Genomic DNA, 115,343 nt, shown 5'->3' on the forward strand with positions numbered 1-115,343 from the left:
ATGATCGTCATGGGCTTCATCGAGCCATTTACAAAAGAATTGCCAATGGAATATGCCGTTGAAATGAATCGTCTCATAAAGTTTGAGATGGAAGGTTCTATCGGTTAATAAAAAATCCGCTTTGCCAGAACTGGCAAGCGGTTTTTTATTAGCCATACTTGATGTGTTATGATGAAAAGGAGGTGAGTTCTAATGATTTATGTTGGTGTTACCGGTTGGGGTGATCACGACAGTCTTTATTCCGGCCAAATAGCCCCACGGAATAAGCTAAAGGAATATGCAGGCCATTTTCCAGTCGTGGAAGTGGATTCGGCATTCTATGCCATCCAGCCAAAACGGAATGCTGAAAAGTGGGTCAATGAAACACCTGATTCTTTTCAATTTGTCGTTAAAGCCTATCAAGGCATGACAGGACATTTACGAGGCGAAATACCTTTTGAAAATAAACAAGACATGTTCACAGCATTTAAAGACTCGCTTGAACCGTACATAAACGGCAATAAACTTGCCATGATTCTTTTTCAATTCCCGCCATGGTTCGCTTGTACCCGTGAAAATGTTGAGTATTTAAGATGGTGCAAAAGGAAAATGGACGATCTTCCCTGTGCCCTCGAATTTAGACATCAATCCTGGTTCTCGCCCAAGTATCATCAAGGAACACTTGACTTTATGAAAGCTGAAAAATGGATTCACAGCATTTGTGATGAGCCGCAATCAGGCGAAGGCTCGATTCCGACTGTACTAGAAGCAGTCAATCCTGATCGCGTTCTTGTAAGGTTTCATGGTCGTAATGTTCACGGCTGGCAGAAGAAAAATGCTGAAAATTGGCGTGATGTTCGTTACTTATATAGATATAATAATACAGAGCTTCAAAAATGGGCATCATCTATTCGAAAATTAACTGAGGATTGTTCTAATGTATACCTGCTTTTTAACAATAATTCCGGCGGAGATGCAGCTGACAATGCAAAAGAGATGATGACCATTTTGGGGTTAGAATATGAAGGACTTGCCCCCCGACAGCTGGATTTATTTTAAAAGACCGTAAACAGGGCGGAGTTGTGGATAGAAGTCTCCTAATGAAAAATGTATCTTTTTTTTAAATAGTTACCATTTTAGAAGGTGAAAACATGGAATGGATAGTTTTGGTGTTAGTAGGGCTCTTTGCTAGTTCTCTAGGATCGTTGATTGGTTTAGGTGGTGGGATTATTGTAGTTCCTACTTTGCTCTATCTTGGTTCATTATCCTTGTTTGGCGGTCATATCTCGCCACAGGTAGCGGCAGGAACATCGTTATTTACGATGATTTTTACAGGATTATCATCAACGATAGCCTATATGAAAAGAAAAACCATTGATTATAAAAGCGGGCTCATCTTTCTGATAGGGAGTGGACCAGGAGGAATTCTTGGGGCGTGGGTGACAGAAAAATTAAATTTTCACGCCTTTAATCTTTTTTTTGGCATATTCATTATCTTGGTTTCCTTAGTATTATTGTTAAAAGATAAACTAAAACCAATTCCTTTTCGCAAAGAAAAAGGAATTGTCCGCTCCTTTACGGATAACGAAGGGAAAACCTTTGAATACGGCTTTAATCCTTATTTGGCTGTACTTATTTCTTTTATAGTTGGGTTTTTGTCTGGTATTTTTGGTGTTGGTGGCGGTTCGTTAATGGTACCGACGATGATCCTCTTATTTTTCTTTCCACCACATGTTGCCGTAGCGACATCGATGTTTATGATTTTACCAACCTCCATTTTAGGCTCGATTACGCATTTGGCGTTGGGAAATGTTAACTGGATGTATGCTATTGCCTTAATTCCGGGGGCCTGGATTGGGGCAAACATTGGTGTATATTTAAATTCAAAATTAAAAAGTAGAACGATTGTCATCATTTTAAGAACGATTCTAGTTATTATCGGAGTTCAGTTAATTTACGAAGGATTCAAGGGATAAGAATACACGCTTTTTCTTCCTTTTTCATAATGTGTTAAGGAGGAAAGGAGTGTATGCACTTGATTGAACTATCGCCAATTGAAATCGACGGCCACATGTTTAAGGCTGTCACCGTATTACTCCCTAAAACAACACTGCTTGTTGTGACAAGTAATAAAGGATATATTATGTGCGGTGCCCTAGATATCGGCTTATTGAATGAGAAATTAAAGGACCGTAATGTGATTGCCGGAAGAGCCGTTGGGGTAAAAACGATTGAACAGCTCCTAAATGCCCCTTTGGAGTCCGTAACATTTGAGGCAGAAAAACAAGGCATCTATCCCGGAATGATAGGAAAAGAGGCCATGCTGAAAATGATCTAAAAGCTTGCTTAAGTGGCAAGCTTTTTTTATTTTATTAGGCTAGTTCCCTTTTTCTCAGCATACATTTAGCATGAAGGGGGGATTGCCTTGGCAAAGTTTCGCGCACGGCTTCCAAAGAAAGGACCATTGCCGCTAAGGTATGTGCTGTTGCTAACGTTTGTCTTTTTCCTTTTTTCAACTGCAGCAGGATTGTGGATTGTCAATAAAGGCATTGAGCCAACCTTAATGAAATATGCAGAATTAGAAACTAGAAATGTTGCTACGCTTGTCATTAACAAGGCGATTACGAAGCGTACGACAGAAATTAGTGGAAATACCGATGCCATCATCATAGTTCCAAATGAAAATGGTGGGAAACCGATTGCGAAGCTAAATACGCCGTATATCAACCAGGTATTAGCGGAAACCACCGCCCAAATTCAAAAAAATTTAAAGGTAGCAAGAGCAGGAGATCTTGCTTCTTTAGAACAATTGACGGACGTTAAAATTGAAACGAACAATACAAATAATGAAGATGGAATTGTCTGGTATGTTCCGTTAGGTCAAGCCACACGCATTGCCTTATTCGGAAACCTAGGGCCAAGAATCCCAGTCAGATTTCATGCGATTGGGGATGTTCAACCCGATGTAAAAATAAAAACAGAGCAAGTCGGAATCAATAATTCGTATCTGGGTGTTTCCATCGATATCTTAGTATCTATACAAATCATCACGCCATTTGCGACAAAAATTACAAATCTTAAACAAACCATTCCAGTTGGAGGGACGTATTTTCAAGGAGATGTTCCGCAGTTTTATAATACCGGCGGGGGAACATCCCCCTCGATTCAACTACCTAAAACCGGAGATTCTACTGATACTTCCAAAAAATCTGGGCATTGAATAGGACTGTTGGTGGGAATAGGGAGCGATAACTTCTACTCCTTACCTAATTATATTAAGAAGGAATTTCAATGGAAGCCGAAGAAAAGATATATATTGTTAATTTTCATGACAGAGTGAGGGGGTAACATAGTGAAGGTACAATTAAAACGAGTTACAAGAGAAAATTGGGAGGAAGCTCTAAAACTGAAAGTTAAGAATGAGCAAAGTAAATTTGCTCCGCCAGTAGCCGTGTCCCTTGCTAAAGTTTATATTAAACCAGATGGTGATAATGTTGAATATATCCCTTTTGCCATCTATGACAATGAAACAATGGTTGGATTTATCATGCATGCTTACGATACAACCAATATGTATTGGATAAATGGATTTATCATTGATGAAAGGTATCAGGGAAGAGGATACGGTAGGGCTGCATTATCTGAGGCCGTTCAATGGATAGTGAATAGATTTACACAGTGTAAAGAAATTCGTTTAGCTGTTAATAAAGATAACCCTGTAGCGCGTAAACTTTATACGAGTTTTGGCTTTCTTTTTTCAGGTGAAGTATGGGGAGAAGAAGAAGTATTTTTTCTTCCTGTCGATTATTTGTGATTTTTATTAAGCAGATAGGTTGGCTTTTTCTTATTGCTAAAGTAAGTAGGATAGCCCTTGTAGCCTGTCGAAAGTATTGAATGTACTGATTGAAGAAAGGAACGGAGATATGGAGATTATATATGAATTTGTTGAAAAGCTTAGTGCTTCAGAAGTTGCGGATGTCTTTAAAAAGTCAGGGATTACACGACCAGTAGATGATTTAGAACGGATACAACGGATGATCGATCATGCCGACATTATTGTAACGGCGAGAAAAAATGGTCAACTTGTTGGCATAGCAAGGGCCATAACAGATTACTCATATTGCTGTTATTTATCAGACCTTGCTGTGGATGCTGAATATCAACGTTTGGGAATTGGAAAAGAGCTCATTCGCATTATTCAAGAAAAAATTGGTGAAGAGGTTTCATTGGTATTGGTTGCAGCCCAAAATGCCATTGAGTATTATCCTCGAGTTGGATTTGATAAGCTGGATAATGCATTTTCAATTAGGCGTAAATGCTAAAAAGGTTCTTGCATCGGGATGCAGGTTGATTGAATAAGACGAAAAAAACGCTTGGTACTTCCTAACGGGTTTACTTTAGAGGTGCAAACAAGTAAAACACAAGCGAAAACGCTTTGGAATTCACAGTTGAATTCTAATTCGTTTTTTGCTTTTTTTTAATTTCGCACCCTAATTCACACACGAAATCACACGTATGGAAATAATTATTGTACGGTATTTGAATTGTGTGTGATTTACTGTGTGAATTGATATGTGAATGATATATTGTATTTAAAGTAAAATCGCTCCTTAAACAACAGGGGTGATTTTTTATAGGGAAAAAAGATTATTATGTTCAACACATTTAAAAAGATTAGGCTGTGTTAAAGGTCATTGTTGATTCTTGAAACAATGTTGATTGGAGCGGAAGGCGCGAGACTCCTGCGGGAGTACGGGGCAGGGGAGACCCCACAGGCGCTTAAGCGCCGAGGAGGCTCCCCGGAACGCCCGCGGAAAGCGAAGCGCCTGGAGCGTAAATCAACAGGCAAGTTTAACACAGCCAAAGATTAAAATAAAAATTTTGAATATTTTGTAAAGTGAATAGAAAGCTTGTGGTAATATTTAAATATATAGAAAAATTTAAAGGGGGTAACTCGAAATGGGGAAAAAAGCACTAAGCATCATAATTACTTTAGCCATATCAATAGGTTTGAGTTTTGGGCTATCTTATTATATGAAAACAAATTTCATTGATTTTTCATTTTTTGTTGGATTAGTTGTTACTGTTATTATTTGGTTCTTTACTTCTAAGGGTGGATTTACATCACGATTCGCGGATTCAATGATTCAATCACAGACGACCAATTTCAAAATGAAAAGTCAAAGTTTTCAATTTAATCCTAATATCGCTTTTCTTACCTCCCTGACATATACCATCATTTCATTTATTACAATGTTAATTCATTATAGAAGTTATTTTTAATAGTTCATTTGTGAAATTAGGTAAATTTAAAAGAGCTTGGTATCCAAGCTCTTTTCTTGTGAATTGATATGTGATTTATACTGTGAAAAATTCGCGATATGCCCTGTTTTTTACACTGTGTTTTTGTATTTTTCACCCCAAAAGTAAACCCGTTAGGTACTTCTAAGCGTTTTTTTATTCTCAATATACTGTTATTATTTTTTCTTCCTGGCTTCGATTCGCTCTTGCCGTTCCCACAGTGCTAAATGTGGATAAGGGTCAAAGGACCATTCAGTGTAGCCATTATCCTTATACATCCCATAATGCAAATGAGGAGGAAATTTACCAGATGTACCTGGAGGACCATACCCGGAGCTACCGACACTTCCGATTACCATCCCAGGTTCCACAATCTGTCCAACATGCAAATCTTTAGCAAATCCGCTTAGATGGGCAAAATAATGGTACGTATTATTGATATCGCGGATTCCGACTCTCCAGCCGCCAAATTTGTTCCAACCTTTCATTTCAATGATTCCATAATTTGTCGCTCTAACCGGAACACCGTAATCGGCGAAAATATCTGTCCCTTCATGAATTCTTCGCCCACCCCAGCCGCGCGCATCACCCCAAGTACTGCGGTAGGTATGATTGGAACGGATTGGCATTGGAAAGACGCGATTATCTAAATCAAGACGTCCGAAATGGCGATATACTTTTGCCGTTCCTACAATAATTCCCACTGATTTATCACGATGATAATAATTCCATAATCCGATTTTTAAATTATCATTGTCAACTCCATAAGAAAGGAGATAATGAGCAATGGCATATAGAACATCTTCATCATTTTTTAAGCTCGCCTTCCTATCTCCATTCCCGTCAACGCCAATGCCATTGAAAAATTGAATGGTTAACGGATTTTTATCATTAGGATTTGGATTTGTTAGACCGGCCCATCGTTCAGGAGGAATGTAAATTCCAATCAGACGATCTGGTTTAGGTAAATCCTTACGAGAAAGGCGGATGCTTCTCTCATATTGATCGATGGCCGCAAGGTAATACCAAGGGATTTGCGTGACGGTTTCCACTTTTTTATATAGCCTCATTCTTTCGTGGTAAACATTAGTCTCTTTCGCATAAGCATCCCTAACAGCCACTGACGAAGAAAAAAATAAAAGGAAAGTTCCAAATATCAGAAATGCTCGCATAGGAATCCTCCTAGAAATTTGTACAGCAGTCTAGCTTCAGCGCTTAGCCGCTTTTGAGCATAAGTCGCTCCCGCTTTTCTTATAACAAAATTAATTTCATTGGACTTCGAGAATTGTCCAGCTCCATAAGAGTAAGCTCCGGAAGCGATACCTCGCACGCCTAAAAACGTGAGTTTTTCGGCGGAGGTGCCCAACGACTAGAGAACTTCGCTGAACAGACACCTTCCGCTTTTCTATCTTATTTTATGATTTCTTAGGTTTTTCATAATGGTTAATTTATGGCAATAAATTAGTTTACTTGTCCTTCATAATTCGGTATGGTAAAGTGACAACAGGAGAATTTCATCACAAAGGGTGGGGAATCATGAGTCAAAATGAACATATACGCAAACCTGATTGGTTAAAAATAAAGTTAAATACAAACGAAACCTATACCGGCCTTAAAAAAATGATGCGGGAACAAAATCTACATACTGTTTGTGAAGAAGCTCGCTGTCCTAATATTCATGAGTGCTGGGCAGTAAGACGGACTGCCACTTTTATGATTCTTGGTGATGTCTGTACACGTGCATGCCGCTTCTGCGCGGTAAAAACGGGGTTGCCGACCGAATTAGATTGGCAGGAGCCGGAAAGAGTCGCTGATTCTGTCCAGTTAATGAATCTAAAGCATGTAGTCGTAACAGCCGTTGCCAGAGATGATTTAAAAGACGGCGGTGCAGCCGTTTTTGCTGAAACCGTTAGGGCCATACGTAGAAAAAGCCCATTTACAAGCATTGAGGTTCTTCCATCTGATATGGGAGGAAAAGAAGAAAATTTACGTATCTTAATGGAAGCAAAACCTGATATTTTAAATCATAATATTGAAACTGTGAGAAGTCTCACTCCAAGAGTAAGAGCACGCGCTCAATATGACCGTTCCCTTGAATTTTTACGCCGTGCAAAAGAAATGAACCCAACTACACCAACAAAATCGAGCTTGATGGTAGGTCTTGGTGAAACAAAAGAAGAAATCCTTGAAGTAATGGATGATCTTCGAGCAAACCATGTAGATATCATGACCATCGGCCAGTATTTACAGCCGACTAAGAAGCATTTGAAGGTAGAAAAATATTATCATCCAGATGAATTTGAAGAATTACGCCAAATTGCCATGAGCAAAGGCTTTAGTCATTGCGAAGCAGGTCCACTTGTTCGTTCCTCTTATCATGCTGATGAGCAGGTAAATGCTTCAGCAAGAAATAAGCAATTACAAGGCGAAAAAGAAGCAAAAGAAGCATAAAATGGAGAGCTCAGTCATTTTGACTGGGCTTTTTTTGTAATTAAGCTTTGAAAATCGGAACTAAGCACATAAAACACACTTCTATCAGCAATTTTCGTACTTCTATCAGCGAATACGGGGGGCCAATCAGCGAATTTCATGCACCTATCCGCGAATCGACTTTTTATAGGCGGGATCAACATATTTCTAAAAAAACCCGGGCAAATATGCCCGGCCCTTTTTATTGGTTGGGACGATTCATACGGTCATCCGGCGTAACACCATTTTCATCCTCAATTGCATTCATTCGTGCACCTTGTGGTGATTTTTTCATTTGGGCAATTACACTGTTAACAGAACTTCGAGCATTTTTGTTAGTGGAAGCCATGTGTGACAAAGCTTCAACATCACGAATTGATTGGGGATTATCAGATACGTAAACATGGTAATATCTAGGGACTATTGACATAGCCGTTTTTTTAACTTGATCCGCAGTCAAATTACGGTCTTTGGTATCGGTTCGATACGCAATTAAAACCTCTTGGTCGGTGACAAGAGTGGCCACATCATGCACGTTTGGAATGCTTGTACTGTATCTACTAATAATACTGGCCAGTTGTTCACGATTAAGGGCCGTATATTGGTTATTAACATTTTGATCATTTAAAACGGGGCTTTTTTGGTGACGGACATATCCATAATCATTGCTAACATTTCGAACACTTCGACTTGCCCCTTCATTATAGAGCTCCGTTCTTTTATTATTGACGTTGACAGATTTTCCGCTTTCTTCATAAACATCGCGGTTGGCCATATCCTTTGAACAGGCGGAAAGAGCGGTAATAGCCGTTAATCCAATGATGAGGATTAATTTTTTCAAACTTTTCACCTCCTATTTTTAGGATTGCCTAGCTGAGTTATTTTTTTCTTAGTAATTGATGGTGAATCGGTTATAATGGATAATAGGATTTGTTGGTAAAAATTGAGGTGAAATCGCATGATTATAATCAACAATACAACGTACGAATTGGTGCAGGAGCACCGAAATGCTTTTAATGATGAAGCATTTAGAGCTAGATTCAGTGATATTTTAGCGCGCTATGATTACATTGTCGGCGATTGGGGTTATGGCCAGCTCCGATTAAAAGGCTTTTTTGACGATCAAAATCAAAAAGCGACCTTTGATACCAAAATCAGCACATTGAGTGAATATCTTTATGAATACTGCAATTTCGGGTGTGCTTATTTTGTTTTAAAAAAGGTGAAAAAATAATAAGAGGATGTCCCAAAAGGGTCCGATCTCTCGCTTAACACTTAATGTATAGCTGCTTATTATGTTAAAATTCAGCTATATATTGTAGCTTGAGGGATCTGACACTAAGTTTTGGGACATCCTCTTTTCATTCATATGGAGGCTGTTTATCACTATCCGGGTCATCGTGTGGGGGATGCGGTCCGCCCATTTGCCGTGGTATGTCTTGATGAAGTGTTTTAAACTCATAATTAAAGGCACTGTAATGGCGCTGTCCTTCCCGCCAGGGAGTACTTTTATTAAAAACCGGCACTTCTCTTCCAATTGGGGAACCAAAGGGACCTTCCGGAAGTTCTTCAGCCGTTAGAAAGTCCCTTTGTTTTTCGACATTTGCAAAGTCTGTATATTTTTTATCGTGATCATTCATTTGTTCCACCCCTTATACTTCTACTTGTCCAGCTCCAGCGCCTAGCCCCTCGAGGTCACAAGCCAATCCGTCAAGAAGGTTAAAAAGCAACCTTCCTGCCGGCTCGTCTTGTGCTTGTCTACAGAGGGCTAACGCCTTCTGTGCGCATTAAGGGAGACTAAGGCACTTATCAGTGCCAAGTCTCCCCTATATCGGGGCTGATCAAGGCGCTTCCGCTTTTCTATATAGTATGTATAAGGAGCGGCAAATTCATGAGCCAAAAGTTAAACTAATTCGGATAAGAAAGACCTTAGTTCCTCCGCATCATGTTCATTTAACTGAAACGCATGCTCTAAATATCCTTCTTCCTCAAGGTCATCATGTCCAATGATGGCAAAGCGGTTCCCTTGCATATCGAGGACAAGGTGTTTGCCATAGTGACGATTAGTTTGAACAATCGCAAAATCAAATCGATGATTTTCACCTAAAAAGCTGACAAATCTCGTTTTTGTATTTTCAGTATCATCGTATAAGAAATAACGTTCTGTCATAGATGGTCTCCTTTTAAAAAATTTTCAATATCCTCTCTATCGTATCAAATTTATGTACATAATGGGAGCAAGCGAGCTTAATAAAAGCTAATTCGCAAAAAAAATGATTCAATAGAAGAGAAAAAGAATTTCATTTATAATATAAAAGTACTGCGTTTTATTATTTTTAAATTGCTGGCGCTAATGTAGGTACAGTTTATTCAACTTCGGCGAAAATATGCTGAACATCCTCTCAATGGATTGTTAAATAATTACCCCGCACTAAAAAATGGTATGGCAACTAAGAGAATAAAAAACTAGGAAGTGGAATTCATGTATTTTGTTGATCGAGAAAAAATGGAAGCAACCTTAGTATATTTAGAAAACCAAATCAGTCTTTTTTCTACACAAAGTGAGTGGTCGTCACCGATTGAAAAAGCAGCACTAGAACGCTTAACACAGATGATGCTTGAGGCAGTGCTTGATGTTGGCAATGACATGATTGATGGATTTATTATGCGGGATCCGGGGAGTTATGAAGATATTATTGAAATCTTAACAGATGAAAAGGTTATTTCAATGGACACGAGCAAAAGTTTAAAGCATCTTATCCTCTTTCGTAAAGTGCTTGTCCATTCCTACACCGAAATCAACCATATGGAACTTTCTGAACAATTTGCAATGCATCTTGACGCATTAAGGATTTTTATCATAAACGTTCGCGATTACCTTACGAATGAATTAGGACCTGTTTCCGCCTTTAAAAATTAATTCTGGTCTTTTTCCATTAGTTAGGGATACTAATCTCGGAGGTTGATGATGATGAAAAAATATAGAGGTTATTTAATTGACTTAGATGGAACGATGTATAGGGGGACTGAGCGGATCGAGGCTGCATCTGCTTTTGTAAAAGGCTTAAAAGAAAAGGGAATCCCTTACTTATTCGTAACCAACAACTCTTCAAGAACTCCTTTACAAGTTGCTGAAAAGCTAATGGGATTTGATATTCCTGCAAGTGAAGAGCTTGTATTTACAAGCAGTATGGCCACATCCAGTTACATAGAAGAGCAAAAAAAGGATGCATCGATTTATTGTATCGGTGAAGAAGGATTAGTTGCAGCACTTGAGGAAAAGGGCTTTCGATTTGCAGGAGAAGATGCTGACTATGTTGTGATGGGGATTGACCGGGCCATTAATTATGAAAAGTTAGCGATGGCTTGCCTAGCGGTCCGCAATGGAGCTGTATTTATTTCTACCAATGCCGACAGAGCGATTCCAACTGAGAGAGGAATGCTACCAGGCAATGGTTCTTTTACCGCTCTTATTGCAGAATCCACTCAAACAAAGCCCGTCATTATCGGGAAACCCCAATCCATAATAATGGAACAAGCATTAAAGGTTTTGGGTACCTCAAAAGAAGAAACCATAATGGTTGGCGATTATTACGAAACCGACATATTAGCGGGAATGAATGCAGGCTTAGACACATTATTAGTCCACACTGGCGTAACCACGAAGGAAATGCTTTCACGTTATGACCGCCAGCCCACCCATTCCGTTGACTCACTCGACCAATGGGAATTTTAAAAAAAATATGGTGTCAGGCACCACGGTGCCTGACACCATATTCTCACTTTCCATTTTCCCTTGCAGCCCGATGTGCGAGCCTGCTTGATGCGGCAGCTGCAATCGCACCTACTATATCATCTAAAAAGGTATGGCATTCTCCTGTTGATTTGTCATTCAAATGGGACAGGATGCCGGGTTTTTGTTTATCAATATAGCCATAGTTGGTAAAGCCAATCGATCCATAAACATTGACAATTGAAAGGGCGAGAATTTCATCAACCCCATATAGACTTTCGTCTCTATGAATAATGGATTGCAGTGGTTCCTCCAACAATCCTTTTTCAGCTAAAACATCCAATTGAATCCCCGTAATGACTGCGTTTTGAACCTCCCGCTTGGAAAGAACCCGCTCGACATTGGCTAAACAGTCTTCCATCTTTAAGTTTTCGTGATATTTATTTTGTAAATAATAAACCAATTCGGCAATATCCTTGATTTCTACGCCTCTTTCTTTAATCCATCTGCGTGCTATTTCTTCGGTAATATCCATTTTTTTGTCGTCTGCCATTGCTTTTATCACCTTTTCGTAGGGTTATCACTATATAACATATGCTGAATACGGTCAAACATTACCTTGAACATATTTATCCAATTCCTTTAAATCTCCATTTCATTGTAGGAAGGCAACAAGTTTTTAAAAAGTAAAACATATATATGACTTTAGGAGAGGTATGGAGAAGAGGTGGAAGCATGCTGCAAAAAATGCTGGAAAACCAATACGGAATAAAGGTTGAGGAATATATAAAATTAGATGCGTATGACGCCTTGAGAGCAAATGGCTGGGTCTATTTAATTTCGAAGCCTATAGGGAGAGAGGAAGAGGATCTTTCCGAGCTGGAAATAATTGCACAACATTTACGAAATTTCGGGGACTATCATGTTCCTGCTTTCCTTCCGACGAAGGATGGCACCTTTATAACAACTTGGGAAAAAGACCAATATTGTGTATTAGCTAATCGGCAGACCGAAAACCAGAAAAATCCTCGGTTAGGGAGGAAGCTTGCCAAATTTCATGAACGAGGGAGGAGTATCCAATTTTCTGTTGAAAGGTCAAGCCGTATTGGTCAGTGGAAAGAATTGTGGGAAAAGCGACTCGAACAAATGGAGAAAGTTTGGAATGGTCTACTTTTTCAAACACCTGAAGATGAATTTGAAAGAATGTTCATTGAATCCTTCCCTTACTATATGGGACTAACAGAGAATGCTATCCAATATTTAGTGGATACAGAGATTGATGATCAACCGATTGAAACGGATAGTGGAACCGTATGCCATGAACGATTTACGAAAAATTCATGGGGGCTAAATTATCTGATCAAAAACCCTTTTGATTGGGTATTTGATCATCGCAGCCGAGACTTGGCTGAGTGGACAAGAGAGCGGTACTTTCGCAACATCCAAACATATGATCAAGAATTGAAGCTTTTTTTTTCTGAGTACCAAAGTATTTCACCTTTGTCGGCTTTTTCGTGGAGACTGCTGTATGCGCGTCTGCTCTTTCCATTACATTATTATGAGTGTATCGAAAATTATTATATTTCACGTTCAGAGCAGCAAAAAAAGGTGCTAGAGGAACAATTAAGTAAAATATTAAGGCAATCAACCGAATACGAGCGCTTTTTAAGTCACTTTTATCATATATCCGGTGCCCCAACTCAAAGGCTGCATTTGCCATTACTCGAGTGGCTGGTGAAGTAAGAATTAATAAAAAAACGATTGCCCGCCTATGGGCAATCGCTATTTATAGAATTAGAATACTTGCTCGACTTCGACAACGCCGGGAACTTCTTCTAAAAGAGCTCTTTCAATACCGGCTTTAAGAGTAATCGTTGAGCTTGGGCAAGAACCACATGCTCCAAGTAAACGTAGTTTCACAATACCATCTTCAACATCAACTAATTCACAATCTCCGCCATCGCGAAGAAGAAACGGACGTAATTTATCTAATACTTCTTGAACTTGTTCTAACATATCTTTATCTGGCAAATGAATCGACTCCTTTCCTCTCTTCATTATACTGTCATCGAATCTAAAAATCCATTCAAATGAGAAAGGAATTCACTAAATGAGAAACAAATTCTTTCATTTTTACTATCCTAATGTTGTAAAATAAAAGAAAAACAAGGAATGAGTATGATGAATTTAATAAACGTTGAAATCGTCTTATATGGTGCGGAATCTTTATGTCCGAGCTGTGTTCATTTGCCTTCATCAAAGGAAACTTATGAATGGCTACAAGCAGCGATTGCAAGGAAATTTCCTAATCAATCTTTTCAAATGACTTATGTTGATATTCATCAGCCCCCAGAAGTACAGGAGAAACAAAGTTTTGCAAAGAGAGTGATGGATGAAGACCTATTTTATCCAGTTGTTGTGATTAAAGATAAAATAGTGGGAGAAGGAAACCCGCGTTTAAAGACCATTTTTTCAGAAATGGAGAAATACGGGTACAAAGCCGAATAAAAATAAAAAACTCGCCGTAGCGAGTTTTTTCATTTATCCATTATGATATTTGTACATCCAAAGGATTCCAGATTTCAGTAAGCGGGCTACACGGCCTGTAATGGCGCGGTCTGCCATCATACCAAAGCCTTGCTTTTTCCCAAGGGAACCAAGAATTCCTTTTAATTTGATCTGCGGGAAGGAAGCAGGTGGAGCTTCGCCTTTCCAACGGCGTTTTAATACTTCCGCAATTTGTACGGCTTGCCCTTCGGCTAACTGAGCACTTGGTGCATGTGGTAAGCTGGCACAGTCACCTAAAACAAAAATATGCTCATCGTTTGGTAAATGGTGATGGGGAGTAATGACTACTCTTCCAGAGCTGTCTTTTTCTCCCTCTAATCCTTGGGCAATTTTATTGGCTTGAATTCCGGCTGTCCAAACAATGGCATCACAATGAATAGCCTCATCATGATTGAATAATGTATTTTCTTCCACTTTTGTGATATTGGAATTATTAATGATTTCGACATTATGCTTTTGGAACCAATTTTCTACATATTTACTTAAGCGGTTGGGAAAGGCAGATAAAATATGGTTTCCTCGGTCAAATAATTTGATCTGTAGATCTTCACGGCTCTCACTTAGTTCACTGGCTAATTCTACACCGCTAAGCCCAGCGCCGACGATTCCCACGACAGAACCTGGAGCAAGATTGTTTAAAACGGAATAAGTTTCCCGGGACTTTTCAATGCTTTGAATACTGTATGTGAATTGGTCAGCACCTGGTACACCGTGATATTTATCTTCACAGCCAAGAGCAATGATTAGATCATCATAGGAAATGGCCTCTTCATCTTTTAAAAGAACCTTCTTATCTTTCGTTTCTACTCCTGTTACTTCACCGAATTTTATTGTAAGTTGCTGATGCTCTGGAAAAGCAACCCGAACCTCTTTGTCAGAAATTGTTCCAGCTGCTAGGGCATAATATTCTGTTTTTAAACAATGATACGGGACACGGTCGACAAGTGTAATCATCCAATCTTCTGGAAGATGGCTTGGAAGAAGCTCGTTCAAAATTTTCATTCCACCATATCCACCGCCGAGAATGACAAGGTTTTTCATGTTTAATTCCCCTTTGTAAAATTACTATGGTAGCTAAAAGGAGAGTATAAATTTCCCCAAATTTCTACTTTCCTATAACATTAATTCAATTATGTCTTATGAACCATCCTAACGGACTCGCCAATCGCCGAGGTTTCAATTGTCTTTAATATGCATGTTTATTATCTTAAAATACATAATAAATGGTTCGATTTTTTCATATCAGTATAATTTTTAGTACCTTAATGAGTATATCTGAATTGTGACAAAATAACAACACATACTAACTCATTCTTGACAAAATACCTTTACCATGGTAATTGACGGAATTTGTCAAAAAGGTTACGATTAGGTGGACGTTTAAAGAGGTGAAAGCATTGATTAAACCCATCATTGAATTTTGTATTAGCAACCTGGCAAATGGTTCTCAAAAAGCACTTGAAAAGTTAGAAAGAGATCCGAACCTAGACATTATCGAATATGGATGTCTTGGCTATTGCGGAAAATGTGCAACCATGCTCTATGCCCTTGTGAATGGTGAAGTGGTCACAGGAAAAACGCCAGACGAATTGGTAGAAAATATCTATCAATATTTAGAAGAAAATCCAATGTTTTAAATAAGGGGAGCTTTAAACCGCTCTCCATATTTATTATTTATCATACAATAGTTACTATAATCAAAAATGTTGAGTACATTTTCTACAGAATATATACTTTAATATAAAAGTGTAAATAAAGGAGGATATGTGATGAGCAAGGATGTAATTTTATTGTCAGAAGCAGCGGCATTGCAGGTAAAAGATATGATGAAACACAATGAAGAAGAAGGCGCACTGCTCAGAGTCGGTGTAAAAGGCGGCGGCTGCAGCGGCTTGTCCTATGGAATGGGATTTGATCATGAGGCAACAGCGGATGACATTCAATTTGAACAGCATGGAATCCAAATTATCGTCGACAAAGAAAGTGCAGCTATTTTACAAGGTACAAAAATTGACTATAAGCAATCCATGATGGGTGGCGGTTTTACGATCGATAACCCGAACGCGATCGCATCCTGCGGCTGTGGTTCTTCGTTTAGGACTGCAAAGGAAGCTGGAACACCTGAGGAATGCTAATAAGAAAAGCGGAAGCGCCTTGATTAGCCCCGACAGGCATAAGACGAACCACGAGGAGGCAGCTCCTCAGCCACCACAGCGAGACAGCTGCCTGAAAAAACTTCCTCGTAGTCTTGCGGAACGGCGAGAGCCGTGTAGCAGGGGCTTCCATGAATCCGCAACTTTGCCGGCTTATGACCCGAGGGGCTTGGCGCTGGAGCTAGACAATTCTCAAAGTCAAAATTTATACTTTCTGGTCAATGAAAAAGGGCGCCTCAAAGGCGCCTTCATTATTTTACTTATTAAACATAGAAGAACTGTGCAATGGCTGGATTTTTGCTTTTGGATCGATGTATGCCTTGGCGTTGTTGACAGCTGTTGGTGCTTCTCCAAAGCCGGAAGCAATTAATTTAACCTTTCCATCGTAGGTGCAAATATCACCTGCCGCATAAATTCCCGGTATGTTTGTCTCCATTTTAGAATTGACGACAATGGAGCTTTTATCAATGTCAAGTCGCCATTCTTTAATAGGTCCAAGAGAGGAAACAAATCCGTAATTACAAATGACAGCATCAACATCAATTGTTTCTTGGCCTTCTCCATTTGCGCCTTCAAGCACTACTTGCTTAATCCCGCTTTCATCACCAATTAATTCAGCAGGAACGTATGGAGTCTTCACATCGACTTTGGAATTATACAAGTTTTCGACACTATGCTCGTGAGCGCGGAATTTATCTCTGCGGTGAACAATTGTTACTTTATCTGCAATTGGTTCTAACATTAAAGCCCAGTCAACCGCAGAATCCCCGCCGCCAAATACTACTACTTTTTGACCCGCAAACTGATTTAAATCCTCTATAAAGTAATAAAGGTTTTTCCGCTCATATTGAGCAGCGCTTTCTAATTCTAATCGACGGGGTTGGAAAGCACCGTTTCCAGCAGTAATAATAACAGTTTTAGAAAAATGAACTTCATTATTAGTTTTTAGTTTAAAAGTACCATCCTCTAGTTTTTCCAACCTTTCAACCGATTGCTCTAAAGCGACAGTAGGTTCAAACTTGGCCATCTGTGCTTTTAAATTATTGATCAATTCTTGTGCACGGATTTTTGGAAAACCAGCAACATCATAAATATATTTTTCAGGATAAAGAGCGGATAATTGGCCGCCTAACTGTGGTAAGCTTTCAATGATTTTCACTGACGCTTGTCTCATTCCACCGTAAAAAGCTGTAAATAAGCCGACTGGGCCGCCTCCGATAATAGTAATATCGTAAACTTTTTGATTTTCTTGCACCATGTTCGCCTCCAACTAAGTAATTACAGACTCCACTCCTAAATCATATCACAAATCTTTTCAGTTTAAAGAGAATTTTCAGTCAATAACTTTAGTGGAAATATTTAACATAAATTTATTAGTATATTTATGTTAAAAAAATGATATATACCGCTTGAAAAAACACGAAAAGTAGCATAAGATGGATTGTGAACATATTGTTACTTTTTTGTGACGGAAAACGCACACTTTTGTGACATCTTGAACATACTGCTTTCCAATGGCGTGGAAGGATCCTCTGCACATTTTTTTCCTATTATTACGTAAATTGTCCTATTTTTATGCCATTATACGTGAATTATATCACATACATTTTCCTTCTACGTAAAAATAAAAATGATGAAAGCAGTGGAAGATAAGCAAAAGTGGATATTTAAAAAATATAAAAGGTGGAAGTGATACTTTGAGAAAGCCAAAAGTTGTGATTGTTGGAGCTGGTTACGGCGGACTTATGACTATTGTTCGCTTGCAAAAATTACTTGGTGTAAATGAAGCGGATATCGTATTAGTGAATAAAAATGACTATCACTATGAAACAACATGGTTACATGAAGCTTCTGCAGGCACTTTGCATCATGATAAAGTTCGTTACGATATTCGAAATGTTATTGATCGTAGTAAAGTAGATTTCATTCAAGATACTGTAGTCGAAATTAACAAAGAAGAAAAGAAGGTTATTTTAGAACAAGGTGAAGTATCATACGACTATCTTGTGATTGCCCTTGGCGGCGAGCCTGAAACCTTCGGAATTAAAGGTCTTAAAGAATATGCATTTGGCATTACCAATGTCAATTCTTCACGTCAATTACGTGAGCACATTGAATATCAATTTGCCACTTATAATATGGAAGAAGAGAAAAATGAAAACCGCTTGTCCATCGTAGTTGGTGGTGCAGGATTTACAGGGATTGAATTTTTAGGTGAATTAACAAACAGAATTCCTAAACTATGCCAGGAATATGATGTGGATTTTCAAAAGGTAAAAATCACTTGTGTTGAGGCTGCGCCAACCGTGCTTCCTGGCTTTGATCCAGAATTAGTGAAATATGCTGTTTCTCAATTAGAAAGCAAAGGTGTAGAATTTTTAATTGGAACTGCCATTAAAGAATGCACACCTGATGGTATTTTAGTTGCAAAAGGTGAGGAAGAGCCTCGCGAAATTAAGGCTGGCACCGTTGTTTGGGCCGCTGGTGTCCGCGGAAACGCTGTTATTGAAAAATCCGGTTTTGAAGCGATGAGAGGTCGTGTAAAAGTACAACCTGATCTTCGCGTTCCTGGTTTTGATGATGTTTTCATCATCGGTGACAGCTCTCTCGTCATTAATGAAGAGATAAATCGTCCATTCCCTCCAACTGCACAAATTGCAATGCAGCAAGGTGAAGTTTGTTCCCGCAATATCGCTTTCTTAATTCGCGATAAACACGAGCTTGAATCCTTTAGTTTTGAAAATAAAGGAACAGTTTGCTCACTTGGTGATGATGATGGCATCGGTGTCGTATTTGGTAAAAAGATTACAGGCTCAAAAGCAGCCTTCATGAAAAAAGTAGTTGATAATCGTGCCCTTTATATGATTGGCGGGGCTGGATTAGTATTGAAAAAAGGAAAATTAAAAGTTTTTTAATAGAAAAGCAGAAGCGCCTTGGTCAGGGGCGACAGGCATAAGACGAGCCGGCATGGAGGTTGCTTTTTAACCTCCAGGACGGATTGGCTTATGACCCCGAGCCCCTAGGCGCTGGAGCTGGAAAATAGAAAAGCGGAAGCGCCTTTGTTAGGGAGCTAACCAATTGCCTATGCTAAGGGGACAGAGAATTCTGTCTCCTTTTTTGGTACAATTAAGTAATGAATCGAGGAGGGGATTTCTGTGGGGAATATAGAAAAACGCGGAAAAGTATGGCTAGCCGTTTCGGGTCTTGTCCAATCAGTTGATGGAAGATGGCTGGTTGTCAAGAAGAAATACGGTGGCCTTAAAGGGCAGTGGTCCTTGCCGGCAGGCTTTGTTGAAAAGGGTGAAACGGCAGATGAAGCGGTGATCCGCGAGGTTAAAGAAGAGACAGGTATTACCTGCGCCGTTAAGGGCTTAATCGGACTTAGAACTGGTGTTATCGAAAAAGAAATTAGTGATAATATGATTATGTTTGTTCTTGTTCCAACAAACGGTGAAAAGGTTAGCCATCAAGAAGAAGAGCTTTATGAAGCTAAGTTTATCGCACCAGAAAAATTGCTCCTAGAAAAAGATACTTCGACCTTGCTTCGCTATTTAATTCATCAACATGAAGCTTCTGTGAAACAGGGAATTGAGGGGTTAAATCCTGGAGAACAATTCGGTTATACCTCTTATAAATTATTTTTGTAATTTTTAGAAAATTAAAGCAACCAGTCGAAAATGAAAGAAAATACAACATGTATCCGTTTTCTTTCGCCTATTTGCATGAATTTCCCTCTTTCTTTTTTAGAAAATCCTTGATATATTATCAGAAAATTAAGTAAATTATTAAGGGGGATAATAGTGATGAAAATTAAAAGCATAGAAGCCAAAACATGTGAGTATTGCTCGGGTACTGGATATTTTCAGTTGCTGCTTGGGGGATCGGAAACATGTGCCTGCTGTGAAGGATCAGGTAAGAAAAAAGAACTAGAGGATTAAAATTGTAATAAACAGCTCGAGCAGGCTTCTCCGAATTACCTTCGGGGGGCTATTTTTTTTGGTCAGATTTATAGCAGGAGCGCTGTGCATATTGTATTGACTCCCTTTTGGACGTTAGGTACACTTAAAGTTGACAGGTAAAGGGGGATTCTATAGCAAATGAGCATTGTTGTTTTAATCATTTCGATGGTCTTATTTTTTGTTTTATTTTTCGGGATAGGGTTTATTTTAAATATGATTTTAAGAATGTCATGGGTTATGGCGATAATTTACCCGCTTGTTGCCATTTTAATAATAGATAAAGTAAGCTTTAGTGAATATTTTACCAATACAAAAGCTGCCTTTTGGGATCTCGGACATCGAATTAGCTCCTTAGCACTTGCTGATAACCTTATTTTGTTTAGCGGTTTTACAGGTGCCATCATTGCAGGTATTACTATTAAGATGTTGAGAAAAAACGGATATCAAATGTTTTAAGATCTTTTATCTTTGGATAAAAGGTCTTTTTTTATGAAAAAAACTATAAGTCAATTTTTTTCCTCCATTTTTGAATAATTCATTTCAGCTTGGGAATGAATATTTTGGGAGGAGTGAAAATTTTAATGAATAATCTTAAAAGCGGAACAAAGCGATTTGCCATGACAGTTCTATTTTGCATGGCATTAATTGTGACCTTCCAATCCATTTCAGGTGTGAATGTAAAAACCCTTTTTCCATTCGCCAAATTCAAAATGGAAAAAGAGCTAAAGGATAGTGAAATATTTACTCATCAATTTAAGTCACTTGGAATTGTGTTTAAAAATCTGAAACAATTGATTCATCATGAGGCGAATCAGTCAGTAACTAAGGCCTCTGCGGCAACTGAAACCACTTTAGAAAATGCATTTGATTGGTCGAAATATCCTTCAAAAACCGTATTGGCAACAGGGTATACGGCAGGATTTGAATCAACTGGAAAATACCAGGGTCACCCTCAATATGGAATAACTTATTCAGGGGTTAAGGTAAAACGTGATTTATACTCGACTGTTGCTGCTGATTTGACTATTTTCCCAATTGGAACAATCCTATTTATCCCGGGCTATGGTTACGGGGTTGTTGCTGATAAGGGAGGAGCGATTAAGGGTGATGAACTGGATCTTTACTATGAGACGGTAGATGATGTTTATAAGCATTGGGGTAAGAAGCAAGTGGATGTATATGTGGTTCAAATAGGTAATGGAAAATTAACCGAGGAACAATTACAATCGTTAAACGAAGATAAATCGATGCAGGTTTTTCGCCAACAATATATTAAGACAGAAAGAAAGTAACAGGCCATGCGCCTGTTTTTTATTTTTAGGCTTTGTTAAACGTGACTGTTGATTTGCGCTCCAGGCGCTTCGCTTTCCGCGGGCGTTCCTGGGAGCCTCCTCGGCGCTTAAGCGCCTGTGGGGTCTCCCCTGCCCCGTACTCCCGCAGGAGTCTCGCGCCTTCCGCCCCAATCAACATAGTTTCAAAAATCAACAATGACCTTTAACACAGCCTATTTTTAAGATAAGCCTCCTGTCATTATATGCATTCTTTATTAGTCACTCGAAATAATTTTCGCTATAATGGAAAGGTAATTATCCGGAGGTGAAATGATATGTTTTTAGTAAAAAGTGATTTTGATCTGTCCAACTCACATGAGGGATTGGTAGTCGGTATTTTTGATAGACCGGAAAAGTTTTCTGGTTCACTAGAGAAACTGGATGCTCAGTTTGAAGGGAAACTAACCGAGCTTGTAAAATCGGGTGATCTCTCTGCAAAAGTGAAAAGCATCAACAAAGTACATAGTTTTGGTAAAATTGGGTCAAAAAGAATTTGGTTTGTTGGTCTTGGCAAGGAAAAGGAATTAACCTTTGAAAAGCTTAGAGCATCCTTTGGTAAGCTTTTTAAAGAAATAAAAGGAGCGAAGCTTGAAGAAATCGCTATTTACTTGGATTCCTTTACAACGGAAAAAATTGAGGAATTGGATGCCGCTCATGCTCTTGGTGAGGCATTTCCATTAGCGACATATCAATTCGCTGGGTACAGGCAAAAATCAAATGAGCCGGAAAAAATGGTAAAGAGTCTAACGGTGTACAGCAAAGCCCAAGATAAAGAAGAAATACATGCAGCGTTAACGGTTGGATATGCTTTTGGTAAGGGAACGAACTCTGCCCGTACACTTGTTAACACGCCGGGAAATTTATTGAAGGCAACTGATATGGCAAACTACGCTATAGAGCTTGCTGGAAAATATGATTTCGAAGTGGAAATTTTAGATAAAGAAGAGATTGAAAAGCTTGGCATGGGTGCTTTTCTTGCAGTCAATCAAGGTTCTAAAGAGCCCCCAAAAATGATTGTGCTAAAATACCAAGGAAAAGATGAATGGAAGAATGTAATCGGCCTTGTGGGCAAAGGGATTACCTTCGATACCGGCGGCTATTCTATCAAAACAAAGCAAGGTATTGTTGGAATGAAAACGGATATGGGCGGTGCTGCTTCTGTTCTTGGTGTAATGGAAATTATCGGTGAGCTTAGACCAGAGCAAAATGTTGTAGCCGTGATTCCTTCAACCGACAATATGATTAGCGGTGGAGCTTTTAAACCGGATGATGTCATTACCTCAATGAGCGGAAAAACGATAGAAGTGTTAAATACAGATGCTGAAGGACGCCTTGTCCTATCAGATGCCATCACATATGCGAAACACCATGGGGCTGAATATTTAATCGATGTGGCAACCTTAACCGGTGGGGTTATTACTGCCCTTGGATTACATACAACCGGTGCGATGACGAACTATGAGCCGTTATTTGAGCAAATAGTAGAAGCTTCAATGGAAGCTGGTGAGCAGGTATGGCAATTGCCATTGTTTGAAAGTGAAAAGGAAAGAGTAAGAAACAGCAAGGTAGCAGATTTAAATAATTCACCAGGCAGTGAGGGGCATGCGATTGTTGCCGGTGCGTTTATCGGAGAATTTGCTGAAAACACTCCATGGGTACATCTTGATATTGCGGGAACTGCAACCACATCAAAGGAACACGATCTAGGACCTGCAGGTGCTACAGGAGTCATGACGCGGACGCTTGCCATATTCGTTGAACGATTCGAGCCAATTGAAAAATAGTGCGGAATGAACGTGAAAACCTCTGGGACTCCTCCAGAGGTTTTTTATGACTCCCACGACTTTCTGCCCAAGCCAAACCCCTGACAATTGCATATGAAATAGTGTAGGCAAGGATTGATGAAAAGGAGGTAGGCTGTTTGTATCCATATTATAGAAGCCCGTATCCTGTACCGGATCAAAGATTTATTGGCTTTGGATGGCCTTTTTTGGCAGTTGGTGGTCTTGCGTTTTTAGGCGGATTATTAGGAGGAGGCATAGGAGGAGCTATTGGGAGCCGTCCTTTTTATGGGGGATTTTACCCAGGCTTCGGTTACCCAGGCTTCGGCTATCCAGGCATAGGTTATCCAGGCATAGGCTATCCAGGTGTTGGCTATCCTGGTGTCCCTTTCTATTAATAAAGAGATGAAAAACAGCTCTTTGGGCTGTTTTTTCACTTGTCACAAAGGAAAAAATGAACGGGAAGAGAATACATAATTTATTGGGGAAAAATTTTTTATTTTGGAGGAATGGAAATGATTAAAGACACTTTGATAGAAACACTCGGGATTGAAATTACTCATCTGGAGTCAGGAAAAGTAGTCGCGACCATGCCGGTGGATAAGCGGACTCGACAGCCATTTGGTTTACTTCATGGAGGAGCGTCTGTTGCATTAGCGGAGACTGTTGCCAGCATAGGTGCTTATGAATTGGTCGATAAGGATTCAGAAGGAGTTGCTGGATTGGAAATAAACGCTAACCATGTCCGCCCTAAAACTGAAGGGGTGGTTACGGCGGTTGGAACGATTTTACATCAAGGGAAAACTACTATGGTTTGGGATATTAAAATAACGGATGAACAAGATCGGCTGATTTGTGTCTCTAGATGTACCATGGCGGTATTAAAAATAAAAAAATAGATGATTTTGCAGAAGAAAGAAAATTGTGAAAAAATGGGGCGGTTTCGTGGTATACTTGAAGAAAAAATAGAAAAAAAGCACAATTTTTAGTACAGGTTTCTTTATATAATGGTAGTAAGTAAAAATTGTTGCAAAGGTGGTGGGGAAATGAAAAGGAAACGGCAGCACTTATTTATTGATTTTGAATTTACAATGCCAGAACGAAATGTTCGGATGAAGGATTTTTTTGCAGAAATCATCGAGGTTGGAATTGTTTCCGTTGTTGAAAACCAAATTACCGATCAATTTTCTTCCTTTGTTACACCTTTAAAGTTTCCGATTCTTTCAGAACGCTGTAAATCATTTTTACATATTTCACAGCAACAGGTTGATACTGGGCTATCATTTTATGAGCTTGTGCGTAAAATGGAGGAGTTCAGCAATAATTACGAAACAACCATTGTTACATGGGGAAATATGGACATGAAAGTGCTTCGTCATAATTGTTTAACAGCTGAAGTGGATTTCCCTTTCGATGCTGTAGAATTAGATTTATCTATGGAATATAAACGTTTTTTTGGTGATCAAAACCAAACAGGCTTGTGGAAGGCAGTTCAGGAATATGGCAAGGAAGGAACAGGCCGGCACCATCGTGCACTTGATGATGCCTTAACCACTTATAATATATTCCGTCTGATTGAAAAGGATAAACGCTATTTGGAAAAACCTGAACCGACGACCATAGGGGATCGTATTGATTTTTCAAAGTTATTAAATGAATTCGCATAAAAGGCCAAATCACTTTACCTGATTTGGCCTTTTGTTATTTATTTAGGCTTTGTTAAACTTGCCTGTTGATTTGCGCTCAAGAAGCGAGCATCCGCGGGCTCCCCTGCCCCGTACTCCCGCAGGACGTTGAATCAGCATCCTTGAATCAACACCGCACGAAGGAAATGCGATAGCATTTTCGAGGATCTCGCACCTTCCGCTCCAATCAACATGGTTTCAAAAATCAACAATGACCTTTAACTCAGCCTTTATTTAAAATAATCCTTCTCAAGGGTTTCTATATTTTTTAAGCTCCTCAAGGCCCATTCTGAAGAGTCATCAGTTAATTCTTTTTTCATTTTTTCAATGGCTTCTTTTAGGGATGCTTGATATTCAGGAATTTGATTTGCAAATGTCTTAACCATTTGTTTAGGAACATTCGCTTGTTCCCTGTATGAAAGGGCGCGTCTCTCATGGAAAAATAACACATTCGCATCTTTTGGATTGTGGAGATCGCCCTGCATTGGATGCTTCAGAACGGCTAACACCTTGACTAAATAATGCTGTGGCCGTATTTCCGTAATCTCACCAATATATTTCCCTGTTTTATAAATTGCTGTTACTTTTTCTCCAACATGTAATTCTGTCAATTTAAATCCCCCCAACTACTTCAATATTCTCTTTAATTTTATTAAAATGTAATACAAAGTGCAAAAATGGTTTTAGTTGGTTAAAGTAGAAAGATGGAGGGATGATAATGAGGAAATGTTTGCAATTAGGGGCTCTTCTAGTAATAGCCTTATTCGTGTTAAGTGCATGTGGGACAAGCAATGCAAAAAATGAAGCAACATCGAAGAATGCCGCACCAAATACAACCGATCAGAAGGAAGGGAAGCAACAGGTGATAAACGGTATGTATCCTCAGCTTTCAACTGAGGTGACTGATCAGGAAAAACTAGTGGAAATGGAAACATCAATGGGAAACATAAAAATCAAATTATTCCCTAAGTATGCACCAAAAGCAGTGGAAAACTTTGTGAAGCTTAGTGAGAAAGGCTATTATAACGGGCTTATTTTTCACAGGGTAATTAAGGATTTCATGATTCAGGGCGGTGACCCGAAGGGGAATGGAACAGGCGGTGAAAGTATTTGGGGAAAGCCGTTTGAAGACGAATTCTCAAATTCCCTATTTAACATACGTGGCGCACTGTCCATGGCGAATTCAGGGGCAAATACAAATGGCAGCCAATTTTTTATCGTGCAAAACTCCAAGCTTGATCCGGCGATGAAGTCGCAAATAGAGCAAGCCGGATATCCGCAAGAAATCGTCAAAGCCTATGAAAAAAATGGCGGTACTCCGTGGCTAGATGGCCGTCATACCGTTTTTGGACAAGTGATTGATGGAATGGATGTTGTTGACAAAATTGCCAACACACCAACAGATGCTAAGGATAAGCCTAAGAAGGATGTCATCATTAAAAAAATTACCGTGTTACAATAATCTTAGTTTTGCTTTTGGAAAGCTACACTTGGTTCGGTACATCTTTTGTTGCTATAATAAAGTATAGTCCTTTTGAAGGGAGAAAAAAGATGTTAAATCTGTTCATCCTCGCTGATTTTTTATATTTTCCAAAGGATAAATCAGAATATATTCCGGCCGTGATTAGCTTTACGATTTTTTTCATTGGAGCCATTTTAGCGATGAGGTATTTTATTGTGGTCTCCAAAAAGGAAGCAGAAAAAGCAAAAGAATTAGAAGAAAAAATCTTACAACAACCGACGCAAAAGGAGCAGTAATGGCTGCTCCTTTTTTTTGCGATTAAATATAATTTATGACTTCGAGAATTGTCCAGCTTCATAAGAGTAAGCTTCGGAAGCGATACATCGCACGCCGAAAAACGTGAGTTTTTCGGCGGAGGCGCCCAGCGACTAGTGAACTTCGCTCTTCTCCCTACGATAAGTCAACATCGGATCGCTTGCGCTCTCCGTGTTGTCTAGCTTCAGCGCCTAGGGGCTCGGGGTCATAAGCCAATCCGTCATGAAGGTTAAAAACCAACCTTCAAGCCGGCTCGTCTTATGCCTGTCGCCCCTGAGCATAAAGGAAATCTTCCTTGAATAACCTTCGCAGGAACAAGCTGTGCTTGTTCCGAAGGCGCTTCCGTTTTCTATTTTCCTTTATCTCAGTCGAAGCGCTCCAGTCCATACGTCGCTAAAAGGGCACCTTGCGCTTTTCTTTTTGTATACAACACAACCCCATTGCTGATAATAAAGACAAATTGTCATGGGGGGCATAAATATGAAAAAAGGCTGGATCATCCTTCCACTTTTCCTATTAGTCGGTTGTACAGGAAAAAATATAACCCAGATGAATGTGGGATTGTTTAATGCGGTAGGTGATTCTGTAGGGTCAGTAACATTAACGGAGCAATCAAGTGGTGTGAAAATGGCAGTGAAAGTAAATGGTCTTTCACCTGGAATACATGCCATACATATACATGAAAAAGGAAAATGCATAGCTCCTGATTTTAAATCGGCGGGAAACCATTTTAACCCTGAAGGAAAGGACCATGGTTTACTCAACCCTAAAGGAGCGCATGCAGGTGACTTGCCCAACTTAATTGCTCAAGATGATGGTTCTGCCAAAGCGGAGTTAATGGCTCCGAATGTAACCTTAAGGGATGGGAAAAAATCATTGTTTACAAAGGCAGGAACGTCAATTGTCATTACTGCCCAAAAAGATGATGGAATGACGCAGCCTTCAGGGAATTCAGGAAAGAGAATTGCTTGCGGTGAAATTTCAAAGCTTAAAAAAGGGCAAAGAGAGGCTCAAGAAGAAAAAAGATAAAAAAGTATGGGCCGATTTGTAACACTGTTGATTGGAGCGCAAATCAACAACAAAATTTATCAGAGCGTTTACTTTAAAGGGCACTTTTATAGTGCCCTTTACCTTTGTTTGTTCTATTTTTTTCGCCTATTTTTTTTTTTCATGGGTAAAAATCTAAGCTTATCCCAAAAGGGAGACATACACTAACATGAAAACTATTAGGAGGCGATTGTGATGGCAAAAAGACAATATTACGGAGGAGCTCCAGCTCAGCCGGGTTATCCACAAATGGGGCACCCTCAAATGCCGGGAGGATATCCACAAATGGGGCACCCTCAGATGCCGGGAGGATATCCACAAATGGGGGGCTACCCAACAACAGGTTATCCACATATGCCAGGGGGATATCCTCATCATATGCATCACCACCATGCAGGTTATCCATATGGTATGCATGGTTATCCATCAACTGGATACCCGCAGCAGATGCCAGGGCATCCTTCAGCCGGTCAACCGTCAATGCAGCCAATGCAGCCAATGCAGCCATACCCTGGTCAACGTAAAGAAGAGAAGTAATCATCAATTTCACTTTAAGGTCACCTGTCTCTTCACCGTTGAATGGGCAGGTTTTTTATGGCTTAGGAATTTAGAGATTCAATTAGGTGTGGATAACTTTGATTTAGTTTGCTGAATCCAGCTCCATAAGAGTAAGCTTCGGAAACGATACCTCGCACGCCGAAAAACGTGAGTTTTTCGGCGGAGCGCCTAGCCCCTCGAGGTCATAAGCCAATTAATTTATATAAATTGATTCTTGCTCCTGCGGCAAAGCAAAATCGGAGAAGTTAATGTTCACCTCGTCGCATGCCTGCAAAGATGATTATGCAGTGGTCTGGCATCCTGCCGGCTCGTCTTATGCTTGGCTACAGAAGACTAACGCCTTCTGTGCGCATTAAGGGAGACTAAGGCACTTATCAGTGCCAAGTCTCCCTAATATCGGGGCTGACCAAGGCGCTTGCGCTTTTTGTTTTTAGACTTGATTTATTTTTCATTTTTATTGAAAATGAATGGTAAAGATATACGATTTAGAAATCCAACAGGAGACGTAAAAATGGAAAACAAATTGTATTACAAAGATGCATACATACAATCATTTTCAGCTCGCCCTATAAAACAAGAGCAAGATGAGGCGGGAAATTGGTATTTGGTAATCAATCAAACGTCGTTTTATCCAACCGGTGGTGGTCAGCCCCATGACACCGGGATGCTTGGTAATCAAAAAGTAGTAAATGTTGAAGAAGTTGACGGAGAAGTTCGTCATTTCCTCGATAGCCCGTTAGATGACATAAACAAAGAAATCAATGGTGTAATTGATTGGGAACGGCGTTTTGACCACATGCAGCAGCATGCTGGACAGCATATTTTATCAGCGGCCTTTGACAATTTGTTTCAGTACAAGACGGTTGGCTTCCATCTTGGGAACGAAATCTTAACAGTAGATCTTGATACGGAAACTTTATCACTAGAGGAAGCGAAAGATGCAGAGGAACTTGCTAACCGGATTATATTAGAAAACTGGCCTATTGAAACACGCTGGGTAACAGAGGAAGAACTGTCGAAATTTCCGTTACGTAAAGAAACAAAGGTAAAAGAGGATATTAGGCTCGTGATGATTCCGGATTATGACTATAACGGCTGTGGTGGAACGCACCCAAAAGCCACCGGAGAAGTGAGAGCCATAAAAATACTCGATTGGGAAAGACAAAAGAAAAAGACACGCATTCAATTTGTATGCGGGGACCGTGTTCTGTCGCAGTTTGACCGCAAGCAAAGAGTATTGCTCGAACTTACGAAGCTACTTAATGCCCCGGAACTAGAAATGGAACAGGCTGTAGTACGGCTTCTTAATAATGGAAAGGTACTGGAGAAAGAACTGGAAAAAGCTCATGAAGGTTTAGTTCAATTTGAAGCAAGGGAATTAATAGAAAAAAATAATGAGCCAATCTTAAGCGAAGTTTTTCAAAATCGTACCATTCAGGAACTTCAGAAATTGGCACGATTGATTACGGCTGAAAAAGCAGATTCATTGGTGTTGTTTGTCGCGGAAAATGATAATCGACTGCAACTCGTTTGTGCAAGAGGAGCAGAAAGATTAGAAAATATGAATAAGCACACTTTTAGTAAGTGTGTATGTTTTCGTTTATACTGTAAAATAGTAAAATACATTAGCAGCTTGAAGGGATGATACAGATTGAAAAAACAACAAGTGGGTGTAGTAGGAGTCGGAGTAATGGGCAGAAGCATTGCCTTAAATTTTGAAAGTAGAGGTTTCTCTGTTGCAGTTTATGACCTATCCGCTGAAAAAGTAAATGAAATTGTGGAAAATAATAAAGAAAAAAATATATTTGGTACCACAAACATAGAGGAATTTGTGCAATCATTAGAAAGTCCGCGTAAAATTCTCCTCATGGTAAACGCCGGGCCTATTACAGATAAAGCAATTGAATCACTACTTCCGTATTTGGATAAAGGGGATATCCTCATTGACGGGGGGAACACCTTCTTTAAAGATACTATTCGCAGAAACAATGATCTTGCAAAAAAGGGAATTTTATTTATTGGTGCAGGTGTTTCCGGAGGGGAAGAAGGTGCGCTGTTAGGACCAGCCATCATGCCGAGTGGACAGCCAGAAGCTTATGAAGCAGTAGAACCGTTTTTAACGGCTATTTCTGCCAAGGTTAACGGGGATCCATGTTGTACATATATTGGTCCAAATGGTGCAGGACATTATGTCAAAATGGTTCACAACGGAATTGAATATGGTGATATGCAATTAATTTGCGAAGCTTATCATATCATGAGAGAGCTTCTTGGTTTATCGACTGATGAGCTTCATGAAGTGTTTAGTGAGTGGAATCAAGGCGAGTTGGATAGTTACCTAATTGAAATCACCGCTGATATTTTTACAAAAAAAGATTCAGAAACAGGCAAACCATTGGTCGATGTCATTCTTGATACGGCCGGACAAAAGGGGACAGGAAAATGGACAAGTCAGAGTGCCCTTGACTTTGGTGTGCCGTTGTCGATTATTACTGAATCTGTTTTCTCACGTTTTCTTTCAGCGATGAAGGAAGAGCGGGTGAAGGCAAGTAAGATATTAACTGGACCTGCCAAAAAGGAATTTTCAGGGGATAAAAAAGAGTTTATTGAACTTATTCGCAAAACCTTATATTTAAGTAAAATTGTTTCATATGCTCAAGGATTTGCACAATTAAAAAGTGCTTCAGAAGAATATGATTGGAACTTAAAGCCGGGCGAAATTGCGATGATATTCCGTGGTGGTTGCATCATCCGGGCAGCCTTCCTGCAAAACATCAAAGATGCCTATGACCGTAATCTGGAATTAGATAATCTTTTATTAGATTCTTATTTCCAATCGATTGTTGCTGATTATCAAGATGCTGCAAGACAAGTAGTGTCAATCGCGATTCAATCAGGAATTCCAGTTCCTGGTCTTACTAGTGCACTTTCCTATTATGACAGCTATCGTACTGCTGCGCTTCCTGCCAATTTACTTCAAGCACAGCGCGATTATTTTGGTGCCCATACCTACCAACGGGTTGATAAGGAAGGTACATTCCATACAGATTGGCTTCACATCTAAACAGAAAAAGTCAGGCGAGGTTATGAACCGCCTGACTTTTTAATATTTTCAATAAAATGTATACTTATTAATAGTAAAGAGAAAGGTGTGGTTATTGATGGGACTTTTCGATGGAATGATGGGAAATGCCTCGGAGGTAAATACAGTAGAAATACAAAAGGAATTTGCAAAAATTCTCGCACCAAATGAAACGATTGAAAAAGGGTATAAATTGATTCGTGACTTGTTTATTTTTACGAATAAACGATTAATATTGGTGGATAAGCAGGGAATAACAGGGAAAAAGACGGAATATCATTCGATTCCTTATAAAAGTATTACTCATTTCAGTATTGAAACAGCGGGCCACTTCGATTTGGACGCCGAATTGAAGATTTGGATATCAGGTGATGCCGTTCCACTGCAGAAACAATTCAATCGCAGCTTAAATATATATGAACTCCAAAGCGTTTTAGCTGAATATGTGCTTAAATAAGAAACTTGTAAAAGGTCGTTGAGAGAGCGAATCAACGCCCGCTTTGAAGGAAAAAGAGAACAAAAGGTCGTTGAGAAAGCGGATCAACGCCCGTTTTGACGAAAATAGAGAGAAAAAGGTCGTTGAGAAAGCCGATCAACGCCCGTTTTGACGAAAATAGAGAGAAAAAGGTCGTTGAGAAAGCGGATCAACACCCATTTTGAAGGAAAAAGAGAACAAAAGGTCGTTGAGAAAGCGGATCAACGCCCGTTTTGAAGAAAAAAGAGAGGAAAAGGTCGTTGAGAGAGCGGATCAAAGCCCGTTTTGAAGAAAAAAGTGAGAAAATGGTCGTTGAGAGTGAATCAACGACCATTTTCAATCTTCATAGGCCATCTTCGAATTATGTAAATGCTATTTTTAGTCTTTCGAGGCCTTCCTTCAGTATTTCCCTTGGACAGGCAAGATTCATTCTGACGAAACCTTCGCCACCCGGTCCATATTTATTGCCCGGTTCTAGTGCTAATTTCCCTTTTTTGATCAATAGATTTCGTAATTCCTCGTCACTTAGTTTCAACTTTCGGCAGTCTAACCAGAGGAGATAGGTTCCTTCCGAGTCAATGCAGTGAATGTTAGGTAGATGATCGGCCAAATAATTGATTGCATATGTCCTATTTTCCTGCAAATAGTCGATTAGATCCTCAAGCCATTCTTCCCCGTGCTGATAAGCGGTCTCCATCCCCAAAATGCCAAAGGTATTTAACGAAGAAAAGCCGCGTCGTTTTAATTCTTCATTAAACTGTTCTCTGAGTGCTTCGTTTTCGATAATGACTGCAGATGCCTGTAACCCAGCTAAATTGAAGGTTTTACTTGGTGAAATAAAGGTTACCACTTTTTCAGAAAGTTCTTTGCTCAATGAAGCCATTGGAATATGACGATATTTTTTGAAAATCAGATCTGAATGAATTTCATCAGAAAGAATGAGACAATCGTATTGTAAACACAATTTGCCAATTCGTAACAATTCGTCCTTTGTCCATACCCTTCCCGCGGGATTATGGGGATTGCACAGCAAGAAGAGTTTGCACCCCTTTTGCAGCTCCTGTTCAAGCCCTTCAAAATCAATTTCATACTTATGCTCAACCAATCGGAGTGGAGAATTCACAACCGTCCGCTTATTCCATTCAATCATATTGAAAAAAGGCGTGTAAACGGGGGATTGTACAATCACTGTGTCTCCCTCTTTCGAAAGAGCACAAATCGCAGCACTGATGGCTTCAACTACCCCACTGGTATAACGGACCCAGGAAGGTTCAATCTGCCAATTATGCCGTTTTTTAAGCCAAGCCTGAATTACGGACGCAGTAGAGTTTGGTACAAAGGTGTATCCGAAAACACCGTGTTCTACTCGATTTGTTAATGCATCGATCACCGCTTGGGGAGGCTTAAAATCCATATCAGCCACCCACATCGGTAAAAGCTCCTCTTCTCCAAAAATGTCTTTCATTAGTTCCCACTTAACGGAGGCTGTTTTTAAACGGTCAATTTTTTCATTAAATATCGTCATTTCAGCACCACCTTTTTCTGTATCTACTACCTATGTTAAAATATTTTCAGGAAAAGTAAACCGAATAGGAGATTCAAATATGAATAACCAGTTTGAAAAAAACTTACAATATGTAGATTTATTAAATGAATGGGACCCATTTCAATTGAAAGATGGCAGCTATGATATAGAAATTGCTGACGTGATTCAAGCAGTTTATGAATTGGATGACCCAACGAGGTTAGCGAAAAGAATTCAAAGCATTTATGAGTTTTCATTCGGAAAAATGCTCCCAATAGAGAAGTGCTTAAAAACAGCAAACGACCTGTTGGTTATCAAAGAGAATAGCTCCTGTTCCTTATAAACAAAAAAAGAGAGGATGTCCCTACAGGTCTGATCTCTCGTTTAACACTCAATAAATAGTCGCTAATTAAGCAAGTTCAGCTATAAATTGTAGATTGAGGGGTCTGACACTTTGTTCGGGACATCCCCACTTCAAAAAGGGGGGAATACTAGAAAGCTTTACATGATCATGATTGACAGTTTTTTCTTTTTATATACAAGCAAGAAAAAAAGCGGTTCCAAGACCGCTTAATATGCTAATGCTGAAACTTTAATAGCTCAGAAGCAGGGATATCGAGAACAGTAGACAATTTTAAGAGTGTCTGGGTGCTCGGAATTTTTTCGCCAGTTTCATATTTCTCAATTGTTTCGGTTCCCACTCTTACCTTTTGTGCCAGTTCCTGTTGTGAAATATGCTGCATTTCTCGAGCTGTTCTAATTGTTTCACCAATTGAATTCATGTACTGTTCACCTCTCCAATGATTATAGTTCCTCAATATTATTTTATCATATTTTTCTCACCAATTTTTTGACCATTATATTACTTTTTTCTTTCAATAACGCTTTTTGAATTACAATACTAATTGTGATATAATATTTAATTGCATATAAAAGAGATAAACTAATTTGGATTTAGGAGTGTTTTCATGTCAGAAAAAATCGAAGTAGGTAGTATTATAATTGGTAAGGTAACGGGTATTCAACCATATGGAGCGTTCGTTGCTCTTGGTGATACTACGCAAGGCCTTATCCATATTTCAGAAATAACACATGGATATGTAAAGGATATTAATGATCATCTTAAAGTAGGAGATGAAGTAAAGGTTAAAGTATTATCTGTCGATGAAGGGGCTGGAAAAATCGGCCTTTCTATTCGCGCTACTGAGGAAGCACCGGTTCAGCAGCATGCTGAAAAAGCGAAAAAGCCACGTAAGCGCCAGGCTGCTGCCATTGTGACAGAAGCTGAAGGAATGCAAGGATTTAATACGCTAAAAGAAAAGCTTCAAGAGTGGATCGATCAATCCCAACATGAAGAAATTAAGAAATAATAGAAAAAGACCTGGCGCGATTTTCTGCCAGGTCTTTTTTATTAGACTGTGTTAAACTTGCCTGTTGATTTGCGCTCAAGAAGCGAGCATCCGCGGGCGTTCCGGGGAGCCTCCTCGGCGCTTAAGCGCCTGTGGGGTCTCCCCTGCCCCGTACTCCCGCAGGACATTGAATTACATCCTTGAATCCGCCCACGCACGAAGGAAATGCGATAGCATTTTCGAGGAGTCTCGTGCCTTCCGCACCAATCAACATAGTTCCAAAAATCAACAATGACCTTTAACACAGCCTTTTATTAAGATAATTAAGCATTTAATTTTTACTTAGAGTAAGCATTTGAAGCGATACCTTTCATGCCGAAACAGTTGAGTTTCTAGATTGAACACCTAGAGACTAGTGGATATCGCTATCGGGCGCTTAGTCATATTTTACTTCAGGCTCTCTTTCAAAACTTTCATTTGGTCGAAACAAAAGACCGAGATTTATAAGACCGGCAATACCTACTAAACCATAGATTATTCTTGCAAGTGCGGTATTACCTCCTCCGAATATACTTGCAACCAAATCAAATCGGAAAAAGCCAATTAATCCCCAATTAATAGCACCAATAATGGTTAATACTAAAGCAATTCGCTGAATGATACTCATGTTAGTTCCTCCTTGAATTGAAAGAGTTTTTCACCATTAGAATGATTCCTCTTGTAAGAAAGTATGCGTTCATTTTTTTTGCTTTTTACGAAAAAATAACCAATAATAACAATTGAAATGGAGGATGTTAAACATGCGAGACTTTACATTTTGGAATCCTACAAAATTAATTTTTGGAAAAGGTCAGTTAGAACAATTAAAAAAAGAAATTCCCCAATATGGGAAAAAGATTCTCCTTGTCTATGGTGGCGGCAGTATCAAGCGAAGCGGCCTATATGACCAGGTAAAAGCTCTGTTAGCAGAAATAGGTGCTGAAGTATTCGAATTACCTGGTGTAGAACCAAATCCAAGAATTACAACAGCAAGAAAAGGAATTGAAATTTGTAAAAAAGAAGGAATTGAATTCCTTTTAGCCGTTGGTGGCGGCAGTGTAATTGATTGCACGAAGCTTATTGCTGCAGGAGCGAAATATGAGGGCGATGCTTGGGATTTCGTCATTAAAAAGGCATTTGCAACGGATGCTTTACCATTAGGTACAGTGTTGACGTTGGCAGCAACAGGTTCCGAAATGAACGCCGGTTCCGTAATCACCAATTGGGAAACAAGCGAAAAATACGGGTGGGGAAGCGCGGTTAACTACCCGAAATTTTCAATTTTAGACCCTGTTAATACATTTACAGTTCCGAGAGATCAAACGATTTACGGGATTTGTGATATGATGTCACATGTGTTCGAGCATTATTTCCACTTAGAAGAACATACAGAATATCAAGATCGCATGTGTGAATCATTGCTTTTAACCGTAATGGAAACAGCCCCTAAATTATTAGCTGACCTAGAAAACTATGAGCACAGGGCTACCATTCTATACTGCGGAACGATGGCATTAAACGGTATTTTAAATATGGGCTATAGAGGAGACTGGGCAAGCCATGATCTCGAACACGCAGTTTCAGCTGTGTATGACATCCCGCATGGCGGTGGGCTTGCTATTTTGTTCCCGAATTGGATGAAACATAATCTAGCGGTGAAACCGGAGCGTTTTCAACAGCTTGCCGTTCGAGTATTTAATGTGGATCCTGAAGGAAAAACGGCAGAAGAAGCGGGGCTTGAAGGTATTCAAAAATTACGCGAATTCTGGGACAGCATTGGAGCACCAGCCCGCTTAGCTGACTATGAGATTGATGACAGCAAATTAGATGTCATGGTAGACCGTGCAATGTTAAATGGTGATTTTGGCACCTTTAAAAAACTTAATCGAAAAGATGTCGAATCTATTTATCGCGCATCATTATAAGAGTAGAACTCGGGCATATATGTCCGAGTTTTATTGTCCTAAAGTGTCAATTCCCCTTTTACCGGTTCCTTTAACCGTCTATCTTTCGTTTGTAAAAAAATTGCCGAAAATGGATACGCTTACAGTGAGTGACCCTCCTTGATTATCCGCTCATCATTCGTTAAAGTGAGAATTGAAAAATAAATTAATTGGAGGATCAATAGATGACGACCATTCGTTTTGATTACTCAAAAGCACTAACTTTCTTTGGTGAACATGAACTTACATACTTACGTGATGCTGTAAAAGTAGCCCACCATTCCATTCATGAGAAAACGGGGGCCGGCAACGACTTTTTAGGGTGGATAGACCTGCCAACCAATTATGATAAAGAGGAATTTTCCCGGATTCAAAAATCAGCAGAAAAAATTAAATCCGATTCAGATGTATTGCTAGTTATCGGTATTGGCGGTTCATATTTAGGAGCAAGGGCAGCGATTGAAATGCTAAGCCATAGCTTTTACAATGCCCTTCCAAAGGAAAAACGCCAAACACCGCAAATTATCTTTGTTGGAAATAATATCAGTTCTACTTATATGCGAGATGTGATGGACCTATTAGACGGAAAAGATTTCTCAATCAATGTCATTTCCAAGTCTGGGACGACAACGGAACCAGCCATTGCTTTCCGCATTTTCCGAAAGCTGCTTGAAGAAAAATACGGCATGGAGGAAGCGCGAAAACGGATTTACGCGACAACTGACAAAGCAAGAGGTGCTTTAAAAACCCTTGCAAATGAGGAAGGTTACGAAACTTTTGTCATTCCAGATGATGTTGGCGGCCGCTACTCTGTTTTAACTGCTGTTGGCTTGCTTCCGATTGCGGTAAGCGGTGCAGACATTGAAGAGATGATGAAAGGTGCGGCTCAGGCACAGGCTGATTTCAGCCATTCAGAACTCGAGGATAACGCAGCCTATCAATATGCAGCCGTTAGAAATATCCTCTACAATAAAGGTAAAACCATTGAAATGCTTATTAATTATGAACCAGGACTGCAATATTTTTCAGAGTGGTGGAAGCAGTTATTCGGCGAAAGTGAAGGTAAAGATCAAAAAGGTATTTATCCATCGTCTGCTAATTTTTCTACAGACTTACATTCACTTGGCCAATACGTTCAAGAAGGACGTCGCGATTTGTTTGAAACCGTGGTAAAGGTTGAAACACCTCGACATGAGCTAAAAATTGAAGCAGAAGAAAACGATTTAGATGGCTTGAATTATCTGGTCGGGAAAACAATTGATTTTGTGAATAATAAAGCGTTTGAAGGGACTATGCTAGCCCATACTGACGGCAGTGTTCCTAATTTAATTGTGTCGATTCCTAAGCAGGACGAGTATACGTTTGGCTATCTTGTTTATTTCTTCGAAAAAGCATGTGCTATGAGCGGTTATCTCCTTGGTGTGAATCCATTTGATCAGCCGGGTGTAGAAGCATATAAGGTCAATATGTTTGCGTTACTAGGCAAACCAGGTTTCGAAGAAAAAAAAGCAGAATTAGAAAAACGTTTAAAATAAGCAGAAAGAGTGCTGATTATTTGATGTCAGCACTCTTTTTTTTAGGCTGTGTTAAACTTGCCCTGTTGATTTACGCTCCAGGGCGCTTCGCTTTCCGCGGGCGTTCCTGGGAGCCTCCTCGGCGCCTAAGCGCCTGTGGGGTTTCCCCTGGCACGTACTCCCGCAGGACATTGAATTACATCCTTGAATCCGCCCACGCACGAAGGAAATGCGATAGCATTTTCGAGGAGTCGAGCGCCTTCCGCTCCAATCAACATAGTTTCAAAAATCAACAATGACCTTTAACACAGCCTTTATTTAAAAATCAATAACTGATCATTTTTTTCAATTTGAACAGAGTGGGAAGGATTCAAAAAGGTTTCTTTCCCTCTCTTGATACCAATTAATAAACTGCCCTTATTTAAAAATTCCTGACAAACAGCCATATATGTTTTACCAATATCCGTTTCACTCACTTCATATGACGATAATCGCCTCTCTTGAAAATACTGAATAAAATCTGATAATAGTCCATCACCGTTAGAATGAAGACTGTTGATCATGAAGACACTGGTTATTTTATTGGATTGGATGACCTCATCTGCTCCAGCTCTTATTGCATTCATTACTTGTTCAGCAGTTAATATTTCGACGATACATTTTACTTGGGAGCATAAGCCTTTAATGGTCAACAGTGTTAAAATGCTGTTCATATCGGCTTGAAGCTCATCATTTCCCCTGTCAGCGGTTATCAGAACCTTCTCCGCTTTTTCAATATCACTTTTTAATATCGTTTCGTCAACATGGCTTTTGCCTTGGATAAAATGGACAAATTTCGGGACGGGATTACTCGGAAGTGTCTCGTCAATTAAGATGATTTTTTGTGGATTTTTTGAGCTTGCTAGGCGATGAATTAACTCCCTTGATCTTTCATTCCAGCCAATAATAATGACATGCCCTTCCCCTTTATATGGGATTTTCCCTTCTGAAAGGGCATCCTGCTTGGTAACGGCCGCGGCTGCCAATGTTCCAAAGTAGGAGGAAACAAAGCCCACACCAAGCAAAATAAGAACCAAAGTCGTTAATCTTCCAAACAATGACTGGGGGACATAGTCGCCATAACCAACGGTTGAGGCTGTAATAATCGCCCACCAAATGCCATCGAAAATAGATGGGAAGGTCTCAGGCTCTAGTAAATGTATAGAGATTCCGAAGGTAAGAAACACTAGCAAAGCCATTACTAGAATGCGGATAAGAAGCGGTAAGCGTAAAAAACTAATATACATTCGATTAGTCACAGCCATCACCTCATTTCTTATATTATTTGCGTAAATAATGATTATCATAATGTGGGAAATAAAGGGATAATTTTCATTTGTTTGCAGAAACTAATTCCAAGAAAAATGATTATTGGGGTGTAGCAAAGTGTTTAGGGAGGAAAAAAAAGAACGAAGGCTGATTCTCTTTGCCTTATTAGTGATAGCAATCTATCTTTCACCACTTTTTATCCTGCAAGAAAATGCCCATATCAGGGTGCATGATAATTTGGACTCCAACCTGGCGTGGTATAAGGTGTTAGCTCGCAGCGGAGAAATGTTTGGTTCGGTAAATGCCATCATCCCTCAAATTATTAACGGCTTACCGAGAAATGCCTTTGGGACAGAATACAGCGTAATTGTCTGGTTATATAAATTTCTTCCAACGATGACCGCTTATGGGTTAAGCCAGGCGTTGACAAGAGTGATGGCCTTCATCGGGATGTATTTACTTTTAAAAAAGCACTTTCTTCGCGGTGAACAGTGGGTATTTTTGCAAATTGGAACGGCTGTTGCTTTTGCGCTGACACCATTTTGGCCGTCAGGAATGTTAAGTACGTTAGGGATGCCGCTTGCTTTATGGGCGTTTCTAAACATTCGCAACGGGGAAGGATCTTGGAAGGATTTCCTCGTTTTAACGTTATTGCCTTTATACGCTAGCATTGTCCTTGGTTTTTTCTTTTTCTTAAGTGCAATGGGAATTCTGTGGCTAAGTGATGTTATAAGAGGAAAGGGCTGGAATCCTCGTTTTCTACTGGCGATTGTTTATATGTCGTCCATTTTCATGCTAGTAGAATATCGGCTGGTTTATTCCTTTCTTTTTGCAAATGAACCAAATAGTCGTGATGAATTTATCCATGCGACTCTGCCCTTTTGGAGATCTATAAGACTAAGCATTAAAAACTATGTACTGGGACATAACCATGTGATGACCGTTCACACTTTCTTTATTCTGCCTGCGACTTACATTGCCATGTTTTTTGTCTATTCCAAACGGCTGTGGAAACAGGAAAAATTGTTTGTCTTTTTATTCGTGTTAAATATGTTGCTATCGCTTTGGTATGCCTTTTGGTTTTATCGAGGATGGGCTCCTCTGACAGAACGATTTCATTTTATGAATACGTTTAATTTTGCCCGCTACCATTTTTTACGGCCGCTTGTGATTTATGCTGGTTTCGGACTTGCATTAAGAGTGATTTGGCTTCAAGGACAAAGTTGGGTGAAAATAGCGAAATCGTTGGTAATCCTGCAAATATTTCTTTTAGGGCTATATAATGATGAAGTTATTTATCGTCAAAAACCTTCTGTTAGAGAATTCTATGCGGAAGATTTATTTAAAAAAATAGAAAAGCATATTGCTTTGCCACAAGAGGATTATCGTGTGGCCAGCATTGGAATCCATCCAGCGATATCCCAGTACAATGGGTTTTACACACTCGATACCTATAACAATTTTTATCCGTTAACCTATAAACATCAATTTAGAAAGTTGATTGAATCGGAATTGGTAGGAAATAAAACGATTCGTAACTATTTTGACAACTGGGGCGGGAGATGTTATCTGTATACTGCCCAGCTTGGAAAGCACGTAATGTTCAAAAAACATTCAAAAAGGCAATTAGATCATTTGCAATTGAATACGAAGGTTTTTAAGGAAATGGGTGGGCGTTATATTTTTTCCGCCCTGCCCATCACGAATGCCGAGCAAAATCAATTAATCCTCGATAAGGTGTTCGTATCGAAAGCTTCAGCATGGAAAATCTATTTATACAAGACGATGTAGTAGGTGGAGGTATGAATGATGATAGAACCCGTCCTGACGATAGTAGTCCCTTGTTATAACGAGCAGGAGGTATTACCGGAAACGATTTTTAAGCTTCAGCAACTAGTAAAGGAGCTTATTGTTGAAAATCTTGTTTCGAAGGATAGCAAAATTTTGTTTGTTGATGACGGAAGTAAGGATCAAACATGGAACTTAATTTATAAAGAAGGATTAAAGAGTGAATTTGTCAGAGGCTTAAAGCTATCTAGAAATGTCGGGCATCAAAATGCATTACTCGCAGGTTTATTGACTGCTAAGGAGATGTCTGATTGCGTGATCTCCATTGATGCTGATTTGCAGGACGATATTGAAGTAGTCCGAGAGTTTATCCATAAATTCCGATCAGGCTGTGAAATTGTTTATGGGGTTCGAAAAGGTAGGAAGACCGACACGTTCTTTAAACGCTGTACGGCTCAAGGTTTCTATAAGCTAATGAAGAAATTGGGCGTTGATCTTGTTTATAATCATGCTGATTTTCGCTTGATGAGTAGACGGGCAATCCAAGAGCTCGAGCAGTTTAAAGAAGTAAATTTGTTTTTAAGAGGGATTGTACCACTTCTCGGTTTACGGTCAGATATGGTTTATTATGACCGGAAAGAACGGCCTGCCGGTGAAACAAAATATCCATTAAAGAAAATGCTGGCGTTTGCCTTTGATGGAGTGACTTCCTTTTCGGTTTCTCCAATTCGCCTTGTTTTAATCATTGGATTTTTTTCCTTTTTTATGAGTCTTCTGTTTGGCGGCTATTTTTTAGCACTAAAATTTTTTGGGAATACAGAGATGGGGTGGACGTCATTAATTACCTCAATTTGGTTGATTGGCGGTCTGCAGTTAATTGCCATTGGATTAATAGGTGAGTACATTGGGAAAATTTATAAGGAATCTAAACAACGGCCTAAATATATTATTGAAATGGATATGTTGAATTTGCTGAAACCAAAGAATCATCTGATTCAAGAGGAGGAGCCTTTTCAGCTTGAACTTAGAAAATTAACGGAAATGAATTGAGGATGTCCCAAATAAAGTGTCAGACCACTATAACCCACATTTATAGTAAAACAGACTATATATTGAGTGTTAAGCGAGAGGAGACCCTTTGGGTCATCCTCTTTTTTTGTGGTACAAACTGCCCTATCTGAATAGAAATGAGTAGAGACAGGCTTTACTCAGGAAAGAAATTTCGACTTCGAGAATTGTCCAACTTCATAAGAGTAAACTTCGGAAGCGATACCTCGCACGCCGAAAAACGTGAGTTTTTCGGCGGAGGCGCCATCGGCTCGAGGTCTCAAGCCAATTAATTTTAATTATATTAATTGATTCTTGCTCCTGCGGCAAAGTAAAATCGGAGAAGTTAATGTTCACCTCGTCGCATGCCTACAAAGATGATTATGCAGTGGTGCTGGCATCCTGCCGGCTCGTCTTGTGCTTGTCGCCGATAAGCGGGCGCCTTACACTTTTCTAATAAGGAGAGATTACGATGAATGTGTTTTTAAGCTATGTTTTGTTGGGACTGTCACTTGCTGCTCCAATTGGTCCGATTAATGCTGCCCAAATTGATCGAGGAATCAGAAGCGGTTTTATGCACTCTTGGTTCATTGGGGTGGGTGCAGTGATTGCGGATGGAATTTACATGCTTATTGTATACATCGGGGTGGTAAAATTATTAGAAGCTCCGATCGTGCAAGCTTTCCTATGGTGTTTTGGCTGTTTTGTCCTTTTATACACCGGAATAGAAACGATGATCAATTCCGGCAAAATAAATTTACAATATCAACGTGGTCAGGAGCCTCTTATAAAATCATTTTTTTCCGGCTTTCTTATGTCGATATCGAACCCGCTAACCATTTTATTTTGGTTAGGAATATATGGCTCTGTCCTTGCTAAGACAGCGTCTACATATGAAAGTAGCCAGTTAATCCTATATAGCAGTGCGATTTTTATTGGACTATTGATTTGGGATATTACGATGGCATGGGTTTCTAGCAGCTTTCGGACGTTTTTAACATCAAGGCTACTCATTAGTATTTCATTTTTATCTGGTCTTTCTTTGATTGGATTTGGCATGTACTTTGGTTTCCAGGCAGTTAACATTTTCATTGACAGATAAAATTCTCTAGGATTAAGATTATTGTGAGTTGTCTGATTTTTTTACATATTTGGAGGGAGATTCAGTTGGAAAAAATTAAATTGACCATCGAAAATCACATAGCTACGGTAACCATCAATCGACCAGACCAACTTAACTGCTTTGATTTGGATGCGCTTACGCAGTTGGAAGAGGTAGTGGACGGAATCAAATTGGATAGGGATGTACGAGTAGTTATCGTAACAGGAGCAGGTGAAAAATCGTTTAGTGCAGGTGCGGATCTTAAAGAGCGGCGAACGCTAAGTGAAAAAGAAGTACGTAGAAATGTCAGTATGATTCGCAATGTATTTACCAAAATTGAAGAGCTGCCTCAGCCAACAATTGCTGCAATTAATGGATATGCACTTGGTGGTGGGCTTGAACTGGCATTAGCTTGCGATTTCCGGATTGCGGTTAATGAAGCGACTGTTGCGTTAACGGAAGTAAGCTGGGGGATTATTCCTGGAGCTGGAGGCACCCAGCGCTTAAGTAGATTAATTGGAATTTCAAAAGCGAAGGAATTGATATTTACCGCGAGAAAAATAAATGCTAATCAGGCATATGACCTAGGAATTGTCAATAAAGTGGTTGAACGTGAACAGTTATTGGCTGCAGCTGTCGAGTTAGCGGAAGAAATTATTAAGAACGCCCCGCTAGCTGTAATTCAAGCGAAATATGCTATTCATTATGGAAGCAACGTTGATCTCAACACAGGTCTTGCCATTGAGTCAAAGGCGTATGAGGTCATCATCCCAACAAAAGATCGGGTAGAAGCATTGGAGGCTTTTAAAGAAAAACGTCCACCGAATTTCCGGGGCGAATAGCTGTTTATTTTTGTAAAATTTAACTTCGAGAATTGTCTAGCTCCATAAGAATAAGCTTCGGAAGCGATACCTCGCACGCCGAAAAACGTGAGTTTTTCGGCGGAGCGCCTAGCCCCTCGGGGTCATAAGCCACCCCCAAAACGAAGGCAAAGAGCGCCTTCTTTTTGGGCGCGTCTTATGCCTGTCGGGGCTGATCAAGGCGCTTCCGCTTTTCTATTTGTCTAGCTCCGGGCGCCATCGGCTCGGGTCACAAGCCAATCCGGACAAGAAGGTAAAAAGCACCTTCTTGCCGGCTCGTCTTGTGCCTGTCGCCGATAAGCAGGCGCCCTCCGCTTTTCTATGTTGGCCACGGTTTTAAAACTTTCTTTTTATTCCATTTCAAATTCATGATAAAGGTAATAACACCAATGAGCCCCACAAACAAGATACTGATGAAAAATCCCGGTCTGCTTGTATGATGGAACAGGGTTCCACTAACCGCAATTAAAATTAAAATAGTCCCAATAGTATATTTGGTTTTGTCTTTTAAGGTTAACTCTAAAATCTTTCTTGATGAGGCTAGAATAAAAATCCAGTTATAAAGAAGCATTAAGCCTGCTGCAGTCGTGATGTATTCATATATTTTTCCAGGCATTAAAAAGGCAATAATAATCGAAGCGCTAATTCCAATAATGGTAAGAATCAAGGTCGGGAGGGGAACTTTTAACCTCCCTTTTTTTGAAAAAAAAGCTGGTGCATCCCCTTCTTCTCCTAAATTGACAAGAATGCTGGTCACAGCAAAAAGGGAGGCCGCCATAGTTGAAAAGCCGGCAATAATTAAGGCGCCGTTAAACAAGTGCGGAACAAAGGAAAGATGGTAAGCCTTAAGGGCAATGACAAACGGGCTCTCTTTTGAATTATACGAGCTCCAGGCGACCATAATGACGGCGAGCCCAATGGAAAGGATATAAATAGTTGTTAAAGTGAAAAGCATCACTTTCCCAGCTTTTGGAGCTTCCTTTGGATTTGTTAAATTCATCGCCATGAGTCCTAAAACCTCAATCCCTCCAAAGGCATAGAATGCAAAAATGACAGAGGACCAAAGTCCTTTTACTCCACCTGGGAAAATAGCTTTTTTGTTATCAGGAAACTGAATCGGGCGGTCGCCGTCGATAACACCGAAAATCGCCAATAGTGCGATGATAATAAACATGAGAATAGCGGAAATTTTTAATACGGCAAGGATATTTTCCAATCGATTTAATACTTTAACCCCAATTAAAATAACAGCAAGACCGAGAATGGCATAAGCGGTTGCAAAGATCCACAGCGGAACCTTCGGAAACCAAAATCTAGAAAAAATCGACAATGCTGTCATTTGGCTGCCCATGATCAATACTTCAGAACACCAATAAACCCAGCCACAGCTGAAGCCTGCCCATCTGCCATATGCTTTTTTAGCATACGTCCGAAACCCCCCTTGCTGTGGGTCTGCAGCTGTCATCCTAGAAAGAGCGTCAAAAACAAAATAAGTTCCAATTGCCGCAATTACGAAAGCAATTAAAATGGATGGACCGGCCATATTGATGGCTAAGCTTGACCCGAGAAAAAAACCTGTTCCAATCGTACAGCCAACCCCGAACAAGGATAACTGCCACCATTTCATTCCTTCTGCTTTGCTCATTTCACTTTCTCCTTCGTTCAAAAAGGTTGAGGTATGCCCCCAACCTTTTTGAGATTATTAAGAATTTATTCCATTGAACTTCGCTAAACAGGCGCTTCCGCATTCCTATTGTCCGGCTCCAGCGCCTAGCCCCTTTTCGCTGCTCCTACGCCACAGCTTATTCGAGGAAGTTAATGTTCAGCTCGTCGCATGCCTGCAAGGAAGATTATTCAGCGATGCAGGCAGGCTGACCAAGGCGCTTCTGCTTTTCGGTTCATTTTGTTCCCGTTGCACCAGGGGCTTTATCGGTATCATCCTGGTTGTTATAATCTGAATCACCAAGCCCGGTCTTTTGTTCTCTGCCACTTCCTAAGTAGTCAGGAAGATGCTTCTGTTGAACCTTTTTAAATTGATTAAAGTCTTCATTTACCATGTTTCTTCCCCCTTTTTTCTGTTTGCTTATATTTGTTAAGATACACGGAGGAAAAAAACTTATTCAGAAGGAATGGCGGATTTTGCTGGAATTAAAAATTCATACATAATCAATCGCTAAATCATTGAAAATATAAAGGATGATACTTTTTTGGAATTTCAACCAAAGCCTTGAAAAGGGGTTGTTGTGAATGCTATCAAATGAGTTGCTAACCGAATTAAGGTTGCAATTATTACAGGAAAAGAAAGAAGTGGAACAGCATTTTGAACAAAATGATTACTTGGGGTTAGAGCGGGGATTTTACCATGAGTCGATGGGGGAATTATCGAGTTATGATAATCATCCTGCTGACGAAGGAACTGACCTTTTCGAGCGTGAAAAGGATATTGCCTTAAATGAGCATTACGAATTGCAGCTTAAAAATATTAATAGGGCTTTAGAAGCGATAGAGAATGGCAATTATGGTAAATGTGAAGTTTGCGGAAAAGATATTCCAATTGAACGGCTCAAAGCTTTACCAAATACAACCTTTTGTATTGAGCATAGTCCGGATCAGGTCGTTTCCCACGACCGTCCAGTGGAGGAGGGAGTATTAATGCCGCCATGGGGTAAATTCGATATGGATGAAAAGGATGAGAATGTAGTATTTGATGCGGAGGATTCCTGGCAGGAGGTTGCTCAGTGGGGGACGAGCGAGACACCATCGGATCTCGTGCTTTCGCAGGATGACTATCATGATATTTATATTGAAGCTGATGAAAATATCGGCTACGTGGAGGATTTCGAGAATTTTGTCGGCAATGACATGTACGGGAACAATATCACCGTTTATCCGAATCCGCAGCACGAGCATTACGAAGATGAACTCGACGAAGAAGGGATTATGACATCATTCGGTGACTTGCCAGCATTCGAACATGACCCTTACGTCGAAGAGTAGTTTAAAAAAGAAGGCTGTGTTAAAGATCATTGTTGATTTTTGAAACTATGTTGATTGGAGCGCAAATCAACAGGCAAGTTTAACACAGCCAAAAAGGAAAGAGGATGCCTGAAACAAAGTGTCAGAGCCCTCAACATCCAATTTATAACTGAATATATATGGAGTGTTGAACGAAAGGCCAGACCCTTTAGGGACATCCTCTTTTCTGTAATTTTATTCTTGAGCGCCTTCTAAAGCGGCATCAATGGTTCCTTCTGCATAAGTATCACTTACTTGCTCATGGGTGGTGGCAAATCCGGATGATACTGGATCAGACTTTTTATAGTCGCCTGTATAAAAACTGCGCCCAGCTGCTTCCATGCTTTCGTTTTGATTCTTTTTACCCATTAGAAACACTCCTTTTTAATTTGTTCATTGGTATTTTCATCTTTTTTTAAAAAAATTATCACAAAGTAACAGGAGTTGATTGGTTTTGAACAAAAAAAGTCAGATACCACCAAGGGAAGAATTGGACCAAGCCTTTCACTATCTACACGAGCAAATAACGAGAATTTCTGTAGAAGAGGAAGTAGAAATGGTTAGGCAGGAAAAAGAAGGGCTAGGAGAGCAATTTAGTTAAGTTGAAGTAAGGCAATTTTTTTTCTCTAGACCCATCTAGAAAATGTTAGGTATTATGTAAGAAGAAATTTGAGGTGGTCATAGATGGATCAAAGAGAATCATTAGCGAAAAAAATAGCCTGGATTAGCGTTATTAGTAATATGATTCTTACAGTGGGTAAAATATTAATTGGATTGATAGGAAACAGTGATGCCGTATTTGCCGACGGAATCCATTCGGCTGCCGATGTTTTTGCATCGGCCATTGTTGTTTTCGTCATTAAAATATCGAACAAACCAGCAGATAATGAGCATCCATATGGGCATGGTAAGGCAGAGGTGCTCGTTTCGGAAATTATTGGAATTTTACTTTTTCTAGTTTCCATATTTCTTGTTTTCGAAGGAATTAGCGGATTTTTTCATGAAATTGAAACACCAAGCCTTCTAGCTTTTTGGGTAGCTATTTTTTCCTATATTCTGAAGGTTTTGTTGTATAAAACATCGTTAAAAGTAGCCAAACAAAATAGCAGCAAGGCCATTGAGGCCATTGCGTATGATCATAAAGCAGATATTGTCGCCTCAGTTGCTGCCTCCATTGGGGTGCTAATTTCCATTGTTGGTGAACGGTTGAATCTTCACCTTTTACTTTATGGTGACAAGATTGCCAGTATTTTTGTCGCCTATTTAATTTTTAAAATAGCAAAGGAAATGTTGACGGAAGCCTTTGATATCTTGATTGAACGCAATGTGAACGCAGAGGTTCTTCAAGACTATATGGCGATTATTTCCGAATTTTCTGAGGTAAAACGTATCGACCGCATCAGGGCAAGGGAGCATGGGCATTATGTTTTAGTTGATATCCGAATTTCAATCGACCATAAGAAGACGATTAAAGAAGGTCATGACCTCACTAAATCCATTAAACTAAAGTTAATGGAGAAGAATGATAACATCAAAGAAGTATTAATACATCTAAATCCATATTATTCAGATAGAACGTAATTGAATAAAAATCTCATTTGTGATTTTTTACGATTCGGTTTATGATAGGATTGATATGTATGAATGAAGGAGTTGATATTTTTGAGTCATTCCGTTGACCCGGACCCAAGTAGTCGCGGGGAAGTCAATATTACCTTTGAATTGATTGCATTGATTTCATCAAGAATATCAGCTTTGGAGAAGGAGAATGGCTTCCTCGAATTTAGTTGAGGAGGTTTTTACATGATCGAAATTTATAAAAGCGCCGAGACGGGAATATTAAATAAAGTAGATACCGTTTCAAAAGGCTGCTGGGTGAATATGCATTCCCCAACAGAAGAGGAAATTAACAAAGTTGTTGACCATGCCCAAATATCGATTGATTTTATCAGGGATGCTCTGGATGATGAAGAGCGACCAAGGATTGAAAGAGAAGAAGGCAATGTTTATATTATCGTTGACTTTCCATATTTTACTCACGATGATTCGGGATTTCCCATTTATGAAACAATCCCAATCGGTATCATACTGACAGACGATTGTATCATTACGGTTTCATTGAAAGATTCGCCAATTTTGACAGATTTTATAAATGGTAAAGTGAAAGAGTTTTTTACCTTTAAAAAGACGAGATTTGCTCTACAGATTCTATTAGTCATTACTTCCTATTATCTTCGCTACTTAAAACAAATCAATAAGAAAACAAATGAAATTGAACGTGAACTCCACCAATCGATGAAAAACAAAGAGTTATATGCGTTTTTGGCTCTTGAAAAAAGCCTTGTGTATTTTATGACTTCGTTAAAGTCGGATAAAGTCGTTTTGGATAAGATTTTCCGCTTTAATTATTTGAAAATGTATGAAGAAGATAAAGATTTATTAGACGATGTCATGATTGAAATAACGCAGGCAATTGAAATGGCTGATACATACAGCTCGATTTTAAGTGGAATGATGGATGCTTTTGCTTCCGTTATCTCTAACAATTTAAATATAGTTATGAAATATTTAACTTTAGTTACCATCATTCTTTCTTTTCCAACGATGGTTTTCAGCTTTTATGGAATGAATGTAGATATACCTTTCCAGCATTCGCCGCATGCCTTTTTAATTACATTGCTTATTTCTGTATTATTATCAGCATTAACGACCATTGTTTTTTGGAAAAGAAAATTTTTCTAACAAAACCAGCCTTCCATTAGGCTGGTTTATTTGCTTTTTAAGGGTGACACAATTTGCATGATGTCTAAAAATGCTGTCGTAAATATTTTGAATTTTTAAATATTTATTAGTTGATTGCTAGTTTTTGATAATGGTACTATTAATTCGGGATTGAAAACGCTATCATTTCGATTCCCTGCATTCTTTTGGATGTACATATGAAGTCAAAGGGAGGAAGAACATTTGAGTCAAGTAGCAGTCAATTTAAAAGAAAAGGTAGAAAAATTTTTACTGGGGAAAAAGAAACTGTACATTGATGGTCAATTTGTTGAAAGTCTCTCTCAAAAAACGTTTGATACGTATAATCCAGCAACTGGGGAAGTGCTTGCAGCTGTTTACGAAGCAGGTCCGGAGGATATTGACCGCGCTGTAAAAGCAGCAAGAAAAGCATTTGATGAAGGTCCATGGTCGAAAATGGGCACTGCAGAACGCAGCCGCCTCATGTACAAATTAGCGGATTTAATGGAGCAAAATAAGGAAGAGCTTGCCCAATTAGAAACACTCGATAACGGAAAACCAATCCGTGAAACGACTGCAGCGGATATTCCTGTTTCTATTGAGCATATGCGTTACTATGCAGGCTGGGCGACGAAAATCGTCGGTCAGACGATTCCAGTAAATGGACCATTCTTAAACTATACCCGTCATGAAGCAGTGGGAGTTGTCGGCCAGATTATTCCTTGGAACTTCCCATTATTAATGGCAATGTGGAAGCTAGGTGCAGCCTTAGCAACCGGTTGTACGGTTGTGCTAAAGCCAGCAGAACAAACTCCGCTTTCTGCTCTTTACTTAGCAGAATTAATTCAAGAAGCCGGTTTCCCTCCTGGGGTTGTCAATATTGTTCCAGGCTTTGGCGAAACAGCCGGTCAGCCTTTGGTTGATCACCCGCTTGTTGATAAAATTGCCTTCACTGGCTCCACAGAAGTTGGTAAGGCAATTATGGAAAGGGCAGCTAAAACGGTTAAACGGATAACACTTGAGCTTGGAGGAAAGTCACCTAATATTATTCTCCCTGATGCAGACCTAACTCAAGCCATTCCTGGGGCATTAAATGGAGTTATGTTTAATCAAGGCCAAGTATGCTGTGCCGGTTCAAGAGTCTTTATTCAGAAAAAACAATTTGATCATGTTGTTGCCGACATGGTCAGCCATGCGAAACAAATTAAACAAGGGGCAGGTCTACATGCTGACACTCAAATCGGACCGCTTGTTTCCGAGGAGCAGCAAAACCGTGTTCTAGGATATATTGAAAAGGGCTTGAATGAAGGAGCAGAATTGTTAGTGGGTGGCGATAAGCCATATGAACAAGGTTATTTCGTGTCACCAACTATTTTTGCAGATGTTCGTGATGAAATGACTATCGCCAAAGAGGAAATCTTTGGTCCTGTTATTTCAGCCCTTCCATACGAGGATTTAGATGATTTAATTGACCGTGCAAATAGCAGTCAATATGGTTTGGCTGCGGGTGTATGGACGAAGGATGTTACAAAAGCTCATTATATTGCTAACCGCCTTCGTGCCGGTACTGTTTGGGTGAACTGCTACAATGCCTTTGATGCCGCATCCCCATTCGGCGGCTTTAAACAATCCGGAATTGGACGCGAAATGGGCTCATATGCACTAAACAACTACACAGAAGTGAAAAGTGTCTGGGTAGCTTTGAAATAGGGTGCCTGATACCATAGGATATTTTTGTGACTCGCCAATTGGCGAGTTTTTTATTGTAGAGGAACAAACACTGCGGAGATTTATTGTTCCTTAGACTTAAAAAGGAAGTAATTGTTTGTGGATAAAAATGGGCATACTATTATTTGTAAATACGGTCTAAGGAGGAAAAAATGAAATCATTTATTGTTAGTTTTCATCAGGAAGATAATGTTGACAGTATGCAAATTCAAAAGCTTAATCAGGAAGATTTTGATAAAGCCGCAGCTGGAGGAACAAGGCATCTCTTCGAACTCGATACCAATATCGGATTCTTTGTATTTTTCGACGCGGAGGATGCTGACGGCGTCGTTTCTTATTTGGTGCTTCAATATGAAGAAGAAAGTGAAGAGCCATCAGGGTGCTATTCTTTCAAACTTGAGGATTTTTATGAATTTATGGCTCTATACTTAAATGACCTTGAATTTAGTGATGAAACAGAAGAAGAAGACGAAGAATACGGCCCAATCCATCATCTGGCCCATCTATTGTTCCATATAGTTGAAGATGGGAATGACGTTGAGGTGTAAAAAGTAGCGAAAATTACACTTTTTCTAGTTGATTTGTAAAAAACAAAATGCGAGAAATTCCCCATATAAAAAACAAAGCACTGAGGAAAACCCCAGTGCTTTGTTTTTAGCTTTTTGCTCCAGTCTTATTCGCAGTTACTACGCGGGCCTTACCCATGAAAAAGATCGTAATCGCAATAAGCGCAATAGGAATTAAGGCTAGCATAAAGGTATGAGTAATGGAATCTGACATCGCATGAACAATTTTATCCAAGATAAAACTAGGGATTTTCGAACGCTGATCAGCTTGGAAGATTTCCCTAGGGTCTCCCATTTTAAAATTGCCGCCACCTTGCATGCCTTTAAATGCCTCTTTTAATTTATCAGCAAACAGATTTCCTTGAATGGTACCAAAGATCGTTACACCAAGCGTCATCCCAAAAGAGCGCAGGAACGAGTTCGTTGAGTTTGCTGTCCCGCGGTATTGCGGTTCCAGATTGTGTATGGATGCAGTAGGTAGTAAGGAGAAGGAGAAGCCAACTCCAAACCCAACAAGAATCATATAAATAGTAAGCAACCAGTGGGCAGTATCAACAGTCATGCTGCTAAGTAAGTACATGCCAGCTACATAAGAAATAAATGAAACAAACATGATGTTGCGGTAAGACGTTTTTGCCATAAAGATACCGGCAATCGAGCTTCCGGCAACAGACCCCAGCATCATTGGTGTTAAAATTAACCCGGAATTTTTTGCAGAACCTCCGTATACAGCTTGAACGAAAATCGGAATGAAGACAGTTAAAATAATGAAGGTACCACCATATAAGAACGCCAAAATTTGCGAGGCTGCAAACAAACGTCTTTTAAACAACCATAGTGGTAAAATCGGCTCTTCCGCTTTTAATTCGGCAATGAAAAAGGCCACAAAAAAGACGAAAAAGCTCACGAATAGGCTGATGATTTGAGCAGATTTCCAAGCATATTGTTTGCCGCCTAACTCCAATGCAAACATGAGACTGACTACAGAAATGACAAGGGTAATCGCTCCCCACCAATCAATTCTTTGCTTTGAATGCTGAAGGGATTCATGGTAATAACGCATAATTAAAAAGATCGAAACGATTCCAATTGGAACATTGACATAAAAAATCCAATGCCAGCTAATATAGTCGGTAATATAAGCGCCTAACAATGGTCCTAAGATACTTGCAGAACCGAATACTGCTCCTAGCAGTCCGGTCATTTTACCTCGATTTTCTGGAGGGAAAATATCGAAAACGATAGTAAATGCAATTGGCATCAAAGCCCCCCCGCCAATCCCTTGTATAGCCCGGAAAATACTTAACTGAACGATACTTTGCGCTAATCCGCAAAGGGCAGATCCAACGAGGAACAGAATTGAACCAAACATAAAAAAGCGTTTCCGGCCGTACATATCGGATAGCTTCCCGAAAATCGGCATGCCTGCCATAACGGCTACCATGTAAGCGGAAGTTACCCAAATAAATTTATCAAACCCGCCAAGATCGGAAACAATCGTCGGCATTGCTGTTGCAACGATCGTGTTATCCATCGCTGCCATTAATATTCCCAGCAAGAGACCGGCGACTACGGGCTTAAGATTCGTGTCTTTTTTGATCATAAAAGACTCCTTTCATATTTTTGCCACAGGATATAGTAATTTTATATTATGGAAAGAATTGAGTCTACACTAATTAATACAGAAAAAGAGAGACTCTTTTAGAATCTCCCTTCAAAATTATTTATGGGTTTCCCCTATTTAGATTTTAAAATATCATGGTCAACATAGCGTGTGCCGTTTAATTCACTAATAACATTAATCGCAACCTTAGCACCGTCACCGGCAGTGATAATCGTATGCATACTTACCCCAGCAATAGTTCCGGCCGCCCAAATTCCTTCAATATTTGTTTTTCCGGTAGCATCGACATCAATAATTGTTTTGATTCTTGGTTCTGTACCCGGTTTTGTGGTTAAACCAGCTTTTTCAGCAAGGTCTGCCAGCATTCCGGTTGCAACAATGATGTGCTTTGCTTCATATTGACTTTGTTCTGTTTCAACTTTAAAACCGCCATCAATCTGACTAATGTTAGTTGCGGTGTCCTGGATAATTTCGGCCCCAAATTTCCGTGCCTGCTCTTTACCGGTCTCAACGAGGTCAGTACCAGTAATTTCTTTTACTCCATAATGATTTTCAATCCATGCCCGTTTCGTTACACTTTTGTCATGATCAATAACCACTGTTTTTTTACCAGCCTTAGCAGTGAAAAGGGCTGCACTTGCTCCTGTAGGTCCTGCGCCAATTACTAAAACATCATACATATTTACTGCCTCCTTTTAATTTTATATATTTATTATCACTCTAGGAATTTTAGAAGTAAAGTAAATGGTTCTAATAGAAAAAGACTCCATTCTGTCAAATAAAGTCGGTTATTTTTCGTTTACTATTGATGTCCTTTCAGGTAAAATGTAAAACATATAAGAATAGTAGGAATTATTCTTTTGTTATAAAAAAATTACATTGGGGGGAAAGACAAAGTGGTTCGGAAAAATATTAATATTGTCGCAGCCATTTTATTAAGTATGCTTTTAGTGCTTTCAGGCTGTTCTTCAAAAACTACTGATACAGCTAGCACGAAAAATACAAGCAAACCGGATACCTTTATTTATGGTATTGACGGAGATCCAGGAAACGCAGTGAATGCAATCACCACTGGTGACCGTTATGGATTAATGGAGATCAAAGCTATTTATTCACCATTATATATGTATAATGGTAAAAATGATGTGAAGTACTTCTTAGCAGAAAGTATGACCCCATCATCTGACTTTTTAACTTACACAGCAAAATTAAGAAAAGGCGTAAAATGGTCTGATGGGCAGCCTTTTACTGCTGATGATGTTGTATTTACATATGATCAAATGTTAAAAGAAGAAAATGGCGGCTGGGCTAGAAGCCAGCTTATTTTCAACAATCAACCAGTTAAAGTAGAAAAAGTCGATGACTATACAGTAAAATTCACGCTTCCAACCGTTAGTATGGGTGCGATGGAAGCTTTAGGTAACATTTTCATTATGCCTAAGCATATTTACCAAAATGAGACCAATATTGCTAACAGCCCGAAAAATGCTACACCAGTTGGTACCGGTCCATATATCTTGAAAGAATATAAAGCAGGTGAAAGTGTTACGTTTGTAAAGAACGATAACTATTTCCTAGGGGCACCAAAGATTCCAAAAGTAGTTTTCCGGATCATACAGGATCCAAATACAGCAGTGATGGCACTTCAAAAAGGGGAAATTAACGCCCTTGCCGTACAGCCATCAGACGCAAGCAAGTTTAAAGGGGATTCCAATGTAACGCTTAAACCTTATGATGAAGGACGTATTGGTTACTTGGCTTACAACTTAAGCTCAAAGGCGGTCCAATCTAAAGAGGTAAGACAGGCTCTAGCTTATGCAATGAATCGTGATGATATGATTACGGCAAGTTATTTATCAAGCGATTATGCAAAACCTGCTTATTCCTTCTTGCCAACAAAAGCAACTTATTACACCGACAATGTAGAAAAATATAAATTTGATACGAAAAAAGCAAAAAGCTTATTGGCAAAAGCGGGTACTTCGAATTTAAAACTGAAACTTGCCTATACAGCTAATAACCCAATCCAGCAAAAGCAGGCTGCTGTCATTCAGCAAAACTTGAAAGCTGTTGGTGTTGACGTTCAGCTTGTTGGTATGGATGCTACCGCTTTAAGCAAGAAGCTTCAAAGTGTGCAAACAGACTTTGATATGTATCTTAACGGATACATTATGGGAATTGACCCAGATACCTTTAACTCCTTATTTGTCACCAATGGAGAAGCCAACTACATGCATTATAGCAATCCAAAAGTGGATGCATTATTCAATCAAGGTCGCGTAGAGAAAGATGACGCAAAACGGAAAGCGATTTATGAAGACATTCAAAAAACGATTGCCGACGATGCTGCATTCTATCCGATCACAGAAAACAAGCGGATTCTTGCAATCGATTCTAAAGTCAAAGGAATTGACCAAGCAGGCTTAGTACCAGTTTATACGTTTGAGGATATGTCGAAGCTATCCTATTAAAGGTAGATAAAGATAAACAGTGCGCTGTTTATCTTTATTTTTTAGAACAAAAAGTTATAGAATGATAAAGTGTTCTTTTTGGGAAGGAGTGAGGTCATAATTGTTAAAATATATTGTAAAAAGGATATTACAGGCAATTCCTTTGTTAATTATTATTTCGATTATTTGCTTTAGCCTGATAAAATTGGCGCCATATGATGCGGTCGATGCAATGACCACACCAAACATGTCAAAGCAAACAGTCGCGCTAATCAAAGCAAAATATGGTTTAGACAAACCGGCATATGAGCAATATTTTTATTGGGTCAAGGGGATTTTGAACGGTGAATGGGGCTACTCGATTGTAACGCATGAAAGTATTGCCAAGGATCTTTCGGTCAGAATTCCGAATACCATTTTACTTGTCCTGCCATCTTATATTCTTGCATTATTTCTATCTATTATTCTAGGTTTGTTTGCTGGTGCGAAAAAAGGGAAAGTCGCGGATAAAATCATAGACGGCTTCAGTTCCTTTGGGATAGCGATTCCAAGTTTTTGGATGGCGATGATTCTCGTGTATATTTTTGGTCATCGTCTCAATCTTTTCCCCATCCTTGGGATGCATACCGTGGGAAATGAAAGCTCGTTCTCCGATCTTTTAAGTCATATGGTTCTACCGTGTACCGTATTAACGCTTTCTTTTATGCCAGAGCTTGTTCGTTATGTCCGCTCTTCCACCATCGGGCAGCTTTCTGAGGATTACGTCATGGTCCAGCAAGCTTACGGGGCAGGATCTTCTTGGATATTATTTAAACATGTCCTAAGAAATGTTCTTCTTCCAATTATTACAATTGTAGGGATGAGTCTTCCGATGTTAGTAACCGGGGCTGTAGTAACCGAAACAGTTTTTGGCTGGCCGGGAATCGGTACGTATTTTGTCAAAGCGATTCAAGGATTTGACTACCCTGTAGTCATGGCCATCATGCTGCTTTCATCAAGTCTTGTGATCATCGGTAATTTGGTATCTGATATATTATATTGCATCGTTGACCCGAGAATTAAAGGAATGGGGGAATAGGTAATGGCCGGCAAACATAATAGACGTGTTGCGCAGTTTAAAAAAGAACTGAAACGAAATAAAACGGCTGCCTTCGCCCTCGGTTTCCTTATTCTTATTATACTCGTTTCGATTTTCGCCTTTTTATCACCTTATCCTCCTGATAAGGTTGATGTAACGAATGTTTTGCAAGGTCCAAGCTTAAAGCATTGGTTTGGCACAGACGAGCTGGGCAGGGATTACTTGACAAGGGCATTGTATGGCGGCAGGGTATCCCTTACTGTCGGCATTTTAGCGATGCTTATCTCAACAAGTATTGGAGTATTGGTAGGAACGGTCAGTGGCTATTTTGGCGGCCGGATTGATAACATTTTAATGAGGACAGTGGATGTTATTTCTTCTATACCATGGATGATTCTTGTTACTGTTGTGAGCATTTATCTTACGCCTGGTTTAAAGGCGATTATTCTTGTCATTGGTCTTTTTACATGGATGAGCACGGCTAGGCTGGTCCGTGCCGAAACCCTATCCATCAAAGAGCGAGAGTATGTTTTATATGCAAAATCCTCAGGTCAGTCTTTGACAAAAGTCATCTTGAAACATATTATTCCTGCAGTATTTCCCACCTTTATCGTGGCATCAACGGTAAGTATTGCCAATGCAATTTTAATGGAATCAGCCTTGAGCTTTCTCGGTCTAGGTATTCAACAACCGTTATCATCATGGGGAAGCATGCTTCAAAATGCTCAAGGAAACCTGGCAAATGCCCCATATATGGCTATTTTACCCGGGCTTCTAATCGTCTTAACGGTTTATTCATTTAATAAAATTGGTGATCTACTTCGGACAGTAATTGAACCGAAGACAAGCGGAAAATAGAAAGTAGGTAATCATGAAATGGGTAACAACGAAAATCGTTTACTAGACGTGAAAAACCTTCGGACAAGCTTTTATAATGGAAAATCCAAAACAGAAGTCATTCGTGGGATTGATTTTACTGTTGAAAAGGGTGAAATTTTAGGGATCGTCGGGGAATCAGGCAGTGGTAAAAGTGTCATGGTGAAATCTATTCTTGGAATTATTCCACCTAACGCAAAAATCGATACCGGTGAGATTATTTTGGATGGAAAGCATATTGAGGGCCTCTCGAAAAAAGAAAAACGAGCGATAAGAGGCCGAGAAATCGCGATGATTTTTCAGGATCCGATGACCGCTCTTAACCCGTTAAAAAAAGTTGGAGATCATCTTGTTGAACTGTTAACAAGGATTAGAGGCTTAAACAAGAAGGATGCCAAACAAGAATCTATTGAATTGCTGAGAATGGTAGGGATTCCTTCTCCAGAAACGAGAGTAGACCAATATCCTCATGAATTTAGCGGTGGAATGAGGCAAAGGGTATTAATTGCGATGGCTCTTTCGTGCAATCCGAAGCTATTGATAGCAGATGAACCGACAACCGCCCTCGATGTGACGATCCAGGCGCAAATTCTGGAGTTAATAAAGAAACTGCAGCAAGAGAAGGATATGTCCGTGGTATTCATTACCCATGACCTTGGCGTCGTGGCCACGATATGCAGCCGAATCTTAGTCATGTATGCCGGAAAGGTAATGGAAGAGGGTTTGGCCCATGAAATCTTTTATTCTCCGAAACATCCTTATACAAAAGCACTGCTAAATTCGATCCCAAGGGTTGATGGGGAGAAAACGAGATTAAAGCCGATTAGAGGTGCCGCGCCATCGCTGCAAAATACGGTAAACGGATGCCCTTTTGCTGAACGTTGTGAGCTGGCGGTGGAAAAATGCTTTACGGAAATGCCTGAATATAAGAGCTTCTCGTCTACGCAGAAATGCATGTGCTTTTTAGCTGGTGAGGGGGAAAACTAAATGACTGAGAAACTCGTAGAAGTAAACAATCTTAAAAAATATTTTCCTATCAAAACCTCTTTGTTTAACAAGAGCAAACAGGTTGTGAAGGCGGTCGATGATGTTTCGTTCCACATTTATAAAGGGGAAACGTTCGGCCTTGTGGGAGAATCAGGGTGCGGCAAATCCACGTTAGGAAGGACATTGAATCGTTTGTATGATCCGACGTCAGGAGAAATCTTTTTTGATGGTAAGGACATTGCCAAGCTTAATAATAAGGAACTTCAACCCTACCGAAAAAGAATGCAAATGATATTTCAGGATCCTTATTCATCACTTAATCCGTACATGAATGTGGAAGAAATTATTGATGAGCCGCTCGAGATTCACACTTCTCTTTCTAAAGTAGAGCGCAAAGAAGTAGCCATGGATATTCTTGAAAAAGTAGGCTTGAAGAAAGAAGATATGGAGAAATTCCCACATGAGTTTAGCGGTGGTCAGCGGCAAAGAATTGGAATAGCCCGTGCGTTATCCATCAATCCTGATTTCATTCTGTGCGACGAAGCAATTTCAGCCCTCGACGTTTCGATTCAAGCCCAAGTTATTAATATGTTAGAAGATTTACAGGCTGAAATGAAGCTTACTTATTTATTTGTCGCCCATGACTTATCAATGGTCCGCCATATTTCAAATCGAATTGGTGTGATGTATCTTGGCAAAATGGTCGAGATATCGAAGAGCGACGAACTTTATTCTAAGCCGCTTCATCCCTATACTCAGGCACTATTGTCTGCGATACCGATCCCAGACCCTATCAAGGCACAGAACAGTAAACGCGCAATCATAACCGGAGAGCTTCCGAGCCCGATCGAGATGGAAACAGGCTGCCGCTTCCGCTCCCGCTGCCCGTTTGCCAAACCAATCTGTGCAGAAGCGAATCCGCAATTGAAGGAAGTAGATAGTGAGCACCTCGTTGCCTGTCATTTATATTAAAGAGGTTCGCAACTAAAACATGCATTTTTGGTTTCGCAAATGAAACAAAAAAGATTGCAAGAAAAAGATGCTTTTTCGAAAATTAAACTAGTTTTTTGTATGAGTTACTTCTAAAATTACTAATACTACAAAAAAAGTAGAAAATCGGGTGGATTATGATGGAAAAGATCAAGTTAGCGTTAAATTATGCCTTAATGCTGGAAATGATGAAAGCAAAAGGATTCAGCAGTCCAACCATCGTTGCACTCCTCAGTGAGGGAAATGAAGAATTGCTCGAGAGCATTGGCGAGGGAATCCCTTCTTGGAAAACGCTGGTCGACTATTATCACTTGCATAAAGATAAATTCCACAAAGCCCTTAAGGAAGGTTATAAAATTAGTTTTTTGACAAAAGGGGCGCTTAAATCATTATTAGCGATTATGTTTGAAATGAAAGAAGGCGTCGATTTCGTCGATACTGGCGAGTATCTCGACAAGGTTAAGTTCTCTAGCGACAATCTTCAATCACTTCGTGAGGTTATTTCGAATAACTGGTCGATTGTCGTGCTCGAGGAGGACAGTGAGCAAGCTTCGGTAGTGGTAAATATCGAGCTTACTCATAAGCCAAATTTTTAAATTACGAAAAAAAGAACCATCATTTCCGTTTTGGGATTGATGGTTCTTGTGTTTAAACTGATATAAATGATCTTTTTTCGTCTTTGTTGTTCTTGTTCTCATGTCTGCGAAAACAAACGGGCTTCGCTTTAACTCCGGATTTATTTTTCCTTCGCGTGAAAGCTTTTCTCTCAATTTTTTGGCTTTTGATTTAGCCATATCCATCACTCCTATAATTTGGTTCAAACCATTATATAACATTTGTAGAGCGATGGACAGTGCATCTTTTATATCTCTTGTTCTTTAATTATCTCCTGGCTTTTAATTTTCGATTTTCTTGTATGAAGGAAGTAATAGAGAACTACCCCAATTAAAATATAGAGTGAGCAATAGAAATAAAGAGTGCTATAATCCATTTTCGATACAATTGCGCCCACTATAAAAGATCCTAATGCAATACCCATATCGTAGATAGACAAAAAGGTTGCGGTAGCTAACCCTCTTTTTCTCGGTTCAGCATCTTGAATGGCAATCGTTTGAAAGGTAGGAAAAAGGGTTCCCCAGCCTAAGCCAATCATACCGGCAGATAGGAGGAATGTGAAGGCTGCACCGCTTTTACTTAAAATAAACATTCCAATCGCGAACAGAAATATACCAGGAAATGTGATCACGTTTGGACCATATAGATCGAGCCATTTTCCTGTAAAGGGTCTTGAAATTAACAACACGATGGCATAGACCACAAAGAATAGGCTCGAAACACTTGCTAAGTGAATTTCATCTGCATAAATGGATACGAAGGAGAGCAAGGCTGAATAGACAATGGCTAAGAAACTGCCAACAACTGCAATCGGAACAGCAGTTGGCTCAATCAGATTCCAGATTGAAAAATTGGAATGAGCCACTTCATGATGTTGTCCATTACTTGTAAGCTTCACACTTAAACCGGTTAATAAAGAACAAAATGCAACGATTACACTTAAGGTAAACAATATTTTTGCGCCCCACTGCTGGACTGCCATCAATCCAACAAAAGGTCCTAATACCATTGCTATATTGGTGGACATAGCGAAGTACCCCATACCCTCTCCTCTTCGTGAAGTTGGGATCATATCCGCTACGATCGTACCTACAGCTGTCGTTGCCATTCCAAAGCCAACCCCGTGTAAAAGACGAATCAGCAAAAAGCCGATTACGGTTTTAGGAAAAAAGTATAAAAGCGAAGCACCTGCAAATATCACTAAGGCTGTTAACAGCACCCTCTTATTCCCAACTCGTTCAAGCCATTGCCCTGCAATAGGACGAGATATTATCGCAGAAAGTAAAAACAACGTTGTCATTAACCCTGCTTCAGATGCATTACCATGTAATTCTTGCAACACATAGGATGGGAGAGTGACTAGTAAAATATAAAAAGTCATAAAAAGAAAAAAGTTACTCAATGAAACACTAATAAAGTCCTTTGTCCATAGTTTAGGTTTGTTCATAAGATTACTCCTTTATAAAAGCTGGTTCAGCCAATAATTCTGTAGGTTAAATAGCTCTTCTTGTGATGTTTTTGGTAGCTGGCTTAAAAGAGTCTGATTTAGCTCTGTTACTGCTTGTTCCCAGTTTGGATATTGTTTTAATGCTTCATCGGTCAATTGAATGTGCTTCTCCCGTTTGTCCTGACCCGGGACTTGACGGACATATCCTTGTTTAACAAGACGTTGAATAGTCCTGGTCATCGGAGGGGCTTCAACAAATAAATAGTCACAAAGTTCCTTTTGAGTTAATGAGTCTTTCTTTTTCAGGACATAAATAACGGCCCATTGCGATCCGTATATTCCCATAGGTTTTAAGACTTCATTAAGTTTATTTGTAAGATGGCGTGAGAGCTGATGAAGGCTATGGAATAAATCGTGGCTATGCATGGGCAAACACTCCGTTTTTTAAAAATAGTTACCTAGGTAACTATAAGGTTATTTTAAATGAATGTCAAGAAATGTTCACAATTTAAATGCTGTTGATCGGTTTCGCGGAATTATTGCAGATTCCCGCGGAATAATTGCAAAAGTCCGCGGAATAAAATCAAAAGCTCGCGGAATAAATCCGAAAATCCGCGGAATTATTCCAAAACTTCGCGGAAAGTCTGTACCTAAGTAAAAAAACCAGCCCCAAAGAAAGAGATTCGCGGAATAATCGCAGATTCCCGCGGAATAATTGCAAAAGTCCGCGGAATAAAATCAAAAGCTCGCGGAATAAATCCGAAAATCCGCGGAATTATTCCAAAACTTCGCGGAAAGTCGGTACCTAAGTAAAAGAAACCAGCCCCAAAGAAAGAGATTCGCGGAATTATCGCAGATTCCCGCGGAATAATTGCTAAAGTCCGCGGAATAAATCCGAAAATCCGCGGAATTATTCCAAAACTTCGCGGAAAGTCGGTACCTAAGTAATAGAAACCAGACCCAAAGAAAGAGTTTCGCGGAATAATTGCAGATTCCCGCGGAATAATTGCTAAAGTCCGCGGAATAAAATCAAAAGCACGCGGAATAAATCCGAAAATCCGCGGGAAAATCCGTACCTAATTAAAAGAAACCAGCCCCAAAGAAAGAGATTCGCGGAATTATCACAGATTCCCGCGGAATAAAATCTAAAGTACGCGGAATAAATCCGGAAATCCGCGGAATTATTCCAAAACTTCGCGGAAAGTCCGCATCTAATTAAAAGAAACCAGCCCCAAAGAAAGAGATTCGCGGAATTATCGCAGATCCCCGCGGAATAATTGTAAAAGTCCGCGGAATAAAATCAAAAGCTCGCGGAATAAATCCGAAAATCCGCGGAATTATTCCAAAACTTCGCGGAAAGTCCGCACCCAATTAAAAGAAACCAGCCCCAAAGAAAGAGATTCGCGGAATTATCACAGATTCCCGCGGAATAATTGCAAAAGTCCGCGGAATTAATCCAATAATCCGCGGAATAAAATCAAAACTCCGCGGAATTATCACCAAATCCCGCGGAATGAACACAACTATTTCAACACATTAAAATACCGTGCCTCTGGATGAGCAAACACCATTGCCGAAACGGACGCTTCCGGTTCCATCATGCAACCATCTGTAAGCTCAACCCCAATCTCTTCGGGCCGTAGTAACTTGAACAATTTTTTCTGGTCCTCCAAATCAGGACATGCAGGGTAGCCAAACGAAAAGCGCTGGCCTTGATAATGGGCAGCAAATCGATCTTTCATCGTAAAATCCAGTGGATCCGGGAATCCCCATCGGTCACGCATTTGCCGGTGAATTAATTCTGCAAATCCTTCTGCCGCCTCAAGTGCCAATGCTTGAAGAGCGTGACTTTCAAGATATCGACCTTCCGCTTTATAGTGGTCAGCTTTTTCACGAATTCCTCTTCCGGCAGTTACTGTAAAGAATCCAACATAATCCTTTACGCCGCTGTCAACCGTTTTAATGAAATCTGCTAAACATAAGTGTGGTGCCGATTCCTGTCGGGGAAAATCAAAAGTTTCAATCACCCTTTCTGGTGATTCTGGGTCATAAACATAAATCTTATTTCCGTCAGACTGGGCCGGGAAAAACTGATAGATTGCCGCCGGAGAAATCCATTCCTTATTTTCTAACAGTAATTGGTCAACTACTTCTTTTACCTTCCATGCTTTTTCATCTTTTTCAGCAAGTAATTTAGAAATCTTACCTTTCACGCCAAGATGGTGACCAAGCAGCATTTGCATATTAATATATGGCTCAATATGAGAAAGTGAATACGATTTTAAGACATGTTTTTTCGTATCCTTTGGAACAAAAACAGGTACCTTAGTAGAAACAGTTGACTTTATTTTAACCGCTACAGAACTAACCGCTTTTTGCTGAATTTCAATAAACGTCCCGATGGAATCTATTTTTTCAGAGCGTTCCACAACAAGTTTTTCATATTCCTCTGGGGATTGTAGCTGGTTCGCTAGCGCCAAGCCTGTCATTGCATCTTTTGCGTAAAGGACAAGTCCGTCATATTCCTTGGCAATTTTCGTTTCTGTAAATTTCCGCGATAAAGCGGCACCGCCAACTAAAATCGGCAAAGAAATTCCTGCCTCCTTCATATCCTGGGCTGTTAACACCATTTGCTGGGCGGATTTTACGAGCAAGCCGGATAAGCCAACAATGTCTGGTTTTACGTCACGGATGGCTTGAATCAATTCGGTCGGTGATACTTTTATGCCGAGGTCTTTCACATCATAGCCATTATTGCTCAGGATGATGTCGACAAGATTTTTTCCGATATCATGAACATCGCCTTTAACCGTTGCCAGAAGAACTTTTCCTTTTGATGCAGAAGCATCGCCTTTTTCCATAAACGGCTCTAAAAAGGCAACCGATGCTTTCATTACTTCCGCACTTTGGAGAACCTCAGCAACAATTAATTGATTATCATTAAAGAGGCGGCCGACTTCTTTCATGCCCACCATTAATGGCCCATTAATAATATCTAGCGGCGCGGGATACGTATCCAAAGCCACTTCTAAATCCGGTATCAATCCTTCTTTTGTTCCTTCAACAACATAATGGGCGAGCCGCTCCTCTAGACTCATATTTAGAACGGCCACTTTTGCCTCTTTCTTTTTATCGCGGTAAAAGTCTGTAAAGGTTGCGAGTGTTTCTTCAGTCGTTTTAAAAAGCAAATTCTCCGCTAATTCAACTTCTTCCTTTGAGATTGAAGCAAACCGCTCCAATTTTTCCGTATTCACAATCGCATAATCAAGCCCAGCCAATGTGCAGTGGTAGAGGAAGACGGAATTTAATATTTCTCTTCCTACAGGTGGCAGTCCGAATGATACATTGCTAATCCCAAGTATTGTTTGAACGCCCGGCAAATGCTCTTTAATAAGCCGAATTCCTTCAACGGTCGCTTGAGCGGATCCAATATATTGCTCATCACCAGTACCAACTGGAAAAACTAGTGGGTCAAAAATTAAATCCTGCGGCTTCAGCTTGTATTTATGAACTAATAAATCATAAGAACGCTTGGCAATTTCTAGTTTCCGCTCAGCGCTAACACCCATACCTTTTTCATCAATTGTCCCAACTACTACTGCTGCGCCGTACCGATGAATAAGGGGAACAACTGCTTGAAACCGATCTTCACCGTCCTCAAGGTTGATTGAATTGATAATGGCTTTTCCCTGCGAATATTTAAGTGCTTTTTCACTGACTTTTTCGTCTGTTGAGTCGATTACGAGTGGCGCCTTTATTTTCTTTACAACCTCTTTCATGAAGTTTTCCATGTCGATGATTTCATCGCGGTCGGGGTCAGCAAGGCAAATATCAATAACATGGGCACCGCCCTTTACTTGTGCCCGAGCAATTTCAGCTGCTTCCTCAAATTTCCCTGTGGAGATTAGCCGTTTGAATTTTCGGGAGCCAATCACATTGGTACGTTCGCCAACCATAATGGGACGCAATGTTGGATCATCATAAATAAATGGTTCGATACCTGACACCATATGTGCAGTGGTAGACTCAAACACTCGCGGTTTATACTGTTTCATCGCTTCTGCAATCGCACGGATATGGTCAGGAGTTGTACCGCAGCAGCCTCCAACAATATTTAACCAGCCATGTGAAGCAAAATCGGACAGTTTTTTCGCAAGTGACTCGGGTGTTTCGTGATAGTGTCCTTCCTCATCAGGCAATCCCGCATTTGGATAACAGCTGACGGCTGTCCCAGCAAGACCCGCAAGCGAGCGGATATGATCCTGCATAAATTCAGGACCAGTGGCACAGTTTAAGCCGACCGCAATCGGCTGCATATGCTCAACCGAAATATAAAAAGCTTCAATCGATTGTCCTGCGAGTGTTGTGCCCATAGGCTCAATTGTTCCTGACAACATCAGCGGCAAGGCTTTACCGGTTTTTTCAAACGCCCTTGATATTCCGATATAGCCAGCCTTCACGTTCAACAAATCCTGACTCGTTTCTAGCAAAAGAAGGTCGGCACCGCCATCAATCAAGCCAATTGCTTGTTCCTCATAGGCTATGGCAAGGGCATCAAAAGTTGTTCCACCGGTAACACTTAAGGTTTTGGTGGTTGGACCCATCGAACCGGCCACAAATCGAGGCCAATCCCGAGTTGAAGCCTCTAAAGCTGCTTTTTTAGCAATTTGTGCCGCCTGTTTGTTAATTTCATAAGCTTTAAATCCAAGCTCATATTCATCAAGGACAATACTGGTTGCCCCAAAAGTATTTGTTTCAATAATATCAGCACCAGCCCGTAAATATTCAAGGTGGATTCGTTCAATTACCGAAGGAGCGGTTAGATTAAGCTGTTCATTGCAGCCTTCATACTGCTCACCACCAAAGTCGAGAGCGGAGAGTTCAGCCTGCTGCAACATGGTCCCCATGGCACCGTCCATGACGAGAATTCGTTTGTTCAGTTGATCAATAAATGGTGTTTTCGACATTGCTGTTCCTCCTCGTATCATTTGCACGCTCCCGGGCGTATAAAGCTAGTTCCCTGGTAAGCTCATAACGTAAAAATGGTGTAATTAAATAAATACCATTAAAAAGGTCGAGTGCTGCATCTATTAATGATTTTGTAATCTGAAGCCCTTCTTGAACAGCTTGGAGTGGGTGGTCATTCCATTTGGCCATCTGATCACGAATAGAATCGGTAATTTTAATGCCTGGAACTTCGTTGTGCAGGAATTCAGCATTTCTAGAGCTCGTCAGTGGCATTAAGCCAATATAGATGGGGGCATCAAGATGTTTTGTATTTTCATAGATTTCTAGCAGCTTTTCTTCTGAAAAAACAGGTTGGGAGATAAAATAATCAGCCCCATATTGAATCTTTTTCTCAAGTCGTTTGACTGCTTTTTCGAGGGAGCGAACATTCGGGTTAAAGGCAGCAGCAATACTAAACGCAGTTTTTTGCCCGAGATCTTTTCCGGAAAAAGACAAGCCATCATTTAACTGTTTGATCATTTGAATCAGTTCAAATGAGGACACATCATAGACAGAGGATGCACCAGGGAAATCACCTACGCGGGCTGGATCGCCAGTGATTGCTAAAACATCATTCATCCCAAGCGTATGAAGCCCCATTAAATGAGATTGCAAGCCAATCAGATTACGATCTCTACATGAAATATGAATGAGTGGCCTTATTGCTAATTCGCTTTTAAGCAAATATCCTAATGATTCATTTGAAATCCGGACAGTAGCGAGGGAATTATCTGCTAATGTAATCGCATCAATACCTGCTTTTTTCAGTTCTTTTGCCCCTTCAAAAAATTTTCTCGTATCGAGCTTCCTTGGGGGATCTAATTCAACAATGACAGAAGGTCTTTCCTTCACAATTTCTTGTAAAGGAGGACAGTCTCTTTTTGGAGAACGAGCTTCACTCACGATTTTCTTCGGTTTGAAATGGACGACCTTTTCCGAAATTGGAGCACTGTTTTTTAATTCAGAGGCAAAGGCTCTGATGTGCTCGGGTGTCGTACCGCAGCAGCCTCCGAGAAGGCGGATGCCTTGATGACGAAAGCTTTGTGCTGATTGCCGAAAATAATCTGCATCTCCTTCATAATGAAATTTCCCATCGTTGTAAGAGGGCAGACTTGCATTAGGATAGGCGGACAGATAGGCATGTGACGGCAGCTCAATTTGCTCAAGGGTCAGCAGCATATGGTGTGGTCCAAGCCTACAGTTTAAACCAATCACATCGGCACCGAGGCCTTCGAGTCTTTTTAAAGCATCATTAACAGGTAGTTGATTTTGCAAAATTCCCGTCTCCTGTAGGGATACTTGAGCAATAATGGGCAGCTTCGTTTCTTTTCTGGCTATGGTTAGCACTGTTTCAAGCTCTTCAAGGTCATAAAAGGTTTCAAGCAATAATCCGTCTACTCCTTCGAGTAAAAGACAATATAATTGCTCACGGAAGCTTCGTTTTATTTCTTCAATTGTAATGGTGGTGGGCTTGATGCCACGATTGCCGCCAATCGTTCCTAGTACATAGGCATTACTCCCGGCTACCGTTTTCGCGTTCTTTACTGCTGCACTATTTATCTCTTTTACCGAGTCTTCAAGCCCGTACCGCCCGAGCTTTAGATAGTTTGCAGCATAGGTATTCGTTTGAATCACATCAGCCCCGGCCTCAATATAGGCTTGATGGATATGCTGGATTTGTTCTGGATGGGAGAGATTCAATTCCTCAAAACAACAATCCGTTCCATATGAATAGAGCAGGGTCCCCATGGCACCATCGGCGATTAAGATTTGATTTTTTAATTTTTCTAAAAAGCTCATTATGATTCTCCTCGTTGCAATACCAATTGTTTGGCACGGACCTTCTCAAACGCTTGGGAAAAATCATGGATCAGGTCATCCACGTTTTCAAGTCCAACTGATAAACGAATCAGACTGTTCTTGATTCCTCGCTTTTCTCTTTCGGTTTGCGGCATGGCTGCGTGCGACATCTTGGCAGGGTATGATAAAATCGATTCCACCGCACCTAAGCTAACTGCAAAGACAGGGATTTTCACGTTCGCGACAAAAGTTCTAAGTGCTTCTTCATTCACAAAATCAAACGATAAAACAGCTCCCGAACCAGCTGCTTGATTTTTTTGCAAATGATGCTGCGGATGATGTTTGAGACCAGGATAATAAACTTTTTCAACAAGCTGATGTACATCCAAATAATTTGCTAGTTTCATAGCTGATTTTTGCGATTGCTCCAGGCGGACGTGAAGAGTCTTCAGGCCCCTAAGAACAAGCCAAGCATCCTGAACCCCAAGGACAGCTCCAAAGGAATTTTGCAAAAAGCCGAGCCGGGACGCTAAAATTTCGTCTTTTACAACCGCAAGACCTGCCACCACATCACTATGCCCAGATAAAAACTTTGTTGCACTATGAAGAACAACATCTGCACCAAGCTCCAGCGGTCTTTGTAATTCTGGAGTAAGGAAAGTGTTATCAACAAAAGTTAATGCTTGAATTTCCTTCGCCAGTTCACTAATTGCTTTGATATCCGTCACCTTCATTAATGGATTTGAAGGGGTTTCTACATAAAATGCTTTTGTATTCTTCTTTATTGCATGTTTTACTTCATGTAAGTTGGTCATATCGATAAAGGTATGTTCAATACCAAATCTTGAAAGCACCTGGGTGACCATCCGGTACGTACCGCCATAAACATCTTCGGTAATCACGACATGATCGCCGGAAGAAAGCAAAAGAAACGCTGTTGAAATCGCCGCCATACCTGAAGAAAAAGCAAATCCTCTTGTACCTCCCTCTAACTCAGCAATCACTTCCTCAAGCGCTTCCCTTGTTGGATTTAAACTACGACTATAATCATATTTTCCGAATTGATCGAGGTTCGTTTGATGAAAAGTAGAAGCATGTTGAATCGGCACGCTGACAGCGCCCGTAACAGGGTCTATTTTTTGGCGATTATGAAGGAGCTTTGTTTCAAAACAAAAATCCTCACCTACCATTCGTCATCACTCCTTCTTTTATATTGGTAAAAGCACGCTCAAGGTCGGAAATGATATCGTCTGCATCCTCAATTCCAACAGCAAAACGCAATAATCGATTGCAGACACCTGCTTGGATGCGGACCTCCTCTGGAATATCTGCATGCGTTTGAGTAGCCGGATACGTAATGAAGCTTTCAGTACCGCCAAGGCTTTCGGCAAAGGAAATCAGTGATAAACCTTGGAGAAAGGGATTCACCCATGACGCATCTTGTAAGCGGAACGAAAGCATTCCTCCTCTGCCAGGGTAAAGAACATCGGTAATATCATCATGATTTGAAAGGAAATCAGCAATTTGTCGGGCGTTTTTTTCATGCCTTTCCATTCGAAGCGCCAAGGTTTTCATGCCCCGCATTAACAGCCACGAATCAAAAGGACTTAATACACCGCCTGCACCGTTATGATAAAGGGCGAGTGCCTGACATAATTCTTCACCTTTGGCAACAATCAATCCGGCAAGGACATCATTATGACCACCTAAGTATTTCGTTGCACTATGGATCACAATATCTGCCCCAAGCCTGATGGGCTGCTGCAATAACGGGGTATAAAAGGTATTGTCAACAATCAGCAAGATTTCATAACGCTTTGCAATTTCTGCAATTGCGCCAATATCAGATTGCTGCATGAGGGGATTTGTTGGGGTTTCGAGAAAGATGGCCTTTGTTTTTGGTGTAATCTTGCTTTCAATCTCATCTAGACAACATGTATTTACATAGTGACAAGTTAAGCCCCATTTTTTATAACCCTTCTCTAATAAACGGTAGGTGCCGCCGTATAAATCCTTGCTTACGAGCCATTCATCTCCGGATTGGAATAAGGAAAGAATGGTAAAGATCGCCGCCATCCCTGAGCTGCAGGCAAATCCTTGGTCACCACCTTCAAGGTCGGCAATCGTTTTTTCAAGGAGCTGGCGCGTTGGATTTCCAGTCCGAGAATAATCAAACCCAGTGGATTGGCCAATACCCTCATGGCGGTAAGCTGTGGAAAGGTAGATGGGCGGATTGACCGTTCCTGTTACGGTTTCACTGCGATTCCCAATTTGAGCAAGTTTTGTTTCAATTTTGTACATGATTAAACCTCCTTTTTCTCAACAAAAAAAGTCTTCTATAAGAAGAAGACTTTGTAAGGACTTATCACTTTGTCATTCTTCTTATCTCGCAAATTACAAAATTTGCAGGAATTAGCACCTTTTCAATGGGCACGCCATTGAAGGTTGCTGAGGTGTCTTCGGGCCAGTCCCTCTACCTCTCTTGATAAGAAAATTAATATTTAGATTATTTATAAAATTTACAATATAATTAGCCGTTTTGTCAATTGTTTTTTTTTGATTGAAATTCTCTTGAAAATAAAAATTTATTTAAGTGTTCTAATTAAGAATAAAAAGAATTAAATATATGAGGAACTATTTTGGGATGAAGCATATGTTCCTGGTAAACTGTTAGATCCCAATATTCAAGTGGTATTGAAAAGATTAGAATTAAATGAAATTAACTTTATTTGTTGACTTGTTCTTTTTAAAGAACTACTATTATAGTATAGATAAAAAATTAATGTTATTTACCAATAAAAAATGCGAAATTGGTAGTTGAGTGGATAAATCTTAAGAGATTACCTTTTTTTATATTCAAAAGGTTCTTTATTTAGAACGTTTTTATGTGAATAATAAAATGACTTTTAAGAGGTGGATAATATGAGCTTCCATAATGCAAACAAAACGAATGCAAAGGATATTAATTTGAAAGAGTTATTTTACGTCATTAAAAAGAGGTTATGGATTGTTGTGGTCATAACATTCATTTCAACTGGACTGGGTACATACTATAGCTATTCACATAACACTTCCTTATATCAAGCTTCTTCAAGAATTATTATTGATACAACTCCAGACTATCGGAATACCCTTCAAGTAATCATTAAGGACTCAACCATATTAGGTAAGGTTGTGAAACAACTTGGATTACCTCAGTCACCAGAGGCGTTAGCTGGACAAATTACGGTTACAAGTATAGATAATACTCAAGTTGTCAGTATTGGTGTGACATACACGGACCCTAAACGTGCTGCAGATATTGCCAACACAACTGCTACCGTATTTAAGGCGGAGCTTCCAAATATTGTTAGTTCTAATAATGTTCGAGATGTTAGTATATTATCTAATGCTTCGGTAAACCCGGTACCCATTAATCACAATCAAAAAATGAAAATCGTGATTGCATTGGTGATTGGGGGCGTAATAGGCATTGGACTAGCGTTTTTGTTAGATTCCCTTGATGATACATTAAGATCGAACAATGAAGTAGAGGAAATTTTGGGGTTGCCTGTTTTAGGAAGAGTTTCGCGAGCGAATAAAAAGAATTTGAAAAAGAAATATATTAAGCATGTAAATTTAGAAGCAAGAGGTGATACGGTTGGCTATAAATAAGGGAAAGAGCAATATCCTAACAAAGAAACAACCATTAATAGCTTATTTTCACCCTGAGTCCATTATTTCTGAACAATATAGAATGATTCAGGCAAATATAAAATTTTCAATGACTGACAAAGGAAGCAAATCGTTTTTAATCACATCACCAAGCAAGGGGGAGGGCAAATCTACAACTGCTGCCAACTTAGCAGTCTCAATGGCCCAACAGAAAGAAAAGGTTTTACTAATAGATGCTAATTTAAGAAATCCTGGTCAACACTCCATATTTAAATTGCAAAATTCTATTGGATTAACGGATGTTCTAACCGGTAAATCACATTTTTATGATGCTATTCAACATACAGAAATCGGTAGGTTAGATATATTAACAGGGGGTTCACTCACACATAACCCAGTAGAATTACTCTCATCACCTATGATGAATGAATTATTTACCAACGCCTTAAAATCTTATGATGTCGTTTTAATTGATTCACACTCCGTGTTAGAGTTGACTGATACAAAACTATTAGCTAATCAATGTAATGGGGTAGTATTAGTTATTCAAAGCGGAAAAACATTACAAGATTTAGCGTTTGAGGCGAAAAAAGTATTAGAATTCGCGAAGGCAAAGCTTATTGGTGTCATTGTCAATGAATGATTATCAATAAAAAATTTTAATTCAATTGTTCTTAATAGGGAACATAAGATGTTTTTTAAAGAATATATAAAATTGGTGATGTCTCCTCTCCGTTATCAATGGAGGCACTCGGTCATGCTGTGGGTTTAAGAGACCTTAGACGCAGGTCGTCAAGAGTGTGATGTGAGGGCGGGTTAGATGCCCATTTACATAAAAAATGTTACTTATATGTCTTTTCCGGAAGGGATATAATTAACATTTTTTAAACAGAGGAGGGAATGTATGACTTATCGTCAAAGAGTATCATTATTTATTTTTATTGATTCTTGTATTGTATTGACAGCCATTTTTTTTAGTCGTCTTTTAGTAGATGCAACAACGGATGTCATTACTTTTCCAATCGTATTAAGTTCTATTGTAATATTAATAAGTCATCATATCTTTTCATTATTATTTCATCTATATAAAAAGGCCTGGGAGTATGCCAGTATTGGAGAATTGATTATTATTTTAAAAACTGTAACTTTTTCCATTCTAATAGCAGTAGCAACCCAACTGCTAATTACTCATAAAGTCCAATTTCGCTTACTAACCGTAACGTGGTTACTCAATATGTCTTTTATTGGTGGCTCGCGTTTTTGCTGGAGAATGTTCAGAGATTTCTTTCTTTATGAAGGAAAAAATAAAAAGAGAACATTGATAGTAGGTGCTGGATCTGCCGGGACGATGGTGGCTAGACAGCTTCACAATAATCATGATGCGGACCTTTTACCGGTTGGTTTTATTGATGATGATGAAAAAAAGCAGAAATTGGATATTTTAGGGATTCCAGTGTTGGGTGGAATTGTTGAAATAGAGGATATTGTTAAAGAGTTTGATATCGACAATATCGTTATTGCCATTCCTTCGCTTAGAAAAAGGGTGCTAAATACTATTTTTCAGGAATGTGCAAAAACAAATGCCAAAACACAAATTCTGCCGATGCTTGAAGATCTAATGACGGGAAAGGTTTCTGTTCAGCAATTTAGGGATGTGCAGGTAGAGGATCTTTTAGGAAGGGATCCCGTTGAACTAGATATTGAAAGTATTTCTGAAAATATTACCAATAAGGTTGTTTTAGTTACAGGAGCCGGTGGTTCAATTGGATCTGAAATATGCAGACAAATTTCTTGTTTTAATCCAAAGAAGCTTGTCTTATTGGGTCACGGTGAAAATAGCATCTACTCTATCGAGATGGAATTAAAAGAGACCTTTAAAAATGATGAAATTGATTTTGTACCAGTAATTGCAGATATCCAAGATGAGAAGAAAATGATGTCCGTTATGAGTACATATCAACCAGAAACAGTCTACCATGCTGCTGCTCATAAGCATGTTCCTTTAATGGAAGCCAACCCTGAAGAAGCTGTAAAAAATAACATAATTGGAACGATGAATGTCGCTAAAGCATCTAGTTGGAATGAGGTGAAAACCTTTGTCATGATCTCAACCGATAAAGCAGTGAATCCAACAAGTGTAATGGGGGCGACGAAAAGACTTGCGGAAATGGTCATACAGCACCTGGATAAAGAAAGTGACACCAAATTTGTTGCCGTTCGCTTTGGAAATGTCTTGGGAAGCAGGGGGAGTGTCATTCCATTATTTAAACGACAAATTGAAAGGGGAGGACCTGTAACTGTTACTCACCCTGACATGATTCGCTACTTTATGACGATTCCCGAAGCATCAAGATTGGTTTTACAAGCCGGAGCACTTGCACAGGGTGGTGAGATTTTTGTTCTCGATATGGGAGATCCAGTGAAAATCATTGATTTAGCTAAAAATCTCATAAAATTCTCAGGTAATTCTATAGATGATATTGGCATTAAATACACTGGAATAAGACCTGGAGAAAAGCTTTTTGAAGAATTATTAAAGGAAGATGAGGTACATGAGCAACAGATTTATCCCAAGATTTATATTGGAAAAACTTCTAATCTTTTAATCCAAGAAATAGAAGAAATCATTTCAAATTACTCGATTTTAGATAAAGAAGAAATGAAAGAACGGCTAATCACCCTTGCAAACAATAAAGAGATTCCTAAATTATCAGTTTCTGTATAAATAAGATGGTGAAAATGAAACATTGGGTGGACGATAAAATGCCAAAAAGAGTACTTTTCTGTGCAACTGTTGATATTCACTTGAAAGTCTTTCACTTACCGTACTTAAAATGGTTTAAAGAACAAGGATGGGAAGTACATGTAGCTGCATCTGGAGATATGAAACTACCGTATGTAGATAAAAAAATCAATATTCCTATTAAAAGATCTCCACTAAGCAGTAAAAATATTCAAGCATATCATGAATTAAAAATGATGATGGAGAAAAATCAATATCAGATTATTCATTGCCATACACCAATGGGAGGGGTACTAACTCGTATTGCGGCAAGAAAAGCTAGAAAACAAGGAGCGAAGGTAATTTACACAGCCCATGGCTTTCACTTTTGTAAAGGGGCACCATTTATTAATTGGGCTTTATATTATCCTATTGAGAAATTTTTAGCACGGTATACTGATTGTCTCATAACAATAAACGAAGAAGACTTTCAACTTGCACGCAGTCATCACTTTAAAGCAGGGCTTATTTCGCATGTTCATGGAGTTGGAGTTGACACAGATTGTTACTTCCCTGTTGGTCCATTGGATAAATTCGTATTACGAGTAGAACATGGATTTAATGAAGAGGATTTCTTAATGTTTTATGCAGCAGAATTTAATAAAAATAAAAACCAACCATTTCTGATCAAGTCGGTTGCCATGGTAAAGGACGAAATACCCAATGCCAAGCTTTTATTAGCTGGAGAAGGGCCAATGTTAGAAGAGTGCAGAAAGCTTGCAAGTAATCTTGGTGTAGATAGAATAGTTCATTTTTTAGGATATCGGAATGATGTTGACGAGCTTCTAAAGATGAGTGATATTGCGGTTGCTTCTAGTTACCGAGAGGGGCTTCCTGTTAATGTTATGGAAGCAATGGCAAGCGTCTTGCCGGTTATCGCTAGCGATAATCGTGGGCATCGAGAATTGATTGAAAATGGAAAAAATGGATGGTTGATTCATTTGAATGATACAGAAGAAATGTCAGAAAAGCTAAAAATACTTGCCAAGGATGAAGAACTACGAAATAAATTTGGGATAACTTCGAGAAAGATCATCCAGGAGAAATACTCAATTGATAAAGTTTTAAGTGAAAACAGGAATCTGTATTCATTGTTTACAGAGGAAAGGGAGGATTTAGGGTGGGCAGTCCATTAAGGGTACTTCATGTTGTGGTAAATATGAACCGTGGAGGGGCAGAAACCCTTATTATGAATCTCTATCGGAATATAGACCGCTCGAAGATCCAATTCGACTTTCTAACTTGTAAAGAAGGTGTCTTTGATTCAGAAATTAAAAACCTTGGTGGTCAAATCTATCAAATACCGTACATTTCTGATGTAGGACACTGGGAATATGTAAGAGAGTTAAAGAACTTTTTTATAGCAAATGCTCACTATAAAATTGTCCATTCTCATCTAGATAAAATGAGTGGCCTCGTTCTCCGTGCGGCCAAACAAGCAGGAATTCCCATTCGCATTTCACATAGCCATAACACAAGAAGTGAGGGTGGAAGAGTGGCAAGACTGTATAAGTGGTTTGTAGGGAATTATATTGTTCCCAATTCGACCCATTTAGTTGCCTGTTCAAGTGATGCTTCTAACTGGTTATTTAAAGAAAAAAAAACCTCAACCATGATTTTGAACAATGGGATTGACCCTGATAAATTTATATTTTCTTCGGAAATCAGAAAGACAATAAGAAATGAATTAAACATTGAAGATACACAATTTGTTCTTGGGCATGTTGGTCGATTTAATGATCAAAAGAATCATTTATTTTTGTTAGATGTTTTTTCACAGTTTAATTCCGAGGAAAAAAATTCTGTCCTAATTTTAGTTGGCGATGGTGACTTACGACCTGAAATTGAGAAGAAAATTAAGGATTTAAATTTGGAAGGTAAGGTGCAGTTGCTTGGAATTCGAAGCGATATTAATCATGTCCTTCAAGCATTTGACCTTTTTATTTTTCCCTCTTTACATGAAGGCTTACCTGTTTCTCTAGTCGAGGCGCAAGGTGCCGGATTACCTTGCGTAATATCTGACCATATTTCGCAGGAAGTAGATCTAGGGTTCAAACTGATTGAATATGCTTCACTTTCCAACCAAAGCAGCTGGTTAGAGAAAATAAAAAATATTAAGTCTACTCAAATAGATCGAAATGGGGTTTTAGACCTTCTGTTAAAAAGCGGATTTAATATAAGAAACACTGCAGGCTTTTTAGAGGACTATTACTTTTCGTTATCGAGGTGAATGTAATTGAAATTATTAACCGTTTTTACCCCAACTTATAATAGGGCCTATTGCCTCGATACCTGTTATAAAAGTCTCTTGAATCAAACTTGTAAAGATTTTGTTTGGCTAATTATTGATGATGGGTCTACAGATTCAACAAAAGAATTGGTTAATCATTGGATAACAGAAAATCAAATTGAAATTAGATATCACTGGCAAGAAAATCAAGGGATGCATGGTGCTCATAATACCGCCTATGAACTTATCGATACCGAATTAAATGTTTGTATTGACTCCGATGACTCAATGCCAGAAGATTCAGTTGAAAAAATTGTTCATTTCTGGAGAGAGTATGGAAACATTACTTATAGTGGAATAATTGGACTTGATGCTGACAATAACAATAAGGTAATTGGCACAAAACTACCGGAAAAACTCAAAAGCTCAACGCTGTTTAACCTATACAATAAATATGGTGTATTAGGAGATAAAAAGCTTGTATATCGTACTGAATTAACAAAACTATATCCATATCCAATCTTTGAAAATGAAAAATATGTGGGATTGGCGTACAAGTACTATATGCTCGATCAACAATACGAAATGCTACTGATGAATGAAGAATTATGTACTGTTGAATATCTTCCTGATGGTTCATCACTTAATATGTTTAATCAGTATCGGAAAAATCCAAAAGGTTTTGCGTTTTATCGTAAAGAATTAATGCAATTACCATTTGCGAGCATTTCATTTAAATTTCGCCAAGCCATTCATTATGTATCCAGTAGTTTTCTAAATAGGAATTGGCGGTTTTTAAGTGAGACTCCACTAAAAGGTCTTACGTTTTTAGCCATACCATTAGGTTTCTTATTATATTTATATGTCCAACAAAAAAAGGGGCAACTAAAGTTAAGGTCTTAACTTTAGTTGCCCTTTGCGTTATTAATAAAGATTTAGAAAAAGGATGATCTGAAAGGAAAATACCGGATGACTATTCTCTGGATTAACCTAGCCACCGTTTTTATGTTGGCCTATTTTTCAAGATACTTCGCTGTTGTGACATTTTCTTCTAATTCCATTGCTATCGTTAAACCAAATAAATTGTTTATTTGTGGTTCTTTACTATGTTTAATTTTAGTTTCAGGGCTTAGAGCAAATATTGGGGATACCGGAGCTTACCGCCATGCCTATATACTTAATAATTTTACCTGGGATTACGTTAAGTCGCAAAAGGATATTGGCTTTGGAATTCTTCAAATGATCTTAAAAAATTTTACAAATGATCCACAATTAATGATTTTTATTACGGCCTTCATTACCAACGTGCTAATTATTGGAGTATTTTATAAGTATTCTAGAATGATTGAATTGAGCATTTTTGTATATATTACCAGTGGTTTTTTTATCACTTCAATGAATGGGATACGGCAATGCCTTGCAGCAGCGATTGTTTTTGCAGCAACAAAGTTCCTATTTGATGGAAACTGGAAGAGATACTTTTTAGTTGTTCTCATTGCTACATCTATACATGAAACAGCGCTCATTCTTATTCCTATTTATTTCATTGTTAGAAGAAAAGCATGGACACGAGCGACCTTTTTCCTTATTTCAATAGCTATTATTGTTGTGCTTGGATTCAATCAGTTTTCAACTGTTTTGTTTGCTGCCATTCAGGATACGCAATATGGAGGATATAAAGATTTTGCTGAGGGTGGGGCAAATGTTATTAGAGTTGCAGTAGAAGGAGCACCGTTACTCATTGCTTTCTTTGGAAGAGAAAAACTAAAAACGATTATGCCCAATAGTGATTATATTGTAAACATGGCTGTTCTTAGTTTAGTCTTTATGATTATTTCAACGCAAAACTGGATATTCGCCAGGTTTTCCATTTATTTTACTCTTTACCAATTTATTTTAATTTCATGGGTGGTTAAGCTTTTTAAAGAAAGCAATCAGAGGTTAATTTATTTCACGATCTTAATTTGTTATTTGATTTATCATTATTATGATAGTGTTATTACTCTGAATATCCTGTATAGAAGTGAATTTTTAGATCAAATTTTTCGATAAAGGGGAGGGAACAAATGGATAAAAAGAGCAATCTGAAGAGAGTCCTGCATATCGTTAGCACGATGGATCGAGGTGGGGCAGAGACACTAATTATGAATATCTATAGAAATATAGATAAAACAAAAATCCAGTTTGATTTTGTTTCCCATTCATCGAAAAAGGGAGATTATGATGATGAAATTATCTCCTTAGGTGGAAAAATTCATTATATTCCGAGCTTAGGAGAGTTAGGACCCATTAAATATATAAAAGAATTGAAAAGAGTAATGTCTTCGGCACATTACATAGCGGTTCATTCGCACACGGATTTCCAGAGTGGCTTTCCCGCTTTAGCCGCAAAACTTTGTGGAATCAAAAAAAGAATCTGTCATTCTCATAGTACTAATTGGCCGAAAAATAATCATATGATAAATAAGTTTATCCTAAAGTTTTTACAAATATTAATTAAAGTTTCAGCAACAAATTATTGCAGCTGCAGTAATGAAGCAGCTGCGTTTTTGTTCAGTCAAAAGCTGGTGGATCATGGCAAAGTGAAAATCTTAAATAATGGAATTGATCTAAACTCATTCTTTGAAACTTACGATGGTAGAGATCATTTGCTATCTGAATTGGGGCTACCAAAAGATGTGAAAATAATTGGGCATGTCGGACGTTTTTCTAAATCTAAGAATCAAAGCTTTATCCTAAAAATATTGAAAAAAATTCTCGAGACTGATCCTAACTATTTTGTATGTTTAGTGGGAGATGGTCCATTAAAAAAACAAGTTGAAAGAGAAGCGGAAGCACTTGGTGTATTAAATCATATTAAGTTTTTAGGCGTTCGAACGGATATCCCAAGATTAATGAAAGCATTTGATGTGTTTCTCTTTCCCTCTCTATTTGAAGGGTTTGGAATTGTAACCTTAGAAGCTCAATGTGCCGGTACTCCTTGTGTGGCATCAGCAGCGGTTCCAAGGTCAACGGACATGGGGCTCGGTTTAATTACCTATATTAGTTTGGAAGAGGATTTAAATACCTGGTCAAAATATATTAATAAAGCCGCTTTTTCCAACAGACCTGACAATGAAACAATAAAGAAACATTTCAAAAATAAAGGATTCAGTATGGAGGAAAATGTCCCTAAGTGGTTATCGTTGTATCTAAATGATAAGCAAGAATCCCTTTCTCATTTATTAGATCTAATAAGGAGTTAATTGGAGTGAAAAAACAAATACTTTTTGTAACACAATACCTCCAAACAGGTGGTATAGAGAAAAGCTTATTAACACTACTTTCCGATATTGATTACGATCAATACGACGTAGACTTGCTTCTATTTGATCACAGTGGTGTCCTGTTCAAATTGATTCCACCACAAGTAAATATTCTTCCACCACTGTTTGAAACTTTTTCTACTCCTTTGTCACAAGCAGCCTTAGAATTAATAAAAAAAAGAAAATATCGACTGTTGATTGGTAAAATCCTTGCAGCTGGTTTAGCACGATTTTCATCAGGTGTTGGAACGGGGATCAGATGGGGAGTTTATCGTAATATCTTGCCTAAACAAATAAAACACTACGATGTAGCAATCAGCTATATCGATTTTTTTTGTAATTACTACGTGACAGAAAAAGTTAGTGCCAAACGGAAAATTGTCTACAATCATATGGATTATGCATACAGTGAGAACAATGGCTGGCTTTGTCCGAACCTTGAGAGGAAGAGCTTTTCCGAGTGTGATTATATTGTTACGGTAGCTGAAACTGCCAAGGAATCATTAGAGTCTTTCTTTCCAGAGTACGCAAATAAAATTCAAGTCATTCATAATCGAGTGTCACCAAATACGGTTCGGGCAATGGCAAATGAAACGAATATAGACAAAGGCTTTAAGGAAAGTAAAAATATTAAAATCGTTACAGTAGCTAGACTCGTTGATGAAAAAGGAGTCTTTTTTGCGTTAGAGGCATGTAAAATTCTAATAGACCAAGGATATGCCATATCCTGGTTTATGATTGGAAACGGACCATTGTTCCATGTATTGAAATTGAAGTCCGTAGAGTGGGGAATTGATAAAAATTTTATTTTACTTGGTGAGAAAGAAAATCCATATCCTTATATGAAGGAATGTGATATATATGTTCAACCATCGAAAACGGAAGCCCATTGTGTGGCAGTAGAAGAGGCAATTGCTCTTTCATGCCCTATCGTTACAACAGATATACCTTCATTCCGAACTCAAATTCAGGAAGGGGAGACAGGAATGATCGTACATGCTGACCCAAAGGCATTAGCAGAAGGAATAAAAAAATTAATCGAGTCAAAAGTGTTACGTAATAGACTATCTGTAAACTTAAAGAATTTAAATGGCAGAAATCAAGAGGAATTAGAGAAGTTTTTAAAATTAATATCAGCATGAAGGAAAAACTAAAAATATTAATAGGAAGAAAGGGGTGTATGAATTGTCTATTCTAGTAACGGGAGGAGCAGGGTATATAGGGAGCCACACCATTGTTGAACTTTTAAATAAAGGGTATGACGTCATCGTAATTGATAATTTTTCTAATAGTCACCCAGAAGCATTGAGACGTGTGAGTGAAATTACCGGTGAAGAATTCAAGATATATAACATAGATATTCTAGATCGACTTGGGCTTGAAAAAGTTTTTTCAGAAAATAGTATCGAGGCAGTTATACATTTCGCAGGCTTAAAGGCTGTAGGAGAATCGGTAGAGGTACCTCTGCACTATTACAAGAATAATATTACTGGTACTCTTAATCTCTGCGAAATGATGCAAAAATACAATGTAAAGAGATTGGTATTTAGTTCATCGGCAACTGTATATGGAAATCCTAAAACAGTTCCGATTTCTGAGGATTTTCCTCTAAATGCAACTAATCCATATGGTCGGACAAAATTGATGATAGAAGAAATTCTTAGAGATCTCTATGTATCAGATAACCAATGGAGCATAACCATTTTACGGTATTTTAATCCAATTGGTGCACATGTTAGTGGCATAATTGGCGAAGATCCCACTGGTATTCCCAACAATTTGTTGCCATTTATTTCGAAGGTGGCAATTGGTGAATTAAAGGAAGTAAAGGTTTTTGGAAACCATTATCCTACAAAGGACGGAACAGGGATAAGAGACTATATACATGTTGTTGATCTCGCACTGGGACATTTACATGCTCTTGAAAACAATCTGAAAACAAAAGGAATTAGCACCTATAATCTTGGTACTGGAAAAGGATATAGTGTATTAGAAATAATTAGCGCTTTTGAAAAGGCAAGTGGAAGAAAGATTCCCTACACGATTACGGAGCAAAGGCCTGGTGATGTAGCTGTTTGTTTTGCTAATCCAGTAAAAGCAAAAAGAGAGCTGCAATGGACCGTGGAAAGAGGAATAGAGGAAATGGTTGCTGATTCTTGGCGCTGGCAATGCCAAAACCCTAGCGGATACAGAGAAGAAAATAAAATCTTAACAGTTACAGGAAATCCCATGCAGAGCAATGGGGATTTTTCTTTTTAAAGGGGATTTAAACATGAACATTTCCGACAAATTGACTCAGCAAAAATTATTGGAAATCTTAGTCTCATCTTATATAAAGGGCCAAGAAAATAAAAATATTCAAACAATAGAGATATTAGAAGATATGAAGCAGAAATTTTTATCAATCATGAACACAAATAGGTAAGAAATTTACGATGAAGAACCTGAAATGGTATCTCCATTAGAGGGGATGAGGTGATGAGGAAATGAAGCGAATTTTTGATCTTGTTTTTTCTATTTTCTTATTAGTATGCTTTTCTCCAATTATAGTTGGCATAGCTGTTATGGTCAGGTACAAATTAGGAAAACCAATAATATTTAAACAACAACGTCCCGGTTTAAATGAAAAACCTTTTTATATTTATAAATTTCGCACTATGACTGACGAACGTGGGAGTAACGGAGAGTTATTACCTGATTATGCACGCTTAACATCGTTTGGCAGATTTCTAAGAAAATATAGTTTAGATGAGACAGTTCAATTAGTGAATGTTGTAAAAGGAGATTTAAGTATTGTTGGACCAAGGCCACTTCTTATGGACTATCTGCCATTATACAGTTCAGAACAATCTAAACGTCACCAGGTTAAACCTGGAATGACTGGTTGGGCACAGGTAAATGGGCGAAATTCCATTTCATGGGAGGAAAAGTTTCAATTGGATGTATGGTATGTTGAAAATCAAAGTTTCTTTCTAGATTTGAAGATTTTATATCTTACCTTTATTAAAGTAATGAAATCTGAAGGTATTCAAAATGGAGAGAATGTTACCATGCCGGTTTTTAAAGGGAACTCAAATGAAAAAAATTCAGGGAAATCTAGTGCTTTTTAGCTTAGTTTTCTTTAAGTGGTGAGGTATTGAGATGCTTCAATTTAAAATTATTGAAAAACAGGATAGTTGGAAAAACACATTAAAGAATTTTAATAATATAGATTGCTATTACTCATATGAATATGGGAATTCATTTGCAAAGAAAGAAGGAGGCAGACTGTTTGCTGCCTATTATGAAGATCATGATACGAAAATATTTTATCCGTATATAAAAAGGAGAATTCCTCATATTGAGGAAGAACTTTTTGATATTGTAACACCTTATGGCTACGGTGGTCCTGTAATTAGCGGAACTTATACGAATGTATTTATGATGAAATTTCATGAATTATTCAGTTCATATTGCAGATTACATAACATCATAACAGAAACAATTAGATTTCATCCTTTATATCAAAATTATAAAATTTGTAGAAATTTCTGGGATATTGAATATATTAGAAAAACAACCGCAGTTGATTTAACACAATCACTAGAAGAAATAAGAAATAATTATAGTGAAATGACCAAAAGAAATATTAAGAAGGCCAAAATGAATAATCTTACGTGTTTTATTGCTGAAAATAGCGAGGAAAATATTAGAATCTTCATAGATCTCTATAAAGAAACGATGGACCGGAATCATGCGGCAAGTTATTACTATTTCGATGAGGATACCTTTTTTGAGCAAGTAAAGGAAACAGATATTAGTGAAACCTTATTACTATTCACCAAAACGAATAATGAAATTATTGCTGGCGTAATGGTTTTGGTTGGTAAGGAATTTTCTCATTACCATCTCGGTGCATCGAAAACGGACTATTTACATTTTCGACCTAACAATTTAATGTTTGATTTTATGATTGAATCCTGTAAGTCAAAGGGGTCAAGTGTTTTACACTTAGGCGGAGGTTATCAAGAAAATGATGGCCTTTTTAAATTTAAAGCTTCCTTCACTAATGATCATTATTTCAAATACTATATTGGCAAAAAAGTCCATAACCTAGTTCGGTACAATGAAGTCATTGAAGGTTTAAAAGAACAGTATGAATTGAATGAACGTTATTTTCCTATCTATCGTGGTCAAATGGAAAAAAGAAAAATTCGTACTTAAGAAAGGGGTGAAAGATATGATGAAGAATCGAATTTTTTTATCTCCTCCACATTTGAGTGGAAATGAACAAAAATATATAAATGAAGCTTTTGAAACAAATTGGGTTGCCCCATTAGGACCAAATATAGATGCTTTTGAAAAGGAAATAGCTAATTATGTAGGAGCCAATGAAGCTGTAGCAGTTAGTTCTGGAACTGCGGCGATTCATTTGGCTCTTTGTTTATTGGATGTAAAAAAAGGAGATACAGTCTTTTGCTCCAGCCTTACCTTTATTGCAAGTGCAAATCCTATTATTTATCAGGGAGCAGAACCTGTGTTTATCGATTCAGAACCCGAAACATGGAATATGTCACCACAAGCACTCGAACGGGCATTTCAGGATGGAAGTCATGAAAATAAACTGCCTAAAGCTGTCATTGTTGTGAACCTATATGGCCAAAGTGCAAAAATGGATGAAATCATGTCGATTTGTAGCCGTTACAATGTTCCCATCATTGAAGATGCTGCCGAATCTTTTGGAGGAACCTATAAGGGAAAAGCGAGCGGTACATTAGGGTTGTTTGGGATATATTCATTTAATGGAAACAAAATCATTACAACCTCTGGAGGAGGAATGATCATTTCAAATGATCAGGAGGCAATGAACAAGGCTAGATTTTTAGCAACGCAAGCTAGAGATCCAGCCCCTTATTATCAGCATAGTAATATAGGATTTAACTATCGAATGAGTAATGTATTGGCTGGGATTGGCAGAGGCCAACTGGAGGTTTTACCAAAAAGAGTGGCAGAAAGAAGACGGATTTTTGAACAGTACTACAAAGAATTAGCGAATCTACCAGGAATATATTTTATGGCAGAACTCCAAAATACTCAGTCTAATCGGTGGCTTACAGCCCTAACCATCAATGAAAAAGAAGCAGGTGTAACGGCAGGGGAAGTGTTAGTTGCATTAACAAAAGAAAATATTGAAGCGCGTCCTGTTTGGAAACCCCTTCATTTACAGCCAATCTTTGATGGATTACGCTATTATCCACATGAAAAAAATGAAAGTGTTTCGGACCGTTTATTCCAACAAGGGCTCTGTCTACCATCTGGGTCTAATATGGCTTTCAATGACCAAATGAGGGTCATTAAATGTATAAAGGAATCCATAAATTCACACATGTGTAAAAGGGAGCTCCAAGCCTAAAAAATCTAGGAAAAAATGGGGTATTTAAATGATCGGGAAAACTATTTATCAAATTCGAAGGAAAAGGGGATACACACTATCTGAACTAGCTGAACGGACCCGCATATCAAAATCGTATTTAAGTAATATTGAACGAAATATTAACATAAATCCATCAATAGAAGTCATTAAAAAAATAGCAAAAGTGTTGGAGGTTGATTTAAAAACATTAATTGGAACAATTGATGGAACACAAAACGATCTTGACTCGGACTGGATTGATTTTGTAAATGAACTAAAAGAATCAGGCATTGAAAAAGAGCTGCTCCATGAGTATAAACCGTTAATCGAATTTATCAAGTGGAAAAATGATAGTAAGGGAAAATAAATAGGTATGGACACGAGAGTAAGTGTTATCGTCCCAATCTATAAAGTAGAAAAATATCTCAAAAGATGTTTAGACACAATTGTAAATCAATCTTATCCCTATTTAGAGATTATCTTGGTGGACGATGGATCACCCGATAACTGCGGTTCAATTGCAGAAGAATATGTCAAAGCAGACAACCGAATAATCGTCATCCACCAAAAAAATGGGGGATTGTCTGATGCAAGAAATACAGGCATGCTGCATGTTACTGGGGAATATATCTTATTTGTAGATAGTGACGACTGGCTAGAAAACAACATGATTGAGCAAATGTTGAATACATCTATAAAATTAAAAGCTGATGTAGTTCAATCGGCTTTTTATTATGCATATGATGATCATTTGCTTTTTGATCAACGCTATTTTAAAAAAGGAAATCCTCCTTCTATTTTAAACAATATCGAGTTAATGACTGAATTAGTGGCTAATGAGAGAGTGAAAAATTTCGCCTGGGGTAAGCTTTATAAAACAAAATTAATCAGGGATATTCCTTTTAAGAAAGGGGTCTTGTTTGAAGACGTCTTTTGGGCCCATCACGTTATGCACCGTGTAAAAAAGTATGCAATCATAAATCAGCCACTTTATTATTATTTTCAACGAAGTGATAGCATTGTTTCAACGTATACACCTAAAAATTTAGACATCATAGAAGGCTTAAAGGAAAGGCAATATTTTATAGAAAAAAATCACAAAGAATTAACTTTCCAATCCTATAAAGTTCTTTTAAATACGATTTTTATTCATTACAACCTTCTTTTACTAAATAGAAAGAAAGATGAAGGTGGAAGTTACAGGAAAGAATTGCAGACATACGTCAAAAAAAATTATAACAACTTTAAAAAGGCAGTTGAAAGTGATAAGCCCCTTAAAAAACAGCTTTTTTTATTTTCAATACATCCGTATATAAATATTATTTTTCTAATATTAGCCAAAATTTTAAGACGATTGAGAATAGTTTCGAAACCTATGGGACTAGAAAAAATTAATCTTTCAATTAACGGGAGACAAAAACATGAACATACAAAAAGTGGAGGGTAAGACTTCTTCACAAGAAAGGAGAAGTTTTTTCTATGTCATTTAAAAGTTTTCTAAATGCAATAAAAAACAGTACTTCTCTGATTATCATATTCATATTTAACTGCCTTCCTATAAAGAATAACAAAATCTTTCTTTTTAGTTACTATGGAAGCCAATACGGATGCAATCCAAAATATATTTCTGAACATATACTTAAGCGCTACCCAAAAGATAAATTTGATCTTGTATGGGCATTTAATGATTTATCAAATAAGGGAAATATAGCTGGGGTAAGAACGGTTAAAACCATGTCGATTAAATACTTTTACGAACTTTGTACGTCTAAAATAGTCATTACTAATTTTAGAACAACCAATCTGTTCCGTAAGAGAAAAAATCAGTTTTATATTCAGACCTGGCATAGCTCTTTACGATTAAAACAAATTGAAAAAGATGCGGAAGATTTATTACCACTAGATTATGTCGAGATGGCGAAGCAGGATTCAAGGAAAATTGATCTTCTCCTATCGGGCTGCAAGGTTAGTACCGAAATTTTAAAAAGATCCTTTTGGTATAATGGAGAAATTTTTGAACAGGGTACCCCAAGAAATGATCTTTTATTTCAACAGAGTAAGGATTTAAGAAAGAATCTATTAAACAAATTGAACATACCTGACGATTATAGGGTCGTTCTTTATGCCCCCACCTTTAGAAAGAATAATCAATTTGAAGTGTATAACCTAGATTACCCTAAAATCCTGGAGAAATTATCAGATAAATTTGGTGGCAGATGGATCTTTCTCGTGAAATTACATCCCCATATGCTATCCCAGGATAGACAGTTTATGGGAAACAATCAAATGGTTAAAGATGTAACAAAATACGATGATATCCAAGAATTATTAAGCATTGCTGATGTGTTGATATCAGATTATTCATCACTCATCTTTGATTATTCCATTACAAAACGCCCTTGTTTTCTTTATGTTCCGGACTTGTTTGAATATACACATCAGGATCGACCATTATATTTTAATTTAACAGATCTTCCTTTTACTACAGCTACCAATAATCCAATGTTATTAGAGAAAATAGATTATTTTAATACAAATGAATATAACAAGACTATGGCAGATTTTTTAACTAAAACGGGGTCATTTGAAGAGGGAAAAGCATGCGAAGCATTGACTAAGCGGATTGAACAAGTTTGCCTTAGTAATGAGAAAGGGAGGATTACTTATGAAGCGATATAAAGTTGGTTACACAACAGGTGTCTTTGATTTATTTCATGTCGGTCATCTAAATATTTTAAAAAGGGCAAAGGAACAATGTGATTATTTGATTGTTGGTGTCAGTACGGATGAATTGGTAATGGAATATAAAAATAAGAAACCTGTTATTCCCTTTGAGGACAGAATGGAAATTGTTAAGGGAATTAAATATGTAGATAAAGTAATTCCACAAATGAATAGAGATAAGCTTTCAGCATGGCAACATTTAAAATTTGATGCAATGTTTGTGGGGGACGATTGGAGAGGAACTCATCTCTTTAATGAAATTGAGAAAAAGTTTAACGAAGTTGGAGTTGAGCTCGTGTATTTTCCATACACACCTGGAGTCTCTTCAACACTAGTTAAAGAGAAAATAAAAATTTAAAGGAACGGGAGTTTTTTTATGAACCCCTTAATCAGTATTATTGTTCCTGTTTATAATACCGAACCATATGTAAGAAAATGTTTAGATAGCATCCTTGCACAAACTTTCAAGGATTTTGAAGTTATTGTCGTTAACGATGGTTCGACAGATAACAGCGGAATTATTTGTGATGAGTTTGCACATAAAGACCATCGGGTTAGTGTTATCCATAAAACCAATGGAGGGCTTAGTTCTGCAAGAAACGCTGGAATAAAAATTGCAAAAGGCGAGTTCATTGGTTTTGTTGATAGTGATGACTATATTAATCAGGATATGTATAAGGAACTGTATGGCTTATGTAATGAAACGAATAGTGATATTTCGATATGTAAGTTTAGCAGAGAGGTTAATAAGAAAGTGATAAGTGAACAAAATGAAGAATTCATATTAGAAATGAATAATGAAGAGGCAATGAGACAACTTTTTAAAGGCATGCTATATAGGTTTTCGGTATGTAATAAATTATTTAAGAAAACCTGTTTTAAAAATGTCTTATTTCCAGATGGAAGGATTCACGAAGATTTAGCAACTACTTATAAATTATTTTCTCACTCTAATAAGGCAGTGTACACAGCTTATCCAGGTTATGTTTATGTAAAGCGAGAGGAAAGTATATTAACTTCCAGATTTAACAAAAAGCGGTTAGATGCATTTATTGGGTGGGATGAAATTTTGAGTTTCATGTATAGGAATTATCCCGGATTATCAAAGGAATTTATTAGCTGCTTTTCCTATGGATCAGTAGATAATATTCATAATATTATGAATCAAGTGGAAAACAAAGAGGATAAGAAGACCTATCTAAAGGTTATCCAACAATTAGTTAGGAAATATTTTTATAACATAATGGTAAATGAGTCCCTTTCATTGAAGTATAAGATAACCCTTGCTTTGTTAATGTTAAATACAAATTTTTTGATATTCTCAGGTAAATCCAAAAAACTTTTAAGGTTGGGATTTTAGTGGTGAATCCAAAAATCAGCATTATAGTTCCAATATATAATGTTGAAAAATACCTTTCAAAGTGCATTGATTCCATATTAGCTCAGACGTTTTCTGATTTTGAGCTAATTCTTGTAAATGATGGTTCACCAGACAATTGTGGAGAAATTTGTGATAAGTATGGTGAAAAAGATGAAAGGATTAAAGTCATTCATAAAGAAAACGGAGGTTTATCTTCAGCTAGAAATGCCGGTATAAAGATGGCAACCGGTATCTATCTTGGTTTTATTGATAGTGATGATTATATTGATGAAAAAATGTATGAGATTTTATATCTTAATGCTGTAAATCATTCTTCGGATGTAGTAGTTTGTGATTTTCTAAAGGTAAGTGAAGGGGAATGTTTATTAAGTAGTAAAAGTGAATTGGAAATCGATGTATTGCACTTTACAAATAAACAAGCTTTGGAGCAACTATATATCTCTGAAAAAGAACAACGTGTTAAATGGGTCATTGCTTGTAATAAGTTATATAAAAGAAGTTTGTTTGATCATTTAGAGTTTAAATTAAATAGACTATACGAAGATGAGTTTATTGCTCATGAAATACTGTATAACAGTTCAAAAGTTACTTTAATAACAAAACAACTGTACTATTACGTTCAAAGAGAAAACAGTATTGTGGGTTCTTCCTTTACAATTAAAAAATTAGATCGAGTTTATGCACTTAAAGAAAGGGCAGATTTTTTTAGGGGAATTAAGGAAACCGATCTTCACAATCAAGCTCAAAGACAGTTCATGGATGTATTCTTTTGGTATTTTCACAAAACTAAGTTTGAAATACTAAATGCGGAAAAAGAATTAAGGGACCTAAAAAAAGTTTTTAACAAAAATTTATTCTTCTTATTAAAAAACCCTCATATAAGTAGGAGAAATAAATTAGCTTTGATTTTGTTTACCTTACTTCCTTTTGCTTATTTCAAATTAATAAAAAATAGTCATTAAATAATTTTGAAAAAGTATAGTTAGGAAGATTTGAATATGAGGAAGGTAAATTTATTATTTGTATTTGATTCTTTAGTTGTGAGCAGGGCAGAAATAGATAAATTACATTTCATTCCTTGTTAGACTCTAATAAAATCTCAGTGGAATTTTGGAATTCACTTTAATTTGGGGGTGATGATGTTTTGTTGAACCCTAAGAATTTTGTTTCTATAAAGAAAAAATATTATGAGTGGAGGTTTTGGAATAATGTCTATAGAGAAATGCTCAAACACATTAAAATTTTCGGTGATAAGAGTAATCAACAGTTAACCCCATATATTAACAAACCCGGAATTGCTTTATCGTTTGATGATAGTTATCGAATAAAAGATTGGACGAAATATGGAAAAGATATATTTGGATATTATGATGTTAAGGTCACCTTTAATATTAATGCAATTCATCATTTTGAAGGGAAAAGGGAACATAGTCAAAATGAAATAGATTTGTTACTGGACTTACAAGGGCATGGTCATGAAATTGCCCATCATAGTCTTACACATAAAAAAGCTACCGAGTACTCAAACCAATTTGGTATAAATAAATGGATAGAAGATGAAATAATTTCTTTATTTCAATGGATGGGAAAGCAAACACATTCGAAAACCGGTGAAGGATTTAAAAAACCTGTTACCTTTGCATTTCCACATTTTTTGTACAATAGTGAAAATATCCAAAAATTAATTCCGAAATATTTCAAGATTGCAAGAGGATATCATGATAAGGATAATTTAACAGCTTTTAACCATCAAGGATTTGCCCCGTCCATTTGTTTGGATGGGTATTACTCATGCAATTTAAAGTATGTAGAAAAAATGATCAAAAAAGCCAAAGAAGCCAGTAAAAATCTGATTATTACTTGTCATTCAATTTTGCCAAAAGAAGTAGATTGGGACGACTTCGGCTGGGGAGAGGAATCAAATAAATCCGGTACTTGGAGAACTACACCAGAAACAATCCAGTTTATTATTGATGTGGCAAAAAAATTTAATATGGAATTTTATACTACTGCTGAACTGGCTGGTATTGCAACTTTTATAGACGAAAATTTCGAAATGGCAGTTAGGGAGCAAATAACAAATCCCAAAGCAAAATGGATTCCAATTTCGGAATTAATTGAAATTACCGAATTAGATTTAAGTAATAGAAATATAGCAAATTTGGATGGGATACAATACTTTTTAAATCTTGAAAGTTTAAATTTGGCTAACAATCAAATTAAAAATTTTAGATTGTTAGAAAAGCTTCCTAAATTATCTAACTTAAATATTGAAAATAATTCTATACAAACAAATAAAAAGATAGTGTAATCAATGGAAAGGGAGGGGGATTATGGGATCAAAATTACTATTTGTCAAAAATCTTATAAATAGAAAGATAACGTTAGGTATTTGGTCAATTAAAGCTTTTAAAACGAAATCAATGATCCTTAGCCCGCCACATCAGGAACTAATCAAAAGTCCATCACTTCAGGCAGCGGACATTAAAGATGTTCCTGCAGAATTTATTGCAGACCCATTTATCATTCACCATAACTTTACATTTTATATGTTTTTTGAGGTTCTAGATAAACAGTCTGGAAAAGGAATGATTGGGTTAGCAACTAGTAAAGATGGGGAGAAGTGGGAGTATGAAAAAATCGTTTTAAGGGAAGAGTACCATCTGTCTTATCCACATGTATTTATGTATAACAATAATTTCTATATGATACCTGAATCTTGTGAGGCCAACAAAGTTTTATTATATAAAGCTAAAAACTTTCCATATGATTGGAAAGTCTCAAAAGAACTAATGAAAGGAAAATATGTTGATACAAGTATTTTTCAATATAATGACAAATGGTGGATGTTTTCAGGGAAAAACAGAAAGTTGCATTTGTTTTACTCAGATCATCTTGAAGGCAACTGGAAAGAACATTCAAAAAGTCCGCTAATAACGAATAATAATAATATTACAAGGCCAGGCGGAAGAGTGATTGTTGAAAATAATGAGATATTTAGATACACACAAGACGGTGAACCATCCTATGGGAGCGCCGTGAGGGTTTTCAAAATTAACCACCTTTCGAAAACAGATTATTCAGAAAAAGAAGTGGATTTAATCCTTAAGGGTACAAAAAGTGACACGGATTGGAGAAAAGATGGCATGCATTCCATTGATCAAATAAAGATCAATGAAAATGAATGGCTAGTGGTGGTGGATGGTCATAAATTGGTAAAAAGAAATTTTATATTATGGAAACTAGAAAGGCTCTTTTCAAAGTTTTTTATCTGTTTACTATTTTTAATGAAATCAGTAATCCTAGAAAATTTGGACTTTATCTCCTTTTAAAAGGTGTAAATGAAGAATTTTCTGTAATGGATTTATTTATAGAAAGGCGGTAAAGGAATTGGGTTCGACAATAAAAAAAGTCCTTTCGTTATTTAACAAAAGGGAAAAGAAAAAGCTCATACTGTTATTTTTCATGATGATCATTTCTGCCTTGTTTGAAACACTAGGCATCGGTTTAATTGTCCCCTTTGTAAACATCGTAATAAATCCGACAGTTATCAAAGAAAATAATTTCTTAGCTTTTTTATATAAAACGTTAAGATTTCAATCAACAACTACATTTTTGATATTCTCCGTTGTAATGTTGTTGTTGATTTTTGTTATAAAAAATTTATATATTCTTTTATTCCAATATGCCCAAAATAGAGTAATACTGAATCAACAAGTTAAACTATCAGGCAAATTATTTAATGAATACTTAACCAAGCCATATACATTCCATCTCCAAAGGAATACCGCGGTATTACTAAGGAATGTAAATAGTGAAGTTCCAAAGGTTTTACAAGGAATGGTTATGTCAACCCTTCAGTTATTAACAGAACTTCTTGTCATAACTTGTATTTTAGTTTTGTTATTATTTTCTGCGACAACAGCAACGGTTGTAACTTCTGTCCTTTTAGGTGGAAGTGTTTTTTTATTTTATAAAATCTTCCGCAAAAAAATGGGGGAATTAGGAAAAGAGCAACAATTAGTATCTGGTTTAATGATTAAGTGGATAAATCAGGGACTAGGTGCAAGTAAAGAAGTGAAAGTATCAGGAAAGGAACAGTTTTTCGTTTATGAATACACAAAACAAAGCCGGATAAATGCGAATATTAGCCGCTATCGAATGATGTTGGATCAAACACCACGGCTTTTTATTGAGACTTTATTAGTTTCAGCGGTACTTGTTACGATGTTGATTATACTGTTCCAAGGAACGAATACAACACAGATTGTATCAACTATGGCTTTATTTGCAATGGCAGCATTTCGGTTAATGCCATCGATTAATCGAGTAATGGCGATGATTACGTCCATCCGTTTTAGTCAACCTGCACTACAGGTTATTTATGAAGATTTATCAACCAATATAGAAGATTCCACAAGCAATCTTTTGTCTGCACCAATATTGAGATTTCCCGAAAATGGGGAGAAGGCTTTCAATAATTCGATAAGATTATCTAATGTTTCGTTTCGGTACCCAAATCAGGAGAAGCTTTCAATCAAGGATGTTTCTTTGACGATTCCCATTGGTCAATCAGTAGCGTTTGTCGGTGAGTCAGGTGCTGGGAAAACAACACTTGTTGATATAATCCTTGGATTGCTGGAACCAGAAAAAGGAAATGTCTTAATTGATGGTGAAGACCTACAAGGGCTTATCTCCTTATGGCAACAGAAAATAGGATATATTCCTCAGACAATATTTCTATCGGATGATTCCGTTCGGGGGAATGTTGCTTTTGGAATTCCTAGTGACAAAATAGATGATACGGCCGTTTGGAGAGCCTTGGAGCAAGCTCAATTAAAGGATTTTATTGAATCGCTACCTGACAAATTAGATACATCTGTAGGAGAGCGTGGGGTAAGGCTTTCAGGTGGCCAACGGCAGCGAATCGGAATTGCTAGAGCGCTATATCATAATCCGGAAATATTATTTATGGATGAAGCGACATCTGCATTGGACAATGAAACGGAAAAGGAAATTATGAAGGCTATTGATGGCTTAAAAGGAGAAAAAACATTAATCATTATCGCTCATCGATTAAGTACAATAGAAAATTGCGATATTGTTTTCAAAATAAATAATGGCAGATTAATCGCGACTGAAAATAAATTAAAACAGCAGGTAGTCATGTGAGAAGTATCATCGGTCAATATTCATTGGGGATGATCTAAATGACTTACCCGTCAATAAATTAAAGGATTCTCTGCTGCACCTAAAGATGCTGAGGATACGGTTAAGAAATCCGTGCACTTTGTCAGTCAAAATAATGGCGGTGACGGGCTGTATGCGAAGTAATGGGGCTTATTCTGTCCTGTCAAGTAGATGGAAACTTGCTAATTGGAAACTTCCTTCATGGCAAGCTGAAGATTTCCCAACAATAAAAGAAAGCTGAATTTTTTAGGAATTACATTCCACTGTGAGTTGGGTGCATCATTTTGAACAGGGGGGAGGTTTATATGCAGAAATTATTTCAAATTAGGAGATTTATTGATTTAAAAATAAAGGAATGATTATATGAAGAATCGGAGAAATCCCCTTTTTGTAGTAATCCTCCTTCTAGTGATGATTCTCCTTTTAAGCGCAGTCACGTTGATGGTTAACAAGAAAACAAGTGTCATTGCACCTCAGGGGCAAAAAGCAATGAATTACCAAAATTCAATGAATGATTCAAATTTTGCAAAAGGTGATGGAAAAGTTTATAAACTTGATCTGCAAAAGTGGGGAGTTTTCAATGATGGAACACATCCCGAGCAAACAACAAAAGGAATAAATACTGCCCTGAAATGGGCGAAGACAAAGGGATATACAACGTTTTATGTTCCGGCTGGGACCTATTTAATTTCAAAAGGAAAATCCGATTCAGATCCGAATTCCAGAATTAATCTGGTTTCAAATATGACTTTCCTTCTTGATCAAAGGGTAGTCATTCAAAAGGAAACAAACGGTTTCGAAATTTATTCTACTTTGTATCTTGATTCTCAGACTGAAAATGTCACGATAAGAGGCGGTACATTGCGTGGAGACCGCGAAACACATGATTATTCCCGAAAAGAAAAAAATATAGATGGTACTCATGAATGGGGTGATGGGATATATTCTGAAGGTGCGAGAAATATAACCATCGACCAAGTAAAGATTGAAAAATTCACTGGGGATGGAATTGAAATTGGGGGCACCGCTATTTATGGAGATTATATTACTGAAAAGGATCTGGAATTAGGGAGTATAGATAATCAGGGAAAGCCGATTTCTCAAAAAGGGAAAATCCGCTCCAATAATTATCATGTCGAGAATTTTAATAATGTAATCTATAAAAATCCCCATTATCGAAATGTTATGATGTGGCTTCCAAAAGGTGTAAATGGAAATTATGATATCTTCTTTTATCGGAAAGACGGCAGTTTTATAAAAGCAGACCGGAATCAGCATTTTAATTCAACGTGGGGATTTTCGCGTATTCCAGATGATGCTGATTATTTCAGGGTAGTTTTTAATAGTAAGACAGTCAAGAATATAGAAGTCAACAGGATGACCGTTGCCATTACAGAGAATATGACCATAAAGAATTGCGATATCGGGTATAACCGCAGGCAAGGGATTACAGTCGGGGCTTCGGAAAATATTAAAATTATTAACAACAAAATTCATCACATTAAAGGTACTTCACCGCAAAGTGGAATTGATATCGAGCCGGGCTTTTACCCGGCTATTAATACCTTAATAAAAAGTAACAAATTTTTAAACAACAAAATTCATATTGTTCTCGCTTACGGCGGTAATACAACAATAACAGATAACTATTTTGGGCCAAATATTTCAGGTGGGCTTGGTTTATCAGTTAATCCCAATTATTACGGTACAACCGTAGACAATAACAAGTTTGATCATACTAATTTTATAACTTGGGGCAATACGAAATTCCTAAATAATAAGTTAACTTTCAGTTTAGCAAAGTTTGAAGGCGGTGAAAATGTAATTGTAGATGGTGTTGATGGAACTGACTCAAATTTAGAATTCACACAAACGGACAAAGATGGGATCATTGTGTCTAATGTTATGCTCACATCATCAAAAGGCAATAAAAATACTTGTGGGATAACTGTATCCGGAAAACCGCTCCATTTAACAAATATTACATTGTTGAAGGAATGTAAATCAATTAGATAGGTGGACTTGATTATGAAGAAAAGAAAACTTCTGTTTGTGATTGATTCATTAGTTGTTGCCGGCGCTGAAAAGAGTTTAATTACGCTGCTGACATTATTAGATTATCGTAAATTCACCGTTGATTTAATGTTGTTCGCTCATGGTGAAATGTTAGAAAAAATGCTACCAAAAGAAGTCAATATTTTGAGACCATTAAACTATACGAATTTTACCCACCTAAGTCCGTATAAAGCACTTATATATTCTGCCAAACATTTGGATTTGAAAATGCTTAATTCCAGAATTAAATATTCATTCAATATTCGCTTCAAGAATTACAACAATGTGCAAAAGGCAAGACTGTTTTGGCAATGCGCTGCAAATGTAATCGAGGAAAACTCGGTTTACTATGATATTGCCATCAGTTATGCGCAAGGGGTACCAACCTTTTATGTAGCAGATAAGGTAAAAGCAGAGAAAAAGTTTGCTTGGGTAAATGTAAGCTACCGCTTGGATAAAAAAGAGGCTGAATATCAAAAACAGTTTTATGATCGATTTGATAAAATAGTTGCTGTCTCTGATTCCGCGAAAGATATTTTTTTAGAGACATTTCCAAGTTATAATCCCAAAGTTCAAGTAATCTATGATATTAATAATCCGCAATTTATTTATAACATGGCTGATGCTTATGAGGGTTATAATGACGATTTTGATGGAATTCGAATACTTACGATTGGCAGATTAGCTTATGGAAAAGGATACGATATTGCACTGGAGGCTTGTAAAAAGTTAAAAGAAAAAGGAATTAACTTCCGCTGGTATGTTCTGGGAAAGGGTCCTTTAAGAGAGGAAATACAACAATTTATTAAGGAAAATAAATTGGAAAATTACTTTATATTATTAGGGGTTACCGCAAATCCATATCCGTTTATAAAAAACTGTGATATATATGTCCAAACATCAAGATTTGAAGGATTTGGTTTGGCAATAGCCGAAGCACGGATACTAAATAAGCCTGTGGTAACGACTAGATTCGATACTGTGTTTAATCAAATGATTGATAGGAAAAATGGGCTTGTTGTTGATATGAATGCTGATGCAATTTGTGAAGGAATCATGGAATTAATTCGTAATCAAAATCTTAGAAATAATATAATTGATTTTTTACAGCATGAAAAGAAAGGAAACGTCGAGGAGATTAATAGATTTTATCAATTAATTGGCTAATATCATATGAAGGAGTAAGAGTAAATGAAGAAAAAGATAATCTTTATGCTCATAAATATGAATATTGGGGGCACAGAAAAGGCCTTACTTAACATGATTAATGAATTTCCAAAAGATCAATATGAAATAACTATTTTTTTATTGGAGGAATACGGCGGTTTTCTAAAGTTTATTCCAGAGGACGTTAAGGTCAAGTATTTTTCAGGGTATCAAAGCATTAAGGATCTTTTAAATCAACCTCAACAAATGATGTCATTACAATTATTAAAAGAGGGGAAAATAGTAAAAGCAATGATAATTTTGTTTTTATATATTATTACAAAAATATTAAAAGATAGGACTTTATATTTTAAATATATTTTAAGAAAATACCCAATCCTTGATGAGGAATATGATGTTGCTGTAGCTTATGGTGGCCCAATGGACTTCATAAGCTATTTTGTTATAAAAAAGATAAAAGCAAAAAGGAAAATTCAATGGATTCATTTTGATGTAACAAAAATTGGTTTTAATCGAAAGTTTGCAGCTAAAATTTATAGAAAATTTCAAAAAATTTTCGTTGTTTCAAAGGAAGGAAAAGAAAAACTGACAAATATATTACCATCATTAGCAGAGAGAACAGAGATTTTCCGAAATATTATTTCACCCCAATTAATTAAAACCCAGGCAAAAGAAGGGGAAGGGTTTTGCGATAATTTTATGGGAATAAAAATTTTAACTGTTGGAAGATTATCCCTTGAAAAGGGCCAGGATCTTGCGATAAAAGCAATGGCAAAATTAAAACAAGAAGGATTTAATGTCAGATGGTATTGCGTTGGGGAAGGAAAGTTTAGAAATAAATGTGAAGAGTTAATCGATGAATATAATTTAAAAAATGATTTTATTTTATTAGGCTCTACTCACAATCCGTATCCATATATTGAGCAATGCGATATTTATGTACAGCCGTCCAGGCATGAAGGTTTTTGCATAACCCTTGCTGAAGCTAAGTGCTTAGTAAAACCTATTGTTACAACTAATTTTACTGGAGCAAAAGAGCAGTTAAATAATTGGAACAACGGATTAATTGTTGGAATTGATGAAAATGAAATCTATAGAGCAATTGTTGAAATTATCACAAATAATGATTTGCGTAAAAGGTTTTCCCATAATTTACTTATAGAATCTTTTGACTGCAAACAGGAAATAAAAAAAATAATGGATTTTGCAGTCTAATATTTTTTATATGGGACTAATACTAGCGAAATGGTAAAAAGTTTCCTAAGCTAAAGGGCAAAAAAAATTCAGGTTTCTTTTATAGGAATTAACGTGAAAAAAAGGATTAATAAATAAAGGTGGATCGTAAAATGACTCGAATGATGCCAAAAACTGCCTATATTTTACAAATTCATAAAAACCCTGGTCAAGTAAATCAATTTATTAAACAAATTATTTCAGAAAATCATGCAGATGTATTTATTCATATTGATAAAAAAAATTATGAAGATCTAACTAGAAAAATTATCAGAAATCCAAGAGTGAAAATTTTACAAGAAAGCATCGACGTTAAATGGGGGGACATAACTCAAGTTGATGCCACTATTCTCCTATTAAAAGAAGTAATTGCTTCAGGAGTCAATTACGATTTTGTTTGCTTTAGAAGCGGGCAAGACTTGTTGGTGAAAAACGGATTTACTGAATTTCTGGGGGAAAACAAAAATAAAATTTTTATGAATGCCTTTCATGTACGAAAAAAGGAGCCGCATGCAGCCTTTGTAAATGTTAGTTGGCCAAAGATGACAAGAAGATTGTATTTAAACCCATTTCATCCCAATAGAGTTTTTAGGCGTGCAATTGCCCTGTTATATAGTTTTGGAGTGAATGTGTTGCCAAATAAAAGTCAACTTCCAAAAGATTATTCAATCTATAATGGCTCAAATTGGTTCTGTATTCCTCTGGATGTTGCGAACTATATAATAAAATTTTTAGATGAAAACGAGTGGTTTTATGAGGTATTTAAGAATAGTTTGGTTCCAGATGAATTTTTCTTTCAAACTTTAATTATGAATTCCAAATACAAAGCTGATGTAGTGAATGATAACCTAATGTATATAAAATTTGCCGAGTCATTAAAAGGCCGAAATAATCCCATTACGTTAACGATGGAACATATTGAAATAATTAAAAAGTCAAATGAATACTTCGCCAGAAAATTTGATGAAAATGTGGATAAAGTTGTAATTGAATATTTTACTAATCAGATAAAAATGTAACATATAGCTGGAATTGATTCCGATCTATTGACCAACCAGAAGAATTGAGTTAACTGGAAATTAAATAATAAAGGAGTTGATTCAATGGTAAACAACAAAGTAAAAAAATATCTAAAAAATTCCCCAAGATTATACCCAAAATTACAAAGAATTTTTTACATTTTTGTATTACTTCCTAAATATAAAATTAAGAAGAGCTTCCTTATTTTTCTAACCCCTTTCTTTATTAAACTACCTATTAAAAATAATAAAATTGTAATGACAAACTTTAATGGTAAAGGATATGGGTGTAATCCGAAATATATAGCAGAAGAACTGTTAAGACAAAAGCTAAATTATGATATTGTTTGGGTTTTAAAGAAAGAGTTAATTGGAAAAGCGAAGATACCTAAAGAAATAAGAATAGTTGAATATGAATCAATAAAACATTTATATGAGTTAGCAACTGCTAGAGTTTGGATTGATAATGAAAGAAAGTATTTTTATTCTCCAAAAAGGAAAAAACAATTTTATATCCAAACATATCATGGTGTTGTAGCTTTAAAACAAGTTGAGAAGGATGTAGAAAAACAACTTCCTGTTAGTTATGTTGATAAGGCCAAAAATGATTCCAAAATGATTGACCTTTTTATAGCAAATAGTAAATTCAATAGTAATTTATACCGAAGAGCATTTTGGTATGAGGGCGAAGTTCTCGAGGTTGGGGCTCCAAGATGCGAGATTCTAATAAAAGAAAATAAAAATATTTTAGATCAGGTTAGGAATTATTTTAATATTACAGAAGGTAAGCGTATTCTACTATATGCTCCAACTTTTAGAGCCAATTCTGATACTAAAGTATATAATGTCGATTTTGAAACATTAATTCAAACTTTAGAGAAAAAGTATTGTGGAGAATGGATAGTATTAGTTAGATTGCATCCAGATATATCAACAAAAGCTGATTTTTTGGAATACAACTCAAAAATACTAAATGCAACAGATTATGATGATATGAATGAATTGCTATCAGCAAGTGATATTTTAATAACCGATTATTCGAGTAGTGTGTTTGAATTTTCTTTCACTAAGAAGCCTATCTTTTTATATGCACCAGATATTAAGGAATATATTGAAGAAAGGAATTTTTACTTTGATATTCGCTCTTTGCCATATCCATTAGCTGAGAATAATAACCAATTACAAACGGTAATAGAAGGATTTGATAAGAGTAGGTATTTAATAGAACTAGATACCTTTTTTAAAAAAATAGGGATATTTGATCCTAAAGGTGCATCCGCAAAAATCGTTAAAATTATTAACGATGTTGCGAATCAAAACACTGAATTTCCCAATAATATTGAAATATCTGTTTAACTGTATGTATTCATCCTGAAGCGAAAAGTTTACCTGGTCCCTGAATAGGGCTTATCACCTCATTAAAGATAAAAAAGTGGTTTTCACAATTCCTGATACTGTAATTGAACCATATGACATTTATTATTGGTTAATTGACTAATAAATTTATTTTTGAAAGTAGTGGTTTAAATGAAAAAAGTTATAACTTATGGTACTTTCGATTTATTGCATTATGGTCATATGAATCTTTTGAAAAAAGCAAAGTCTCTTGGGGATTACCTTATTGTAGGTGTTACTACAGAAAATTTTGACATTAATCGAGGTAAACTAAATGTCCAGCAATCATTAATGGAAAGAATTCAAGCGGTAAAAGATACTGGATTAGTAGATGAAGTAATCCCCGAAGAATATGTTGGACAAAAAATTGATGATATTAGAAGGTATGGCGTTGATATTTTTGCAATTGGCTCTGACTGGGAGGGTGAGTTTGATTATTTAAAAAATTTCTGCAAAGTAGTTTATTTGGATCGGACACAAGGAATTTCTAGTACGCAAATACGCACGGAGTCTCAATTGGTTAGGATGGGGATTGTTGGATACTCTCCAATGGTAGACAAATTTATAGATGAGAGCAGATACGTAAGCGGTATAGTTGTCACGGGAATTTATCTTGAAGAAGAGGAAACTCTCCCTGAAAAATTACAGGAAAATGGCTTCGAACTGATTACAAATAATTTCAATAGACTTATTGACACTGTTGACGCAGTCTATGTGATATCAAAACCGGTAAATAGATACGAGTTGGTAAAACAGGCATTATCTCAAGGAAAAAATGTTCTATGCGAATCTCCCATAACGTTGAACAATAGCCAGGTAAAAGAGTTATTTGAACTAGCAGATAGTAAGCATTGCATATTATTTGAAGCCATAAAAACAGCATATGCTCTTGCGTTTTCAAGGTTAGCTCTTTTAATTAAAAGTGGGGAAATAGGAGAAGTAAAATCAGTTGAGGCGACATGTACAAGTTTACAATCTAAGAGTAATTGGTTATACAATAAGGAAAGTGGCGGCGGGAGCCTAACTTCATGGGGGCCGATTGCACTTTTACCGATATTTGCAATTTTGGGGACTGATTATAAAGAATGTAACTTTGTGTCTTATTATAAAGAAAAACATGGAGTGGATTTGTTTACTAAGATTGATTTAATATATCAAAAAGCTGTAGCATCTTTAAAAGTAGGAGTCGGGGTAAAATCTGAAGGCGAGTTGATTATATCTGGAACAAAGGCATATATATATGTGCCATCTCCTTGGTGGAAAACAGAATATTTTGAAGTAAGATACGAGGATTTCACCAACAACAAAAGATATTTCTACAAGTTAGAGGGAGAAGGGATTCGATATGAGATAGCTGCTTTTTTAAAGTCAATACGGACTCAACAAAATAACTTCTATATTGATAAAGATATATCACTCGGCATCAGTGAGATTATGGAGAAGTTTTTTACTAGTAATTATAAAAAAAGTGTGCTTAACTAACGCTGATTTAATCTAAAGATGATTACGTAAATAAGAGAATAATTTAAATTCGTTTAAGGTCCAATGGTTTAACTTATTCAGATATAGGTACCAAATTCGGAAAAGTCTAAAGAGCGGATATGTTTTTTAGAGTAGACAATAAAAGTTTAGGGCTATTGATGAAGATGTAATTTATAAATTTTAGTGGTAGCTGCATGCCCGGATGGTATTTTAGTTGCTGATAGAGCTTCAAGTCCGAAAATAAAGGATCGAACCAAATTATAGTAAAAATTAGAAAAGCAGTGGTGTAGGGGAGGCGGAGGTTTTTGGCCTCCCTCTATCTTAATATTTTTTAAAAAAGTACACTGACTATCTAGGAAAAAATATTATAGCATTTGTTTACTCCCTCTTTTAACAATTATAATCGAAACACCGTAATCTCCGGCCGACAAAACAACCGAAACGCTAACCCAGTGGTCCCTATTCCACGATTCACATACAAAGACATTTTCCTTTCGCCAACCTGATAGAGTCCGTCGGAATATTTTTGGGCAAGCTCCTGTCTAATAATCGGACCATAAAAAGGAATCCGAACCTGCCCACCATGAGAATGTCCTGAAAACTGGGCACTAATCGGATGCAAGATACTTTCATCCGCTATATCAGGTTCATGTGCCAATAACAGAACACAATCTTGCTCGGTTAATCCTTTGACAGCTTTTTTGATATTGGGATTCCCATACATCATGTCGTCGATGCCGGCAATATAAAGGCGTTGCTGGTTTGACTCGATAAAATCATGACTATTTTCCAACACCTTGAATTGTGAACGTTGGAAAACTTGAATAACTTTATCCTTCGTGTAAAAATCATGATTCCCAATCACTGCCCATTTTCCTCCGCGAATCCCCTTCAATGATTGAAGTAATGGAATAGCAGCTTCTGGTTCATTGTTTCCAATCTGGATGAGATCTCCCGTAAAAAAAATAACATCTGGTTTCAACCCGTTTATCATCTTAATAACGGGTTGAAAATCTTCGACTCCATAATGAAAACCTAAATGAACATCACTGAATTGAACAATTTTCCATCCTTCAAACGCTTTAGGAAGGTTGTTTATTTTCAACTGAACTTCTTTTATTTGATACCAAAATCGTTCTACCTTAAATGAGTATGTTCCTATCATCATTCCTGCTGCAACTAAGCCTAAATACATTTTTCCAGATTTCTTTAAAAAGCTACGACGATTCATCGTCAACTGCTTTGGTGGTGATTCAGCCATTCGAAACTCCTTTTAAGGGCTTAAAATCCATAGAGGATACAGCAATTTAACCCATACAAACGTTCTATTTAAAGAACATTATATATGATACCATATTGTTCCACAAGTTTTATGAAAGACTGCCATTTATCTAAATGCATTATCTATAAAAAAACACCTCTAAATTGTCCTCGCAATCAATCGTTGCTAATAAAACATTGCTTACCTGGGTTTGATGAAGAGTTTTTACTCTGTCTAGTAACCATTGTTCCTCTTTGTTGATTTGTTGAAGCCTCTGGGTATTAATCTTACCTTCTTTGATCAAAATCATAGGTAAATCAAATGGCTTAGTTTTCAATTGATAAGTGGAAGGAGTGATGGGGTCAAATTGTGGATCCAAAAAAATAGACATTTTTCCATCCGATTCCCATAGGGCCAACGCTACTTTTTTTACATCCTCTATTTTTTCTTTCCTTAACTCTGACAATAAATAATCAAGTGTAATTCGTGCCTTCCTTAGCGCTTTATAGTTAATTTCTCCGTCTTTTATGAGCAACATAGGGGCTGGATCGGTAAATTTTCGCAGCCACTCCCATTTTAAACTTAGTAAAATACCTGAAATATATAAAACGGCAATTACAAGGGTAGTTATAATAGAACCATCCATGCCGATAGTTGGGTCAGACAATGGATGGGCAATGATGTTTCCTAGCATTAAGGCCACCACAAAATCAAGCAATCGTAATTGGGATAACGACCGCTGTCCCATGAATTTTGCTGTCATTACCATAATGAAAAAGGTGACGACTGCTCTCATGATCCAATCAAAATTGGATAATGTTTCATTACCATAGAAAAAATGCATTGAGGACACATCCTTAATCTGAATAATTTTCCTTTGAATTATTATTACCCTTTTTCGACTATGTTAAATTTGTTGTAAAATCATAATGTTGCTGAAGACCAAATCTAGGAAATCAAGCAGGTGCTGCATCACAACCAAAAAAAAGCCGGAATAAGCTTGTTCCGGCTTTTTTTGACACCATTACCTCTATGATCACTTTATTGCAAAAAATTCAAGATTATTTGCTAATCCTATGAATTTTTCGTGAATACAGTTAAAACATTAAAACGGAAGAAACTCGTTTAATAATGTAAAAATTTCACACACACAGGATAAGGGACAGTAATATCTGACTGCAGCAATGTAAGCTTTCCGGTTTCTTCATCCCTGGCATATAAAACAAGATTATGTGATTCCTGATTGGAGGCAACCACAAATTTCCCCGATGGGTCGATTGAAAAATCCCTCGGCCAATCTCCTTCTGAGGAAACAAGCTCTACAAAGCTTAGCTTACCGCTCTCATTATCCACTTTAAAAACCGCAATACTATTATGTCCCCGGTTCCCTGCATAAACAAACCGACCATCAGCGGACAGATGGATGGCGCTTCCCTGATTATTTTCCTTAAAATCTTCTGGCAGAGTAGAAATATACTGCTTAGCTGTAAAATGACCATCTACCTCATCATACGTCAGAAAGATCACTTCAGAACTAAACTCTGTCATCACATAAGCGAACCGACCATTTGGATGGAAAGCAATATGCCTCGGGCCGCTGCCTGGAGGGGTGGTTAAACGATTCACTTCGCTTAAAGTACTATCCTGGTTCAGTTTATAGGTGATGATAGAATCAATCCCCAATTCAACTGCTACAACATATTTTTCATCAGGGGTAACCCCTGCAAAATGAGTGTGTGCCTTTTCTTGTCTTGGATCAGGACCGGACCCTTCATGCTTAATAATAGAAGTAGGGGGTAATATAGAACTGGTGTTAGTATCTAGTACATAAGATTCCACTGTCCCTCGATGATAATTGGCGCTGAACAGGAATTTATTTTCATGGCCAATACTTACATGGCAAGGTGACGGACCTGGTGAAAGCTGAGAATTGATAAGATTCAATTCTCCTCTATTTTCAATAGTAAAAGAGGCAACTCCTCCTTCTGCTCCCTCTTTCATTACAGAGTAAAGGTAACGGTTGTCTTTGCTGATATTTATGTATGTAGGGTTTTCCAGTTCAGCAGCTATCTTTATATCTGTTATTTTGGCAGTAGCTGTTTCAAGTACAAAAGAATAGATACCTTTACTTTCTCCTTTCGTATACGTTCCAATATATCCGGTAAATTTTTTGGCTGTCGTCATGATCTTTCCTCCTCAGTAAAAATTAATTATTATTTTATCATAATTCAATTTGAATCTTACTATTTGCTTAAATCAATAAGTTTTGTAATATTGATAGTAGCTAGGACAGTCATTTTGGCTGATATACGTTAAATAAAAGGGAGTTCGAATATGGCAAATAAGAAGAAAACTGTTAAAAGAGGGAATAATTCTTCATCAAAGGTCGTTTTCTGGACAATTGGGATTATCGCTGTTTTCCTGCTCGGATTTATTTTTTTAGGAAATCAATCAAAACCGGTTGAAAAAGCTAAAACGAATGAAACGATTGATTACAGCAATGAACCGTTTTTAGGAAAGGATTCAGCGCCTGTATCGATTATAGAATTTGGTGACTATAAGTGCCCGAATTGCAAAAACTTTTCTGAAGAGGTAGTCCCTGTCATTAAACAGGAACTAGTTGATACAGGAAAAGCGAAATTTTATTTCTTTAATGATTCCTTTATTAGTACTGACTCCATACGCTCGGCAAAATTTGCCGAATCAGTTTATCAGGAGCTTGGAAACGAAACATTTTGGAAATTTCATGATTTGCTATACAGTAAACAGCCTAAAGATCCAAAGTATGAAAAAATGGATGTTTATGATGAGCAATTTTTAGTCAATACGTTGAAGGAAATTGCAAGTGATTCAGATGTTAATAAGGTTGTGGAAAATTTCCACGCTAAAAAATCGGATGCTGCCTGGCAAAAGGATATGGATTATGCGGAGAAGCTCGGTGTATCTGGAACGCCAACCATATTTGTCGACGGGAAACTATTTACTGGATCACAGTTGCAGGATTTAATTGACATGGTAGATAAAGCTGCACAGCAAAAGGGGAAATGAAATGAATAAAAAGTTACTTCTCGCTTGGATCACGGCGATCATCGCAACACTTGGGAGCCTATATTTCAGTGAGGTGCGCCATTTTATTCCTTGCACCCTCTGCTGGTATCAAAGGATTTTTATGTACCCATTAGCGATTATATTGGGAGTTGCCGTCTACCGAAATGACAAAGGAATCTATAAATATGTTCTCCCATTATCCATTATCGGAATGGTATTATCCGGTTATCATGTATTGCTGCAAAAAGTCCCCTATTTACAGCACTTTGAAATGTGTACAACTGGAGTACCTTGCTCGAAGGATTACCTAAATTGGCTAGGTTTTATTACGATTCCGCTAATGGCCTTTATCGCATTTACGATCATTACCATTTGTTTAGTGTTACTTTCGCGAAAAGAAAAAAATGAAGCTTAAATCTTTCAGAGGCTCCCACATGGTGCCTCTTTTTGTATCAACAATTTTTAACATTTGGCATAAGATATTAGCTTATACATTGTTAACTAATACTCTGCTATAGACTTTAAATATTAGAATATTTCATTAAAAGTTGGTGAATTAATAAAGAATTAATCGAGTATGTTACTTTTGGGATCGCCTATACTCTTACAAAAAAATCCGTTTCAAAAAAGAGTTTTCGTACAATTGGGGTACCTTGTTCAAAGGAATATATTAGTTGGTTAGTATTTATTATCATTCAATTATTAGAAATAATAATATTTATTACATTTTAAAACATTTTTACCTTTAATTCATTTATAATCCAGTTTATATATATTGTGGAAATTTTTATTGATTGGTTAGTTTATTATTATTATAATCATTTTAGTAACTTGTCATATGCAAAAGAAATTTGTCAAATTGGCTCAAGGTTAAGTACCTGATCGAGTAACTAAAAAAGCATTACAACCACTCATATGGAAGGACTTAACGATCTTTTTCCCATTCTGATGTGAGAAGTGTTTGGTACTCCATGCTGTTACGGTTTGAATTGTAAGTGATTTCTTTGGATGCTTGGGATTTTAGGTCTAATGATCGAAAACTGATATGCCAAAAAATGACCTTGTTATTAAAAAGTAAAAAGGATTTAGCAATGGATTTAATCGAATCAAATAAATCAACAGAAGATGTGTATGTCTTTATTGGTTGATAGCTGGTATATAAGTGAAATTGATCTTTCAAGCAAAACGCCTTTTTGTAACCTTTATACATATAGTAGCTTGGATTACGTGAAAATCCTTCGTTTCTAGAATATAGGTTGAAAACATTGAATCTGCGCTATTTTCAGGAATTACTCGGTTTCGTACAAAGGTATTTATTCTTTTTTGTACTAATACAAGGGTTGATGTTCTTTTAAAGAACTGGAAATAATACAAAAAATGGGGGAAGAAGGATGAAACGTTTTTATTCGCTCGTATATTCTTTAATGCTAGTACTAGCTCTGGTTGTACCTTCGTTTTCTAATGTAGTTGTTGCTAAAGCGGCGGACAATACAACAAAGACGATTACGATTTTCCATACGAATGATGTCCATGGACGATTGGTCAATCAAGCTAGTAGTGTAGTGGGTATAGATTATATTTCGAGCATAAAGAAGAGTGTACCGGGTTCATTACTAATTGACGCTGGGGATGCTACACAAGGATTACCATTTGCAAACATAAGTCAAGGTGCAGATGTTATTAAATTAATGAATGCAGCAGGATACGACGGAATGACATTGGGGAACCATGAGTTTGATTTTGGTTTTGATGCAGTATTGAAAAATGTCAAGTTAGCAAACTTCCCAATTGTATCTGCTAATACATATTATCAGGGGAAACCTTTATTAGAAGGAATTAATAGTACGAATGGAAAAGACTTTATTAAAGATGTACAAGGGATTAAGGTTGGATTTTTTGGAATAACGACACAAGAAACATATTATAAAACAAATCCAAACAATATTGTTGGTGTTAGTTTTACAGATCCAATTAAAACATCACAGGATGAAGTAGACAAATTGAAAAAAGATGGTGCGCAAGTAATTGTCGGAATTATGCACATCGGAAACGATTCCTCTAGTGATCCTATTAGTGATAAAATTGCTGAAAATGTTACTGGGATCGATGTAATCATTGATGGCCATAGCCATACGATCGAAAATAAACATGTTAATAACACTTTAATTGCACAAACATCTGCCTATAATGCGAATCTTGGTAAAATAGAAATCACAGTAACAGATGGTAAAGTGACAGACTCAAAGGAATCATTAATTCCTGCTAAGGTTGCGCAAGCTAACTTTACTCCAGACGCTTCCGTAACTGCATTAGTAAAACAAATTAATGATACACAGGCGGCTAATAATAAGAAGGTCATTGGCCGGACAGCAACAGCACTATGGGGTGGAACAGTAAATAATATGTCTGTTGCACGATTTGGAGAAACAAATTTAGGAGATTTAGTAGCTGACTCTATGAATTGGGGCGCTTCGTCACAAGTGAAAGGTACGGCCTTTGAAGGTCTTCCAATTGTTGCCCTAGAAAATGGCGGCGGTGTACGGACATCGATTCTAACCGGATACATTACTCATGAAAATGTTATTGGTGTATTACCTTTTGGAAACATTTTATCGTTGAAAGTGGTCACGCCTAATATCCTTTATGCAGTTTTAGAAAATGGAGTATCCAAGGTAGCAAAAGTAGATCCGGCTACTGGCATTATTTCCGGTGTCGATGGTCGCTTCCCGCAAATCTCCGGAATGAGATTTGAATATGACCCATCGCTAACGCCTTCCAATACCGATCCTTCCAAAGGGGAATTAGTGACTGGAAATCGTGTAACGAAAATTGTTTTAGTCAATGCGGACGGGACAGATGGGAAAGTGTTGGACCGCAAAGATACAACAACGTCCATTGTGTTAGCTTCAAATGATTTTGAAGTTGCTGGTGGCGATGGATATACAATGTTAAAAAATTTAAAAAATATTGGTGAAGGTAATGCCTTAGATGTTATTTTCGAACAGTATCTTACGAAGCTAACAATAGAAGGAAATGGTTCTTTCTTCTATCCAAGTAGTCAGGGCAGAACGAAGGCGATTACAACCTATCAGTACAAGCCATATAGTGCAACTGTCACTGTTAGTGATAACCAAGGCTTATTAGTGAATCAAGATGTAACGTATTCAATCGACAATGGTAAACCGCAAACTGCTAAAACAAATGAGAAAGGTGAATTGGTCCTTAGCGATATTCCTTCTGGACCACATTCTGTATTTGTTTCAGCCAATAATTTAGTAGCTGATGTGTTTATTAACGATTTATACGGTAGCGTGAAGGTTTCTACTACTTTACTTTCTGACGATACTGCAGTAGCGCAAGCTGTGACCTATCTAATTGCTTCTCTACCTGATCAAGTGAGTCTCTCGGATAAAGACCAAGTCATGCAAGTGAAAAAAGCGTACGTTGAATTGACAGATACTCAGAAAAAATTAGTTACTAATTACAGCAAGTTAGAGAAAGCTTTCAATGATATTTCAGATCTTACAACCACTCAAGAAGTCATCGATCTAATTGCTCGCATACCTGATCAAGTGAAGCTAACAGATCAAGACCAAGTAAAGAAAGCGCAATATGCATACGAAGCATTATCAGTAGATCAGAAAAAATTAGTTAATAACTATAGCAAGTTAGAAAAGGCAGCCAATGATATGTTAGATCTTACAGCTGCCCAAGCTGTCATCGATCTTATCGCTGGTCTATCTGATCAAGTAAAGGATACGGATCAAGACAAAATCATGCAAGCGAAAAAAGCGTATGATGAATTGTCAGCAGATCAGAAAAAACTAGTCAATAACTACAGCAAATTAGACAAAGCAATTAAGGATATTAACGATCTAGTTGCTACGCAAACTGTCAGCGGGAACGGTAATGATCTTACGAATACTGATTCAAATCATCAGTTAGCGAATACAGCAACAAACATCTATAATATGATTTTTGTAGGTGCAGGGGTATTGCTATCTGGATTGGTCTTACTGTTCGTTGGAAGAAGGAAAAAATCCTTACAATAATAATAAAAAAAAAGCTTCCATGTCCTGAAATCAGTACGTGGAAGCTTTTTTTAAGTATCGAATATACCCATCTTTTCAAGGATTAATTTAGCTATATTGCGGGCGAAGTTTAGAACGTTTATTAACATGCTGTTCTGCACTTAGTGCCGCAATTGCACCATCGGCAGCAGAAATAACGGCTTGTTTAATTGGTGTTCTTCTGGCATCACCGCCGGCAAAAACTCCTTCTGCACTAGTTTTGAGAAGGTCATCAACCACAACATAGCCTTCCTCATCTCGCATAACAGAGCCATTAAGGAAATCCGTTCCTGGTTTCAATCCGCCAAGATACAAGAATACGCCATCCACTTCCCAGATTTGTTCTTCTTTTTTATCAGTTAGGATGACAATTTTTTCAACACTATCCTCACCGATAATTTCTCTTAAACGATAGCGTTTAAAGATTTCAACATTTGCGTTGTTCTCTAATTGCGAAAGGTCAACATCACCCTTTAATTCGGTTGGAATGAGAAGCTTGACTGTTTTGCAATATTTTGAAAGTGTTTCAGCCTCGTGAATGGCTTCTTCGGTATCACCGACAACAGCGACGATTCGGTCCTGATAAAAAGCAGCATCACATGTTGAGCAATAGCTTACACCACGACCCGTAAATTCTTCTTCCCCTTTAATTTTACTTGATGGTGCTTTTGCACCAACAGCGATAAAGACACTTTTTGCCTTGATGGTTCCTTCTGCAACCTCAATTTTTTTGATTTCATCTGAAAAATTAACGGATAGTACCGTCCCGCGAACGAATTCTGCACCAAAATCTTTTGCTTGCTCTTGCATCCTTGTTAAAAGCTCAAGCCCGGTCAATTCTTCACGGACTCCTGGGTAGTTAGCTATTTTATGAGTAATGGCAAGTGTACCAGCTTTAGGTGCTTTATCAATTACAAGTGTTTTTAGTTTTCCACGGGCAGCATAAACAGCTGCTGAAGCACCAGCTGGACCTCCACCAATCGTAACAAAATCATATACCTCTTCAAGGATTTTTTCAGTAACAGGCTGGAAAATAGAGTCTGAACTTTCTGCTGTTTCTTTAACTTGTGAATTGGTTGCTGGGGTAGTCGTTTCCTCTTCCGAAATTCCAAGCAGCTTCTTCAATTTCTTCTCCTGGAAACCTAAAACTAGTTTGCCATTAATAAAGGTTGCTGGTGTTCCGAAAATTTTCTTTTCTTTCAATTGATCAAAATATTCCTTATGTATAGAGGCATTCCGTTCCTCATAATCAATTCCCCATTCCTTAAGGGCAGATTTTACTTTTTGGCAGTGGGGGCAACCGGTACTGCTATAGATAATAACTTCTGGTTTAGACATGAATAAAACCTCCAGTAAATTTTCTTTTTTATTATAATAATATTTTTATTATATAAAAGTCAATATTTTTTAATAATAATTATAATGTAAAAAGCCCAACCTCTTGGGATTGGACTCACTACATAAAATTTAAATGGTTTTTCCAAGGAATGCGGTCAGCATCCAAACATGTTTCTCTAAACCTGAATGAATAGCGAGGAGGATGTCGCCGGTTGTTTCATCCTTCATTTCATCAGCTAAAGCCATTCCTTCTTTTAATTCTCCAATGGTCTGAGAAAAATCGTTAATGATAGCCTGAACCATGTCGTGAGCAGCTTCTTGTCCTGACGCTTCTTGAATGGAGGAAATTTCAAGGCACTCTTTCATGGTGGCAACAGGTTTCCCGCCGATTGCAAGGAGACGTTCAGCTAATTCATCTACATGTAGCCCTGCCTCATTATAAAATTCCTCAAATTTCACGTGTAAAGTAAAAAATTGTTCACCTTTCACATACCAGTGAAAGTTATGTAACTTCATATACAAAACCGACCAGTTGGCAATTTGTTTGTTCAACACACTGACAAGTTGATTTTCCATTGTCATTTCCCTCCTAACATCTTCTATTATATCCAATAGTAAATTAGAAATCCTGTAAGTATATAGGGGGAATGGTGTCAAATTAGCGAATTTTATTTGAAAGATAATGTTACCTCCATGAAATATTGTAAAAATAGCCCCGTTAATATCCGTTAGCACCATATTGTGGCATAAAAATCGCATTGGATTAAATTCCCATAAAATAAGCAAACTCCCTTAGAATGGGTGTGAAGTATGTAGAAGCTATGTTACTATTTTTTGGATGATGAATTACTATGTTACAACTGATAGCCTTATTAATAGAAAAACGAGTAAGGTAATCTTAGGAGGATATGATGAAAAAATTAAAAAAACTAGTTATTGCAGCAGGGTTCATTTTGTCAATCTCTTCATTTACTTTAAATAGTCAGTCTGAAGCAGCAACGAATTCTTACAAAGTACAAAATGGTGAAACTTATTGGAAAATTGCAACGAAGTTCGGAGTTCCTGTTAATACTTTAATAAATGCAAATCACAGCTCGACTCTTCACGCAGGTCAAAATTTAGTAATCCCTAATTCTAGTATTTCAGAATCAGATAAAGAACTAATGGCACGTCTTGTTCATGCCGAGGCACAAGGGGAACCTTATTCAGGGAAGGTAGCAGTTGCATCAGTCATTTTGAACAGAGTAAAAAGCCCTGACTTTCCATCAACCGTAAGGGGAGTCATTTATCAAATAGATTCCGGACATTATGCGTTCACACCG

116 protein-coding genes, 2 pseudogenes and 1 riboswitch (2 of these 119 only partly in view) are annotated in these 115,343 nt (G+C 37.8%); of the genes and pseudogenes, 88 read left to right on the plus strand and 30 right to left on the minus strand.

Annotation, left to right across the window (positions count from 1 at the left end):
- From sufB to BN1082_RS07375, 8 genes are all read left to right on the plus strand, one after another.
- Positions 1–108, plus strand: partial view of a Fe-S cluster assembly protein SufB gene (gene sufB, locus BN1082_RS07335; RefSeq protein ID WP_090632804.1) — the 3' end only. 1,290 nt of this gene lie to the left of the window's left edge; the window shows 108 of its 1,398 coding nt (coding positions 1,291–1,398); the start codon falls outside the window, past its left edge; the stop codon is at positions 106–108.
- Between the two features lie 84 nt (positions 109–192).
- Positions 193–1,038, plus strand: coding sequence for a DUF72 domain-containing protein (locus BN1082_RS07340; protein ID WP_090632805.1), 846 nt, complete (start codon positions 193–195; stop codon positions 1,036–1,038).
- A gap of 92 nt (positions 1,039–1,130) precedes the next feature.
- Positions 1,131–1,955, plus strand: a complete 825-nt coding sequence (locus BN1082_RS07345; RefSeq protein ID WP_090632807.1) for a sulfite exporter TauE/SafE family protein — start codon at positions 1,131–1,133, stop codon at positions 1,953–1,955.
- A 59-nt stretch (positions 1,956–2,014) separates the two neighbouring features.
- Complete coding sequence (locus tag BN1082_RS07350; RefSeq protein WP_090633227.1) at positions 2,015–2,317, plus strand: YunC family protein; 303 nt, start codon at positions 2,015–2,017, stop codon at positions 2,315–2,317.
- A gap of 87 nt (positions 2,318–2,404) precedes the next feature.
- Positions 2,405–3,199: a sporulation protein YunB gene (gene yunB / locus BN1082_RS07355; RefSeq protein WP_090632809.1), complete on the plus strand. Its 795-nt coding sequence runs from the start codon at positions 2,405–2,407 to the stop codon at positions 3,197–3,199.
- Between the two features lie 132 nt (positions 3,200–3,331).
- Positions 3,332–3,793 (plus strand): GNAT family N-acetyltransferase, encoded by a 462-nt coding sequence (locus BN1082_RS07360; protein WP_090632810.1) that lies wholly within the window; start codon positions 3,332–3,334, stop codon positions 3,791–3,793.
- A gap of 109 nt (positions 3,794–3,902) precedes the next feature.
- Positions 3,903–4,301: a GNAT family N-acetyltransferase gene (locus tag BN1082_RS07365; RefSeq protein ID WP_090632812.1), complete on the plus strand. Its 399-nt coding sequence runs from the start codon at positions 3,903–3,905 to the stop codon at positions 4,299–4,301.
- Positions 4,302–4,938: 637 nt separating this feature from the next.
- Positions 4,939–5,262, plus strand: a complete 324-nt coding sequence (locus BN1082_RS07375) for a hypothetical protein (protein ID WP_090632813.1) — start codon at positions 4,939–4,941, stop codon at positions 5,260–5,262.
- A 194-nt stretch (positions 5,263–5,456) separates the two neighbouring features.
- Here the strand turns inward: BN1082_RS07375 and BN1082_RS07380 are convergent, their stop codons facing one another.
- On the minus strand, positions 5,457–6,452 hold the full coding sequence (locus BN1082_RS07380; protein ID WP_090632815.1) for a M23 family metallopeptidase: 996 nt from the start codon (positions 6,450–6,452) through the stop codon (positions 5,457–5,459).
- 364 nt (positions 6,453–6,816) lie between these two features.
- Here BN1082_RS07380 and lipA point away from each other — a divergent pair, with 364 nt between their 5' ends.
- Positions 6,817–7,731, plus strand: coding sequence for a lipoyl synthase (gene lipA / locus BN1082_RS07385; RefSeq protein ID WP_425412117.1), 915 nt, complete (start codon positions 6,817–6,819; stop codon positions 7,729–7,731).
- 220 nt (positions 7,732–7,951) lie between these two features.
- Here lipA and BN1082_RS07390 read toward each other — a convergent pair whose 3' ends face one another.
- Entirely contained in the window at positions 7,952–8,599 is a 648-nt protein-coding gene (locus BN1082_RS07390; protein WP_425412118.1) for a YhcN/YlaJ family sporulation lipoprotein, read from the minus strand.
- 108 nt (positions 8,600–8,707) lie between these two features.
- On the opposite strand from BN1082_RS07390, the gene BN1082_RS07395 reads away from it, so the two are divergent.
- Positions 8,708–8,983: a YutD family protein gene (locus BN1082_RS07395; protein ID WP_090632819.1), complete on the plus strand. Its 276-nt coding sequence runs from the start codon at positions 8,708–8,710 to the stop codon at positions 8,981–8,983.
- Between the two features lie 127 nt (positions 8,984–9,110).
- Here BN1082_RS07395 and BN1082_RS07400 read toward each other — a convergent pair whose 3' ends face one another.
- Positions 9,111–9,389, minus strand: coding sequence for a cytosolic protein (locus tag BN1082_RS07400; protein ID WP_090632820.1), 279 nt, complete (start codon positions 9,387–9,389; stop codon positions 9,111–9,113).
- Positions 9,390–9,652: 263 nt separating this feature from the next.
- Positions 9,653–9,919: a DUF3055 domain-containing protein gene (locus tag BN1082_RS07405; RefSeq protein WP_090632822.1), complete on the minus strand. Its 267-nt coding sequence runs from the start codon at positions 9,917–9,919 to the stop codon at positions 9,653–9,655.
- A 312-nt stretch (positions 9,920–10,231) separates the two neighbouring features.
- Between BN1082_RS07405 and hepT the strand changes: the two genes are divergently transcribed.
- Positions 10,232–10,669 carry a type VII toxin-antitoxin system HepT family RNase toxin gene (gene hepT / locus BN1082_RS07410; protein WP_090632823.1) on the plus strand — a complete coding sequence of 146 codons (438 nt, stop codon included), beginning with the start codon at positions 10,232–10,234 and terminating at the stop codon, positions 10,667–10,669.
- 51 nt (positions 10,670–10,720) lie between these two features.
- The gene (locus BN1082_RS07415) at positions 10,721–11,485 is read left to right on the plus strand and encodes a TIGR01457 family HAD-type hydrolase (protein WP_090633231.1); all 765 of its coding nucleotides are present in this window, start codon (positions 10,721–10,723) and stop codon (positions 11,483–11,485) included.
- Between the two features lie 43 nt (positions 11,486–11,528).
- Here the strand turns inward: BN1082_RS07415 and BN1082_RS07420 are convergent, their stop codons facing one another.
- The gene (locus tag BN1082_RS07420) at positions 11,529–12,035 is read right to left on the minus strand and encodes a phosphatidylglycerophosphatase A family protein (protein WP_176699682.1); all 507 of its coding nucleotides are present in this window, start codon (positions 12,033–12,035) and stop codon (positions 11,529–11,531) included.
- Positions 12,036–12,181: 146 nt separating this feature from the next.
- Between BN1082_RS07420 and yutH the strand changes: the two genes are divergently transcribed.
- A complete protein-coding gene (yutH, locus tag BN1082_RS07425; RefSeq protein ID WP_342666634.1) occupies positions 12,182–13,225 on the plus strand; it encodes a spore coat putative kinase YutH in 1,044 nt (347 codons plus the stop codon).
- A 51-nt stretch (positions 13,226–13,276) separates the two neighbouring features.
- On the opposite strand, the gene BN1082_RS07430 is transcribed toward yutH, so the two are convergent.
- On the minus strand, positions 13,277–13,498 hold the full coding sequence (locus BN1082_RS07430; RefSeq protein ID WP_425412134.1) for a NifU family protein: 222 nt from the start codon (positions 13,496–13,498) through the stop codon (positions 13,277–13,279).
- A gap of 165 nt (positions 13,499–13,663) precedes the next feature.
- On the opposite strand from BN1082_RS07430, the gene BN1082_RS07435 reads away from it, so the two are divergent.
- The gene (locus BN1082_RS07435; RefSeq protein WP_090632829.1) at positions 13,664–13,990 is read left to right on the plus strand and encodes a YuzD family protein; all 327 of its coding nucleotides are present in this window, start codon (positions 13,664–13,666) and stop codon (positions 13,988–13,990) included.
- A gap of 33 nt (positions 13,991–14,023) precedes the next feature.
- Here BN1082_RS07435 and BN1082_RS07440 read toward each other — a convergent pair whose 3' ends face one another.
- Positions 14,024–15,091 (minus strand): NAD(P)/FAD-dependent oxidoreductase, encoded by a 1,068-nt coding sequence (locus BN1082_RS07440; protein ID WP_090632831.1) that lies wholly within the window; start codon positions 15,089–15,091, stop codon positions 14,024–14,026.
- Positions 15,092–15,447: 356 nt separating this feature from the next.
- On the opposite strand from BN1082_RS07440, the gene BN1082_RS07445 reads away from it, so the two are divergent.
- Positions 15,448–15,687, plus strand: a complete 240-nt coding sequence (locus BN1082_RS07445; protein ID WP_090633235.1) for a YuzB family protein — start codon at positions 15,448–15,450, stop codon at positions 15,685–15,687.
- A 132-nt stretch (positions 15,688–15,819) separates the two neighbouring features.
- Positions 15,820–16,185: a HesB/IscA family protein gene (locus BN1082_RS07450; RefSeq protein ID WP_090632832.1), complete on the plus strand. Its 366-nt coding sequence runs from the start codon at positions 15,820–15,822 to the stop codon at positions 16,183–16,185.
- 274 nt (positions 16,186–16,459) lie between these two features.
- Here the strand turns inward: BN1082_RS07450 and BN1082_RS07455 are convergent, their stop codons facing one another.
- Positions 16,460–17,458 (minus strand): NAD(P)/FAD-dependent oxidoreductase, encoded by a 999-nt coding sequence (locus tag BN1082_RS07455; RefSeq protein ID WP_090633236.1) that lies wholly within the window; start codon positions 17,456–17,458, stop codon positions 16,460–16,462.
- A 442-nt stretch (positions 17,459–17,900) separates the two neighbouring features.
- Here BN1082_RS07455 and BN1082_RS07460 point away from each other — a divergent pair, with 442 nt between their 5' ends.
- The 9 genes from BN1082_RS07460 (at position 17,901) to kapD (ending at position 24,941) form a co-directional block, all read left to right on the plus strand.
- The gene (locus BN1082_RS07460) at positions 17,901–19,118 is read left to right on the plus strand and encodes an NAD(P)/FAD-dependent oxidoreductase (RefSeq protein ID WP_090632834.1); all 1,218 of its coding nucleotides are present in this window, start codon (positions 17,901–17,903) and stop codon (positions 19,116–19,118) included.
- 249 nt (positions 19,119–19,367) lie between these two features.
- Entirely contained in the window at positions 19,368–19,850 is a 483-nt protein-coding gene (locus BN1082_RS07465) for an NUDIX domain-containing protein (protein ID WP_090633238.1), read from the plus strand.
- Positions 19,851–20,006: 156 nt separating this feature from the next.
- Positions 20,007–20,141, plus strand: coding sequence for a YuiA family protein (locus tag BN1082_RS27365; RefSeq protein WP_176699683.1), 135 nt, complete (start codon positions 20,007–20,009; stop codon positions 20,139–20,141).
- 159 nt (positions 20,142–20,300) lie between these two features.
- Positions 20,301–20,618: a YuiB family protein gene (locus BN1082_RS07470; RefSeq protein ID WP_090632836.1), complete on the plus strand. Its 318-nt coding sequence runs from the start codon at positions 20,301–20,303 to the stop codon at positions 20,616–20,618.
- A 125-nt stretch (positions 20,619–20,743) separates the two neighbouring features.
- Entirely contained in the window at positions 20,744–21,454 is a 711-nt protein-coding gene (locus BN1082_RS07475; protein WP_090632838.1) for a 3D domain-containing protein, read from the plus strand.
- A gap of 314 nt (positions 21,455–21,768) precedes the next feature.
- Entirely contained in the window at positions 21,769–23,277 is a 1,509-nt protein-coding gene (locus BN1082_RS07485; protein ID WP_090632839.1) for a leucyl aminopeptidase, read from the plus strand.
- Between the two features lie 137 nt (positions 23,278–23,414).
- The gene (locus BN1082_RS07490; protein ID WP_090632842.1) at positions 23,415–23,672 is read left to right on the plus strand and encodes a hypothetical protein; all 258 of its coding nucleotides are present in this window, start codon (positions 23,415–23,417) and stop codon (positions 23,670–23,672) included.
- 117 nt (positions 23,673–23,789) lie between these two features.
- Complete coding sequence (locus BN1082_RS07495) at positions 23,790–24,173, plus strand: hotdog fold thioesterase (RefSeq protein ID WP_425412119.1); 384 nt, start codon at positions 23,790–23,792, stop codon at positions 24,171–24,173.
- 147 nt (positions 24,174–24,320) lie between these two features.
- A complete protein-coding gene (gene kapD / locus BN1082_RS07500) occupies positions 24,321–24,941 on the plus strand; it encodes a 3'-5' exonuclease KapD (protein ID WP_090632846.1) in 621 nt (206 codons plus the stop codon).
- 248 nt (positions 24,942–25,189) lie between these two features.
- On the opposite strand, the gene kapB is transcribed toward kapD, so the two are convergent.
- Positions 25,190–25,570, minus strand: a complete 381-nt coding sequence (kapB, locus tag BN1082_RS07505) for a kinase-associated lipoprotein KapB (protein WP_090632848.1) — start codon at positions 25,568–25,570, stop codon at positions 25,190–25,192.
- 263 nt (positions 25,571–25,833) lie between these two features.
- On the opposite strand from kapB, the gene BN1082_RS07510 reads away from it, so the two are divergent.
- The 7 genes from BN1082_RS07510 to BN1082_RS07540 all read left to right on the plus strand — a co-directional run bounded on the left by BN1082_RS07510 (position 25,834) and on the right by BN1082_RS07540 (position 31,880).
- On the plus strand, positions 25,834–26,421 hold the full coding sequence (locus BN1082_RS07510; RefSeq protein ID WP_425412135.1) for a peptidylprolyl isomerase: 588 nt from the start codon (positions 25,834–25,836) through the stop codon (positions 26,419–26,421).
- Between the two features lie 89 nt (positions 26,422–26,510).
- Positions 26,511–26,717, plus strand: a complete 207-nt coding sequence (locus tag BN1082_RS07515; protein WP_090632851.1) for a hypothetical protein — start codon at positions 26,511–26,513, stop codon at positions 26,715–26,717.
- A 499-nt stretch (positions 26,718–27,216) separates the two neighbouring features.
- Positions 27,217–27,765 carry a superoxide dismutase family protein gene (locus BN1082_RS07520; protein WP_090632853.1) on the plus strand — a complete coding sequence of 183 codons (549 nt, stop codon included), beginning with the start codon at positions 27,217–27,219 and terminating at the stop codon, positions 27,763–27,765.
- Positions 27,766–27,978: 213 nt separating this feature from the next.
- A complete protein-coding gene (locus BN1082_RS07525; protein WP_090632855.1) occupies positions 27,979–28,320 on the plus strand; it encodes a hypothetical protein in 342 nt (113 codons plus the stop codon).
- Between the two features lie 532 nt (positions 28,321–28,852).
- A complete protein-coding gene (locus BN1082_RS07530) occupies positions 28,853–29,986 on the plus strand; it encodes an alanyl-tRNA editing protein (protein ID WP_090632857.1) in 1,134 nt (377 codons plus the stop codon).
- A gap of 6 nt (positions 29,987–29,992) precedes the next feature.
- Positions 29,993–31,405 carry an NADP-dependent phosphogluconate dehydrogenase gene (gene gndA / locus BN1082_RS07535; protein WP_090632859.1) on the plus strand — a complete coding sequence of 471 codons (1,413 nt, stop codon included), beginning with the start codon at positions 29,993–29,995 and terminating at the stop codon, positions 31,403–31,405.
- 97 nt (positions 31,406–31,502) lie between these two features.
- A complete protein-coding gene (locus BN1082_RS07540) occupies positions 31,503–31,880 on the plus strand; it encodes a PH domain-containing protein (protein ID WP_090632860.1) in 378 nt (125 codons plus the stop codon).
- Positions 31,881–32,259: 379 nt separating this feature from the next.
- Here the strand turns inward: BN1082_RS07540 and BN1082_RS07545 are convergent, their stop codons facing one another.
- Complete coding sequence (locus tag BN1082_RS07545; protein WP_090632862.1) at positions 32,260–33,423, minus strand: MalY/PatB family protein; 1,164 nt, start codon at positions 33,421–33,423, stop codon at positions 32,260–32,262.
- Between the two features lie 79 nt (positions 33,424–33,502).
- On the opposite strand from BN1082_RS07545, the gene BN1082_RS07550 reads away from it, so the two are divergent.
- Positions 33,503–33,766 carry a DUF1871 family protein gene (locus BN1082_RS07550; RefSeq protein WP_090632864.1) on the plus strand — a complete coding sequence of 88 codons (264 nt, stop codon included), beginning with the start codon at positions 33,503–33,505 and terminating at the stop codon, positions 33,764–33,766.
- 235 nt (positions 33,767–34,001) lie between these two features.
- Here the strand turns inward: BN1082_RS07550 and BN1082_RS07555 are convergent, their stop codons facing one another.
- Positions 34,002–34,205, minus strand: coding sequence for a helix-turn-helix domain-containing protein (locus BN1082_RS07555; protein WP_090632866.1), 204 nt, complete (start codon positions 34,203–34,205; stop codon positions 34,002–34,004).
- A 186-nt stretch (positions 34,206–34,391) separates the two neighbouring features.
- Between BN1082_RS07555 and yugI the strand changes: the two genes are divergently transcribed.
- Positions 34,392–34,793, plus strand: coding sequence for a S1 domain-containing post-transcriptional regulator GSP13 (gene yugI, locus BN1082_RS07560; RefSeq protein WP_090632868.1), 402 nt, complete (start codon positions 34,392–34,394; stop codon positions 34,791–34,793).
- 415 nt (positions 34,794–35,208) lie between these two features.
- On the opposite strand, the gene BN1082_RS07565 is transcribed toward yugI, so the two are convergent.
- The gene (locus tag BN1082_RS07565) at positions 35,209–35,439 is read right to left on the minus strand and encodes a DUF378 domain-containing protein (protein ID WP_090632869.1); all 231 of its coding nucleotides are present in this window, start codon (positions 35,437–35,439) and stop codon (positions 35,209–35,211) included.
- A gap of 133 nt (positions 35,440–35,572) precedes the next feature.
- Here BN1082_RS07565 and BN1082_RS07570 point away from each other — a divergent pair, with 133 nt between their 5' ends.
- Both BN1082_RS07570 and BN1082_RS07575 read left to right on the plus strand, forming a co-directional pair.
- Positions 35,573–36,736, plus strand: coding sequence for an iron-containing alcohol dehydrogenase (locus tag BN1082_RS07570; protein WP_090632871.1), 1,164 nt, complete (start codon positions 35,573–35,575; stop codon positions 36,734–36,736).
- 203 nt (positions 36,737–36,939) lie between these two features.
- Positions 36,940–38,289, plus strand: a complete 1,350-nt coding sequence (locus BN1082_RS07575) for a glucose-6-phosphate isomerase (RefSeq protein ID WP_090632873.1) — start codon at positions 36,940–36,942, stop codon at positions 38,287–38,289.
- A 293-nt stretch (positions 38,290–38,582) separates the two neighbouring features.
- Here BN1082_RS07575 and BN1082_RS07580 read toward each other — a convergent pair whose 3' ends face one another.
- Positions 38,583–39,566: a potassium channel family protein gene (locus BN1082_RS07580; RefSeq protein ID WP_090632874.1), complete on the minus strand. Its 984-nt coding sequence runs from the start codon at positions 39,564–39,566 to the stop codon at positions 38,583–38,585.
- A 127-nt stretch (positions 39,567–39,693) separates the two neighbouring features.
- On the opposite strand from BN1082_RS07580, the gene BN1082_RS07585 reads away from it, so the two are divergent.
- The 4 genes from BN1082_RS07585 (at position 39,694) to BN1082_RS07600 (ending at position 44,355) form a co-directional block, all read left to right on the plus strand.
- A complete protein-coding gene (locus BN1082_RS07585; protein WP_090632876.1) occupies positions 39,694–41,367 on the plus strand; it encodes a DUF6044 family protein in 1,674 nt (557 codons plus the stop codon).
- 18 nt (positions 41,368–41,385) lie between these two features.
- The gene (locus tag BN1082_RS07590) at positions 41,386–42,414 is read left to right on the plus strand and encodes a glycosyltransferase family 2 protein (protein ID WP_090632878.1); all 1,029 of its coding nucleotides are present in this window, start codon (positions 41,386–41,388) and stop codon (positions 42,412–42,414) included.
- A 469-nt stretch (positions 42,415–42,883) separates the two neighbouring features.
- Positions 42,884–43,513, plus strand: coding sequence for a LysE family transporter (locus BN1082_RS07595; protein WP_090632880.1), 630 nt, complete (start codon positions 42,884–42,886; stop codon positions 43,511–43,513).
- Between the two features lie 65 nt (positions 43,514–43,578).
- A complete protein-coding gene (locus BN1082_RS07600; protein WP_245640339.1) occupies positions 43,579–44,355 on the plus strand; it encodes an enoyl-CoA hydratase-related protein in 777 nt (258 codons plus the stop codon).
- 337 nt (positions 44,356–44,692) lie between these two features.
- Here the strand turns inward: BN1082_RS07600 and BN1082_RS07605 are convergent, their stop codons facing one another.
- Both BN1082_RS07605 and BN1082_RS27370 read right to left on the minus strand, forming a co-directional pair.
- Positions 44,693–46,018 carry an amino acid permease gene (locus BN1082_RS07605; protein ID WP_090632881.1) on the minus strand — a complete coding sequence of 442 codons (1,326 nt, stop codon included), beginning with the start codon at positions 46,016–46,018 and terminating at the stop codon, positions 44,693–44,695.
- Positions 46,019–46,271: 253 nt separating this feature from the next.
- Complete coding sequence (locus BN1082_RS27370) at positions 46,272–46,430, minus strand: hypothetical protein (RefSeq protein ID WP_176699684.1); 159 nt, start codon at positions 46,428–46,430, stop codon at positions 46,272–46,274.
- 190 nt (positions 46,431–46,620) lie between these two features.
- Between BN1082_RS27370 and BN1082_RS07610 the strand changes: the two genes are divergently transcribed.
- Positions 46,621–47,370, plus strand: a complete 750-nt coding sequence (locus BN1082_RS07610) for a TraR/DksA C4-type zinc finger protein (protein WP_090632883.1) — start codon at positions 46,621–46,623, stop codon at positions 47,368–47,370.
- 213 nt (positions 47,371–47,583) lie between these two features.
- Here the strand turns inward: BN1082_RS07610 and BN1082_RS07615 are convergent, their stop codons facing one another.
- Positions 47,584–47,757, minus strand: a complete 174-nt coding sequence (locus BN1082_RS07615; protein ID WP_090632884.1) for a YozQ family protein — start codon at positions 47,755–47,757, stop codon at positions 47,584–47,586.
- Positions 47,758–47,842: 85 nt separating this feature from the next.
- Between BN1082_RS07615 and BN1082_RS27375 the strand changes: the two genes are divergently transcribed.
- The 6 genes from BN1082_RS27375 to BN1082_RS07635 all read left to right on the plus strand — a co-directional run bounded on the left by BN1082_RS27375 (position 47,843) and on the right by BN1082_RS07635 (position 52,403).
- The gene (locus BN1082_RS27375) at positions 47,843–47,989 is read left to right on the plus strand and encodes a hypothetical protein (RefSeq protein ID WP_176699685.1); all 147 of its coding nucleotides are present in this window, start codon (positions 47,843–47,845) and stop codon (positions 47,987–47,989) included.
- 83 nt (positions 47,990–48,072) lie between these two features.
- Positions 48,073–48,969, plus strand: a complete 897-nt coding sequence (locus tag BN1082_RS07620) for a cation diffusion facilitator family transporter (protein WP_090632886.1) — start codon at positions 48,073–48,075, stop codon at positions 48,967–48,969.
- Between the two features lie 81 nt (positions 48,970–49,050).
- The gene (locus tag BN1082_RS28505; RefSeq protein ID WP_281176994.1) at positions 49,051–49,179 is read left to right on the plus strand and encodes a hypothetical protein; all 129 of its coding nucleotides are present in this window, start codon (positions 49,051–49,053) and stop codon (positions 49,177–49,179) included.
- A 12-nt stretch (positions 49,180–49,191) separates the two neighbouring features.
- Positions 49,192–50,130 carry a magnesium transporter CorA family protein gene (locus tag BN1082_RS07625; protein WP_090632888.1) on the plus strand — a complete coding sequence of 313 codons (939 nt, stop codon included), beginning with the start codon at positions 49,192–49,194 and terminating at the stop codon, positions 50,128–50,130.
- A gap of 222 nt (positions 50,131–50,352) precedes the next feature.
- Positions 50,353–51,837 (plus strand): aldehyde dehydrogenase family protein, encoded by a 1,485-nt coding sequence (locus tag BN1082_RS07630; protein ID WP_090632889.1) that lies wholly within the window; start codon positions 50,353–50,355, stop codon positions 51,835–51,837.
- A gap of 170 nt (positions 51,838–52,007) precedes the next feature.
- Entirely contained in the window at positions 52,008–52,403 is a 396-nt protein-coding gene (locus BN1082_RS07635; protein ID WP_090632891.1) for a cytosolic protein, read from the plus strand.
- 106 nt (positions 52,404–52,509) lie between these two features.
- Here the strand turns inward: BN1082_RS07635 and BN1082_RS07640 are convergent, their stop codons facing one another.
- A complete protein-coding gene (locus BN1082_RS07640) occupies positions 52,510–54,024 on the minus strand; it encodes an MDR family MFS transporter (RefSeq protein WP_090632893.1) in 1,515 nt (504 codons plus the stop codon).
- A 134-nt stretch (positions 54,025–54,158) separates the two neighbouring features.
- Entirely contained in the window at positions 54,159–54,725 is a 567-nt protein-coding gene (locus BN1082_RS07645; RefSeq protein WP_090632895.1) for an NAD(P)/FAD-dependent oxidoreductase, read from the minus strand.
- A gap of 216 nt (positions 54,726–54,941) precedes the next feature.
- On the opposite strand from BN1082_RS07645, the gene BN1082_RS07650 reads away from it, so the two are divergent.
- The 6 genes from BN1082_RS07650 to BN1082_RS26955 all read left to right on the plus strand — a co-directional run bounded on the left by BN1082_RS07650 (position 54,942) and on the right by BN1082_RS26955 (position 61,022).
- Positions 54,942–56,516 (plus strand): ABC transporter substrate-binding protein, encoded by a 1,575-nt coding sequence (locus BN1082_RS07650; protein WP_218055138.1) that lies wholly within the window; start codon positions 54,942–54,944, stop codon positions 56,514–56,516.
- Between the two features lie 100 nt (positions 56,517–56,616).
- Positions 56,617–57,573, plus strand: a complete 957-nt coding sequence (locus BN1082_RS07655) for an ABC transporter permease (protein ID WP_090632897.1) — start codon at positions 56,617–56,619, stop codon at positions 57,571–57,573.
- A 3-nt stretch (positions 57,574–57,576) separates the two neighbouring features.
- Positions 57,577–58,431, plus strand: coding sequence for an ABC transporter permease (locus BN1082_RS07660; protein ID WP_090632898.1), 855 nt, complete (start codon positions 57,577–57,579; stop codon positions 58,429–58,431).
- An 18-nt stretch (positions 58,432–58,449) separates the two neighbouring features.
- Entirely contained in the window at positions 58,450–59,436 is a 987-nt protein-coding gene (locus BN1082_RS07665) for an ABC transporter ATP-binding protein (RefSeq protein ID WP_090632900.1), read from the plus strand.
- Positions 59,437–60,408 carry an ABC transporter ATP-binding protein gene (locus BN1082_RS07670; RefSeq protein ID WP_090632902.1) on the plus strand — a complete coding sequence of 324 codons (972 nt, stop codon included), beginning with the start codon at positions 59,437–59,439 and terminating at the stop codon, positions 60,406–60,408.
- 158 nt (positions 60,409–60,566) lie between these two features.
- Positions 60,567–61,022 carry a hypothetical protein gene (locus BN1082_RS26955; RefSeq protein WP_176699686.1) on the plus strand — a complete coding sequence of 152 codons (456 nt, stop codon included), beginning with the start codon at positions 60,567–60,569 and terminating at the stop codon, positions 61,020–61,022.
- 266 nt (positions 61,023–61,288) lie between these two features.
- Here the strand turns inward: BN1082_RS26955 and BN1082_RS07680 are convergent, their stop codons facing one another.
- Positions 61,289–62,488, minus strand: coding sequence for an MFS transporter (locus tag BN1082_RS07680; RefSeq protein ID WP_090632903.1), 1,200 nt, complete (start codon positions 62,486–62,488; stop codon positions 61,289–61,291).
- Between the two features lie 12 nt (positions 62,489–62,500).
- Positions 62,501–62,914 (minus strand): MarR family winged helix-turn-helix transcriptional regulator, encoded by a 414-nt coding sequence (locus tag BN1082_RS07685; protein WP_090632905.1) that lies wholly within the window; start codon positions 62,912–62,914, stop codon positions 62,501–62,503.
- Positions 62,915–62,975: 61 nt separating this feature from the next.
- Between BN1082_RS07685 and BN1082_RS27380 the strand changes: the two genes are divergently transcribed.
- Positions 62,976–63,146 (plus strand): hypothetical protein, encoded by a 171-nt coding sequence (locus BN1082_RS27380; RefSeq protein WP_176699687.1) that lies wholly within the window; start codon positions 62,976–62,978, stop codon positions 63,144–63,146.
- Positions 63,147–64,011: 865 nt separating this feature from the next.
- Here the strand turns inward: BN1082_RS27380 and metH are convergent.
- Genes metH through BN1082_RS07705 form a run of 4 tightly spaced genes read right to left on the minus strand, consistent with a single transcriptional unit; the run spans position 64,012 to position 71,596 of the window.
- Positions 64,012–67,455: a methionine synthase gene (gene metH, locus BN1082_RS07690; RefSeq protein ID WP_090632907.1), complete on the minus strand. Its 3,444-nt coding sequence runs from the start codon at positions 67,453–67,455 to the stop codon at positions 64,012–64,014.
- A complete protein-coding gene (locus BN1082_RS07695) occupies positions 67,433–69,295 on the minus strand; it encodes a bifunctional homocysteine S-methyltransferase/methylenetetrahydrofolate reductase (protein WP_090632908.1) in 1,863 nt (620 codons plus the stop codon). The genes metH and BN1082_RS07695 overlap by 23 nt, the downstream gene beginning before the upstream one ends.
- The gene (metC, locus tag BN1082_RS07700; RefSeq protein WP_090632910.1) at positions 69,295–70,485 is read right to left on the minus strand and encodes a cystathionine beta-lyase; all 1,191 of its coding nucleotides are present in this window, start codon (positions 70,483–70,485) and stop codon (positions 69,295–69,297) included. Before metC ends, BN1082_RS07695 begins: the two co-directional genes overlap by 1 nt.
- The gene (locus BN1082_RS07705) at positions 70,475–71,596 is read right to left on the minus strand and encodes a methionine biosynthesis PLP-dependent protein (protein ID WP_090632911.1); all 1,122 of its coding nucleotides are present in this window, start codon (positions 71,594–71,596) and stop codon (positions 70,475–70,477) included. Before BN1082_RS07705 ends, metC begins: the two co-directional genes overlap by 11 nt.
- Before the next feature lie 78 nt (positions 71,597–71,674).
- A riboswitch (SAM riboswitch) is annotated at positions 71,675–71,787 on the minus strand.
- Positions 71,788–72,217: 430 nt separating this feature from the next.
- Here BN1082_RS07705 and BN1082_RS07710 point away from each other — a divergent pair.
- From BN1082_RS07710 to BN1082_RS07845, 30 genes and pseudogenes are all read left to right on the plus strand, one after another.
- Positions 72,218–72,949 carry a YveK family protein gene (locus BN1082_RS07710; protein WP_090632913.1) on the plus strand — a complete coding sequence of 244 codons (732 nt, stop codon included), beginning with the start codon at positions 72,218–72,220 and terminating at the stop codon, positions 72,947–72,949.
- A complete protein-coding gene (locus BN1082_RS07715; protein ID WP_090632914.1) occupies positions 72,936–73,592 on the plus strand; it encodes a CpsD/CapB family tyrosine-protein kinase in 657 nt (218 codons plus the stop codon). Before BN1082_RS07710 ends, BN1082_RS07715 begins: the two co-directional genes overlap by 14 nt.
- Before the next feature lie 261 nt (positions 73,593–73,853).
- Entirely contained in the window at positions 73,854–75,674 is a 1,821-nt protein-coding gene (locus BN1082_RS07720; protein WP_090632916.1) for a polysaccharide biosynthesis protein, read from the plus strand.
- Between the two features lie 38 nt (positions 75,675–75,712).
- Positions 75,713–76,867, plus strand: coding sequence for a glycosyltransferase family 4 protein (locus BN1082_RS07725; RefSeq protein WP_090632918.1), 1,155 nt, complete (start codon positions 75,713–75,715; stop codon positions 76,865–76,867).
- Positions 76,852–77,961, plus strand: coding sequence for a glycosyltransferase family 1 protein (locus BN1082_RS07730; RefSeq protein WP_090632920.1), 1,110 nt, complete (start codon positions 76,852–76,854; stop codon positions 77,959–77,961). Before BN1082_RS07725 ends, BN1082_RS07730 begins: the two co-directional genes overlap by 16 nt.
- A 6-nt stretch (positions 77,962–77,967) precedes the next feature.
- The gene (locus BN1082_RS07735) at positions 77,968–78,864 is read left to right on the plus strand and encodes a glycosyltransferase family 2 protein (protein ID WP_090632921.1); all 897 of its coding nucleotides are present in this window, start codon (positions 77,968–77,970) and stop codon (positions 78,862–78,864) included.
- Positions 78,865–78,930: 66 nt separating this feature from the next.
- Positions 78,931–80,013, plus strand: coding sequence for an EpsG family protein (locus BN1082_RS07740; RefSeq protein ID WP_090632923.1), 1,083 nt, complete (start codon positions 78,931–78,933; stop codon positions 80,011–80,013).
- 14 nt (positions 80,014–80,027) lie between these two features.
- Positions 80,028–81,206 (plus strand): glycosyltransferase family 1 protein, encoded by a 1,179-nt coding sequence (locus BN1082_RS07745; protein WP_090632925.1) that lies wholly within the window; start codon positions 80,028–80,030, stop codon positions 81,204–81,206.
- Between the two features lie 5 nt (positions 81,207–81,211).
- Entirely contained in the window at positions 81,212–82,408 is a 1,197-nt protein-coding gene (locus tag BN1082_RS07750) for a glycosyltransferase (protein ID WP_090632926.1), read from the plus strand.
- Between the two features lie 43 nt (positions 82,409–82,451).
- Positions 82,452–83,525 carry a UDP-glucose 4-epimerase GalE gene (gene galE, locus BN1082_RS07755; RefSeq protein ID WP_090632928.1) on the plus strand — a complete coding sequence of 358 codons (1,074 nt, stop codon included), beginning with the start codon at positions 82,452–82,454 and terminating at the stop codon, positions 83,523–83,525.
- 13 nt (positions 83,526–83,538) lie between these two features.
- Positions 83,539–83,691 (plus strand): YwzD family small protein, encoded by a 153-nt coding sequence (locus BN1082_RS27385; RefSeq protein ID WP_176699688.1) that lies wholly within the window; start codon positions 83,539–83,541, stop codon positions 83,689–83,691.
- 61 nt (positions 83,692–83,752) lie between these two features.
- The gene (locus tag BN1082_RS07760; protein WP_090632930.1) at positions 83,753–84,376 is read left to right on the plus strand and encodes a sugar transferase; all 624 of its coding nucleotides are present in this window, start codon (positions 83,753–83,755) and stop codon (positions 84,374–84,376) included.
- 31 nt (positions 84,377–84,407) lie between these two features.
- Positions 84,408–85,469, plus strand: coding sequence for a GNAT family N-acetyltransferase (locus tag BN1082_RS07765; RefSeq protein ID WP_090632932.1), 1,062 nt, complete (start codon positions 84,408–84,410; stop codon positions 85,467–85,469).
- Positions 85,470–85,485: 16 nt separating this feature from the next.
- Positions 85,486–86,658 carry a DegT/DnrJ/EryC1/StrS family aminotransferase gene (locus BN1082_RS07770; protein WP_090632934.1) on the plus strand — a complete coding sequence of 391 codons (1,173 nt, stop codon included), beginning with the start codon at positions 85,486–85,488 and terminating at the stop codon, positions 86,656–86,658.
- Between the two features lie 28 nt (positions 86,659–86,686).
- Positions 86,687–87,025 (plus strand): helix-turn-helix domain-containing protein, encoded by a 339-nt coding sequence (locus BN1082_RS07775; RefSeq protein ID WP_090632936.1) that lies wholly within the window; start codon positions 86,687–86,689, stop codon positions 87,023–87,025.
- Between the two features lie 6 nt (positions 87,026–87,031).
- Positions 87,032–88,105, plus strand: coding sequence for a glycosyltransferase family 2 protein (locus BN1082_RS07780; RefSeq protein ID WP_090632938.1), 1,074 nt, complete (start codon positions 87,032–87,034; stop codon positions 88,103–88,105).
- 32 nt (positions 88,106–88,137) lie between these two features.
- Positions 88,138–89,337, plus strand: coding sequence for a CDP-glycerol glycerophosphotransferase family protein (locus BN1082_RS07785; protein ID WP_090632939.1), 1,200 nt, complete (start codon positions 88,138–88,140; stop codon positions 89,335–89,337).
- Positions 89,324–89,740, plus strand: coding sequence for an FAD synthase family protein (locus BN1082_RS07790; RefSeq protein WP_090632941.1), 417 nt, complete (start codon positions 89,324–89,326; stop codon positions 89,738–89,740). Before BN1082_RS07785 ends, BN1082_RS07790 begins: the two co-directional genes overlap by 14 nt.
- A gap of 18 nt (positions 89,741–89,758) precedes the next feature.
- Complete coding sequence (locus BN1082_RS07795) at positions 89,759–90,742, plus strand: glycosyltransferase family 2 protein (RefSeq protein ID WP_090632942.1); 984 nt, start codon at positions 89,759–89,761, stop codon at positions 90,740–90,742.
- Positions 90,742–91,725, plus strand: a complete 984-nt coding sequence (locus tag BN1082_RS07800) for a glycosyltransferase family 2 protein (protein WP_176699689.1) — start codon at positions 90,742–90,744, stop codon at positions 91,723–91,725. The genes BN1082_RS07795 and BN1082_RS07800 overlap by 1 nt, the downstream gene beginning before the upstream one ends.
- 185 nt (positions 91,726–91,910) lie before the next feature.
- A complete protein-coding gene (locus BN1082_RS07805; protein WP_245640340.1) occupies positions 91,911–93,074 on the plus strand; it encodes a polysaccharide deacetylase family protein in 1,164 nt (387 codons plus the stop codon).
- A gap of 22 nt (positions 93,075–93,096) precedes the next feature.
- Entirely contained in the window at positions 93,097–94,095 is a 999-nt protein-coding gene (locus tag BN1082_RS07810; RefSeq protein ID WP_090632945.1) for a glucosamine inositolphosphorylceramide transferase family protein, read from the plus strand.
- 133 nt (positions 94,096–94,228) lie between these two features.
- Complete coding sequence (locus BN1082_RS07815; RefSeq protein ID WP_245640341.1) at positions 94,229–95,935, plus strand: ABC transporter ATP-binding protein; 1,707 nt, start codon at positions 94,229–94,231, stop codon at positions 95,933–95,935.
- A gap of 381 nt (positions 95,936–96,316) precedes the next feature.
- Positions 96,317–97,969: a right-handed parallel beta-helix repeat-containing protein gene (locus BN1082_RS07820; RefSeq protein ID WP_090632948.1), complete on the plus strand. Its 1,653-nt coding sequence runs from the start codon at positions 96,317–96,319 to the stop codon at positions 97,967–97,969.
- Positions 97,970–97,981: 12 nt separating this feature from the next.
- Positions 97,982–99,175 (plus strand): glycosyltransferase, encoded by a 1,194-nt coding sequence (locus tag BN1082_RS07825; RefSeq protein ID WP_090632950.1) that lies wholly within the window; start codon positions 97,982–97,984, stop codon positions 99,173–99,175.
- 24 nt (positions 99,176–99,199) lie between these two features.
- On the plus strand, positions 99,200–100,390 hold the full coding sequence (locus BN1082_RS07830; protein WP_090632952.1) for a glycosyltransferase: 1,191 nt from the start codon (positions 99,200–99,202) through the stop codon (positions 100,388–100,390).
- 119 nt (positions 100,391–100,509) lie between these two features.
- The gene (locus BN1082_RS07835) at positions 100,510–101,427 is read left to right on the plus strand and encodes a beta-1,6-N-acetylglucosaminyltransferase (protein ID WP_141650832.1); all 918 of its coding nucleotides are present in this window, start codon (positions 100,510–100,512) and stop codon (positions 101,425–101,427) included.
- An 84-nt stretch (positions 101,428–101,511) separates the two neighbouring features.
- The gene (locus tag BN1082_RS07840) at positions 101,512–102,783 is read left to right on the plus strand and encodes a CDP-glycerol glycerophosphotransferase family protein (protein ID WP_090632955.1); all 1,272 of its coding nucleotides are present in this window, start codon (positions 101,512–101,514) and stop codon (positions 102,781–102,783) included.
- Between the two features lie 171 nt (positions 102,784–102,954).
- A pseudogene (locus BN1082_RS28850) lies at positions 102,955–103,326 on the plus strand (FAD synthase family protein); the annotation flags it as partial.
- A gap of 30 nt (positions 103,327–103,356) precedes the next feature.
- A pseudogene (locus tag BN1082_RS07845) lies at positions 103,357–104,304 on the plus strand (Gfo/Idh/MocA family protein); the annotation flags it as partial.
- Positions 104,305–104,701: 397 nt separating this feature from the next.
- Here the strand turns inward: BN1082_RS07845 and BN1082_RS07850 are convergent.
- From BN1082_RS07850 to BN1082_RS07860, 3 genes are all read right to left on the minus strand, one after another.
- Positions 104,702–105,565 (minus strand): metallophosphoesterase, encoded by an 864-nt coding sequence (locus BN1082_RS07850; protein WP_090632958.1) that lies wholly within the window; start codon positions 105,563–105,565, stop codon positions 104,702–104,704.
- Positions 105,566–105,704: 139 nt separating this feature from the next.
- Positions 105,705–106,409 carry a DUF421 domain-containing protein gene (locus tag BN1082_RS07855; protein ID WP_090632960.1) on the minus strand — a complete coding sequence of 235 codons (705 nt, stop codon included), beginning with the start codon at positions 106,407–106,409 and terminating at the stop codon, positions 105,705–105,707.
- A 281-nt stretch (positions 106,410–106,690) separates the two neighbouring features.
- On the minus strand, positions 106,691–107,749 hold the full coding sequence (locus tag BN1082_RS07860; RefSeq protein ID WP_090632961.1) for a lactonase family protein: 1,059 nt from the start codon (positions 107,747–107,749) through the stop codon (positions 106,691–106,693).
- A gap of 150 nt (positions 107,750–107,899) precedes the next feature.
- Between BN1082_RS07860 and BN1082_RS07865 the strand changes: the two genes are divergently transcribed.
- Positions 107,900–108,613 carry a DsbA family protein gene (locus tag BN1082_RS07865; RefSeq protein WP_090632963.1) on the plus strand — a complete coding sequence of 238 codons (714 nt, stop codon included), beginning with the start codon at positions 107,900–107,902 and terminating at the stop codon, positions 108,611–108,613.
- A gap of 1 nt (position 108,614) precedes the next feature.
- Positions 108,615–109,028: a disulfide oxidoreductase gene (locus BN1082_RS07870; protein ID WP_090632965.1), complete on the plus strand. Its 414-nt coding sequence runs from the start codon at positions 108,615–108,617 to the stop codon at positions 109,026–109,028.
- Positions 109,029–109,538: 510 nt separating this feature from the next.
- Here the strand turns inward: BN1082_RS07870 and BN1082_RS07875 are convergent.
- Complete coding sequence (locus BN1082_RS07875; RefSeq protein WP_176699690.1) at positions 109,539–109,823, minus strand: hypothetical protein; 285 nt, start codon at positions 109,821–109,823, stop codon at positions 109,539–109,541.
- A gap of 181 nt (positions 109,824–110,004) precedes the next feature.
- Here BN1082_RS07875 and BN1082_RS07880 point away from each other — a divergent pair, with 181 nt between their 5' ends.
- Positions 110,005–112,665 carry a bifunctional metallophosphatase/5'-nucleotidase gene (locus BN1082_RS07880; protein WP_090632969.1) on the plus strand — a complete coding sequence of 887 codons (2,661 nt, stop codon included), beginning with the start codon at positions 110,005–110,007 and terminating at the stop codon, positions 112,663–112,665.
- An 87-nt stretch (positions 112,666–112,752) separates the two neighbouring features.
- On the opposite strand, the gene BN1082_RS07885 is transcribed toward BN1082_RS07880, so the two are convergent.
- Positions 112,753–114,021 carry an FAD-dependent oxidoreductase gene (locus tag BN1082_RS07885; protein ID WP_090632970.1) on the minus strand — a complete coding sequence of 423 codons (1,269 nt, stop codon included), beginning with the start codon at positions 114,019–114,021 and terminating at the stop codon, positions 112,753–112,755.
- 129 nt (positions 114,022–114,150) lie between these two features.
- Positions 114,151–114,597, minus strand: a complete 447-nt coding sequence (locus tag BN1082_RS07890; RefSeq protein ID WP_090632972.1) for a Dps family protein — start codon at positions 114,595–114,597, stop codon at positions 114,151–114,153.
- A gap of 335 nt (positions 114,598–114,932) precedes the next feature.
- Here BN1082_RS07890 and BN1082_RS07895 point away from each other — a divergent pair, with 335 nt between their 5' ends.
- Positions 114,933–115,343: the 5' portion of a cell wall hydrolase gene (locus tag BN1082_RS07895; protein ID WP_090632974.1), read on the plus strand. 186 nt of this gene lie beyond the right edge of the window; 411 of the gene's 597 nt are visible here — the first part of the coding sequence; the start codon lies at positions 114,933–114,935; its stop codon lies beyond the right edge, outside the window.

It is taken from the genome of Neobacillus massiliamazoniensis, from assembly GCF_001048695.1.
GTDB lineage: Bacteria > Bacillota > Bacilli > Bacillales > Cytobacillaceae > Neobacillus > Neobacillus massiliamazoniensis.

Bases quoted from the DNA above. Each gene is read 5' to 3' on its own strand.
- BN1082_RS07720 (WP_090632916.1), top strand. From the start codon at position 73,854: ATGACTTATCGTCAAAGAGTATCATTATTTATTTTTATTGATTCTTGT.
- BN1082_RS07450 (WP_090632832.1), top strand. From the start codon at position 15,820: ATGAGCAAGGATGTAATTTTATTGTCAGAAGCAGCGGCATTGCAGGTA.
- BN1082_RS07415 (WP_090633231.1), top strand. From the start codon at position 10,721: ATGAAAAAATATAGAGGTTATTTAATTGACTTAGATGGAACGATGTAT.
- BN1082_RS07760 (WP_090632930.1), top strand. From the start codon at position 83,753: ATGAAGCGAATTTTTGATCTTGTTTTTTCTATTTTCTTATTAGTATGC.
- BN1082_RS07870 (WP_090632965.1), top strand. From the start codon at position 108,615: ATGAATAAAAAGTTACTTCTCGCTTGGATCACGGCGATCATCGCAACA.
- BN1082_RS07890 (WP_090632972.1), bottom strand. From the start codon at position 114,597: ATGGAAAATCAACTTGTCAGTGTGTTGAACAAACAAATTGCCAACTGG.
- hepT (WP_090632823.1), top strand. From the start codon at position 10,232: ATGTATTTTGTTGATCGAGAAAAAATGGAAGCAACCTTAGTATATTTA.
- metC (WP_090632910.1), bottom strand. From the start codon at position 70,485: ATGGTAGGTGAGGATTTTTGTTTTGAAACAAAGCTCCTTCATAATCGC.
- BN1082_RS07660 (WP_090632898.1), top strand. From the start codon at position 57,577: ATGGCCGGCAAACATAATAGACGTGTTGCGCAGTTTAAAAAAGAACTG.
- BN1082_RS07340 (WP_090632805.1), top strand. From the start codon at position 193: ATGATTTATGTTGGTGTTACCGGTTGGGGTGATCACGACAGTCTTTAT.
- BN1082_RS07820 (WP_090632948.1), top strand. From the start codon at position 96,317: ATGAAGAATCGGAGAAATCCCCTTTTTGTAGTAATCCTCCTTCTAGTG.
- BN1082_RS07830 (WP_090632952.1), top strand. From the start codon at position 99,200: ATGAAGAAAAAGATAATCTTTATGCTCATAAATATGAATATTGGGGGC.
- BN1082_RS07570 (WP_090632871.1), top strand. From the start codon at position 35,573: ATGCGAGACTTTACATTTTGGAATCCTACAAAATTAATTTTTGGAAAA.
- BN1082_RS07365 (WP_090632812.1), top strand. From the start codon at position 3,903: ATGGAGATTATATATGAATTTGTTGAAAAGCTTAGTGCTTCAGAAGTT.
- BN1082_RS07545 (WP_090632862.1), bottom strand. From the start codon at position 33,423: ATGACGATATTTAATGAAAAAATTGACCGTTTAAAAACAGCCTCCGTT.
- BN1082_RS07685 (WP_090632905.1), bottom strand. From the start codon at position 62,914: ATGCATAGCCACGATTTATTCCATAGCCTTCATCAGCTCTCACGCCAT.
- BN1082_RS07400 (WP_090632820.1), bottom strand. From the start codon at position 9,389: ATGAATGATCACGATAAAAAATATACAGACTTTGCAAATGTCGAAAAA.
- BN1082_RS07850 (WP_090632958.1), bottom strand. From the start codon at position 105,565: ATGGCTGAATCACCACCAAAGCAGTTGACGATGAATCGTCGTAGCTTT.
- BN1082_RS07775 (WP_090632936.1), top strand. From the start codon at position 86,687: ATGATCGGGAAAACTATTTATCAAATTCGAAGGAAAAGGGGATACACA.
- BN1082_RS07395 (WP_090632819.1), top strand. From the start codon at position 8,708: ATGATTATAATCAACAATACAACGTACGAATTGGTGCAGGAGCACCGA.
- BN1082_RS07865 (WP_090632963.1), top strand. From the start codon at position 107,900: ATGGCAAATAAGAAGAAAACTGTTAAAAGAGGGAATAATTCTTCATCA.
- BN1082_RS07840 (WP_090632955.1), top strand. From the start codon at position 101,512: ATGGTAAACAACAAAGTAAAAAAATATCTAAAAAATTCCCCAAGATTA.
- BN1082_RS07550 (WP_090632864.1), top strand. From the start codon at position 33,503: ATGAATAACCAGTTTGAAAAAAACTTACAATATGTAGATTTATTAAAT.
- BN1082_RS07530 (WP_090632857.1), top strand. From the start codon at position 28,853: ATGGAAAACAAATTGTATTACAAAGATGCATACATACAATCATTTTCA.
- BN1082_RS07680 (WP_090632903.1), bottom strand. From the start codon at position 62,488: ATGAACAAACCTAAACTATGGACAAAGGACTTTATTAGTGTTTCATTG.
- BN1082_RS07785 (WP_090632939.1), top strand. From the start codon at position 88,138: ATGTCATTTAAAAGTTTTCTAAATGCAATAAAAAACAGTACTTCTCTG.
- kapD (WP_090632846.1), top strand. From the start codon at position 24,321: ATGAAAAGGAAACGGCAGCACTTATTTATTGATTTTGAATTTACAATG.
- BN1082_RS07485 (WP_090632839.1), top strand. From the start codon at position 21,769: ATGTTTTTAGTAAAAAGTGATTTTGATCTGTCCAACTCACATGAGGGA.
- BN1082_RS07440 (WP_090632831.1), bottom strand. From the start codon at position 15,091: ATGAAAAACCTTGTCATTCTCGGCGGTGGATATGGTGGAATGAAAATT.
- BN1082_RS07855 (WP_090632960.1), bottom strand. From the start codon at position 106,409: ATGCATTTTTTCTATGGTAATGAAACATTATCCAATTTTGATTGGATC.
- BN1082_RS07565 (WP_090632869.1), bottom strand. From the start codon at position 35,439: ATGAGTATCATTCAGCGAATTGCTTTAGTATTAACCATTATTGGTGCT.
- BN1082_RS07515 (WP_090632851.1), top strand. From the start codon at position 26,511: ATGTTAAATCTGTTCATCCTCGCTGATTTTTTATATTTTCCAAAGGAT.
- BN1082_RS07595 (WP_090632880.1), top strand. From the start codon at position 42,884: ATGAATGTGTTTTTAAGCTATGTTTTGTTGGGACTGTCACTTGCTGCT.
- BN1082_RS27370 (WP_176699684.1), bottom strand. From the start codon at position 46,430: ATGGTAAATGAAGACTTTAATCAATTTAAAAAGGTTCAACAGAAGCAT.
- BN1082_RS07520 (WP_090632853.1), top strand. From the start codon at position 27,217: ATGAAAAAAGGCTGGATCATCCTTCCACTTTTCCTATTAGTCGGTTGT.
- BN1082_RS07420 (WP_176699682.1), bottom strand. From the start codon at position 12,035: ATGGCAGACGACAAAAAAATGGATATTACCGAAGAAATAGCACGCAGA.
- BN1082_RS07880 (WP_090632969.1), top strand. From the start codon at position 110,005: ATGAAACGTTTTTATTCGCTCGTATATTCTTTAATGCTAGTACTAGCT.
- BN1082_RS07780 (WP_090632938.1), top strand. From the start codon at position 87,032: ATGGACACGAGAGTAAGTGTTATCGTCCCAATCTATAAAGTAGAAAAA.
- BN1082_RS07380 (WP_090632815.1), bottom strand. From the start codon at position 6,452: ATGCGAGCATTTCTGATATTTGGAACTTTCCTTTTATTTTTTTCTTCG.
- BN1082_RS07475 (WP_090632838.1), top strand. From the start codon at position 20,744: ATGAATAATCTTAAAAGCGGAACAAAGCGATTTGCCATGACAGTTCTA.
- BN1082_RS07860 (WP_090632961.1), bottom strand. From the start codon at position 107,749: ATGACGACAGCCAAAAAATTTACCGGATATATTGGAACGTATACGAAA.
- metH (WP_090632907.1), bottom strand. From the start codon at position 67,455: ATGTCGAAAACACCATTTATTGATCAACTGAACAAACGAATTCTCGTC.
- BN1082_RS07885 (WP_090632970.1), bottom strand. From the start codon at position 114,021: ATGTCTAAACCAGAAGTTATTATCTATAGCAGTACCGGTTGCCCCCAC.
- BN1082_RS07510 (WP_425412135.1), top strand. From the start codon at position 25,834: ATGTATCCTCAGCTTTCAACTGAGGTGACTGATCAGGAAAAACTAGTG.
- BN1082_RS07665 (WP_090632900.1), top strand. From the start codon at position 58,450: ATGGGTAACAACGAAAATCGTTTACTAGACGTGAAAAACCTTCGGACA.
- BN1082_RS07725 (WP_090632918.1), top strand. From the start codon at position 75,713: ATGCCAAAAAGAGTACTTTTCTGTGCAACTGTTGATATTCACTTGAAA.
- BN1082_RS07590 (WP_090632878.1), top strand. From the start codon at position 41,386: ATGATAGAACCCGTCCTGACGATAGTAGTCCCTTGTTATAACGAGCAG.
- BN1082_RS07625 (WP_090632888.1), top strand. From the start codon at position 49,192: ATGATCGAAATTTATAAAAGCGCCGAGACGGGAATATTAAATAAAGTA.
- BN1082_RS07540 (WP_090632860.1), top strand. From the start codon at position 31,503: ATGGGACTTTTCGATGGAATGATGGGAAATGCCTCGGAGGTAAATACA.
- BN1082_RS07875 (WP_176699690.1), bottom strand. From the start codon at position 109,823: ATGTATAAAGGTTACAAAAAGGCGTTTTGCTTGAAAGATCAATTTCAC.
- BN1082_RS07575 (WP_090632873.1), top strand. From the start codon at position 36,940: ATGACGACCATTCGTTTTGATTACTCAAAAGCACTAACTTTCTTTGGT.
- yutH (WP_342666634.1), top strand. From the start codon at position 12,182: ATGACTTTAGGAGAGGTATGGAGAAGAGGTGGAAGCATGCTGCAAAAA.
- BN1082_RS07795 (WP_090632942.1), top strand. From the start codon at position 89,759: ATGAACCCCTTAATCAGTATTATTGTTCCTGTTTATAATACCGAACCA.
- BN1082_RS07815 (WP_245640341.1), top strand. From the start codon at position 94,229: ATGATGATCATTTCTGCCTTGTTTGAAACACTAGGCATCGGTTTAATT.
- BN1082_RS07525 (WP_090632855.1), top strand. From the start codon at position 27,979: ATGGCAAAAAGACAATATTACGGAGGAGCTCCAGCTCAGCCGGGTTAT.
- BN1082_RS07495 (WP_425412119.1), top strand. From the start codon at position 23,790: ATGATTAAAGACACTTTGATAGAAACACTCGGGATTGAAATTACTCAT.
- BN1082_RS26955 (WP_176699686.1), top strand. From the start codon at position 60,567: ATGGAAAAGATCAAGTTAGCGTTAAATTATGCCTTAATGCTGGAAATG.
- BN1082_RS07435 (WP_090632829.1), top strand. From the start codon at position 13,664: ATGAATTTAATAAACGTTGAAATCGTCTTATATGGTGCGGAATCTTTA.
- BN1082_RS07825 (WP_090632950.1), top strand. From the start codon at position 97,982: ATGAAGAAAAGAAAACTTCTGTTTGTGATTGATTCATTAGTTGTTGCC.
- BN1082_RS07765 (WP_090632932.1), top strand. From the start codon at position 84,408: ATGCTTCAATTTAAAATTATTGAAAAACAGGATAGTTGGAAAAACACA.
- BN1082_RS07555 (WP_090632866.1), bottom strand. From the start codon at position 34,205: ATGAATTCAATTGGTGAAACAATTAGAACAGCTCGAGAAATGCAGCAT.
- BN1082_RS07645 (WP_090632895.1), bottom strand. From the start codon at position 54,725: ATGTATGATGTTTTAGTAATTGGCGCAGGACCTACAGGAGCAAGTGCA.
- BN1082_RS07605 (WP_090632881.1), bottom strand. From the start codon at position 46,018: ATGAGCAAAGCAGAAGGAATGAAATGGTGGCAGTTATCCTTGTTCGGG.
- BN1082_RS27380 (WP_176699687.1), top strand. From the start codon at position 62,976: ATGTCAAGAAATGTTCACAATTTAAATGCTGTTGATCGGTTTCGCGGA.
- BN1082_RS07745 (WP_090632925.1), top strand. From the start codon at position 80,028: ATGGATAAAAAGAGCAATCTGAAGAGAGTCCTGCATATCGTTAGCACG.
- BN1082_RS07770 (WP_090632934.1), top strand. From the start codon at position 85,486: ATGATGAAGAATCGAATTTTTTTATCTCCTCCACATTTGAGTGGAAAT.
- BN1082_RS07635 (WP_090632891.1), top strand. From the start codon at position 52,008: ATGAAATCATTTATTGTTAGTTTTCATCAGGAAGATAATGTTGACAGT.
- BN1082_RS07695 (WP_090632908.1), bottom strand. From the start codon at position 69,295: ATGAGCTTTTTAGAAAAATTAAAAAATCAAATCTTAATCGCCGATGGT.
- BN1082_RS07470 (WP_090632836.1), top strand. From the start codon at position 20,301: ATGAGCATTGTTGTTTTAATCATTTCGATGGTCTTATTTTTTGTTTTA.
- BN1082_RS07810 (WP_090632945.1), top strand. From the start codon at position 93,097: ATGGGATCAAAATTACTATTTGTCAAAAATCTTATAAATAGAAAGATA.
- BN1082_RS07640 (WP_090632893.1), bottom strand. From the start codon at position 54,024: ATGATCAAAAAAGACACGAATCTTAAGCCCGTAGTCGCCGGTCTCTTG.
- BN1082_RS07670 (WP_090632902.1), top strand. From the start codon at position 59,437: ATGACTGAGAAACTCGTAGAAGTAAACAATCTTAAAAAATATTTTCCT.
- BN1082_RS07405 (WP_090632822.1), bottom strand. From the start codon at position 9,919: ATGACAGAACGTTATTTCTTATACGATGATACTGAAAATACAAAAACG.
- BN1082_RS27365 (WP_176699683.1), top strand. From the start codon at position 20,007: ATGAAAATTAAAAGCATAGAAGCCAAAACATGTGAGTATTGCTCGGGT.
- BN1082_RS07740 (WP_090632923.1), top strand. From the start codon at position 78,931: ATGACTATTCTCTGGATTAACCTAGCCACCGTTTTTATGTTGGCCTAT.
- BN1082_RS27385 (WP_176699688.1), top strand. From the start codon at position 83,539: ATGAACATTTCCGACAAATTGACTCAGCAAAAATTATTGGAAATCTTA.
- yugI (WP_090632868.1), top strand. From the start codon at position 34,392: ATGTCAGAAAAAATCGAAGTAGGTAGTATTATAATTGGTAAGGTAACG.
- BN1082_RS07790 (WP_090632941.1), top strand. From the start codon at position 89,324: ATGAAGCGATATAAAGTTGGTTACACAACAGGTGTCTTTGATTTATTT.
- BN1082_RS07620 (WP_090632886.1), top strand. From the start codon at position 48,073: ATGGATCAAAGAGAATCATTAGCGAAAAAAATAGCCTGGATTAGCGTT.
- BN1082_RS07705 (WP_090632911.1), bottom strand. From the start codon at position 71,596: ATGTACAAAATTGAAACAAAACTTGCTCAAATTGGGAATCGCAGTGAA.
- lipA (WP_425412117.1), top strand. From the start codon at position 6,817: ATGAGTCAAAATGAACATATACGCAAACCTGATTGGTTAAAAATAAAG.
- BN1082_RS07710 (WP_090632913.1), top strand. From the start codon at position 72,218: ATGAGCTTCCATAATGCAAACAAAACGAATGCAAAGGATATTAATTTG.
- BN1082_RS07615 (WP_090632884.1), bottom strand. From the start codon at position 47,757: ATGGGTAAAAAGAATCAAAACGAAAGCATGGAAGCAGCTGGGCGCAGT.
- BN1082_RS07375 (WP_090632813.1), top strand. From the start codon at position 4,939: ATGGGGAAAAAAGCACTAAGCATCATAATTACTTTAGCCATATCAATA.
- BN1082_RS07610 (WP_090632883.1), top strand. From the start codon at position 46,621: ATGCTATCAAATGAGTTGCTAACCGAATTAAGGTTGCAATTATTACAG.
- BN1082_RS07345 (WP_090632807.1), top strand. From the start codon at position 1,131: ATGGAATGGATAGTTTTGGTGTTAGTAGGGCTCTTTGCTAGTTCTCTA.
- BN1082_RS07430 (WP_425412134.1), bottom strand. From the start codon at position 13,498: ATGTTAGAACAAGTTCAAGAAGTATTAGATAAATTACGTCCGTTTCTT.